Origin of the sequence: Arthrobacter sp. zg-Y40, from assembly GCF_020731535.1 — a bacterium.
Lineage (GTDB): Bacteria > Actinomycetota > Actinomycetes > Actinomycetales > Micrococcaceae > Arthrobacter_B.
The window spans coordinates 677,969-763,575 of the sequence record NZ_JAJFZS010000008.1 but is presented as its reverse complement, the minus strand read 5'-3'; the positions used below and the strand labels follow the sequence as shown (position 1 = coordinate 763,575).

Annotated in this window: 71 protein-coding genes and 1 pseudogene (1 of these 72 cut by a window edge); 37 read left to right on the top strand and 35 right to left on the bottom strand. The window is 65.9% G+C overall.

Going from position 1 to position 85,607, the window contains the following annotated elements; all coding sequences use genetic code 11:
* Positions 1–150 precede the first annotated feature (150 nt).
* From lspA to dnaE, 3 genes are all read left to right on the top strand, one after another.
* The gene (lspA, locus tag LJ754_RS10985; RefSeq protein WP_227926579.1) at positions 151–735 is read left to right on the top strand and encodes a signal peptidase II; all 585 of its coding nucleotides are present in this window, start codon (positions 151–153) and stop codon (positions 733–735) included.
* Positions 732–1,667 (top strand): RluA family pseudouridine synthase, encoded by a 936-nt coding sequence (locus tag LJ754_RS10980; protein ID WP_227910862.1) that lies wholly within the window; start codon positions 732–734, stop codon positions 1,665–1,667. The genes lspA and LJ754_RS10980 overlap by 4 nt, the downstream gene beginning before the upstream one ends.
* An 87-nt stretch (positions 1,668–1,754) precedes the next feature.
* A complete protein-coding gene (dnaE, locus tag LJ754_RS10975; RefSeq protein WP_227910863.1) occupies positions 1,755–5,294 on the top strand; it encodes a DNA polymerase III subunit alpha in 3,540 nt (1,179 codons plus the stop codon).
* 30 nt (positions 5,295–5,324) lie between these two features.
* On the opposite strand, the gene LJ754_RS10970 is transcribed toward dnaE, so the two are convergent.
* From LJ754_RS10970 to LJ754_RS10945, 6 genes are all read right to left on the bottom strand, one after another.
* Positions 5,325–7,028, bottom strand: a complete 1,704-nt coding sequence (locus LJ754_RS10970) for a copper homeostasis protein CutC (RefSeq protein ID WP_227926578.1) — start codon at positions 7,026–7,028, stop codon at positions 5,325–5,327.
* A 41-nt stretch (positions 7,029–7,069) separates the two neighbouring features.
* Positions 7,070–8,104 carry an asparaginase gene (locus LJ754_RS10965; RefSeq protein ID WP_227910865.1) on the bottom strand — a complete coding sequence of 345 codons (1,035 nt, stop codon included), beginning with the start codon at positions 8,102–8,104 and terminating at the stop codon, positions 7,070–7,072.
* A 12-nt stretch (positions 8,105–8,116) separates the two neighbouring features.
* Complete coding sequence (locus LJ754_RS10960; protein ID WP_227926577.1) at positions 8,117–9,037, bottom strand: amino acid ABC transporter permease; 921 nt, start codon at positions 9,035–9,037, stop codon at positions 8,117–8,119.
* Complete coding sequence (locus tag LJ754_RS10955; RefSeq protein WP_227910867.1) at positions 9,034–9,678, bottom strand: amino acid ABC transporter permease; 645 nt, start codon at positions 9,676–9,678, stop codon at positions 9,034–9,036. The genes LJ754_RS10960 and LJ754_RS10955 overlap by 4 nt, the downstream gene beginning before the upstream one ends.
* Before the next feature lie 101 nt (positions 9,679–9,779).
* Positions 9,780–10,730: a glutamate ABC transporter substrate-binding protein gene (locus tag LJ754_RS10950; protein ID WP_227910868.1), complete on the bottom strand. Its 951-nt coding sequence runs from the start codon at positions 10,728–10,730 to the stop codon at positions 9,780–9,782.
* 48 nt (positions 10,731–10,778) lie between these two features.
* Positions 10,779–11,507, bottom strand: coding sequence for an amino acid ABC transporter ATP-binding protein (locus LJ754_RS10945; RefSeq protein ID WP_227926603.1), 729 nt, complete (start codon positions 11,505–11,507; stop codon positions 10,779–10,781).
* Positions 11,508–11,769: 262 nt separating this feature from the next.
* On the opposite strand from LJ754_RS10945, the gene LJ754_RS10940 reads away from it, so the two are divergent.
* The 3 genes from LJ754_RS10940 (at position 11,770) to nrdR (ending at position 14,999) form a co-directional block, all read left to right on the top strand.
* On the top strand, positions 11,770–12,951 hold the full coding sequence (locus LJ754_RS10940) for an ROK family transcriptional regulator (RefSeq protein ID WP_227926576.1): 1,182 nt from the start codon (positions 11,770–11,772) through the stop codon (positions 12,949–12,951).
* Positions 12,952–13,006: 55 nt separating this feature from the next.
* Positions 13,007–14,365, top strand: coding sequence for a histidinol dehydrogenase (hisD, locus tag LJ754_RS10935; RefSeq protein ID WP_227926575.1), 1,359 nt, complete (start codon positions 13,007–13,009; stop codon positions 14,363–14,365).
* A gap of 133 nt (positions 14,366–14,498) precedes the next feature.
* Positions 14,499–14,999 (top strand): transcriptional regulator NrdR, encoded by a 501-nt coding sequence (nrdR, locus tag LJ754_RS10930; protein ID WP_227910871.1) that lies wholly within the window; start codon positions 14,499–14,501, stop codon positions 14,997–14,999.
* Positions 15,000–15,114: 115 nt separating this feature from the next.
* On the opposite strand, the gene ppgK is transcribed toward nrdR, so the two are convergent.
* Both ppgK and map read right to left on the bottom strand, forming a co-directional pair.
* Complete coding sequence (gene ppgK / locus LJ754_RS10925; RefSeq protein ID WP_227910872.1) at positions 15,115–15,918, bottom strand: polyphosphate--glucose phosphotransferase; 804 nt, start codon at positions 15,916–15,918, stop codon at positions 15,115–15,117.
* Positions 15,919–15,954: 36 nt separating this feature from the next.
* Positions 15,955–16,833, bottom strand: a complete 879-nt coding sequence (gene map / locus LJ754_RS10920) for a type I methionyl aminopeptidase (RefSeq protein WP_227910873.1) — start codon at positions 16,831–16,833, stop codon at positions 15,955–15,957.
* A gap of 69 nt (positions 16,834–16,902) precedes the next feature.
* On the opposite strand from map, the gene LJ754_RS10915 reads away from it, so the two are divergent.
* A complete protein-coding gene (locus tag LJ754_RS10915; protein WP_227926574.1) occupies positions 16,903–17,067 on the top strand; it encodes an SPOR domain-containing protein in 165 nt (54 codons plus the stop codon).
* Here the strand turns inward: LJ754_RS10915 and panB are convergent, their stop codons facing one another.
* Positions 17,068–17,934, bottom strand: a complete 867-nt coding sequence (gene panB / locus LJ754_RS10910) for a 3-methyl-2-oxobutanoate hydroxymethyltransferase (RefSeq protein ID WP_227926573.1) — start codon at positions 17,932–17,934, stop codon at positions 17,068–17,070. It lies immediately after the preceding gene.
* Between the two features lie 163 nt (positions 17,935–18,097).
* Between panB and LJ754_RS10905 the strand changes: the two genes are divergently transcribed.
* The 7 genes from LJ754_RS10905 to LJ754_RS10875 all read left to right on the top strand — a co-directional run bounded on the left by LJ754_RS10905 (position 18,098) and on the right by LJ754_RS10875 (position 27,015).
* Positions 18,098–19,438: a glutamine synthetase family protein gene (locus LJ754_RS10905; RefSeq protein WP_227910876.1), complete on the top strand. Its 1,341-nt coding sequence runs from the start codon at positions 18,098–18,100 to the stop codon at positions 19,436–19,438.
* A 20-nt stretch (positions 19,439–19,458) separates the two neighbouring features.
* The gene (locus LJ754_RS10900; RefSeq protein WP_227926572.1) at positions 19,459–22,473 is read left to right on the top strand and encodes a bifunctional [glutamine synthetase] adenylyltransferase/[glutamine synthetase]-adenylyl-L-tyrosine phosphorylase; all 3,015 of its coding nucleotides are present in this window, start codon (positions 19,459–19,461) and stop codon (positions 22,471–22,473) included.
* Positions 22,474–22,583: 110 nt separating this feature from the next.
* A complete protein-coding gene (locus LJ754_RS10895) occupies positions 22,584–24,044 on the top strand; it encodes an amino acid ABC transporter substrate-binding protein/permease (RefSeq protein ID WP_227926571.1) in 1,461 nt (486 codons plus the stop codon).
* Complete coding sequence (locus LJ754_RS10890) at positions 24,041–24,769, top strand: amino acid ABC transporter ATP-binding protein (RefSeq protein ID WP_227910879.1); 729 nt, start codon at positions 24,041–24,043, stop codon at positions 24,767–24,769. Before LJ754_RS10895 ends, LJ754_RS10890 begins: the two co-directional genes overlap by 4 nt.
* 57 nt (positions 24,770–24,826) lie before the next feature.
* Positions 24,827–25,516: an NUDIX hydrolase gene (locus LJ754_RS10885; RefSeq protein WP_227926570.1), complete on the top strand. Its 690-nt coding sequence runs from the start codon at positions 24,827–24,829 to the stop codon at positions 25,514–25,516.
* Between the two features lie 68 nt (positions 25,517–25,584).
* The gene (locus LJ754_RS10880) at positions 25,585–25,992 is read left to right on the top strand and encodes an SdpI family protein (protein WP_227910881.1); all 408 of its coding nucleotides are present in this window, start codon (positions 25,585–25,587) and stop codon (positions 25,990–25,992) included.
* A 9-nt stretch (positions 25,993–26,001) separates the two neighbouring features.
* Positions 26,002–27,015, top strand: a complete 1,014-nt coding sequence (locus LJ754_RS10875) for an ATP-dependent DNA ligase (protein ID WP_227926569.1) — start codon at positions 26,002–26,004, stop codon at positions 27,013–27,015.
* A 22-nt stretch (positions 27,016–27,037) separates the two neighbouring features.
* Here LJ754_RS10875 and LJ754_RS10870 read toward each other — a convergent pair whose 3' ends face one another.
* The gene (locus tag LJ754_RS10870) at positions 27,038–27,934 is read right to left on the bottom strand and encodes an alpha/beta hydrolase fold domain-containing protein (protein WP_227926568.1); all 897 of its coding nucleotides are present in this window, start codon (positions 27,932–27,934) and stop codon (positions 27,038–27,040) included.
* 93 nt (positions 27,935–28,027) lie between these two features.
* On the opposite strand from LJ754_RS10870, the gene LJ754_RS10865 reads away from it, so the two are divergent.
* Positions 28,028–28,579 (top strand): dihydrofolate reductase family protein, encoded by a 552-nt coding sequence (locus LJ754_RS10865; protein ID WP_227926567.1) that lies wholly within the window; start codon positions 28,028–28,030, stop codon positions 28,577–28,579.
* Positions 28,580–28,595: 16 nt separating this feature from the next.
* On the opposite strand, the gene LJ754_RS10860 is transcribed toward LJ754_RS10865, so the two are convergent.
* Positions 28,596–29,279: an alpha/beta hydrolase family protein gene (locus LJ754_RS10860; protein ID WP_227926566.1), complete on the bottom strand. Its 684-nt coding sequence runs from the start codon at positions 29,277–29,279 to the stop codon at positions 28,596–28,598.
* 296 nt (positions 29,280–29,575) lie between these two features.
* Here LJ754_RS10860 and LJ754_RS10855 point away from each other — a divergent pair, with 296 nt between their 5' ends.
* A complete protein-coding gene (locus LJ754_RS10855) occupies positions 29,576–29,752 on the top strand; it encodes a hypothetical protein (RefSeq protein ID WP_227926565.1) in 177 nt (58 codons plus the stop codon).
* A 168-nt stretch (positions 29,753–29,920) separates the two neighbouring features.
* Positions 29,921–30,574 (top strand): hypothetical protein, encoded by a 654-nt coding sequence (locus LJ754_RS10850; RefSeq protein WP_227926564.1) that lies wholly within the window; start codon positions 29,921–29,923, stop codon positions 30,572–30,574.
* A 949-nt stretch (positions 30,575–31,523) separates the two neighbouring features.
* Here LJ754_RS10850 and LJ754_RS10845 read toward each other — a convergent pair.
* Both LJ754_RS10845 and glnA read right to left on the bottom strand, forming a co-directional pair.
* Positions 31,524–34,787: an RHS repeat domain-containing protein gene (locus LJ754_RS10845; RefSeq protein WP_227926563.1), complete on the bottom strand. Its 3,264-nt coding sequence runs from the start codon at positions 34,785–34,787 to the stop codon at positions 31,524–31,526.
* 440 nt (positions 34,788–35,227) lie between these two features.
* Positions 35,228–36,652: a type I glutamate--ammonia ligase gene (gene glnA / locus LJ754_RS10840; RefSeq protein WP_227910888.1), complete on the bottom strand. Its 1,425-nt coding sequence runs from the start codon at positions 36,650–36,652 to the stop codon at positions 35,228–35,230.
* Between the two features lie 248 nt (positions 36,653–36,900).
* Here glnA and LJ754_RS10835 point away from each other — a divergent pair, with 248 nt between their 5' ends.
* Both LJ754_RS10835 and LJ754_RS10830 read left to right on the top strand, forming a co-directional pair.
* Positions 36,901–37,341 carry an RDD family protein gene (locus LJ754_RS10835; protein WP_227926562.1) on the top strand — a complete coding sequence of 147 codons (441 nt, stop codon included), beginning with the start codon at positions 36,901–36,903 and terminating at the stop codon, positions 37,339–37,341.
* Positions 37,342–37,378: 37 nt separating this feature from the next.
* On the top strand, positions 37,379–38,476 hold the full coding sequence (locus tag LJ754_RS10830) for an NAD-dependent epimerase/dehydratase family protein (RefSeq protein WP_227926561.1): 1,098 nt from the start codon (positions 37,379–37,381) through the stop codon (positions 38,474–38,476).
* A 51-nt stretch (positions 38,477–38,527) separates the two neighbouring features.
* On the opposite strand, the gene LJ754_RS10825 is transcribed toward LJ754_RS10830, so the two are convergent.
* The 3 genes from LJ754_RS10825 to lipB all read right to left on the bottom strand — a co-directional run bounded on the left by LJ754_RS10825 (position 38,528) and on the right by lipB (position 41,100).
* Complete coding sequence (locus tag LJ754_RS10825) at positions 38,528–39,280, bottom strand: DUF4191 domain-containing protein (RefSeq protein ID WP_227910891.1); 753 nt, start codon at positions 39,278–39,280, stop codon at positions 38,528–38,530.
* 93 nt (positions 39,281–39,373) lie between these two features.
* Positions 39,374–40,378 (bottom strand): lipoyl synthase, encoded by a 1,005-nt coding sequence (gene lipA / locus LJ754_RS10820; protein ID WP_227910892.1) that lies wholly within the window; start codon positions 40,376–40,378, stop codon positions 39,374–39,376.
* Positions 40,375–41,100, bottom strand: a complete 726-nt coding sequence (gene lipB, locus LJ754_RS10815; protein ID WP_227926560.1) for a lipoyl(octanoyl) transferase LipB — start codon at positions 41,098–41,100, stop codon at positions 40,375–40,377. The genes lipA and lipB overlap by 4 nt, the downstream gene beginning before the upstream one ends.
* 164 nt (positions 41,101–41,264) lie before the next feature.
* Here lipB and LJ754_RS10810 point away from each other — a divergent pair, with 164 nt between their 5' ends.
* The 4 genes from LJ754_RS10810 (at position 41,265) to crcB (ending at position 47,667) form a co-directional block, all read left to right on the top strand.
* Positions 41,265–43,076 (top strand): protein kinase domain-containing protein, encoded by a 1,812-nt coding sequence (locus tag LJ754_RS10810; RefSeq protein WP_227926559.1) that lies wholly within the window; start codon positions 41,265–41,267, stop codon positions 43,074–43,076.
* A gap of 47 nt (positions 43,077–43,123) precedes the next feature.
* On the top strand, positions 43,124–46,681 hold the full coding sequence (locus LJ754_RS10805; RefSeq protein ID WP_227926558.1) for a S41 family peptidase: 3,558 nt from the start codon (positions 43,124–43,126) through the stop codon (positions 46,679–46,681).
* A gap of 153 nt (positions 46,682–46,834) precedes the next feature.
* Entirely contained in the window at positions 46,835–47,293 is a 459-nt protein-coding gene (locus LJ754_RS10800; protein ID WP_227910896.1) for a fluoride efflux transporter FluC, read from the top strand.
* The gene (gene crcB, locus LJ754_RS10795) at positions 47,290–47,667 is read left to right on the top strand and encodes a fluoride efflux transporter CrcB (RefSeq protein ID WP_227926557.1); all 378 of its coding nucleotides are present in this window, start codon (positions 47,290–47,292) and stop codon (positions 47,665–47,667) included. The genes LJ754_RS10800 and crcB overlap by 4 nt, the downstream gene beginning before the upstream one ends.
* Positions 47,668–47,812: 145 nt before the next feature.
* Here crcB and LJ754_RS10790 read toward each other — a convergent pair whose 3' ends face one another.
* From LJ754_RS10790 to LJ754_RS10725, 14 genes are all read right to left on the bottom strand, one after another.
* Entirely contained in the window at positions 47,813–48,742 is a 930-nt protein-coding gene (locus LJ754_RS10790) for an urea transporter (RefSeq protein WP_227926556.1), read from the bottom strand.
* Complete coding sequence (locus LJ754_RS10785) at positions 48,739–49,782, bottom strand: HoxN/HupN/NixA family nickel/cobalt transporter (protein ID WP_227910899.1); 1,044 nt, start codon at positions 49,780–49,782, stop codon at positions 48,739–48,741. The genes LJ754_RS10790 and LJ754_RS10785 overlap by 4 nt, the downstream gene beginning before the upstream one ends.
* A gap of 95 nt (positions 49,783–49,877) precedes the next feature.
* Complete coding sequence (locus LJ754_RS10780; protein WP_227926555.1) at positions 49,878–50,933, bottom strand: urease accessory protein UreD; 1,056 nt, start codon at positions 50,931–50,933, stop codon at positions 49,878–49,880.
* Positions 50,934–50,959: 26 nt separating this feature from the next.
* Positions 50,960–51,592: an urease accessory protein UreG gene (gene ureG, locus LJ754_RS10775; RefSeq protein WP_227910901.1), complete on the bottom strand. Its 633-nt coding sequence runs from the start codon at positions 51,590–51,592 to the stop codon at positions 50,960–50,962.
* Between the two features lie 46 nt (positions 51,593–51,638).
* A complete protein-coding gene (locus tag LJ754_RS10770; protein WP_227926554.1) occupies positions 51,639–52,256 on the bottom strand; it encodes an urease accessory protein UreF in 618 nt (205 codons plus the stop codon).
* A gap of 81 nt (positions 52,257–52,337) precedes the next feature.
* Positions 52,338–54,062 (bottom strand): urease subunit alpha, encoded by a 1,725-nt coding sequence (ureC, locus tag LJ754_RS10765; protein ID WP_231706214.1) that lies wholly within the window; start codon positions 54,060–54,062, stop codon positions 52,338–52,340.
* Positions 54,062–54,508 carry an urease subunit beta gene (locus LJ754_RS10760; RefSeq protein ID WP_227910904.1) on the bottom strand — a complete coding sequence of 149 codons (447 nt, stop codon included), beginning with the start codon at positions 54,506–54,508 and terminating at the stop codon, positions 54,062–54,064. Before LJ754_RS10760 ends, ureC begins: the two co-directional genes overlap by 1 nt.
* 61 nt (positions 54,509–54,569) lie before the next feature.
* Entirely contained in the window at positions 54,570–55,469 is a 900-nt protein-coding gene (locus LJ754_RS10755; RefSeq protein ID WP_227926552.1) for a hypothetical protein, read from the bottom strand.
* Position 55,470: 1 nt separating this feature from the next.
* Positions 55,471–55,776, bottom strand: coding sequence for an urease subunit gamma (locus LJ754_RS10750; protein ID WP_227902226.1), 306 nt, complete (start codon positions 55,774–55,776; stop codon positions 55,471–55,473).
* A gap of 223 nt (positions 55,777–55,999) precedes the next feature.
* The gene (locus tag LJ754_RS10745) at positions 56,000–56,428 is read right to left on the bottom strand and encodes an OsmC family protein (RefSeq protein ID WP_227910906.1); all 429 of its coding nucleotides are present in this window, start codon (positions 56,426–56,428) and stop codon (positions 56,000–56,002) included.
* A 78-nt stretch (positions 56,429–56,506) separates the two neighbouring features.
* Positions 56,507–56,854 carry a hypothetical protein gene (locus LJ754_RS10740; RefSeq protein ID WP_227910907.1) on the bottom strand — a complete coding sequence of 116 codons (348 nt, stop codon included), beginning with the start codon at positions 56,852–56,854 and terminating at the stop codon, positions 56,507–56,509.
* A 152-nt stretch (positions 56,855–57,006) separates the two neighbouring features.
* Entirely contained in the window at positions 57,007–58,764 is a 1,758-nt protein-coding gene (gene sucB, locus LJ754_RS10735; RefSeq protein WP_227926551.1) for a 2-oxoglutarate dehydrogenase, E2 component, dihydrolipoamide succinyltransferase, read from the bottom strand.
* Positions 58,765–58,880: 116 nt separating this feature from the next.
* Positions 58,881–60,263 (bottom strand): dihydrolipoyl dehydrogenase, encoded by a 1,383-nt coding sequence (lpdA, locus tag LJ754_RS10730; protein WP_227926550.1) that lies wholly within the window; start codon positions 60,261–60,263, stop codon positions 58,881–58,883.
* A gap of 189 nt (positions 60,264–60,452) precedes the next feature.
* The gene (locus LJ754_RS10725) at positions 60,453–61,982 is read right to left on the bottom strand and encodes a leucyl aminopeptidase (RefSeq protein WP_227926549.1); all 1,530 of its coding nucleotides are present in this window, start codon (positions 61,980–61,982) and stop codon (positions 60,453–60,455) included.
* 266 nt (positions 61,983–62,248) lie between these two features.
* Between LJ754_RS10725 and LJ754_RS10720 the strand changes: the two are divergent.
* The 6 genes and pseudogenes from LJ754_RS10720 to LJ754_RS10695 form a co-directional block, all read left to right on the top strand.
* Positions 62,249–63,142, top strand: a pseudogene (locus LJ754_RS10720) (proteasome assembly chaperone family protein); the annotation flags it as partial.
* 216 nt (positions 63,143–63,358) lie between these two features.
* Positions 63,359–64,708 (top strand): MFS transporter, encoded by a 1,350-nt coding sequence (locus LJ754_RS10715; protein WP_227926548.1) that lies wholly within the window; start codon positions 63,359–63,361, stop codon positions 64,706–64,708.
* 170 nt (positions 64,709–64,878) lie between these two features.
* Positions 64,879–65,649 (top strand): ABC transporter ATP-binding protein, encoded by a 771-nt coding sequence (locus LJ754_RS10710; RefSeq protein WP_227926547.1) that lies wholly within the window; start codon positions 64,879–64,881, stop codon positions 65,647–65,649.
* Between the two features lie 10 nt (positions 65,650–65,659).
* The gene (locus LJ754_RS10705; protein ID WP_227926546.1) at positions 65,660–66,415 is read left to right on the top strand and encodes an ABC transporter permease; all 756 of its coding nucleotides are present in this window, start codon (positions 65,660–65,662) and stop codon (positions 66,413–66,415) included.
* A gap of 126 nt (positions 66,416–66,541) precedes the next feature.
* Positions 66,542–67,963 (top strand): DUF4192 domain-containing protein, encoded by a 1,422-nt coding sequence (locus LJ754_RS10700; protein ID WP_227926545.1) that lies wholly within the window; start codon positions 66,542–66,544, stop codon positions 67,961–67,963.
* Positions 67,964–68,369: 406 nt separating this feature from the next.
* Positions 68,370–69,695, top strand: coding sequence for an RNA polymerase sigma factor (locus LJ754_RS10695; protein ID WP_227910915.1), 1,326 nt, complete (start codon positions 68,370–68,372; stop codon positions 69,693–69,695).
* A 199-nt stretch (positions 69,696–69,894) separates the two neighbouring features.
* Here the strand turns inward: LJ754_RS10695 and LJ754_RS10690 are convergent, their stop codons facing one another.
* Entirely contained in the window at positions 69,895–70,116 is a 222-nt protein-coding gene (locus LJ754_RS10690) for a DUF7455 domain-containing protein (protein ID WP_227910916.1), read from the bottom strand.
* 268 nt (positions 70,117–70,384) lie between these two features.
* Here LJ754_RS10690 and LJ754_RS10685 point away from each other — a divergent pair, with 268 nt between their 5' ends.
* Positions 70,385–72,496 carry a DNA gyrase/topoisomerase IV subunit B gene (locus LJ754_RS10685; protein ID WP_227926544.1) on the top strand — a complete coding sequence of 704 codons (2,112 nt, stop codon included), beginning with the start codon at positions 70,385–70,387 and terminating at the stop codon, positions 72,494–72,496.
* A gap of 25 nt (positions 72,497–72,521) precedes the next feature.
* Here LJ754_RS10685 and LJ754_RS10680 read toward each other — a convergent pair whose 3' ends face one another.
* Both LJ754_RS10680 and LJ754_RS10675 read right to left on the bottom strand, forming a co-directional pair.
* The gene (locus LJ754_RS10680) at positions 72,522–73,496 is read right to left on the bottom strand and encodes a M56 family metallopeptidase (protein ID WP_227910918.1); all 975 of its coding nucleotides are present in this window, start codon (positions 73,494–73,496) and stop codon (positions 72,522–72,524) included.
* Between the two features lie 17 nt (positions 73,497–73,513).
* Positions 73,514–73,879, bottom strand: coding sequence for a BlaI/MecI/CopY family transcriptional regulator (locus tag LJ754_RS10675; RefSeq protein WP_227926543.1), 366 nt, complete (start codon positions 73,877–73,879; stop codon positions 73,514–73,516).
* Positions 73,880–74,062: 183 nt separating this feature from the next.
* Here LJ754_RS10675 and LJ754_RS10670 point away from each other — a divergent pair, with 183 nt between their 5' ends.
* The 4 genes from LJ754_RS10670 (at position 74,063) to LJ754_RS10655 (ending at position 81,298) form a co-directional block, all read left to right on the top strand.
* Positions 74,063–75,664, top strand: a complete 1,602-nt coding sequence (locus tag LJ754_RS10670; protein ID WP_227926542.1) for a cytochrome ubiquinol oxidase subunit I — start codon at positions 74,063–74,065, stop codon at positions 75,662–75,664.
* 114 nt (positions 75,665–75,778) lie between these two features.
* A complete protein-coding gene (cydB, locus tag LJ754_RS10665; RefSeq protein WP_227926541.1) occupies positions 75,779–76,795 on the top strand; it encodes a cytochrome d ubiquinol oxidase subunit II in 1,017 nt (338 codons plus the stop codon).
* Entirely contained in the window at positions 76,792–80,277 is a 3,486-nt protein-coding gene (cydD, locus tag LJ754_RS10660; protein ID WP_227926540.1) for a thiol reductant ABC exporter subunit CydD, read from the top strand. The genes cydB and cydD overlap by 4 nt, the downstream gene beginning before the upstream one ends.
* A gap of 28 nt (positions 80,278–80,305) precedes the next feature.
* Complete coding sequence (locus LJ754_RS10655) at positions 80,306–81,298, top strand: GNAT family N-acetyltransferase (protein ID WP_227926539.1); 993 nt, start codon at positions 80,306–80,308, stop codon at positions 81,296–81,298.
* Positions 81,299–81,314: 16 nt separating this feature from the next.
* Here the strand turns inward: LJ754_RS10655 and LJ754_RS10650 are convergent, their stop codons facing one another.
* Complete coding sequence (locus LJ754_RS10650; protein ID WP_227926538.1) at positions 81,315–82,004, bottom strand: metal-dependent transcriptional regulator; 690 nt, start codon at positions 82,002–82,004, stop codon at positions 81,315–81,317.
* Positions 82,005–82,120: 116 nt separating this feature from the next.
* Between LJ754_RS10650 and LJ754_RS10645 the strand changes: the two genes are divergently transcribed.
* The 3 genes from LJ754_RS10645 to LJ754_RS10635 all read left to right on the top strand — a co-directional run bounded on the left by LJ754_RS10645 (position 82,121) and on the right by LJ754_RS10635 (position 85,134).
* A complete protein-coding gene (locus LJ754_RS10645) occupies positions 82,121–82,486 on the top strand; it encodes a metal-sensitive transcriptional regulator (RefSeq protein ID WP_227926537.1) in 366 nt (121 codons plus the stop codon).
* A gap of 35 nt (positions 82,487–82,521) precedes the next feature.
* Positions 82,522–82,746 carry a heavy-metal-associated domain-containing protein gene (locus LJ754_RS10640; protein WP_227910926.1) on the top strand — a complete coding sequence of 75 codons (225 nt, stop codon included), beginning with the start codon at positions 82,522–82,524 and terminating at the stop codon, positions 82,744–82,746.
* A 75-nt stretch (positions 82,747–82,821) separates the two neighbouring features.
* Entirely contained in the window at positions 82,822–85,134 is a 2,313-nt protein-coding gene (locus tag LJ754_RS10635) for a heavy metal translocating P-type ATPase (protein WP_227926536.1), read from the top strand.
* 115 nt (positions 85,135–85,249) lie between these two features.
* Here the strand turns inward: LJ754_RS10635 and LJ754_RS10630 are convergent, their stop codons facing one another.
* Positions 85,250–85,607, bottom strand: partial view of a DNA gyrase/topoisomerase IV subunit A gene (locus LJ754_RS10630; RefSeq protein WP_227926535.1) — the 3' portion only. It continues 2,144 nt past the right edge of the window; only the last 358 of its 2,502 coding nucleotides appear in the window; its start codon lies beyond the right edge, outside the window; its stop codon occupies positions 85,250–85,252.

The following is an 85,607-nucleotide window of genomic DNA, read 5'->3' as shown; positions in this document are numbered from 1 at the left end:
CCCGCGGGGGGCGGGGTTTTACAAAACACCCACGCGGGGGGGGGGGGGGGGGGGGCCCCCCCCCCCCCCCCCCCGCTGCATTTGTTCCCGGCGCCTGAGCGCGCCGCTCGTTTCCCGCCCCCAGCTCCGCCCAGCAGTACAGAAAGCACCATGACCAACTCTTCACCGGACACCCCGCAGGACACCGGAGCCAGGCGTCCTGCCAAGGCCAAAGCGGCCTTCGCCATGCTCGCCCTGGCGGCCGCCGCCCTCGTTGCGGACCAGCTCACCAAACTGTGGGTAGTGCGTACCATGACCGAGGGACAGGTCACCGATGTCCTGCCGCCGCTGCTGCGGTGGCATTTCATCCGCAATCCCGGAGCTGCGTTTTCGATCGGGACCGAGTTCACCTGGGTGTTCACCATCATCATGGTGCTGGTTTCAGGTTTCCTCGTGTACCTGATGATCCGGGTCCGTTCGCTTGCTTGGGCCACGGCCCTTGGCTTGGTGCTCGGCGGTGCCCTTGGCAACCTGACGGACCGGCTCTTCCGTGCGCCCTCCTTCGGGCAGGGCCACGTGGTGGACTTTATCGCCTTCCCCAATTTCGCCATCTTCAATATCGCCGATTCCTGCGTGGTGTGCGGCGTGATCCTGGTCTGCCTGCTGACCCTCCGCGGCATCAGCCTCGACGGGACACGCACGCTTCCTTCCGCCAAGGAACCCGCTGCGGCCAACGACGGCGAGGAGCAGCGATGAACGAGTTGCACGCCGTGTTCGCGGTCCCGCCCGAAGCTGACGGCAAACGCGCGGACGCCGTCCTGGCCGGCCTGCTGGATGTATCCCGCTCCACTGCCGCAACATGGTGCACCGACGGGTACTTCAGTTCCGCCGGCAAGGTGCTGGGCAAGTCAGACAAACTGCACGCCGGCCAGGAAATCACCGCCGACGTCCCCGAACAGCGGGACCCGCTGGCCGTCGTCGTCGAGCCGGTGGAGGACCTCAAGATCCTGGGCGATGACGAGCACTTCGTGGTCATCGACAAACCCGTGGGTGTGGCAGCGCATCCCTCTCCCGGCTGGGTCGGTCCCACCGTGGTGGGTGCCCTGGCCGCTGCCGGCTACCGGATCTCCACGTCCGGTGCTCCGGAACGGCAGGGCATTGTGCACCGGCTCGACGTCGGCACCTCCGGGGTGATGGTGGTGGCTAAAACGGAGCACGCCTACACGCTGCTGAAGCAGGCTTTTAAGGAACGGACCGTGGACAAGATGTACCACGCCGTCGTCCAGGGCCTGCCCGATCCGCTGAAGGGCACCATTGACGCCCCGATCGGGCGGCACCCGGGCTATGACTGGCGCTTCGCCGTGGTCGAGGGCGGCAGGCCGTCGGTGACGCATTATGAGGTGCTGGAGGCCTTCGGGAAGGCCTCCCTGGTGGAGGTGCACCTGGAAACCGGGCGCACGCACCAGATCCGCGTCCATTTTTCTGCCCTGCGGCATCCCTGTGCCGGTGACCTCACCTACGGCGCTGACGCCAAGCTTGCCGCCGAGCTGGGGCTTACGCGCCAGTGGCTGCATGCCCGACAGCTGGGCTTCACCCATCCCGGCACCGGTGAGCATGTGGAGTTCGTCAGCGAGTACCCGCAGGACCTTCAGTACGCCGTCGACGCCCTGCGCAGCGGCGAGGTCTAGGCACGCACCCCGGCCCGGCCCGGCAGTGACGCAGGCTCCGGCGCGGCGGCGGCAAAGCGCTCCCGCGCCGGGGCCTAGAATGTACAGGTGGCTTCAGCAACTAGTACGTCCAAATCGTTTGCCCATCTTCACAACCACACTGAATATTCCATGCTGGACGGCGCAGCACGGCTGACCGACCTGTTCAGCCACGCCGAGGAACTGGGCATGAATGCCCTGGCGACCACCGACCACGGCTTTGTGTTCGGCGCCTTCGACTTCTGGAACAAGGCCCGCAGTGCCGGCATCAAGCCGATCGTGGGCGTGGAAGCCTACCTGACACCGGGCACCGCGCGTGCGGACAAAACCCGTGTGAAGTGGGGCGACGGCGGACGCAACGACGTCTCCGGTGCCGGTGCCTACACCCACATGACCATGTGGGCCGAGAACACCGAGGGCATGCACAACCTCTTCCGGATGTCTTCGCTGGCTTCCCTCGAGGGTTACCTCTACAAGCCGCGCATGGACCGGGACCTGCTGCAGACCTACGGCAAGGGCCTGATTGCCACCACAGGCTGCCCCTCCGGTGAAGTACAGACCAAGCTGCGGCTGGGCCTCTACAAGGAAGCCGTGCAGGCGGCGTCGGATTTCCGCGACATCTTCGGCAAGGAGAACTTCTTCTGCGAGCTGATGGACCACGGCCTGGACATTGAGCGCAACGTCCAGGCGGACCTGGTCAAGCTGGCCCGCGAGCTGCAGCTGCCGCTGGTAGCCACCAATGACTTGCACTACACCCACGCCGAAGACGCGTCCGCGCACGCGGCCCTGCTGTGCGTGCAGTCGGGGTCCTCGCTGGCGGACCCCAAGCGGTTCAAGTTCGACGCCGACGAGTTCTACCTGAAGTCCCCGGAGGAAATGCGGGCCATTTTCCGCGACTACCCCGACGCGTGCGACAACACCCTGCTCATTGCCGAGCGGTGCGACGTCGAATTCAACACCAAAGCGTCCTACATGCCCCGCTTCCCCTGCCCGCCCGGGGAAAACGAGGAATCCTGGTTCATCAAGGAAGTGGAGACCGGCCTGCACTACCGGTTCCCGAAGGGCATTCCCGACGACGTCCGCAAGCAGGCCGAGTACGAGATCGGCATCATCACCCAGATGGGCTTCCCGGGCTACTTCCTGGTGGTGGCCGACTTCATTAACTGGGCCAAGAACAACGGCATCCGGGTGGGACCGGGCCGCGGTTCCGGTGCCGGATCCATGGTCGCCTACGCCATGCGCATCACCGACCTGAACCCGCTGAACCACGGGCTGATCTTCGAGCGCTTCCTGAACCCGGACCGCGTCTCCATGCCTGACTTCGACGTCGACTTCGATGATCGGCGCCGCTCCGAGGTGATCCACTATGTCACCGAGAAGTACGGCGCGGACCGCGTGTCCATGATCGTCACCTACGGAACCATCAAGGCCAAGCAGGCACTGAAGGACTCCTCCCGCGTGATGGGATATCCGTTCTCCGTGGGCGAGCGGCTCACCAAGGCCATGCCGCCGGACGTGATGGGCAAGGGCCTGTCCCTGCAGGACGTGCATAACAAAGACGCCAAGCGCTACGGCGAAGCCGACGAACTGCGTGAACTGCTCAAGTCCGATCCGGACTCGCAGCGCGTCTTCGACACCGCTTTGGGCCTCGAAGGGCTGAAGCGCCAGTGGGGCGTGCACGCCGCCGGCGTCATCATGTCCTCGGACCCGCTGATCGACATTATCCCGATCATGAAGCGCGAGCAGGACGGGCAGGTGATCACGCAGTTCGACTACCCGACCTGCGAAGGCCTGGGCCTGATCAAGATGGACTTCCTCGGCCTGCGGAACCTGACGATCATTTCCGACGCGATCGAGAACATCAAGAACAACCAGGGCGTGGACCTGGACCTGGAAAAGCTGGAGCTGGACGACAAGGGTTCCTACGACCTGCTGGCCAGCGGCGACACCCTGGGTGTGTTCCAGCTCGACGGCGGGCCCATGCGGTCCCTGCTCAAGCTGATGCGTCCGGATAACTTCGAAGACATTTCCGCCGTCATCGCCCTGTACCGTCCCGGTCCCATGGGCGCGAACTCACACACCAACTACGCCTTGCGTAAAACCGGCGTGCAGGAAGTCACCCCCATCCACCCGGAGCTGGAAGAGCCGCTGCGGGAAATCCTGGACACCACCTACGGCCTGATCGTGTATCAGGAGCAGGTGATGTCCATTGCCCAGAAGGTGGCCGGCTTCTCGCTCGGCCAGGCAGATATTCTCCGCCGCGCCATGGGTAAGAAGAAGAAATCCGAGCTGGACAAGCAGTACGCCGGCTTCCACCAGGGCATGGTGGACCGCGGCTACTCGGAGGCAGCCATCAAGGCGCTATGGGACATCCTGCTCCCGTTCTCCGACTACGCCTTCAACAAAGCCCACTCGGCCGCCTACGGCTTGGTGTCCTACTGGACCGCGTACCTCAAGGCGCACTACCCGTCCGAATACATGGCCGCCCTGCTCACCTCCGTGGGCGACGACAAGGACAAGCTGGCCCTGTACCTGAACGAGTGCCGCAAGATGGGCATTACGGTGCTGCCGCCGGACGTGAACGAATCCTCGGTGAACTTCACCCCTGTGGGCACGGACATCCGCTTCGGCATGGGCGCCATCCGCAACGTGGGCGCCAACGTTGTCCAGGCCATGGTGGCCGCCCGCGAGGAAAAGGGCGCGTACACCAACTTCAAGGACTTCCTGATGAAGGTCCCCGCGGTGGTGTGCAACAAGCGAACCATCGAGTCCCTGATCAAGGCCGGCGCGTTCGACTCGATGGGCCATGCCCGGCGTCCGCTGGCCATGATCCACGAAGAGGCCATTGACTCTGTGGTGGTGCTCAAGCGCAACGAGGCCGTGGGCCAGTTCGACCTGTTCGCGGCCATTACGGACCAGGAACCGGAAGACTCGATCAGCATCGATATCCCGGACCTGCCGGAGTGGGAAAAGAAGGACAAGCTGTCCTTTGAACGCGACATGCTGGGGCTTTACGTCTCCGACCATCCGCTGCAGGGCCTGGAGGGCATCCTCAGCCAGCACGCCGACTCCTCAATCACGAACATCGTGGGGGAGGAGGGGCCGCCCGACGGCGCCATTGTCACCATTGCGGGCATGATCACCTCGCTGCAGCGACGGATCGCCAAGAACAGCGGCAACGCCTATGCACGCTGTGAGATCGAGGACCTCGCCGGGTCCATGGAAGTGATGTTCTTCGGCCAGGTCTACGGTCCCATCGCGGCCGTGCTGGCCGAGGACCTGATTGTGGTGGTCCGGGGCCGGCTGCAGCGCCGCGACGACGGCGCGGTGACCCTGAACGCGCAGGAGCTCACCGTTCCCGACCTCAGCGAGGGCCACTCCGGGCCGGTGGTCATTTCGATGGCCACCTACAAGGCCACGGAAACGGTGGTCTCCCAGCTGGGTGACGTGCTGCGCACCCACCCGGGCACGTCCGAGGTGCAGATCCGGCTGAACGGCTCCCGCACCGTGGAAGTCATGAAGCTTGGCGTGGACATGCGGGTGAACCCCACGCCGTCGTTGTTCGGCGACCTGAAGGTGCTGCTGGGTCCGGCCTGCCTGGACGCCTAGGCGTTTAGGCAGGCCGGCCGGGCCGGCGCCCTAGCTGGCGCTGGACACGGGCATCAGGACGTCCTCCGTGGTCCAGCGGTTCACCACGTTATCCATTCCGGCGGCCCTGAACGCCAGGACTGCTGCTCCAATCCGGCTGCCGGAGGTCCCGAGCATGGAGAGACGGAGATCGGGGGCATCCCGCCATGCGAGTGAGCCGGACAACTCCCGGAGCAGCGGGTCCAGTAAGGCTGACCCGGCGCGGGACACGCCGCCGGTCAGGACGATGACGGCAGGATCGGTCAGCAGGGTCAGCGTCTTGAGTCCCAGCGCAAGGGCCGTGATGCCCTCGCGCCACACGCGGTCGGCCAGTGGATCGATACCCAGCCGGGCAACAATGCCCGGCACGTCCAACCCTGCCTCGCCCCCGGAGGCGGCGAAACGCCGGGCCACCCCTGCGCCGGAGAAGTAGGCCTCCAAGCAGCCGAACTGGCCGCAGGTACAGCGTTCCCCGTCCGGTATGACCGGGATATGGCCCAACTCACCGGCTGTGGCAGACGCGCCGGAAATACGATGGCCCCCGCTTTGGATTGACGCGGCAACACCTGTTCCCACAGCAACCAGCACGGAGTCGCCGGAACCGTGTGAAGCTCCGAAAAGGTCTTCGGCCAGGCCACTGGTTCGGACGTCATGGTCTATGTGGACGGGGACACCGAGCCTCTCCGTGAGGAGGCGCTTCAGCGGAACGTTGGACCAGCCGAGGGAAGAGGCATACCGGATGATTCCCTCTTGGGAGTCCACCATTCCCGGCGTGACGACGCCTGCCCCTGCGACAACGCACCCGTCATCCTCCGCATAGTCGCGGAGGTCCTCCGCGAGGGCCAGTATCCGCTCAATGGATTCGTCGCCCGTAACACCTGCCGGGACGGTACGGGAGAGCAGGGTCCGGCCTGATGCCGCCACCAGCGCTCCCTTGATGTTGGTGCCGCCTACATCCACGGCGAGAACCACTGCGTCGTGACGGGGAGCAGAGGGTGAGCCGTCTGCTGCTGCGGACTCCAGTGCCGCGAAGAGGCTGCGGACCATGTCCGGGTCTGTCTGCAGCGTTCCGTCCATGCGCGGCGACGGAGTCTGGGCCCGCAGGTGGATTTCGCCTGCACCGGTCGCTGCGACAATTTCCCTCACGTTGGCAGGGCGGACCGATCCACCCACCAGGACCGACGGCGCGGACGGAGCGGCCTTGGAGAGGCGGACCAGCTCAGCCAGCACTCCGATCCCCTCGGCTGCCGGGTGCGGGCCGCCCGAGGTGAGGACACGCTGCACACCCAGCTGCGTGAGCTCCTGGTACGCCTTAAAGGGATCCCGTGCCAGATCGAAGGCTTTGTGGAAAGTCACGGGGAGGGTGCCTGCGGCCGCCATTAGCCGGCGCATGGCGGTTACATCCACCTCGCCGTCGCTGGTGAGCACACCCGTCACGACTCCTACCGGGGTGCCGGCCCCGGACGCCGCGGCTTCGATTGCTTCCAGATCCCGGCACATCGTCTCGAGTTCAGCGTTGCTGTAGACAAAATCGCCGCCGCGCGGCCGTACTATGACTTGGACGCCTACCCGGTTCACCGCCCGCAGCACGGCCAGAACCGCACCCATACTCGGCGTGGTGCCGCCTTCGCCCAGGTTTGCGCACAACTCGATCCGGTCCGCACCTGAACGGTCCGCCACCAGGGCCCCGTCGACGTCATCGACGCAGAGTTCCACGGCTATGCGCCGCACTGCAGGCGTACACCCGTTTGCTGACCTCACCACCGGGGCACCGGGTTTTCGGCCCAGGCAGCAACGTCCGAACCAATCGATATCCGGCCAACCCGTTCCGAGCCGCCGTTGATCGGCAGGTCCATCAGTGCTCCGGCACCGGAAGTGTCGACTCCGAGGGCCTCCAGGACCTTAAGGGCTATCAGCGTGGTTGCCCGCGGGTTGCCGTCGACAATCTTCATGGCTACTGCCTGGCCGGTCGACGCGGACATGCCGATAACCCCTTCCGCCCCGCCCTTGGCAAGGACGCCGGGTACAAGGGTCATGGCGCTGCTGTTTGCATGCCCTGTTCCGCCGACGTGGAAAGGGTTGGCACGCATGGCATCGGCTACCAGGCGCTCCGGAGTCCCGGGGGACGCGGTGACGAGGGTGCGGAACGCCTGCGCAAGCCCAAGGACCGTGGTGCTAAACAGCGGCGCTCCGCATCCGTCGACGGCCGCGTGCTCAACCGGAACGCCGGTAGCGCGTTCCACGGTGTCCCGGACCATGAGCTGCAAAGGATGGGCCGGGTCCAGGTAGCCTGCGGTGTCCCAGCCGTTGGCGGTGCAGGCCAGCAGCATGGCGGCGTGCTTACCCGAGCAGTTCATGTGGACCCGGGAGCGCGACTTGCCGGCTCTTATCAGGCGCTCACGGCTTGCTTCGTCCTCGGGCCAATCGGCCGGACAGGCAAGGGCGGAATCATCCAATCCCGCCCGCTCCAGGATGCTGCGCACCGCCTCTACGTGGGCGTCCTCCCCGGTATGGCTTCCGGCGGCGATCGCCAGTTCCGGGCCGGACAGGTCGGCGCCGGCGCGCAGGCAGGCAAGAGCCTGCAGCGGCTTGGTGGTCGAACGCGGCAGCACCTGCCCTGAGCCGGCACCGAGGCTGGCGGCGACGTTTCCATCTGCGTCAAGTGCCGCCAACCAGCCGAAATGGCGGCTTTCAGTGACACCGGACCTTATGACGACGGCGAGTTCCGCGAGCTGTTCGGCTGCGTTGGATATGCGGGCGCTGGCCGTGCCAGGCGCGGCGGGGGATACCACGGGGGTGCTCCTTTACTGGGGGCGGGGGAAGTCGGAAAAGGGTGCGCCGGCCACAGGTACCGGTCCTGCAGCGGCCCGGCGCGGGCTTCGTTTGGGAGGGCGTGTCCGCAGGCGGGCGGCGAGGGCGGAAAGGATGCCGTTGAAGACGAGATAAACCAGGGTCACCACGAGGAATGTCTGGATGAGCAGCCCGTTGAAGGCGGAGAGCACCTGACCGCGGTACAACAGCTCCGTGAAGGCGACTATGTATCCGAGCGAGGTGTCCTTGATGAGGCTTACCAACTGCGTCACGAGGGACGGCGTGGCAAAACGCAGTGCCTGCGGCAGGACAACAAGACGGCTTGCCTGCCCCTCCGACATGCCGAGGCTGAGTGCAGCCTCCCGCTGGCCGCGGGGGAGGCCGAGGATCCCGGCACGGATAATCTCCGCAAAGGCAGCCGAGTTGGCGACGGTGAGCGGGATGACCAGCTTCCAGATCAGGGGGAAGTTGAGGCCCAGCTGCGGAAGGCCGAACAGCATCAGGTAGATGAGCAACAGCACGGGTATTGTCCGGGCAGTTTCGATGTAGCCTGCGCAGATCCATCGCACGGGTGCGAAGCGGCTCAGGCGGCCGAGGGCAAGGAGGAGTCCCAGCGTCCCGCCCAGGACGGCAACGAGGGCTCCGGCCTGCAGAGTTCCCCACAGTCCAACGAACAGGTACTGCCAGATGGGCCAGGAGAGGAACGGCGTCCACTTGTCCGGGTGGAGCTGGCCTTTGGAACCGAACTGGATCAGCCCGCTGATAATCACGCCCAGAAGCGCGAAGATTGTGATCACGGACCATATACGTATGTTCCGCCTGGCCTTCGGGCCCGGCTCGTCATAGAGGGACAGGGTCGCCTGCGCCTGCACGCGGGTACGGGCAGCGGACTTGGCAGGTACGGCGGTAGTCATCGGAGAACAGCCACCTTTCGCTCGATACGGCCGGCGCTGAGTCCGATGCAGAGGGCAAGAAGCATGTAGGTCAACCCCGCGGCGGAAAAGATCAGGATGGGCTGTGCCTCAACTAGGTTCAGTTTGTTGGCTGCGGACGTCAGTTCCACCACACCTACGGCAGCGGCCAGCGCTGTGTTCATGGTCAAAGCGATCATCACGTTGCCGATGGGTTGCACGGCCGCCCGCAGTGCCTGCGGCAGGACGACGAGGCCAAGTGTTTGCCGGAGGGTGAAACCCAGGGCGCGGCTGGCCTCTATCTGTCCGTGGCCCACGGTGTTGACTCCGCTTCTGATGGCTTCGGAAACGTATGCAGCTTCATAGGCCGTGAGGACAAGGACGGCCGTTGGGGTGAGCGGCAGGATGAAACCGGCATCCGGCAGCGCGAAGACGGCAAGGATCAGGAGGGCAAGCAGGGGAACATTGACGAAGAACTGCACGTAGGCAAAGGCAGCAGCCCGCAGGGGCGGAATGGGGCTGATCCGGGCGGCGGCCACGAGTGTGCCGAGGATCAGTGCTCCCGCCCCGGCGATGATTGCCATAACAACCGTTGTTCCAAGGGCATGGAGGAAGGCGTCGGCACTGTCGGCAAAGATGTCCATCTATTTCCTTTGAGTATGCGGCGGGCGAATGCCCGGTACGGCGCCCGGCGGCGCTGCCGCGGCGCCCGGTGTGCAGTGACACCGGGCGCCGGGCAGGCGGACTAACTGCCGGGAACGGAACCGATTTCGGGGGCGCTGGGTGCCTCTGCCTCCACGGCTTCGCCGAGCGTGGCATCCCACACCTTGCCCCAGGTGCCGTCGGCCTGGATCTTCTGGAGCCATTCGTTGATGAAGGCCTTGAATTCCTCATCGTCGTGCTTCAGGCCGATGCCGTAGGACTCCGTAGTGAAGGGCTGGCCCACCACCTTAATGGAGGTGTCATCTGCACTGTGTGAGGCCAGGAGCGTGAAGTCCTGCACATAGGCATCCCCGCGGCCCTGCTTGAGTGCCTGCAGTGCCTGCGGATCCGTGCCGAAGGACACCAGGGTGGCCGTCGGCTGCTTTTCGGGTACGGCAGTCACTGCAGGTGTGTTTGCGCCGACAATAACGGTTTTTCCGCCGAGGTCATCGATGCCGTTGATGTCCTTGTTGTCGCCTTTCACGGCAACGGCCAACCCTGATTCCAGATACGGTCCTGCGAAGGAGATCTGCTCGGCACGCTCCTCGGTGATCGTGTAGGTATTGAACACTACGTCGACCGTTCCGTTTTGGAGCAGGGCTTCACGCGTCTCGGACGCCGGCGGGACGATCTTGATATTCGGTTCGCCCAGGATGTAGATAGCCAGCAGTTTCGCGAGATCGGCATCAAATCCTTCGATGCTTTCGGGGTTTGCGGGGTCCTGCTGAGACAGCAGCGGTGCGTCGAGCGCGGCCCCGACGATCAGCGTTCCCCGTTCCTTGATCCGGGCCATGGTGGACTCGGGCAGTATGGCTGCGGCGTCGGCCACGACCGCGTTTGCGTAAACCTCCTCAAGGTTGGAGGGCTGGGTCGAACTGCCGGCTTCGGCTCCGGGGACGGCGGTATCGCCGCCGCCGCAAGCCGAAACGCTCAGCAGTGCAGTCAGTGCAAGTACGGCAGGTAGGAGCCGCCGGAAGGGGGATGTGCTGCGCAAGGTGTGGCCTTTCTTCTGATGTGGACGGCAGGCGCCGCTGATAGTTGGTCAGTGAGTAAGGATTCTGGAGAGGAATGCCCGCGCCCGTTCAGAATCCGGACGGGCGAAAAACCGTTCCGGTGAGCCGTGCTCGATGATGCGGCCCTCGTCCATAAAAACAACACGGTCGGCGGCCCGCCTGGCGAAACCCATTTCGTGGGTGACTACCACCATGGTCATTCCTTCTTGGGCGAGGGAGACCATAACGTCCAGCACCTCAGTCACCATTTCGGGGTCCAGGGCCGAGGTTGGTTCGTCGAAAAGCAAAACCTTGGGGCGCATTGCCAGCGCGCGGGCAATAGCTGCGCGCTGTTGCTGTCCGCCCGAAAGCTGGGCCGGATAACTGTCGGCCTTGTCGGCGATGCCAACACGTTCAAGCAGTGCCATTCCATCTGCCCGGGCCGTCTTCTGGGCAACGCGCCGCACTTTGACAGGTGCGAGCGTGACGTTCTCGAGGATGGTGCGGTGCGCGAAGAGATTGAAGGACTGGAAAACCATGCCAACGTCACAGCGAAGCGTCGCAAGCGCCCTGCCCTCTGCCGGCAGGTCCCTGCCGTCCACGAGGATCTGCCCGCTGGTTACCGTCTCCAGCCGGTTGATGCACCGGCAGAGGGTGGACTTGCCGGATCCTGACGGGCCAACCACCACTACCACCTCACCGGTGGCCACGCTCAGGTTTATGTCCTTCAAGACGTGGTGCTCACCGAAGTGTTTCTGCACATCCCTCAGTACCACCATGGCACCCGGCTTATCCGGAGCAACGGGTCCGGGGAGGCCGGAGGAATCATTAACCAGTGCCATCGAGCTGCCTTTTCCTGAACCCTGACCTGCAGCTTTAGCCGGCCGCGGCGCCGTGTTCTGTCGTTGGTGTGACTCACCACACACTATCCGAGGTTTTCCAAAAATAAACCTAAGCGGTAAAAGTTTCACAGATATTTCGATTAACTTTCTATAAACTTGGACTAAGTTAAGAGGGAGCTATCGAACAGATTGGGAAAACATGGCTGAACGATTGAGCGGAAATGCTGCTGGCCCCTCCCGCACTGTGGACCTGATCGGACTTATCCGAACGGGCCGCGCGGGATCCCGCGCGGAACTGGCAAAAGCCACGGGACTCTCTCCCTCCACGGTGGCAACGCGGATCGACGCTTTGATCGCGCGGGGGCACGTTGCAGAGGTTGGCGAGGGGGAATCACGCGGCGGACGCCGCCCGCGGCGCCTGGAAATCAGGGCGGATGCCGGGCTGGTGGGTTGTATTGACCTTGGCGTTGACCGCACCTCGTTCGGGGTGGCCGATTTCGCTGGTAACCTCCTCGCTGAACACCATGCGGCCCTCGATCTTGCAGCTGGTCCGGAGATTATCCTGACTTCCGCAACGGCCCGGCTCAAAGACATGGTCGAGCAGGCCGAGGCAACGGGATCCGGCCGGCTAAGGGGTGTTTCGGTGGGAGTGCCCGGACCGGTGTCGAGCGCTGATTCCCGCATTGTTGCCCCGTCCCGCATGCCCGGCTGGAACGGGACGAACGCAGCGGAGATTATTCAGCGGGAGCTGGGGGTGCCCGTCATAGTTAATAACGACGCCAATCTCATGGCTGCCGGGGAACTGCTCAACGGCACCGACCCGGTCACCTATCCGCACCAGATTTTCGTCAAAGCCGGCACCGGTATCGGCTGCGGGATCATTGCCGGCGGTGAACTGTACAAGGGCAGTAACGGGTGGGCAGGGGACATCAGCCATGCGGCGGTGCAGGGTGCTCCTGCGGTGCCTTGCTCCTGCGGCCGGACGGGATGCCTGGACGTGCTCGCTTCCGGCGCCGCGCTTGTCCGCGAGATGCAGCTGCAGGGCCATGATGTACAGACGGTGGAGGCGATGATCGACCTCGCCCGCGACGCCCATCCCGCTGCAACCGGACTGCTGCGCGGCGCCGGAGTGATGACCGGCGGTGTCCTCGCAACCAGCATTAATTTCTTTAATCCGAACCGGCTGGTCCTTGGCGGCGTCTTGGCGGGTTCAGCGGTTTTCGTTGCCGCGGTGCGCTCGACCCTCTACTCGGATTGTCCGCCCATGGCCACTGCGGAACTTGTTGTGGAGGTCGCCCGGCATCCCCAAACCGGTGGCCTGCGCGGCGCCGCCCGCTTGATGCTTGATGACATCTTCTCCGGGGAGGAGTTCCGGGCCTGACGCCCGGCGACGCACAGCGGAACTGGTAGGAGCCCCGGAGGCTTGGCTGGGTAGAATGATATGCGTGAATCCAACCAGTCCCGAAGCAGCCTTTGACTCCTTCCGCACCATCGACCTGCGCGGACGGCACCTGCGCCCCGCGGAGCTCAAGGGTGCCATGCCGCGTGCCGAAACGACGTTCGACGCCGCGTCCGACGCCGTCTCAGCCATCATCACCGACGTCCGTACCCGCGGATTCGCCGCGCTGACGGAACTGGCAGAGCGTTTCGACGGCGTTCAGCAGCACACGGTGCGGGTGCCCGAAACCGCGCTGGACTCAGCGCTGGAGCAGCTGGACCCGGCGGTCCGTACGGCACTGGAAACGGCCATTGAGCGGACCCGGATTTTCGCTGCCGCCCAGCGTCCCGCCGACGCCGAAGTGGAAATCCGCCCCGGTGCCCTCCTGGCCCATAAATGGGTGCCGGTCTCCCGGGTGGGACTGTATGTTCCGGGCGGGCTTGCGGTGTATCCCTCCTCGGTAATCATGAACGTTGTGCCGGCGCAGGCCGCAGGAGTTTCCTCCCTGGCACTGGCCTCGCCGCCGCAGAAGGAATTCGGCGGGCTGCCGCACCCCACCATCCTCGCTGCGGCCAAGCTGCTGGGCATCACCGAGGTCTATGCCGTGGGCGGCGCCCAGGCCATTGCCGCCTTCGCCTACGGGGTGCGGGAGGATGAAAATAATGCCGCCATCCTGCCGGTGGATGTTGTCACCGGCCCGGGCAACGTCTTTGTGGCCACCGCCAAGCGGCTGGTCAAGGGCGTAGTGGGAATCGATTCCGAAGCGGGACCCACGGAAATCATGGTTCTCGCCGACGAAACCGCTGACCCGCGGCTCGTGGCCGCCGACCTGATCAGCCAGGCCGAACACGATCCCAATGCCGGGTCGGTCCTCGTCACGGCGTCCGAATCCCTCGCTGAAAAGGTCCGGGCTGAACTGGACGTCCAGGTCCGGGCCACCAAGCACAGCGACCGTGTGCGCACGGCCCTGTCCGGCCCCCAGTCCGGCGTTATCCTCGTGGACGGGCTGGAGCAGGGCATTGCGGTATGTGACGCCTACGCTGCCGAACACCTGGAAATCCAGACGGCCGATGCCGAAGCCGTGGCCGGCCGAATCCGCAGTGCCGGTGCCATCTTCGTGGGCAACTACAGTCCCGTGAGCCTGGGTGACTACTGCGCCGGGTCCAATCACGTGCTGCCCACCGGCGGCACCGCAGCCTTTTCCTCGGGGCTGAACGTCACCACCTTTATGCGCGCCATCCAGATGATCAACTACAACCGTGAGGCGCTGCAGGAAGTCAGCGGCGACATTGTTGCCCTTTCCCTCGCCGAGGATCTGCCGGCGCACGGGGACGCGGTCACGGTCCGTTTCGAATAACCGCTAACCCTTCGGGATACCCGCAACATGTAGTAGGAGCACCTACTACATGTTGTGGTCCTCCACTTGGTGCTCAGGCAAAGTGCGCCCTATAGTGGGAGCACCATAAGGCGCCTTCCCGAAAGGACGGGACATGTACTGTCCGTTTTGCCGCAACGCCGACTCCCGCGTCGTGGACAGCCGCCTGGCCGACGACGGGTCGGCCATCCGCCGCCGGCGGCAGTGCCCGCAGTGCGGCCGCCGTTTCTCCACGGTGGAAACCACCAGCCTCAGCGTGATCAAGCGTTCCGGCGTAGCCGAACCCTTCAGCCGCAGCAAGGTCATCAACGGCGTGCGCAAAGCCTGCCAGGGCCGTCCGGTCAGCGAGGATGACCTGGCCATGCTGGCCCAGGAAGTGGAGGAATCCATCCGGGCCAGCGGTGTGGCTGAAATCGACGCGAACGGCGTGGGGCTGGCCATCCTCACCCCGCTGCAGAAACTGGACCAGGTGGCGTACCTGCGCTTTGCCAGCGTCTACCAGTCCTTCGACTCGCTGGAAGACTTCGAGACGGCCATTGAAAAACTACGGGCCGAAGCGCAGCAAAACCGCGGGCGGGTCCCGTCCGGCGCGCAGCGCCCGCTGGGCGCCCAGTAGGTCCCGGGCCGGATCCGGCCAGGGGACCCAATAGCTTTAGATGCGATAAAGCGGCGGAAGGGAGAATCCCTTCCGCCGCTTTTGCGCGCCGTTTTTGTGCGGTGCTGCCGTCCGGCTACTTGATGTACTTGAAGTGCAGGGCCGCCTGCAGGGCGCCGCCCACAATGCCGGCGTTGTTCTTCAGGTTGGCGGTGACCAGCGGGGTGCGCAGGTCCAGCATCGGCAGGAAGTCCTCGCTGCGCTTGGAGATGCCGCCGCCGATCACGAACAGGTCGGGGGAGAAGAGGAACTCCACGTGGGAGAAGTAGCGCTGCAGCCGCTTGGAGTATTCTTCCCAGCTGATGCCGTCCCGTTCGCGGGCGGACGCGGAAGCCTTCGTCTCGGCGTCGTGGCCGTCAATCTCCAGGTGGCCCAGTTCCGCATTGGGGACCAGCACGCCCTTGTAGATCAGCGCCGAGCCGATACCGGTGCCCAGGGTGATCACCAGTACGGTGCCGTCCACTTCGCGGCCGGCACCGTAACGTGCCTCGGCGAGGCCGGCGGCGTCGGCGTCGTTCATGACCTGGACATCGCGCCCGAGCGCCTTGGTCAGCAGCGCGTCGACGTCGGTGTCCACCCAGCTCTTGTCGACGTTGGCCGCGGAGCGGGCGATGCCGTGGGAGATGATGGCCGGGAACGTAACGCCCACCGGAACATCGGGGCCGGGTCCCTCCGGGCGGGAGGAGAGCTCGGCGACGATCTGCCCCACAACCCCGGCTACGGCTTCGGGGGTGGCCGGCTGCGGGGTGGGAATGCGGTAGCGTTCGCCAATCAGCTTGCCCTTGGACAGGTCGACAATGCCGCCCTTGATGCCGGTACCGCCGATATCAATTCCGATGACGGCGTCGACGTGCTTGTCGGACTTATGCTTCTTGGCCATGGTTCTCCAGTAGTAGTTCTGAGCTCGGTCTGCGGATTAGGGAAGGGTCAGAACTTCGGCGCCGTCCTCAGTCACGAGCAGGGTGTGCTCGAACTGCGCCGTACGCTTGCGATCCTTGGTCGTAACTGTCCAGTTGTCATCCCACATGTCCCACTCAATGGTTCCGAGCGTGAGCATTGGTTCAATGGTAAACACCATTCCCGGCTCAATCAGCCTGCTGTACGCCGGTGCGGCGTCGTAGTGCGGGATGATCAGGCCGGTGTGGAAGGCTTCGCCGACGCCGTGGCCGGTGAAATCACGGACCACGCCGTATCCGAAACGCTTGGCATAGGACTCGATGGTACGGCCGATGACATTGATTTCCCGTCCCGGCGCAACGGCCTTGATGGCCCGGCGCAGCGATTCCTGCGTGCGCTCCACCAGCAGGCGGGATTCCTCGTCCACGTCGCCCACCAGGAAGGTCCAGTTCGTGTCGCCGTGCACGCCGTCCATGTACGCGGTGATGTCGATGTTGATGATGTCGCCGTCGGCCAGTTCCGTGGTGTCCGGGATGCCGTGGCAGATGACCTCGTTGATGGAGGAGCACAGCGACTTCGGGAACCCCCGGTAACCCAGCGTGGAGGGGTAGGCATGGTGGTCGAGGAGGAATTCGTGCCCCACCCGGTCCAGCTCGTCGGTGGTGACGCCGGGGGCAATGTGCTTGCCGACCTCCACAATGGCCTGCGCCGCCACCTTGGAAGCAATCCGGATCTTCTCGATGGTCTCGGCTGACTTGACCTCGGAACCGGTGAAGGGGGCGGGTGCTTCCTTGTCCACGTATTCGGGACGCGGGATTGACGCGGGAACGCGCAGCCGGGGGCTCACGCTCCCGGGCGACAGGTGTCCAACGGGTGCTGCGGCAAGTTTTTGGGGCATACCATCGATCTTATCGCCAGCGGCTGCGGCCGGGGGACGAGCACACACCAAGCAACAGGAGGACAGCTGATGGCCGATTACTGGTTCAACGTCGTAACGCACGAGGTGGAGGAAGGCCCGCAGTCGGACTGGACGAAGCTGCTGGGGCCCTACCCTACCCGCGAAGAGGCCGAACTGGCGCTCCAGAAGGTCCAGGCCCGGAACAAGGCCTGGGACGCGGACGAGGACAACTAGCTAGAAGCTGTGCTCCGGGCCGGGGAAGGAACCGCTGCGTACTTCGTCGGCGTATTCCTTCGCCGCCCGGGACAGCTCGCTGCGCAGGTCGGCAAAGGCCTTGACGAACCGCGGCTGCTTTCCGCCGCGCAGCCCGGCCATGTCCTGCCAGACCAGCACCTGCCCGGTGGTGGCATTGCCCGCCCCGATGCCGATGGTCGGCACGCGCACCGCGGCGTCGACCTCGGCGGCCACATCCGCGGGCACCATCTCCATCAGCACGCAGAACGCGCCGGCCTCTGCCAGGGCCACGGCGTCCTGCACGACGGCGGCACCGGCTTCTCCGCGTCCCTGCACCTTGTAGCCGCCAAGGGCATGCTCGGCCTGCGGCGTGAAGCCGACATGGGCCATCACGGGGATGCCGGCGGCGGTCATGGCGCGCACATGGTCAACGTAGTGCCGGCCGCCTTCCATCTTGACGGCGTGCACCAGCCCCTCCTTCATCAGCCGCACGGAGGACTCGATGGCCTGTGCGGGGGAGACTTCGTAGGAGCCGAAAGGCAGGTCGCAGACCACCAGGGAGTGCTTGGCGCCGGCGGTGACGGAGCGGGCGAAAACAATCATCTCGTCCATGGTGATGGGCAGGGTGGTGGCGTGTCCCATCACGTTGTTCGCAGCGGAGTCGCCCACCAGCAGGACTTCGATGCCGGCTTCGTCGAAGATGCCTGCGGCGTACTGGTCATAGGCGGTCAGCATGGCGAACCTGCCGCCGTTGTCCTTGAGCTGCTGCAGGTGGGAGATGCGGATCTTCTTCAGCGGCGGTGCCGCGGGAGCTGAAGGGTCCGCGGGTGCGGCGGCGTACGGGGAAGGCTGTTCGGCACTGGTCATTACTTGAGCCTACTAAAGAACGGCCGCCGGGAACCGGCCCGCGGGTATCCGCCCGGCGTAACGCAACGGCCGCATACGCACCGCTGCGGCCCAAACCGCGCGCACGTAGGTAGAGTGAAGAAAGTTTCACATGCCCCTGAGCAGGTACAGAAAGAAGGTAAGGATGAACCGCCAGCAGGAATTCGTTCTGCGCACCATTGAAGAGCGCGATGTCCGGTTTGTGCGGTTGTGGTTTACCGACGTCGTGGGCTCGCTGAAGTCCGTGGCGCTGGCACCTGCGGAAGTGGAAGGCGCCTTCGAGGAAGGCCTGGGCTTCGACGGCTCCTCGATCGAGGGCCTGGCACGCATCTTCGAGTCCGACATGCTGGCCCAGCCGGACCCTTCCACCTTCCAGATCCTGCCCTGGCGCGGCGACGAGGAGCAGACGTCGCGGATGTTCTGCGACATCCTGACGCCGGACGGCCAGCCCTCCGCCGCGGATCCGCGCAACGTCCTGAAGCGCCAGCTCGCCAAGGCCGCCGACATGGGCTTCACCTGCTACACCCATCCGGAAATCGAGTTCTACCTGCTCAAGTCGGACCAGCTGGATGAAAACGGCGAGCCGGTTCCCGTGGACCGGGCCGGCTACTTCGACCACGTGCCCGGCGGCGTTGCCCAGGACTTCCGCCGCACCGCTGTGTCCATGCTGGAAGCCGTGGGCATCTCGGTGGAATTCAGCCACCACGAAGCCGGCCCCGGCCAGAATGAGATCGACCTGCGCTACGCCGATGCCCTGCAGACCGCGGACAACATCATGACCTTCCGCACGGTCGTCAAGGAAGTGGCGCTGATGACTGACTGCTACGCCAGCTTCATGCCCAAGCCCTTCTCGCACCACCCCGGCTCCGGCATGCACACGCACTTCTCGCTCTTCGAAGGCGATTCCAACGCCTTCTTCGAAGCCGGCGCCGAGTTCCAGCTGTCCAAGACTGCCCGCCAGTTCATGGCCGGTATCCTGCGCCATGCTCCGGAATTCACTGCGGTCACCAACCAGTTCGTAAATTCCTACAAGAGGCTCTGGGGCGGCGGGGAAGCACCCAGCTACCTTTCCTGGGGCCACAACAACCGCTCGGCGCTGCTGCGCGTGCCCCTCTACAAGCCGAACAAGGGGCAGTCCGCCCGCATCGAATACCGCGGCATCGACTCCGCCGCCAACCCGTACCTGTCCTACGCCGTGCTGCTTGGTGCCGGCCTGAAGGGCATCGAAGAGGGCTACGAGCTGCCGCCGGGCGCCGAAGACGACATTGAGAGCCTGAGCGCCGCGGAACGGCGCGCCATGGGCCACGATCCGCTGCCGGCGTCGCTGCATGATGCCGTGCGCGTCATGGAGGAATCCGAACTGGTGGCGGACATTCTCGGCGAGCAGGTCTTCGAGAATTTCCTGCGCAACAAGCGGGCGGACTGGAACGAGTACCGCCAGCACGTGACCCGGTTCGAGCTGCAGAAAAACCTGGGCATCCTTTAGGCGAAGGCACGGTACTACCCATGAGCCTGTCCCGGCGGATGATCGCCACGGGGTTCCACGACCTGGAGAAGAGCACCCGTTTCCTGGCCGCGCCCGAACTTGCCCCGGTGGATGAGGACGCACTGTTTGCCGGGTTCAACTTCTCGGCGGATCCGGACCTGGCACTGCAGTCGCTGGTGCGGCTGATCGGCCGTGCCCCGGAACTGGTGGACCTGGTCAACGCCGGTGCCGAAGAGAGCGAAGCGCTGTTCCGCCTGCTCGGCGCGTCCGAGGCCCTGGCGGAGTTCCTGATGCGCCATCCCGGTGACGTCGGGGTGCTGCAGCGCCAGCTGCGTGCCGAGCCCGGCAGTACCGACGGGGCGGCGCTGCGCGCCTCGCTGCTGGACGCCGTACACGCCGGCAGCGGAGCAGCCCCGGTGGCCGGGGTTACGGGCGCCGGTGCCTACGTGGCGCTGCGCGCCCGGTACCGCCGGCACGTGCTGGACCTGGCCGTCCGCGACCTCGGGGCGGCGTCGCCCACGGACTACCTCCCGGCGGCCGGCCGCGAACTGGCCGACCTCGCCGGTGCGGCACTGGAAGCTGCCTTGGCTGTCTCCCGCGCGGAACTTGCGGCCAGCTACCCGGCCGAGGATATTGCTGCCGTAAAGCTGGCGGTGATCGGCATGGGCAAAGCGGGAGCGCGGGAGCTGAACTACATCTCCGACGTGGACGTGATCTACGTGATCGACGGCGACGGGCTGGACGAGCAGCGCGCCTCGGCCATCGGCACGGCACTGGCCGCCGGCATCTCCCGGGCCATTAATGCCTCCGCACCTGAGCCGCCGCTCTGGGAAGTGGACACGAACCTGCGGCCCGAGGGCAAGGACGGGCCCCTGGTCCGAACCCTGGATTCGCACTTGAACTACTACCAGCGGTGGGCGCACAGCTGGGAGTTCCAGGCCCTGCTGAAGGCGCGTGCCATGGCCGGGGATGCGGAGCTGGGACGCCGCTATGAGGAAGCGGTTGCACCCCTGATCTGGAGCAGCTCCGAACGGGACGGGTTTGTGGAATCGGTCCAGGCCATGCGCCGCCGGGTCACCCAGAACATTCCAGCCCACGAGGAGTCCCGGCAGCTGAAGCTGGGCAGCGGCGGGCTGCGCGACGTCGAATTCACCGTCCAGCTGCTGCAGTTGGTGCACGGACGCGTCGACGAGTCGCTGCGGGTGCGCGGCACCACGGCGGCGATTGCCGCCCTGAGCGACGCCGGGTACATCGGCCGCACCGACGCCCGTGCACTGGACGAGTCCTACCGCTACCTGCGGGTACTCGAACACCGGATCCAGATGGTGCATATGCGCCGCACGCACCTGATGCCTGAAAGCGACACCGCCCTGCGCGCCCTGGCGAAGGCCAGCGCCGGATCGCTGACTGCGGAGCGCCCCAGCGCAGACCGCCTGCGTGAGCAGTGGATGCGCACCAAACGGCTGGTCCGACAGCTGCATGAGAGCATCTTCTACCGTCCGCTGCTGAGCACCGCAGCGAACCTCAGCGCCGATGAGGTCCGGCTAAGCCCCGAAGCCGCGCAGGCCCGCCTGGCCGCGCTCGGATATGCCGATCCCCGCGGAGCCATGCGCCACATCGAAGCCCTGACCGTGGGGGTAAGCCGCCGCGCAGCCCTCCAGCGGCAGCTGCTGCCGGTGCTGCTGGCCTGGCTGGCCGACGGCGTGGATCCCGACGCCGGGCTGCTGGGGTTCCGGCGGCTCAGCGAGAACCTGGGGGACACCCACTGGTACCTGGGCATGCTGCGGGACTCCTCGGCGGCGGGGGAGCGGTTGTGCTCCATCCTGTCCTCCAGCCGGTTCATCACGGACCTGCTGGAAGTTTCCCCCGAGGCCACCGCCTGGCTCGGCTCCGACAAGGACCTGGTCCCCGTCCCCTTCGACACGCAGTGGCAGGAAATCCAGTCCAAAATGTCCCGCCATCCCCGGCCGGCGGAGGCCATGCGGCTGATCCGGCTGATCCGCCGCCGGGAAATGCTGCGCATTGCGGTGGCCGACAGCGCCGGACTGCTCAGCCAGCAGGAGGTGGGACAGGCGCTGGCCGACGCCGACCGGGCTGCTGTCCTCGGCGCCCTAAACGTTGCGGAGGGGGAAGTCTTCGGCAGCAGCGGCAAACTTACGGACATGCTGGTGGTGGCAATGGGCCGGCAGGGCGGCCGCGAAATCGGCTACGGCTCGGATGCGGACGTCATGTACGTGCACCGGCCCCTGGCCGGGGCTGATCCTGCGGCGGCGCAGGCCCAGGCCGAAAAAATCGTGTCCTCCATTTCGACCTTCCTGCAGCAGCCCTGCACCCCGGCCATCCTGGCCGAACGCACCCTGGTGCTGGATGCCGGGCTGCGGCCCGAAGGGCGGCAGGGTCCGCTGGTGCGCAGCCTGGAATCCTACCGCGGCTACTACGAGCGGTGGTCCCTGGCCTGGGAAGCGCAGGCCCTGCTGCGGGCCCGTCCGATGGCCGGCAGCGACGCCCTCGCCGAAGATTTCATGGCGCTGATCGACCCGGTGCGCTACCCCGGCGAGGTTACCGACAAGGATGTGCGCGAGATCCGGCGCATCAAGGCCCGGGTGGAGGCGGAACGGCTGCCCCGCGGCGCCGACCCCTCCCGCCAGCTCAAGCTGGGCCGGGGCGGGCTGAGCGACGTGGAGTGGCTGGTACAGCTGCTGCAGCTCCAGCACGCCCACCGGATCCCGGAACTGCGCGTCACGGCGACCATACCGGCACTGGACGCGATCGAGGCCGCGAAGCTGCTTCCTGCTGCCGACGTCGAGACGCTGCGGCACGCCTGGCTGCTCGCCAGCCGGATCCGAAGCGCAAACGTTATCCGAGGCGGCCGCAACGCCGATGTTCTGCCTTCGTCCCGCCGGGAACTGGATGCCGTGGCCCGCTGGTGCGGCTACGGCGCAGGTCAGGGCGGGGTCCTGGAGGAGGATTACCTGCGCGACACCCGGCATGCGCGGGCCGTTTTCGAACGGTATTTCTACGGCTACGGGACGTAGCTCACGTTTCTACGGGCCGTTCCGGTTCGTTGCATTGCCACTGCTCTAGGTAGTCTCTATGGGGGCATTTGCGGCGCCAGCCGCAGTGAAAGAGCTAGGAGACGTTAACTTTGCTTAGTGGCAAACGGGCCTTTAAGGGCCCGGCTAAACTGGCCGTACCGCTGACCGCATTCCTCGCAACCCTGGCTTTGCTGCTGGGTGTACCTGCGGCCGGGGCTTTCGCAGCGGACGGCGTGGAGGATAAATCCTTCATCGTCGGCACCGACACCACCTTCGCGCCGTTCGAGTTCCGCCAGGACGGCGAACTCGTGGGCATCGACATGGACCTTATGAACGCCATCGCCGAGGAAGAGGGTTTCGGCGTCGAAATCCAGTCCCTGGGCTTTGACGCTGCACTGCAGTCACTGCAGTCCAACCAGGTGGACGGCGTCATTGCGGGCATGTCCATCACCGACGAACGCCGCAAGGTCTTCGACTTCTCGGACCCGTATTTTGAGTCCGGCATCCAGATGGCCGTTGCCGAGAACAATGATGACGTCAAGGGCTATGAGGATCTGCGCGGCAAGCGTGTTGCCGTCAAGACCGGCACCGAGGGCCAGACGTTCGCAGAGTCCATCAAGGGCGAATACGGCTTCGAAGTGGTTGCCTTTGCGCAGTCCGCGCAGATGTACGACGACGTCAAAGCCGGCGGTTCCGTTGCCGTGTTCGATGACTACCCGGTGCTTGCCTACGGCGTGAAGTCCGGCAACGGGCTGAAAACCGTCACGGAGAAGGAAGCCGGCAGCTCCTACGGCTTTGCCGTTAACAAGGGCACCAACGCCGAACTCCTCGCGGCCTTCAACGAGGGCCTCGCCGAGCTGAAGGCAAGCGGGGAGTACCAGGAAATCCTGGACACCTATCTTGAGGCAGGCGCCGCGGATTCCAGCTTCTGGGCTCTGGTCACGGACAACGCTCCGGCCTTCGCCAAGGGGCTGGGCCTGACCCTGCTGGCCACCGCACTGTCCCTGTTCTTCGCGCTGATCCTGGGTGTCTTTTTCGGCTTCCTGAAGGTCGGCAACTACAAGGTCCTGCGCGGCATCGCCACCATCTACGTGAGCATCTTCCGAGGCACTCCCGTTCTGGTCCAGGCGTTCTTCTTCTACTTCGGCCTGCCGCAGATCATCGACCGTCCCGTGGATGTCCTGACTGCCGGCGTGTTGACGCTGAGCCTGAACGCCGGTGCCTACATGACGGAGATTGTGCGTGGCGGCATCCAGTCCGTGGACCCGGGCCAGATGGAAGCGGCCCGCAGCCTGGGGCTGGGCTACGTGAAGACCATGCAGAAGGTCATCATTCCGCAGGCCATCAAGATCATGACGCCGTCCTTCATCAACCAGTTCGTCATCACGCTGAAGGACACGTCGCTGCTGGCCGTCATCGGCTTCGCGGAGTTGACCTACCAGGGCCAGCAGGTTTACGCCGTGAACTTCCGCACCGCGGAGGTCCTCCTCATTGTGGCTGCGCTGTACTTCATCGTCATTACGGCGCTGACCAAGCTGGCTGACGTCTTGGATAAGAGGTTTAACAAGTGAGCAAGATCGAAACCATCGGGCTGCGGAAGTCCTACGGCTCCAACGAGGTGCTCAAGGGCCTGGACGTGGCTGTGGCCGAGGGCGAAGTAGTATGCGTCATCGGTCCCTCCGGCTCCGGCAAGTCCACGTTCCTGCGCTGCCTGAACAAGCTGGAAGACATCACCGGCGGCACGGTCTCGGTCAACGGCGTCAACCTGACCGATCCGAAGGTGGACCTGAACTCGGTCCGCCAGCACATCGGCATGGTTTTCCAGCACTTCAACCTGTTCCCGCACATGACCGTGCTGGAAAACATCATGCTGGCCCCGGTGCAGCTGAAGAAGGCATCCAAGGCCGAGGTCCGCAAGACCGCCCTTGCCCTGCTGGACCGGGTGGGCCTGGCAGACAAGGCCAACGCCCGCCCCGCACAGCTTTCCGGCGGCCAGAAGCAGCGCGTGGCCATTGCCCGTGCGCTGGCCATGAAGCCGGACATCATGCTCTTCGACGAGGCCACCTCGGCCCTTGACCCGGAGATGGTGGGCGAGGTGCTGCAGGTTATCCGTGACCTGGCCAAGCAGGGCATGACCATGGTGGTGGTCACCCACGAAATGGGCTTTGCCCGCGAAGTGGCGGACCGCGTGATCTTTATGGCCGACGGGCACATCGTGGAGGAAAACGTCCCCGACCAGCTCTTCGGCAGCCCGCAGGCACCCCGCCTGCAGGACTTCCTGGCAAAGGTGCTCTAGCCCGGGCCCAGCTGTGCCCGCAGTGGCCGCCTGCCGTTGTTCGTTATGCTTCTGGGCATGACTGAACTGACCGGTACGGCGGCCACTGTCGTTTTGCTGCGGGACTCCGGCGCCGGGCCCGAGGTGCTCCTGCTGGAGCGCCCGACGGCGGGTTCCTTCGGCGGCGCCTGGGTCTTTCCCGGCGGCCGGGTGGACCCCGGGGACCGTCGCAGCGGTGAACCTGAAGCCGCGGCCGCCCGTCGGGCCGGGACCCGCGAGACCGGTGAAGAGACCGGCCTGCTGCTGCATCCGGAAGACCTGGTGCCGTTGTCATGCTGGTATCCGCCGGAGAACATCCCGCGCCGGTACCAGACTTGGTTTTTCGCGGTAAAGGCACCAGCAGGCGATATCCGGCTCAACCCGGGAGAGCTGCTGAACCATTTGTGGCTCGCCCCTGCTGAAGCCTTGGACCGGCACCGCAACGGCCTGATGCAGCTGGTACCGCCCACATGGGTCACCCTGTACGGCCTGCAGCAGGACAGCGGCGCCGATGCCGCCCTGGCCCGCATCTCCGCCGCGGAACCGCAAACCTTCCGGACCCGCCCGCTTGCCGGGTACGGCACGGTCAAGGTGGTCGGCTGGGAAGGGGACGCAGAGTACGACGGCGCGGCGTCCCCGGTGGATGGAACGTCGGCAGTGCCGGGATCACCGGCGCCCCGGCACCGCCTGGTGATGGACGGTACGAACTGGCGGTACGAACGCAGTTAGCTGCACCGGGGACGGCCGGCGGCGGGTGGGCCTCCGTCGGCATGCGTTCCGGCGGGTACACTCCCTGCATGGGGTTTACCGGGGTTTTGATGATTGGATGCGGTGCTGTGCTTTCGTGGGCGGCGGAGGCCACCGCCAGGGGCCGGATGGGAATCAACTCCCTGGTTGGCATCCGGGTGGGTTACGTGACCGCTTCCGATGCGGCGTGGCTCGCCGGCCACCGTGCAGCCCGGGTCCCGACCCATGCGGCGGCCGCTGTTTTCGCCGTACTTGGCGTGTTCGCGCTTGTCTTCCGCGGCTCGGAAGACGTGGCCGGTTTTGCGGTGATCGCCGGATCAGCGGCGGTACTGGGGCTGGTCCTGTGGGCCGCGGTTCGAGCCAACCGGGCCGCTTACCGGGTTGTGGCTCAGGAACGGGCGGTCCCGGGCGTTCCGGTCCCGCACGGTAGCAAGCCCGGGCAGTCTGCCCCTGAGTAGGGCCGGATCGTGTCGCCGGAACCGTTGCCCGAATCCGTGCCTGAAGGCGGCTACGAGCTCGCGCTGGCCCGGCCGGTGGACCGGCTCCCCGGTCCCGGTGCGCTGCCGGGCGGATGCCTGTATGAACCCAAATGGGACGGTTTCCGGGTTGCCGCCATAGTCACCGGCGCCGGTGCGCGGGTTCAGTCCCGCAACGGGAAGGACCTCACCGCCGTGTTTCCGGAGCTGGCCGCCGCCGCGGCGGACCAGGTGCCGCCCGGGTACGTGCTGGACGGCGAAGCCGTGGTCTTTTCCGGCGACCGGCTGGACTTTGATGCCCTGCAGAAACGCCTGGTGGCAGGACGGGAAATCGCCGCCCTGGTACGTGCAAAACCGGCGTCGTTGGCAGTGTTTGACCTGCTGGCCGTAGACGGACAGGACATCCGGAGCATACCCCTGCGGGACCGCCGCGCGCTGCTGGCGGAACTGGCCCGGAGTTGGCAGGCCCCGCTGAACCTTTCGCCGGTAACATCCGATCCGGACACGGCTGAGCAGTGGCTGCGGGATCTGCCTGCCACGGGCGTCGAGGGCCTGGTGATCAAGGGGGCCGGGCAGGCCTACGCGGGCGGGCAGCGTCAGTGGCTGAAGCTGCGGCACCGGGACACGCTGGAGGTCCTCTGCGGGGCGGTCACCGGTTCGCTGGCGCGTCCGCGGGAGGTGGTGGCCGGGCTGGTCATTGACGGCGAGCTGCGGATAGTCGGGCGCAGTGCCCCGTTGAAGCCTGCTGCTGCCCGAATGCTGGCGGCTCATCTGAACGCTTCCGGCGACGGCCACCCCTGGCCGGAATTGATCAAGTCCGCTGCCGTGGACCGGTTCAACGCTGGAGCGGAGCCCACCCGGATCATCCGCGTGGAGCCTGTGGTGGTTGAGGTGTCGGCGGACACCGCGTTTACGGGGACCTCGTTCCGGCATGCCTTGCGCTTCCTGCGGCCGCGTCCGGACCTGGATCCCGGGGATATTGAGCTGCCTGCCGCGCTGCGCTGAGGGGTCCGGCACCTGTGGCGGATCAGGCTTCTTCCAGAAACCCCAGAACCTGTTTCCGCGCCTTCCTGCCCTCCGGGACGGGCAGAAGCGGATAGACGTGGACGCCGCCGTCGGCCACCTGCAGGGACACTTGGCCGCCTGCAGCCCGCATGCGGGCTTCCAGCTTGCGGATGTCGGGGTACGGCAGGTCCCGGGTCCCGGCAAACAGCAGTGTGGGCGGCAGCCCGGCAAGGCTGCCGTAGAGCGGGCTGACGCGCGGATCCGTCAGCGGGGTTCCTGATGCCCAGGCGCGGGCGGACACGCGGAGCCCGGTGCGGCTGAGCCACGGATCATGCTTTTCCACCTCGTCCAGTTCCGGGTTCTCCATCGCCAGATCCACCCAGGGGGACAGCAGGACCATGCGGCCCGGGGCCGGCAGTGACAGGGCCGGCAGCTGCTGGGCGAAGGCCAAAGCCAGTCCGCCGCCGGCCGAATCGCCCGCCAAGGCCACCCGCTCCGGCGGGATGTCGGCCAGGATCGATTGGTAGAGCGGTGCCAGCAGTGCAGTCGTGTCCCGGTGGCTGTACCGGGGCGCCAGGCCGTACAGGGGGACTTCAACGCGGTGGCCGGCGGCGGCCAGTCCGGCGATAAAGCGCCAGTGCCAGCCGGTGATGGGGCTGGTGTAGGCGCCCCCGTGCAGATACATCACCGCGGAGGCGGAGGCGGAGGCAGGGCGCGGATCGCGGGGCTGCACGCTGTAACAGGTGAAGCCGTTGAGGGTGCGTTCGTCCACCCGGAAACCGCCCCGGAGCCGGCGGGGCGGAGGCGACGGGCGCTTGGGCGCTGTGAGCCGTTTCTCCGCCCGCCCCGCGGTTGCCGTCAGGGGTTTCCGGGTCAGCCGCAGGTATGGCGTCAACAACCTCAGCGGCATACTCGCCATCGAACACCCCTTCACCCTGCTCAGAACGAGACGCAAACCTGCCGGAAGACTACACGGTTGACACGCACCACCTGAGCCCGGAACGTTTCTGGCATGCGCAAAGTGACCTCGTCCCTGTTCAGCTCCGTTGACGGCGTGGTGGAATCACCCAACCTCTGGCAGTTCGACCACTTCGATGAGGACATGGGCCCGGCCATGGAAGCCGCTTTGGCCGATATGGACACGGTGCTGATGGGCCGCAAAACCTACGAGCAGTGGGCCAGCTACTGGCCGGACCCCGCCCATGATGACGAGTTCGGAGACTTCATCAACCCGGTTCGGAAATACGTGGCGTCCCGGACCCTGGACGGACCGCTGGAATGGGAAAACTCCTCGCTCATCGAGGGCGGGCTGGAAGACTTCGTCACAGCCCTGCGCGGGAGCGAAGGCGGCACCATCGGCATTCAGGGCAGCATCTCCGTGGTCCGGCAACTGCTCTTCGCGGGGCTGTTGGACGAACTGACCCTAATGGTCCACCCCGTCGTCGCCGGCGGAGGTGAGCGGCTCTTCCGGCCGGAAGACCCCACTACCCGGCTCGAACTGAAAAGCTCCCGGATCACGTCCTCCGGCAATGCCCTGCTCACGTACGCACGGCGTGCGGACTGACCAGCGTGCGGACTGATCAGCCTGCGGACTGATCAGCTGCCGGCAAGTGCGCCCGGACGAAGTCTGCCACCGGCCCTGCCATTCCAGCTCCGATGACGTCCGCCGGCCGCCTCTGCCCGCGGACCTCGAACGAATGGTTCCCGCCCTCAACACGCTGGATCACGGCATTGGGACCGATCCGTTCGGCGACAGGTTCGAGTTCGCCCGGCAGGGCAAACGGATCCCTTGTGCCCTGCAGGAACAGCATCGGCAGGGGAAGTCCGTACAGGTGGGCATCGCGCAGCTTCTCGGGCTTCCCCGGCGGATGCAGCGGATAACCCAGATACACCAGCCCGGCGGCAGGCATCCCCTCCGCTACGGCCATGGACGCCATCCGCCCGCCGAAGGACTTCCCGCAGGCCCACACCGGCAGATCGCCGCCGCGCGAAAGCGCTGCGTCCATGGCCGCCTTCCACGTCTCGACGGCTACCGGCGCCTTGTCCGGAAACTTCCTGCCCGCCTCCCGGTAGGGAAAGTTGAAGCGCAGCGTGGCCAGGCCGGCGTCGTTCAGCGCATCGGTGAATCCCGTCAGGAAGGGGTGCTCCATTCCGGCTCCGGCACCGTGCGCCACAACGACGACGGCGGCGGACTCTGCAGGCCGGGCGAAAACCGCTGAAGGAACTGCTTCGCCCATGGAGAGGGAAAACGGTTCGAACTGCATGTGTCCTAATCTACTGCAGTCCCGGGGGTCTCCTCCTTGAGAGCGGGCGCCAATGCCTCTAGACTGGATAACGGACAGGATTTGAAGGCCAAGGCGCGCTTACCGGCGCCAGCGCACGTATAGATCGCATATGTAGATCGTATGTACACAGCGCAGCCTCTCCTGAAACCCCGCGGTCCGCCTTGGGCGACGAACCGCAGTCACCACTCCGGCGCTGAAGCCACACCAGAAGGAACCCGCCGGTGTTCGGCGTGCCCGGAGTTCCACCACATGCCTCTGAAGGGAGCACCAACTATATGTTGAAGCACGTCGCCGTGACGCGCACCAGGACCACCACTTCACGATTCACCGCACAGATTGCCGCTATTTCGGCCGCCTGCGCGCTGGTTGCCGGGGGAGTATCCGCAGCCGAGATCGGTATGCTGAATGCGGAACCGGCCCCGAGCCCGGTCATCGCCGAGGCATCCGCCTAGCGCACAAGCAGCACACTGTGCAGCGCTTGCAGTAGACGGGGCGCAACGAAGTCTGCGCCGTCGTTCCCGTACCGGGAATGGCGGCGTTTTATTTTGGGCTTTTCCGGTCCATCGGCGGGCGCTCCTAGAATGGAGGGCACACAACCACTACATTCGCGCAGGAGCACCGTGCCCAGAGGCAAACATCATCCGCCGCGTCCCAAGCCGGCCAACAGTGAGGGGATGCTCATCGCCAATGACCTGAAAAAGGAGCGCGGCTGGACGGACGGACAGATTAAGACTTTCCTGCCGGAACCGGATCAGACGGCCCGCAACCCGTTCTCCCGTAAGGCCGCGCCGATGAAGCTGTACGCGCTCGAGCGCGTAGAGGCCATCGAGGCTACCCCGGAGTACCGGAAGGCCCGCGAAGCCTCCCGCAACCGCCAGCTGGCCGCCCGGGAACGTGCCCTGGTGAAGAAGAAGGCCGCCGTCGCCGTCGCGCAGTCACTGGACCTGCGCATCGTCCCGGAGCCGTGGGAGAGCGTGCAGCGCAAGGCGATTGAACACTTCAACGGCCGGCTGCGCGGCAAGCAGTCCCCGGCGAGCCTGTCCACTGCACCGTCGCGGCTGAACCGGCTGACCGTGAACTACCTGCGCCACCAGCAGACCTCCTACGAGGCGGAGCTCAAGGAGTTCAAAGGAGTGGTGGGCGTTGGTGAAGCGTACCTGGTGGTCCGCAACCGGATCCTGGACCTGATCGCCGCTACCTATCCGCAGCTGGCCGCGGAGTGCGAATGGCAGAAGTTTGACGCCCCGGATCTGCCCGACGGCGTGACACTGTAGGACGGCGCCGGCGATCATCCTCTATCTGGAGCAGCACGACGGTCGATGGGAAGTCGTGTGACATCAATTTCAAGCCGTGGGATAACTGTTCGCTGTAGCCACCCTGATCTCCGGCCTACGATTTTGATTAGGCGGGCGGTCTGCCAATTGGTCGGCTCGGCCGTATCTCAGTGCCTATTATTAAACCGATCAGCGACCTGACAGTGGATTTGCACATCAGCTATAAGCGCAAAAATGCAACTCCACGTATCGTTCCTAGCCGTGCTCAGAAAAATAGAAATGCAGTCCGCGCCGCTACTATGAAGAGTATCGCGATAGTAGAATTCCGTGGGTGCAAGTCCGCGTTGGTGGATTATGGGTAATCGCGTGTACGAACGCCGTGACACCGCAAAGGCAACCGACGATCATCAATATTACCAACAGCGACCACATGGTCCCCCTTATGCTCAAGGGTTCATTTTAGAACACCAGTTATGGAAAATATTATGAGACACACTCCAAATGCGATACAGCCAAAGATAGGGAACATGAGAAGCGTGCCGGTTCCGTTTGGGTCCTCCACCGGTTTGCCAGGCACAAAAACCCGGAACCTGGAGTCAGCAAATCTACTTAGTCTTTCACGCTTGACAGTGCACTTCCGAATGGAAACAACAAAGACAGGGCGGGGCCGGAATCCCACGGAAGGTTCCGGCCCCGCTGTTTGTAAGAAATAGCGAATCTAGGATCAAGGTCAAAAATTATCGACGTCTAGATTGGTAAACGGTTCCCGCGATTGCGGCTACGCCGAGTAAGGCCATGGCTGCGTATAGCCAAGCCAAAGAACTAGTTCTTATCAGGGCGCTTGTTAAGAGCATCACAGAAAATATTGTGTATAAAGACATAGAGATAAGCCAAAGCCGACGGCCCAAAGTGTCTCCTTTCGACGGCCATACCTACCGCAGACGTAATCTTAATCAATTATCAGTGGAACGGGCGGTAGAGCTTGACGCGGATAAAAAGGATCGTCGCAAGCAACGACGGTGGACGTTCCCGCCGCTGCTCCGCCTATCAAGGCCAGGGACAGATTAATAGCCGCTCCTGCGCCGATTGGACCCGTCACGGGAATAGATGCGGCCGAAAACACGATAGCCGCAGCTGACACCAGCAGCGCTCCTTGAGAGAAAGCGCACTCGCCTGCCAGGAGACCGAGTGGGTCCGAGTTGTTGATTGGATCATTGGCGGAGTAAGCATAACGGTTGGCATTAGCTGGGTCCAGGGGCGCGTCCAAGGTGTCCATTTGGGTCCAGCGGCCGATGCCCGGGTTGTACCAGCGTTGTCCGTATTTTACCCAGCCGGTGGCCCGGTCTTGGAGCCCGATCTTGAAGGTGTACGGGTTCTGCGGCACACCCAGGCCCCCGGAGTCTTCGGTGAGGGTGGGCTTGCCGTAGGGGTCGTAGGCGTAGGCGAAGGCCACATACTTGCCGCTGGTGATCAGGGCGGCGGGGTTGCCGGTTCCGTCGTAAACATACAGTGACTGCATGCCGGAGCTGGTGCGCAGCATCAGCGGTTCACCGGTGACGGGGTCGTGTTCCACATAGGCGGTGAGGTTGTCCTTCTTCAACTGTTCGATCACCGGTTGGCCCTGGGCGTCCGTTCGGCCGTAGGTGAGCTGATAGGTGCCCTGAGGCGTGGTCTGGGACAGCAGCTCGTTCTGGGCTGGGCCTGCGTATTTGTAGGTGTAGGCCTTCCCGCCAACGGTGGCTGTCGTCATCTGTTCGGCCCCGTTGTATTTGTATGATCCGGCGGGATCGGCGGTGAGGTTCCCGGCGCCGTCGAAGGCGTACCCGGCGGTGGTGATTTGATTGGCGGCGTTCGCGGCCAGGGTTTGTGTGCCGGAGGGGCCGCCGGCGGTGAGCCGGTTGCCGCGGGCGTCGTAGGTGTAGGTGTAGGTTGCCGGGGAGGGCCCGCCGGTGACAACTGCTTTGGTGAGCCGTCCTGCCCCGTCGTATGTGTAGGCGGAGACAGCCCCGGACAGGTTGTCCTTAATCCACTGGACCTTGGTGCGGTCCGAGGCGGGGTTGGGTGTGCAGTTAGGTGCCGTGGTGCCTGTGGTGTAGCAGTAGGACAGGTCCATCACCGGGGTGTTGTCAGTATTGCCCGGCCCGGTCTGGGCGGTGACGCGGGTGACCTTCCCAGCAGAGTCGTAGTCGGTGTGGGTGTGGGCGGCCCACCCGGTGCGGTCCTTGTTGGCCTGCAGCCAGGAGTCGGTACGCCTGCCTTTGTCATCGACAGCGAACGCGAGGGTCTTTTCCGTACCGTCCAGCAGATACTTCAAGGTGGCCGGCACCCCGGCGTCGTCGAACTCGTATTTGGTGGTGCCGCGGCTGTCGGTCGTAGCGACCAGGTTGGAGGCTTTGTCATATCCGTAGTCGATCGTTCCGCCGCCTGCGGAGTTGGCGCGCGAGGTGAGGCGTCCGAGCCGGTCGTAGGCGTAGGTGGTGGTGCCGGAGCCGTCGACGCGTTTGGTGGTCCGGCCGTCGGCGTTGTAGGTGTAGGTGATTTTCCCGGTGCCGTCGGAGAAGGATTGGGTGAGGATCCGGCCGAGGGTGTCGTAGGTGTAGGTGGTGGTGTTTCCGCGCCCGTCGGTGGCCGTTTTGGTTCGTCCCCATTCGTCGTAGGTGAAGTCCTTGGCGGCCAGGGAAGAGCCGGTCACCGGGGTGATCCGGGTGAGTTGGTGTTCGGCGTTGTACGTGTATTTGGTGGTGTTGGTGCCGTTGCCCGGTCCCTGTGCGGTGGCGACGGTGCCGTCGGCGTTGTATGTCAGCGCAGCGGTGGCGGCGAGGGCGTCGGAGGAGGAGAGCATGTTCCCGGACCCGTTGAAGGTGTAGGTGCTCTTGTTCCCGGCATCGTCGGTGCTGGAGGTGGCCAGGTACTTGGTGCTCGCTGCTGTGTTGCCGTATTCGGCCTTACCTGTTGCGCCGGTTGAGGACTGGGACCCGGTGAGGGACTGTCCGGTGTTGGCTCCGTAGGTGTTGGTGGTGGTGCCGGCACTCGTGCCGGCGCCCTGGGTTGCGGTGAGGGTGTCGAAGTCCGCCGTGTAGGTCTTGGAACGGGTACGTCCGACCGCGTCCACGACATTGGTGACCCGTCCGGTGCCGTCCAGGGTGTAGGTGGTGCGCGGGACGGCATTCACGGCGGCGGCCTGATCGGTATTCGGTCCGGCGAGCAGCACCTGGGTGGCCGAGACGTAGGAGAGCCTGGTGGTGGAATCGCCGGGAGAGCCGGCGCTGTCGTTCAGCTGCTCGATCTTCGTGACGCGGCCCTGGTTATCGTACGTGAAAGTCACTGCCGATCCCGTGGGTGAGGTGATCCGGGTCAACAGCGACCCGCTGTAACCGAACTTTGTGGATTTGCCGTTCACGTCCTGGTAGATGACCATGTTCTGGCTGTAGTCGTCCTTGCCGAAGGTCGCGGACCGGGTGTTGCTGCCAGCGGTCTGGCTGATTTTTTCGACCAGTCCGCTCTGGGATCCGTAGCTGACGGTGGCGGTGCGGGCCGCCTCGCTGGCCCGTGTGCCGACAATCTTCGTGGGACGGGCACCGTTGTAGGTCAGAGTCGTCTTGTTGCCGTTGCGGTCGGCCAGGGATACGGCTTTGCCGTCCGCGTTAAACGTCTGAACTTCGGCGGTGGTACGGGAGGTCAACGTGTAACCGGTGGCGGTCTTAACCAGGTCCGCTTTCACACCCGCCGGGGGAGTGAAAGCTGTGGTGGAACCGGAAACCGGGGTGAAGAGGGCGGAGTAGCCGTCCCCGGAAGTGAATAGAACACCTTTGGAAGTGGTGGAGAGGGTGCCGGCGGAAGCCAGGGCTAGATTCCAGCGCGGACTGGTGAACGACGATGCGTCGTCCGTGGAACGGGAGTTGTAAACCATGCCCAGGCTCGCGTCGCCGTTAATGCCGGGAAGGCTGAGGGCACCGATGGACACGGAGAGGTTGCCAGTTCCGACGTCGACTGAGGCGCTGACTGTATCGCTGACCGGGACTGGTAACGGGGTTGCCCCGGGACGGGACCCCAGGAGTCCTATAGTGTTCTGCGCCCCGGTTGATGCACCGGGAACGGCTAAGGGTGCGTAGGCCTGGACCGGGCCGGCGAAGCCCAGGACCAGGGCTGCGGCCGTTGCGGCGGCAGCGAGTGAGCCGGCTTTTTGGGCACGGCGGGATAGCGCTATTGACATGATGACCCCCGAGAAATCCGAGACTGACGCGGAGGCTGATTGCTCCGGTGAGTGCACGCTAAGCCTGGGGCATGTCCTTTGTCTGTAGCAGTGGAATACCCGTTTTCTCGCCGAAATACAGGTAGTTGCAGATTGTTGGAACTTCGAGGCAACGCCGGGAACGAAGGGGATGCGTCTCAATGACTTCGAGGAAATTTCTCACCGCACCTTCAGCACCAACCCCTATCTGCCTACTGGTGCGCCTCATTGTTGATTGCTTAAGGCCTCGATGTGAAAGTAGTTCCGCGGTGCCTGCGTCACGTCTCAGTGAAGGTGACACTGGATACTAACGGGCAAATGTTCCCGGATAAAGAAGAGTCCGCACGTGCAGCCCTCACCGAAGTGCTGGCCGCTCGTGCGGACTCCTTGCGGACTAAACCCCGTTTAGCCGCGGATTCCAGCTAGACGCCGTAGTAGAGCTCGAACTCGAACGGGTTCGGACGCATGGCCAGGGGCAGGATCTCGTATTCACGCTTGTACTCGATCCAGCTGTCGATCATGTCCTGGGTGAACACGCCGCCGGCCTGCAGGAACTCGTTGTCGTTCTCCAGGGCCACCAGTGCCTCTTCGAGCGAACCCGGAGCCTTCTGGATGTGCTTGGCCTCTTCGGGCGGCAGCTCGTAGAGGTCCTTGTCAATCGGGTCCGCCGGCTCAATGCGGTTCTTGATGCCGTCCAGGCCTGCCATCAGCTGGGCCGAGAAAGCCAGGTACGGGTTGGAGGAGGGATCCGGTGCGCGGAACTCGAGGCGCTTGGCCTTCGGGTTGGAACCGGTGATCGGGATGCGGATGGCAGCGGAGCGGTTGCCCTGCGAGTAGACCATGTTCACCGGGGCTTCGAAGCCCTTGACCAGGCGGCGGTAGGAGTTGACCGTCGGGTTGGTGAAGGCCAGCACAGCCGAAGCGTGCTTGAGCAGGCCGCCGATGTACCAGCGGGCCAGGTCCGAAAGGCCGGCGTAGCCCTTCTCGTCGTAGAACAGCGGCTCGCCGCCGTTCCACAGCGACTGGTGGCAGTGCATGCCCGAACCGTTGTCACCGAAAATCGGCTTCGGCATAAAGGTGGCGGACTTGCCCCAGGCGTCGGCGACGTTCTTGACGATGTACTTGAACTTCTGCAGGTCGTCAGCGGCGTGCGTCAGCGTGGTGAACTTGTAGTTGATTTCGGCCTGGCCGGCGCCGCCGACCTCGTGGTGGGCGCGTTCGACGGCGAGGCCCACGTTGTCCAGCTCGACGCTGATGGCGTCGCGCAGGTCGGCCTGCTTATCAACCGGGGCCACCGGGAAGTAGCCGCCCTTGTACGGGGTCTTGTTGCCCAGGTTGCCGCCGTCTTCCTCGCGGCCGCTGTTCCACGGTGCCTCGATGGAATCCACCTTGTAGAAGCTGCCCTTGGGGGCGGATTCGTACTGCACGTTGTCGAAGATGTAGAACTCGGCCTCGGAGCCGAAGAACGCAGTGTCGGCGATGCCGGTGGACGCGAGGTAGGCCTCGGCACGCTCGGCAACACCGCGCGGATCGCGGTGGTACGGCTCGCCGGTGCGCGGGTTCACGATGGAGAAGTTCAGGGCCAGCGTCTTCTCGATGCGGAACGGATCCAGGAACGCCGTGGTGACGTCGGGGATGAGCTGCATGTCGGATTCGGCGATGCCCTGGAAGCCACGGATGGATGAGCCGTCGAACAGCTGACCGTTGACGAAGAAATCGGCATCTACGGTTTTGGCCGGCACGTTGAAGTGCTGCTGCACTCCGGGAACGTCGGTGAATCGGATGTCGACGAACTTCACTTGCTCGTCAGCGATGAACTTGAGGACTTCGTCCGCGTTCTTGAACATCGTTTCTGTGCTCCTATACAACTGTTTGGATGGAGGACCTCGGGCTGCAAGACCAAAGCTGGCGCCCGGTCCTTTGACCGTCCGGCGCAACACCTTGACCTTAGAAGGACCCGGTTTCCCGGCGGTGACACGTGTGTTTCCGGCACGTTACGCAGTCGGTGGTCTCCCTTCCACCCTATCCGCAACTGTCCGGGGCGGTGATAATAGGAGGTTTATTTACGGCCCGGCCACCCGGGTAGTCTTTAACCGTGGTCGATAGAAGCGATATAGGTTCCTGGCTGCAAGGCCCTCCCTCCGATGAGAGCACCTGGCCGGGCAAGGGCCTTGGCCGGCCCCGGACGGGTCCGGGTTCAATAGCCCGTGTAGGGCCGCGCCTGGGCGCGTTGGTCATTGACTGGGCCATCGCTTCGCTGATCGCCTACTGGCTTTTCGGCGGTGACGACTTCGCGATCCTCGGCATCTTCGCCGTCGAACAAATAATCCTGGTCAGCCTGCTCGGCTACAGCATCGGCCACCGTGTGTTCAGCCTGCAGGTGCAGAAAATGGACGGCCGGGCTGCGGGTATTCCGGCCGGCATTGTCCGCACCCTGCTGCTGTGCCTGGTGCTCCCGGCTGTTGTCTTCGACGCCGACCAGCGCGGACTGCACGACCGTGCCATGGGAACCGTCCTGGTGAAGGTTAAACACTAAGCTTTCCTTTTCCGCCTGCCTGCGGCAGGCTCGGGGCATGAAGCTCCTTATTCTCGGCGGCACCGCCTGGCTTGGACACCGCACCGCACTGGCGGCCGCCGCGGAAGGACATCAGGTCACCTGCGCAGCGCGCGGCATCTCCGGCGCCCCGCCGTCCGGGGCCGCGTTCCTGTCGATTGACCGCGACGCCGACGGCGGCCTGGCGGAAGCGGCAGGGCAGCAGTGGGACGCGGTCATCGACGTGTCCCGGCAGCCCGGGCAGGTCCGGCGGGCCGTGCGGGACCTGGCCGATGCGGCGGACTTCTACGTATTTGTGTCCACCGGGAACGTCTATGCCAGCCAGAAGGAGTGCGGGCAGGACGAAGATGCACCGCTGCTGCCACCGCTGACATCCGACGTCATGGAGTCCATGGAGAGCTACGGCCCGGCCAAGGTGGCCTGCGAGCAGGCCGTAACGTCCGGGTTCGGCCCGTCGCGCCGGGCGATCGTGCGGGCGGGGCTGATCGGCGGTCCCGGCGACACCTCCGGGCGCAGCGGATACTGGCCGATGCGCTTCGCGCATCCCGCCGACGCCGGCGGCAGGGTCCTGGTGCCCGAGGCCGGCGCGCAGCCCACACAGCTCATCGATGTACGCGACCTCGCCCAGTGGCTGGTGGACCTGGCCCGGGAACGCACCGCGGGGATTTTCAACGCCGTGGGGGATACCGTTCCCCTGGCGCAGCACTTGGCCGCCGCCGCCGCGGCCGCAGGGCCCGGAACACTGCTGCCGGAGCACGAACCGGCAAGCACCGGTGCGGCCGGGGAGGAACGGGGCAGCGCCGTCGCCGTCGCCCAGCAGTGGCTGCGTGAGCAGGGTGTGGGGGAATGGTCCGGTCCCCGCTCGCTCCCGCTGTGGCTGGAAGATCAGGACTGGCAAGGCATGAATGCCCGCTCGAATGCGCGGGCGCGCCGGGCAGGGCTGACGCTCCGGCCCCTGGAGCAGACCCTTGCGGACACACTGGCCTGGGAAGAGAACGAAGGCATCAACCGGCCCCGCGGCGCCGGTCTGTCCGGCAACGAAGAGCGGGAACTGCTGGCGCGCCTTGATGCTGGCCCAGGCGCGGTCACGGCTGGACGGGGAAAGGCCGAGTCCTAGGCCGGATACAACAAAAGGGCCCCTCGAGAGGGGCCCTTTTGGTAGGAACGGCTAGCGTCCGCGGGTAGCCTTGCGGTCCGGGCGGGCACGGTAGGGGTCAATGCCCTTGGGGATCGGCAGCCGGGTTCCCAGTGCGGAGAGACGCTGGTTGACGGCGGCGACTTCCTGCTTGGTCAACTGCTTGGGCAGCTTCTTGGCCGTGGGTGCCACCTTGGCCAGGGGGACCTGCCCTTCCCCGTTTCCGGTCTGGATGACGGTGACCGGAACCTTGGGGGCGATGCGGTTCATGCGCCGGCGTTCGCCGTCGGCCAGTGCACGGGCGCGGGTCGGGGAGCCTTCGGTAACCAGGACAATGCCGGGACGGCCAATGGCGCGGAACACCGCTTCCTGGGTGCGCGGGTTGACCGCAACGGGCTGCTCTTCGAGGATCCAGCCGCGGCGGAGCACACTCAGGGCTGCACCGGAGGCACCGGGCTGTCCTTCGATCTGCGAGAACGCCGCCCGCTCTGCGCGCCGGGACAGGATGAACACCGCGGCGAGCAGGCCAAGCGGGATGGCGATGATCAGCAGTGTGATCCAGTTGTCGATGAGCAGGCCGATCAGCAGGCCCACGGCGATGATGCCGAAGAAGGCACCAAGCATCAGCCATACAACGTTCGGGTCATTCCGGCGGGTCATCTTGAAGATGTCCACCATCTGCTTCATGCGCCCCTGCTTCTTGGGCTTCTTTTCCCCCTTCGGCTTGCGGGAAAAGGCGCCCTTGCGGGGGGTCTGGGATGCGTCGGAATCAGTGCTTTTGGCCATAATAAGTCAATTCTACGTGATGCGGGCGTGCTGTATTGAAGGGCGTGCGGATGTGACACGCGCCGTGGTGCAACGGTATGCGGGGCGGGTGCCTCAGCTGCGGGCGAGGATGGAGGAGGCTTCCTGCAGGGTGGTGCCGGAATCCTCGATGTGTGCCAGCTGCGGGGGCAGTTCCCGGCCCTTGCGGCGCATTGCTCCGGCCCACAGCCGGCCGGCGCGGTAGGAGGAACGGACCAGCGGACCGCTCATCACGCCCAGGAAGCCCAGTTCCTCTGCTTCGGTACTGATGTCCACGAATTCCTGCGGCTTGACCCAGCGGTCCACCGGGAGGTGGCGTTCGCTGGGGCGCAGGTACTGGGTGATGGTGAGCAGGTCGCAGCCGGCATCGCGCAGGTCCTTCAAGGCACCGGAGACCTCTTCGCGGGTCTCGCCCATGCCCAGGATGAGGTTGGACTTGGTCACCATGCCCATGTTCTGGCCCTGGGTGATCACATCCAGGGACCGCTCGTACCGGAATGCGGGCCGGATGCGCTTGAACAGGCGCGGCACCGTTTCGACGTTGTGGGCGAAGACTTCCGGCTTCGCCTCGCAGATATCGATGATGTGCTCCACCTTGCCGGAGAAGTCGGGAATGAGGATTTCGACGCCGGTGCCCGGGTTGAGTTCGTGGATCTTGCGGATCGTCTCGGCGTAGAGCCAGACGCCTTCGTCTTCCAGGTCATCCCGGGCCACGCCCGTCACCGTGGCGTAGCGCAGGTTCATCTGCTGCACCGAGCGTGCCACCTTGAGCGGTTCCATCCGGTCCAGGGCGGAGGGCTTGCCGGTGTCGATCTGGCAGAAGTCGCAGCGCCTGGTGCATTCGGACCCGCCGATGAGGAAGGTGGCCTCGCGGTCCTCCCAGCACTCGAAGATGTTTGGGCACCCGGCCTCCTCGCAGACGGTGTGCAGGCCTTCCTTCTTCACCTGCTTCTTCAGCTCCACGAATTCGGGGCCCATGTTCACTTTGGCCTTGATCCATTCGGGCTTGCGTTCCACCGGGACGGCGGCGTTGCGCTGTTCGATGCGCAGCAGGCGGCGTCCTTCAGGGGCGAGGGTCACAGCAGGGCTCCTTTCGGCCGGCCGTCGGCAGGTATGGCGCCGCGGCCGGGGAGTTCTGTCGGGGTGGTGCCGGTCAGTTCCGCCGTACGGGCGGCAAGCTCGGACTCGATCCGGTCAACGACGTCGGCCGGGGACACGGTCATGCCGGTTTCGGCGCTGATGGAGGTGGTGCCGGCGTCGGTAATGCCGCAGGCAATGATCTGGCTGTACGGAGCAAGGTCGTTACTGCAGTTCAGGGAGAAGCCGTGCATGGTTACGCCTTGGTGGACGCGGATGCCGACGGCGGCGATTTTGCGGTCCGGGGTGCCGAAAGGCTGCCCGTCTCCGCGCAGCCACACTCCCGAGCGGCCCTCGATCCGGGTGCCGGTAATGCCGTATTCCTGCAGGACGGCGATGACGGCGGCCTCCAGGGCTGCTACGTATGCCTTCACATGGGCCGGGTCGGCCAGGCGCAGGATCGGATAGCCCACCAGCTGGCCGGGGCCGTGCCAGGTGAGTTTTCCGCCGCGGTCCACGTTGATCACGGCAGTTCCGTCAAACGGGCGCTCATGCGGTTCGGTACGGCGCCCCGCCGTGTATACCGGGGTGTGCTCAAGGAGCAGGACCGTATCGGGGGAAGAACCCTCAAGGACCTGCCGGTGCAGTTGCTGCTGGAGATCCCAGCCTGCTGAATAATCCACGTAGTGCGGAGCCAAACCTACGCGGGTGAACTCCAAAGCCATGGGGCCTAGCCTAGACCCCCGCAGACGTAATGTGGACCACATCCCCGACGGCGGCGCAGGCGGGGGTTCCGCGCGGCTGCGGCAGGCCCCGGCCCGGCCCCCGGGGGCGACTACCTTGTGGATAACCGGTGTGCCCGTCCGGGGCAGGTTAACACTTGGGTGCCATGGACACCACGCCCAATGACGGACGCCCAGGCGTACCGCCGCATGAGACCTTTTCCCCGGAAGCCGGCACCGATGCCCCCGGCCGCACCGCTCCTGCTGTACGGGGGTTCTCCGTGGACCGGCTGCTTGGAACGGGCGGCAGCGGTGCCGTCTGGCTGGTGCGCGACGCCGCCGGCTCGGCCTTTGCCCTTAAGGTCCCGGCCGGGGCGGGACACCACGGGTTTGAAGCCCGGCGGGAAGTGAACGTGCTGGCCCGGATGGAGCATCCGCATCTGGTCCAGCTGCACGGGGTGGCCGAGACCGACCAGGGTGAGGGGCTGCTGGTGGGGTATGCCGCCGGAGGCAGCGCCGCAGCCCTGGTCGCTGCCAGGGGACCGGTTCAACCCGGTGAAGCGGTCAGTGTGCTGGTCGGGATTGCCGGGGCGCTGGGCTACCTCCATGCGCGCGGGGCAGCGCACGGAGATGTTTCTCCGGCCAACATCCTGTTCACGGCCGAGGGCAAGCCGCAGCTTGCAGACTTCGGCCAGGCGCGCCTGCTGGGGGAGCCGGGAACCTCGGCGCCGGCCACCCCGGGGTTCGAAGCGCCGGAGGTTGGCGGCAGCCGCCAGAGGCAGCGCTCCCGGCAAAGTACCCTCGGGGCAGCCGCCGATGTTTATGCGCTCGCCGCCGTGGGCTGGTTCCTGCTCACCGGCAAGCCTCCTCCGCCTGTTCGGGACCGCCCGCCGCTGTCGATTCTGGTTCCCGGGGTGGGGCGGGAGCTGCCCGCCCTGCTGGAGGCGGGACTCTCGGAGGACCCGGACGTGCGTCCCGGGGCAGACGAGATGGCGGCACGGGCCTACCGCGGCGCCCGCCCGCTGCCGGTGGACCTGGTGGCTTCCGCCCACCCCGAGGTGCGCCCGGACCTGCTGACCCGGCGGACAGGTTCGGCTGCCCGTGCAGGCGGAACGAAGAAGGGCCGGGGAAGGCGCCCCCAGAAGGAGCCCAACAGGGAGGGGGAGCGGAACAGGGGAAGGGGCCGCATCAGCGGGAGGGGTACGCGGCAGTTCCGGCGGCCGCTTCCTCCGCACCGGCGCAGGCCGGCGGGCACCTTTGTCCGCGTTGCTGCCACTGTCCTGGTGGCTGCAGTGCTTCTGCTGGCCGGAGTGGCGCTCGCAGCGCCCGACCTTCTCCGGGCCGAAACCAACCGGTCCGCCGGGCCGGCCAAGGATGCTCCCCTGGAACCGCGGCCGGACGGCGGCAGCGGCGAGGGCGCGGAAACCCGTACAGAGGATGTTGGGCACGGCAATCCGGACGGAGCCTCCGGCGATGACACGGGTGACGGTGCGGCCGGGCAGGGGAGGGGAGAGGCGCAGGGGATGCAGGGGGAGCAAACGCCGGCAGTGGAGGTCCTGCTGGCCACGGCTGCTGCCGCCGATCCGGCTGAGGCGGTCCCGGCGCTCGCCGAGCTGCGCGCCCGGGCGTTCCGTACAGGCGACCCGCGCCTGCTGGCCCATGTGGACGCACCGGAATCGCCGGCTTTGTCCGCAGATGAGGAACAGGTGGGCAGGCTGGTCCGGGACGGACAGGCCCTGCGGGGTCTGGAGATGCAGGCAAGTGTGCTGGCTCCGGACACCCCCGCTGCCGGCGGATCCGCCGCGCCGGCTGAGGTCACGGTGCAGTTGCGGGTCAGGTTGGAGGTTTCTGCCTACCAGCGCGTGGGCAGGGACGGTTTGGTCCTGGAAGACGCATCCGCCCGGCAGCAGGAAGTGGTGCTGGTGCTCGTGCAAAGCGGCGGCACCTGGAAGATCAGCACGGTCCTCGGCACGGATTAGGCAGGTTGCTGCCGGATCTAGCGTGAGCTGAAAGATAGGATCGGTCTATGAGTCCAACTGCTTACCTTCGTTACCCAGACCTGCACAACGACCTGGTCACCTTTGTGGCGGAAGACGATGTATGGATGGCTCCCGTCGCCGGCGGCCGGGCCTGGCGGGTGTCCGCCATGGGGCTGCCGGCCCGCAGCCCCAAGTTCTCCCCGGACGGCACCCGGCTGGCCTGGCATGCAGTGCAGGGCGGCGCGCCGGAAATCGTTACGGCCAATACCGACGGCGGAGACTTCCGCCAGCTGACCTACTGGGGCAGCCAGAGCACGCGCCTGAAGGGGTTCAATTCCGCCGGACGGGTCATCGCGACCACGTCCGTGGAGCAGGAGGACAACCGGCTCCGCTGGGCCTTCGAAGTTCCATTGGACGGTGCGGCGCCCGTCAAACTGCCCTACGGTCCGGTGGAAACGCTGGCCGAGGGCCCCGCCGTCGGTGATGAACGCCCGCTGGTGATCGGCAGCATGCTCACCCGCGAGCAGGCCTGGTGGAAGCGCTACCGCGGCGGCACCGCAGGCAAGCTCTGGATTGATGCCGACGGCAACGGGGAGTTCGAGCGCCTGGTGCCTGAACTGGACGGCAACCTTTCGGACCCCATGTGGATCGACGGCCGCGTTGTCTTCCTCTCGGACCACGAGGGCTACGGCAACCTCTACTCCGTGACGCCGCAGGGAACGGACCTCCGCCGCCACACTGACTTTGAAGGTTTCTACGTCCGGCACGCGTCCTCGGACGGCAGCCGCATCGTGTTCGAATCCGCCGGCCGCATCTGGCTCCTGCCGTCGCTGGATGCCGAAGCGCAGCCGCTGGACATTGTCCTTGGTTCGGCAGGCACCGCACGGCGCCCCCGGCCGCTCGACGCTGCCAAGCACCTCGCCGAAGCCGTGCCGGATGCCGCAGGCAACGCGAGCGTGGTGGAAACCCATGGCACACTGCATTGGCTCGCCCACCGGGACGGACCCTCCCGTGTTATCGAAGCGGACTCCTCGGTGCGTGCCCGGCTCGGCCGGCCGCTGGGGGATTCCCGTGCGGTGTACGTCAGCGACCGTGACGGCGAAGACGCCGTCTACATTCGAAACGTTTTCGAGGACCTTCCGGCTGCTGGGACAGCGGGCCGCAAGGGAACAGAATCGGTGCCGGCGGCGGACACGGCCAGCGGGCTTGTCTTGCCCCGCCCGGTTTCCGCAGCGGGAACGGGCCGCACGGCAGCCGCCACGCCGGTCGCCTCACCGGTTGACGATCACCAGGGTGAGACGCCCGAGCCCGGCGATTCCGGCCATGCTGATTCGCCGGCCGGAACGGTACGCATCGGGTTTGACCGCCCCACCCGCGTCAGCCAGCTGGCGGCCAGCCCGGACGGCAACAGCGTGGGCGTTGCCACCGAATACGGCGAAGTCTTCCTCCTGGACGTCCGGACCGGGGAACTGCACCCGGTAGCCTCCTCTGATTTCGGCGCAGTGGATCACCTGGCATTCTCCCCGGACTCGCAGTGGCTCGCGTGGGCGGAGCCGGCCAGTGCCGGCGGCGGGCGGTCCCGGATCCGGCTGCGGTCTGTCAGCAGCAGCAGCGAAGCGGGGATCATCGACGTCACGGACGGCCGCTTCAGCGATCATGACCCGGCCTTCACCCAAGACGGCAAGTACCTGGCCTTCCTGTCCGAACGCAGCTTTGACCCGGTATATGACACACATCGGTTCGATCTGAGCTTCCCGTCCTCCACCAAGCCCTTCATGGTCGCCCTGGCCGCCGGCACGCCGTCGCCGTTCGGTCCGGCGGTGTCCGGCGGAACACCCGCAGCAGAGGAAACCAGCGGCAGCGAAGAGGAGAACCAGCCGGTCCCCGAAGTCCGGGTTGACGCTGAACGCATCGCCGACCGCATCATTGCCGTACCGGTGCCGCAAGGCCGCTACGAAAAGCTCCGCACTGCCGGGAATGCCCTCCTGTGGCAGGCCACGGACATCTTCGGCGTCACAGGTGACGGCCGGGCTACGTCTGCAGACAGGGAACCGGCATCACGGCTGGAACGGTTCGACCTTGCCAAGAAGGACGTGTCTGTCCTGGTACCCGCACTGGATACCTACGAAGTCAGCGCTGACGGTTCGCGGCTCGTGCTGCAGCACGAGGGGAACCTCCGCGTGGTCCCGACCGCTTCCCGCGTGGAGGAAGACTCAGCAGACAACGTCCGGGTAGACCTGGGCCGGATCCGGGTACGCATTGACCCGGTCAAGATGTGGGGCCAGGCCTTTGACGAGGCATGGCGGCTGCAACGCGACTTCTTCTGGGCCCCGGACATGGCCGGAATTGACTGGGAAGGCGTCCGGGACCGCTACCGCCCGCTGGTGCAGAACCTCGGCAGCCACGATGACTTGGTTGACCTGCTCTGGGAAATGCACGGTGAACTTGGTACCTCCCACGCGTATGTCACCCCCGCTCCTGCAGCGGAGCCCGGCTCCGGCGCCCAGGGCTTCCTGGGTGCGGATCTGCGCCCGGCAGCCGGAGGCTGGGAAGTGGTACGGATCCTGGCCGCCGAGTCCTCCGACCCGCAGGCGGTCTCGCCGCTGAGCGCCCCGGGTGCCGATGTCCACCCCGGAGACATCATCGCCGCAGTGGACGGTGTTCCGGTTCCGGCGGACCAGGGACCGGCTGCCCTGCTGGCCGGTGCTGCCGGCCGCGCCGTAGAGCTGACAATCGTCTCTGCGTCCGCGGACGGCGAGGCACCCGGACAGCGGCGCATCGCCGTCGTTCCGCTGGCCTCGGAAGAGAGGCTGCGTTACCAAAACTGGGTCAGCGCCAACCGGCATACTGTCCGGGAGGCCTCCAACGGCGAGTTCGGCTACCTGCATATCCCGGACATGGTGGCCAACGGCTGGTCCCAGCTGCACCGTGACCTTGATGAGGAAGCCTCCCGCAAGGCGCTGGTGATCGACGTCCGCCGCAACCGCGGCGGCCACACTTCCCAACTGGTTGCCGAGCAGATCGGACGGAAGGTCACGGCATGGGAAAACCCGCGCGGCGGCCAGCCTTCCACTTATCCGGCGCACGCACCACGCGGACCTGTAGTGATCCTGACGGATGAGTTCGCGGGTTCCGACGGCGACATCATCACCCAGACCTCGAAACTTCGGGGGATCGGTCCGGTTGTCGGCACCCGCACCTGGGGCGGTGTGGTCGGCATCGATGGCCGGTTCAAACTGGTGGACGGAACCGCAGTGAACCAGCCGCGGTACGCCTACTGGTTCACCGGCGGGGTCGGCTGGGGAGTGGAGAACCGCGGCGTGGAACCGGACATCGAGGTGGCCTTCCCGCCGCACGCCTACGTTGCAGGCGACGATCCCCAGCTTGAGCACGGCGTGGGAATCCTGCGGGAAATGCTCACTGAACTGCCCACGGACCAGCCGCCGGCCCGGGAAGGCTATCCCGTCCTCCAGCCCGCACCGCTGCCGCCCCGGCCGCAGGGCCGGCAGGGGGAGCGGCCGCAGGATGACGGCGGCCTGTCCATTCCGGCACCGGTGTCCGCAGGCGCGGCAGGTAATGACGGAGCCAAGGACAACCGGCACTAACGGCGTCGAAGGGTCTGGACTTCAAAACGCGGTCCGGGCCCTTTCGGCGTTGAAGGCGTGGGGGCGCAGGAGTAGCCTCGCAAAGATGGGCATTTCCCGCGATTTCCCCAAGCATCCAGCCGTCGCTGGCACCGCTCAAGATGGGAGCAAGGAATGAGTACCGGAATCCGCCCTTCATATTTGCGCTGGGGGCCCATAGGGCTTGTTGCCCTCGGCGGAGCAGCGGGTGCCGCGAGCCGCGAGGGTCTAAGTCTGGCGATCCCGAATCTCGGCTCGGTGCCGGTGGCGATCCCGATCATTAACGTGGTGGGTGCGTTTCTGCTCGGCTACCTCTACGAGGCGGTCACCCGTCTCGACAAGGCGCGTCCGACCGGTGCGAACCTCAAGCTGCTGCTGGGCACCGGTTTCTGCGGTGGCTTCACCACCTACAGTTCGCTGGCCACTGACACCGCTGTGCTCTTTCGCGACGGGTTACCCTGGCCGGCGGTGATCTACGCCCTCGGCACGGTGCTGGTGGGCGCCTGCGCCACCTGGGCGGGCATCGCCATTGCGACTGCTGTCAATAACCGCTCCGGCCAACACCGCAAAGATGAGCAGGAGGACGCTACATGACTCCCGGAATTTTCCTGCTGCTGGCGCTTGCCGGCGGGGTTGGGGCCACGGTGCGGTTCGTCGTGGACGGACTTATCCGCGCCCACTCCAACACGCGGTTTGCGTGGGCGACGACGATCATCAACGTCTCGGGTTCCCTCGTGCTGGGCTTCCTCACCGGCCTGACCATCGCGCACTTTGTGTCTACCGACTTCAGCATCGTGATCGGAACCGGGTTCCTCGGCGGCTACACCACCTTCAGCACGGCGAGCTACGAGACTGTGCAGCTGATCAAAAAGGGCCGGTTCGGGGCGTCCTTCATCAGCGGCGTGGTGATGCTCGTGCTCTCCGTAGCGGCCGCGGCGATTGGACTCTGGATCGGCGCTGCCCTGTAGCACCCGTCCTGGATCCGGCCCTTATGGTGGGCCGTCATACTCAGCTCCTGTACAGAAGATGCTGCCTGGCGGGGCCGCAACCCGCATCAGGTGTACAGAAGGCAATATGGCCACAGCCAGTCCGGGGCACCCTGCACGGGACGGCCTAGGGGCGTTTGGCTGCGGGAATGTAGTGGGCAATCACCAGGAACACCCAGGTGGTGAGGATGTACGGCCAGGTGTAGGTGGGAGCATTCAGGTCATGCATGAACACCGTGACCACCGCGGTCACCACGGTTCCGATGACGGCCAGGACCCATGAGACCGTGTTGCTCTTCAGGAAAACGACGGCGAGGGCAATGGCGGTCAATACACCGGAATAGCCGGCCAGGCCGTTTGCCGTCTCGGTGAGGGCCTCTCCCATCGCCAAGGCGCACAGGCTGCCCACCACGCTGCCCAACAACCCGGCGAGCCCCACTTTCCAGCCCGCTACGAAGAGGCCTAGCAGGATCAGGGCCCCTGACCACACGTTGTTGATCAGTACTACCTCAGACACATTCGTCAGTAACGAGCGCGCGAAGGCAAGCGGAGCCGAGTCGATGGTTTGTGACGGTCCGGAACTCACATGCAGCGCCTCGGTGCTGAGCAGTATTCCTGTCGCAACAATGCAGAACGGTGCCGTCGTCGACGGCAACCCATAGACTCTCAGCGGCGTTTTCGTGAACAGGGCGACCACCAGCCACGTGACCGGGGCGCAGAGCGCACCGCCGATGAGCGCGATCGGATACGCCGCCCACTGGCCGCCAATGGCCGAATACGTTGCAGCACCGGCCAGGGCGCCGCAGAAGCCCTGCAAGCCCGCGGTAACGGAAGAGGGATCGGCCCGAAGCAGGCGCCCTGCCACTGTGTTTCCCGCGCAGCCAATCAGCACGAGCAGGGCCATGCGCCAGTCGGCCACGACGAAGGCGGCCAAGATCAGCAGCGCCGTCCAGACGTTGCTCTGGAAGAAGATCTGGGACAGGCCCTGTCCCCACCCCTTCAGCCAGCCTGAACCCGAGATAGCCGAATCCGGGTTGGCCGCACCTGCACTGCTCACGTCGTGTCCTTTCCCGGGGCGCCGTCAGGCGGCGCTTGGGCGGGTCGCGGTCCGGCCCACCGTTCCTCCACCCGGCCGAACCTCCAGTACGCCGTCGAGACGAGCCAGACGAGCACGAGGGTTCCTACGACGATGTAGCCCACGTTCTCCAGGTCAATGCCGGCCACCCACCCCGTGAGCGGGTCGCGCAGCCCGAGCTTCTCATTCAGCAGGCCAACCAGTTCGATGCCGCCGATCATCACGGCGATCATCACGGAGAGGCCGGTGATGGTGAGGTTGTAATAGAGCTTGCGGATCGCGTTGACGCTCGCCCAGCCGTAGGCTTTGACCATTGCGGCCGAGTCGAGCGTGTCGAACAGGCTCATGCCGGCCGCGAAGATCAGCGGCAGGCAGAGGATGGCGTACCAGGGGAGCCCGGTTGCCGCACCCGTTCCGGCCAGCACGAGCAGCGCTATCTCGCTGGCGGTATCGAAGCCGAGCCCGAACAGGAAACCGACCGCGTACATTTTGCCCGGCCGGTCGATTGACCGCATCATGGGCCGGATCAGGCGGCTGATGAAACCGCGGCCCTGCAGATGCCGCTCCAGCTCCAACTCATCCAGATCTCCGTCGCGCGACGCCCGCCAGACCTTGAGGATCCCCATAAACGCGACGGCGTTGATGAGTCCGATCAGCAGCAGGAATACTCCGGAGATAACCGTGCCGAACACGCCGAGGCCGTTCCGGACGGCGTTCCCGTCATCGCTCAGTCCCACGGCCCAGCTGACCCCGAGCGCCAGCAGGGCCGCCATCAGGAACACGATGGTGGAGTGGCCGAGGGAGAAGAACAGGCCGACGCCGGCAGCCGGCTTGCGCAGGTCGACGAGCTTGCGGGTGGTGTTGTCTATGGCAGCGATGTGGTCGGCGTCGAAGGCGTGCCTGACGCCGAGGACATAGGCCACCACGGCAATGCCCACTCCGAAGACGGATGAGCCGAGCTGGAGATGCAGCGGCTCGACCAGGACGAAGAACAGACCGAAGCCTGCAATGTGCAGGAGCACGACTGGAATGAAAGCACGTACCACCTGCGCCCGGTAGGAGCGCCCCTGCGTCGCGGCTTCCGCTTGCGTGTTGTCTCGCACCGTTCCACCCCTCTCTAGCTCTTGCGGATCACGGGTGCCCGTTTCCCGGTCAGCAACTCGTGCACGGCGGCCGCGGCGGCCGTGTTCGCTGCGGCCACGGCCACGGTGTCGTTGCCTACCAGCCGCATCCACACACCGGCTTCACCGGGTAACGTGCTCACCCCGAAGATCAGGTCGCCGCCGCTCTCTGCGACTGCCCGGTGCATGGTATCGGCGAGCTGAGCCGGCGGTACGAGGGGCGTGAAGACGTAAAGCATCGCAAGCACGTCATGGTTCGCGAGCACGCCGAGCCCGTTCACGCCGTCGGACCCTCCCGGCTCTCCTGCCCCGGGGCACAGCCTCACCCGGTCCAGGGCAACGAGCCGGCCGTCCGGACGCCGCACCTCGAGGTCGGAGGCGTACACGTCATAGGCATGGCGTTCGCCGCGGGCGAGCCTGCCGGCGTACAGGGTCTCGCCGAGCAGCAGGGTGGCCGACGCGTCGACCACCGCCGATGTCTGCTGGTAGAAGCGCGAACCGGCGAAGGGGACCACGGCCTCGGGCAGGTACTCCGCGTAGGCGCCTTCTTCGACAGCGATGTTCATAATCGCGGAGGCGTAGTCGTGCTCCATCCGGTAGACCCGTGTCTGGGTCTGGGTGGTCACATGCGCCGACGTGCCCGGCCCGAAACGCAGATCGGTGCGCAGCCTGTCTCCATGCAGGATGCCTCCGCCTGCCGACATCAGGTAGGTGTAGGCCATATCCGGGCGCAGCTCGTTGTAGTAGAGCGGATGCATTATCTGCAGCGGTGACTTCTGGTAGTGCTGCACCAGCTCGGTGCGGCCCCGGTTGCGGTCGAACCCCAGCTGCAGAATGCCCACCTTACCCGGGCTGCCAACGGGCAAACCCCGCCAGATTTGAGCCTGGTGCAGCACTTCTGCCGGCACCCGGGCCGGCTCATAGAACGCCGGTTCGAGCCGGTAGCCGCCCCTGCTCGGTTCCCGGCCGCCGGCCGGCGCGGGGCGGGGCAGTGCACTCACGCTGGCGAGCCGGGCTGCACCGGCAGCGGTGTTTCCGGCCGGTTCCGCCATAGTTGCTGGGTCCGTCGCCTTCAGCCTCATCCGATCAGCTCGGTTCTGGCACCCCACTGGGACATGATCTCCCGCTGGAGTTCGTCAACCCCGAACCCGGTGAGTGAGTTCGTCAAAACTACGGGCCTGTCTTCACGCACCCGGTGCGCGTCCGACTCCATCACCCCGAGATCCGTGCGGACATACTGTGCAATGTCGATCTTGTTGATGACCAGGATGTCGCTGTCGGTGATGCCGGGACCCCGCTTGCGCGGCATCTTCTCGCCCTCTGCGGTGTCCAGCACGAACACAAACACGTCCGCCAGTGCAGGGGAGAACGTCAGCGTCAGATTGTCGCCGCCGGATTCGTAAATCAGTGTGTCGATCTCGGGAAACCGTTCCAGCATTTCGGCCCCTACGGCCAGGTTCATGGTTGGGTCGTCGCGGACGGCAGTATGCGGGCACGACCCGGTCTCGACGCCCATCACGCGCTCGGGATCGAGGATACCGGCCAACTCACGGCGCACGTGGTGGGCATCCTCCTGGGTGTAGATGTCGTTTGTGATGACGCCGGGGGTGCGGCCGGCCTCGATCAGCAGCGGAACGAGCGCCTCCGTCAAAGCTGTCTTGCCGCTGCCAACGGGTCCGCCGATGCCGATCCTCAAAACGTTCTCGCTCATGGGTTCCTCTTTTTCGGTGTAGATGTCGTTCTTCCGTATGCGCCATTCAGCTGGAGAACAGCCGCGCCTCGGCCCTTTCGTGCCGGGCCGACATCACGTCCGCCATGGGCGCGCAGCCGCCGAGGTCAGCGAGATCGCGCTCAAGGGCGGCATCCGTCGCCTGCTCGATCACCCCGGACGTTTCCAGCAGGATGGCCTGCGCCTGCCGGTGGTCGGTCAGCCGAAGCCGGAGCGCGGCCCCGACGAAGCTCGCCGAAAAGGCGAACAGGTCCGCTGCAACAGCGTCCCTGGCGTCAACCCCGTTCGCCGCATACACCACAGCTGCGGCGACGGGCTGGCACCCGGGGGTGCTGCGCACCCGCACCCGCTCCCGGTATTCGGCTAGCAGCGCCTGTTGAGTCAGCTCGGCGCCCAGATCGATCAGCTGGTGCCCGCTGCGTACCGAAGCGGTGCGCATTTCGGCGTTCAGCTTTGAGGCGAAGAGCCGTTGGTCGATCTCCTGGACGAGTTCGACGTCGCCGTCCGCCGCCGCGCGGTGCGCGGCGGCGAGTGCGGTTGCGTCCGAAGGCCCGACGGCGTGCAGCAACAGCTCGCCCAGCAGCTGCTGCACGCCGTCCCGGCCCACCAGGCGGGCCTGGCTGTACCCTTCGAGACTGTGTGACATCGTGTAAAAGCCGCTGGGGAAAGCCGAGTCCGCGAACTGCAGGGCTGTCAGCAACTGGCGTACATCCGTCATTCGGTGCCCCTAGGCGAGGAAGAACAACTGGGTCAACGGCAGCGACTGGGCCGGAGGGATCGTGGCCAGCGTGCCGTTGTATGTCACGTTGTAGGTCTCCGGGTCCACCTCGATGTTCGGTGTGGCGCTGTTGCGCACCATGTGCTGCTTGCCGATGCCGCGGCAGCGGTGCACCGGGAACACCTGGCTCTGAAGCCCGAGCTTCTCCGGCACACCCTTGTCGATGGCCGCCTGGGACATAAACGTTGCCCGCGTGCTCTGCAGCGCCTTGCCCTGCGCACCGAACATTGGCCGGTAGTACACCGGCTGAGGGGTCGGCAGTGAGGCGTTCGGATCGCCCATGAGTGCCCAGTTGATCAGTCCGCCTTTGACGATGAGCCGGGGTTTGGCGCCGAAGGATTGGATCGGCCAAAGCACGATATCGGCCATCTTGCCCTCTTCCAGTGAGCCGATGTAGTCGGACACTCCCTGGGTGATGGCCGGGTTGATCGTGATCTTGGCGAGGAAGCGCAGCACCCGGAAGTTGTCGTTGTCCGGGCTGTCCTCGGGCAGCTTGCCGCGCTGGTCCTTGCAGTGGTGGGCGATCTGGAAGGTGCGCATGAACGACTCGCCAATGCGGCCCATCGCCTGGGAGTCGGAGGAAACCATCGAAATGATGCCCTCGTCGTGGAAAACGGTTTCGGCGGAGATTGTCTCGGCCCGCACCCGGGAATCGGCGAAGGCGACGTCTTCCGGGATGTCGTGGGAAAGGTGGTGGCAGACCATCACCATGTCGAGCAGCTCATCGACCGAGTTGACGGTGTAGGGAAGGGTCGGGTTCGTCGACGACGGGAGGACGTTGGGGTGCCCGGCCACCTTGATGATGTCCGGGGCGTGTCCGCCGCCGGCGCCTTCGGTGTGGAAGGTGTGGATGGTGCGCCCGTCGATCGCGTCCAGGGTGTTCTCCACGTAACCGGACTCGTTGAGGCTGTCGGTGTGCACCGAGACCTGCACATCGTAGTGATCTGCCATGGAAAGTGCATTGCTGAGCGCTGCCGGGGTGGTGCCGTAGTCCTCATGTACTTTGAGTCCGGCCGCCCCGGCCTCGATCTGTTCCATCAGGGCCTCCGGCAGCGATCCGTTGCCCTTGGCGAGGAAACCCATGTTCACCGGCATTCCCTCGGCGGATTGGAGCATCCGGGCGAGGTTCCAAACACCGGGGGTGGTGGTGACGCCGTTGGTGCCGTCGGTTGGCCCGGTGCCGCCGCCGAAGATGGTCGTGATGCCGTTGGAGAGGGTCGCCAGCGCCTGTTCCGGCGAGATGTAGTGCACGTGCGAATCGATGCCGCCGGCGGTGGCAATAAAGTGTTCGCCGGCCAGTAATTCAGTGCCCGGTCCAACCACCAGCCGCGGATCCACCCCGTCCTGGGTGTGCGGGTTGCCGGACTTGCCGACGCCGGCGATCTTGCCGTCGCGCACACCGATATCGCCCTTGACCACGCCAAGCACTGGATCCAGGATGATGGCGTTCGTGATCACCAGGTCGAGCACGCCTTCCGCGGCGGTCGCCTGCGGGTCGGCAGCCATGCCGTCACGGGCGGTCTTACCACCGCCGTAGACAACCTCGTCGCCGTAGTGGCCTTCGTTGTAGTCCTTCTCAATCTCGATCACCAGGTTCGTATCGGCCAGGCGGACCCGGTCCCCGGTGGTCGGTCCAAAGAGATCGGTGTACTGCTTGCGCGAGATCTTCGCCATCACTTCTTCCCTTCTCCTGCGTTACCCGTTTTCGCCGGGTTGCCCGTGTTGCCGGCACTGGGTTTGGCATTCGGTTTGCCGTTCTGGAACTTGAGTTCGTTCATCCGGTCCATCGCCCGAATTTTCGTTGCCGCAGAATCGAGCCCGCCGTCTACGAGGTTGTTGAAGCCGATGACCCGGCGGTTGCCGGCGTAAGCCGTCAGGGTTACCTCTTTGGTGTCGCCTGCCTCGATGCGGATACCGGTGCCTGCCGGCACGTCAAGGTGCATGCCGTAGGCGAGTTCGCGTTCAAACAGAAGCGCCTTGTTGGTTTCGAAGAAGTGAAAGTGGGAGCCGATCTGTATGGCCCGGTCACCTGTGTTGCTCACCAGCAGCTTGACGCTCGGCCTGCCGGCATTGATCTCGATCTCTTGTTCTCCGTGGTCATAAGTGGGGCTGCCCAGCATGGTGATTCCTTCCCTTGCGGCGCCGCGCGGCCGCACATGGTGTTTCAGTGGGGGATTCCGGTCAGCTCGAGCCGATCGGGGCGGGGTGGTGATGGGTGTGGCCGTCGCCCGCCCCGTTGCTGTGGATGTGGGAGTGGCCGTTAGCCTCCTCGAAGGCGTGCGAGTGGGCATAACCGTGACTGTGGTCAGCCTGAAGGCCTGCCTCAATGCCGGTACGGCCGTGCCCGAGGGCGTGCAGTGCGTCATGGACCCGTTCGCGGATGACGCGCAGAACCGCCTGTTCGCTCAGCAGGGCACCGTAGAAGCCGGTGTCGGCAAGTGCGCCTTCGCCGAAGGGGACAGCTTCGCCGTGCACGGCGGCCACCCGGCGGAACCCGGCCGGTACAACCACCGTTTCCGTACTCCCAAGCAGCCGCATCCGCCGGACAGCTTCCAGGAGTGCCTCCGTGTCCTCGACAGCAGCCGTTTCCACCGGGTTGCCGGCCCCGTGGGTCCGCACCAAATGCGCGATGCGGTGGAGTTCGGCGTCGTCGAAGGGGTTGGCTGCATCTGCAACTATCAACACGGCTGCGCGCGGTGTGCGCCGGCGCACCTCGACGGCGGCGGTCCGCAGCCACGCCGTGAGGTGGTCGGCCGTGCCGAAAGCGTCCGCCAAAGCCAGCGGCGCGGCGGCGCTGTCCCGGGCGCCTTGGGCACCGAGCCATTTGAGCGTCTTCGCCGTGTCGGCCACGAGAGTCGGGTTGCGCCCGAAAGTCATTGGTAGCACGACGATTGGTGCCGCCTCCGCGCCGGAGATGTTCCGCGCGCGCAGCCGGGTGAGGGTGTTGTGCAACGGCCGTCCGGCGGGGGTGACGAGAGCGTCGGGGATCAGATCGGTGAGGAAGGAGAAGTCCGCGCCGTTGCCGCTCTCGTGCCCTCCGACCAGGACCACCGTTGCACGCGGCTCGGCGGGCCCGGTCAAGTCACACCCCAATGGGATCGTGACAGGAGACCAGCTTGCTGCCGTCAACGAAGGTCGCCTCGACCTGCAGGAGAGGCAGCCGCTCACGCACGCCGTCCATGCATTCGGACTCGGAGACGATGGTCTTGCCGAGCTCCATCACCTCAGCAACGGTCCGTCCGTCGCGGGCGCCCTCCAGGATTGCCTCGCAGATGAGGGCGGTTGCTTCGCTGACACTCAGCTTGGTTCCCCGGTCGCGCCGCTTCCGGGCCAGATCAGCAACCTGGTAGATGTAAAGCTTGTCGATTTCTTTGGGAGTGAGGTTCATTTCTTTACCTTCAGCCGCAGTTGCGATGCTATCGAAACCGCTCCCTTGGCGTACGGGCCAAGCTCGCTTGCAAACCACGCTACGCGGACCCCGGCGGGGCCAACACCCCGTCCACCCGGATGCCGGAGCAAAACCCTGCATTGGGTTTGCCCGGGCTCGAAAGACAAAAAGCCCGGACCGCAGCAATCGCGGTCCGGGCCTTGATGCCTGGGATGTGGGAGGCCTAGGACTCCAGGGTGGCGTCCATGGTGATGTCGATTCCTGCCAGGGCCTGCGAGACGGGACAGCCGGTCTTTGCGGATTCGGCGAGGTCATCGAACTGCTCGGCGGTCAGACCGGGGACCACGGCGGTGACCGTCAGGTGGCTGCCGGTGATACCGGTGCCCGGGACGAAGGTGACATCGGCGGAAGTCGAGATCCGCTCGGCGGTCTTGCCCGCCTCGGCCAGCGCATTGCTGAAGGCCATGGAGAAGCAGGCCGAATGGGCCGCGGCAATGAGTTCCTCCGGGCTGGTTTTTCCGTTGGCCTCCTCGGCACGGGCCTTCCACGTGACGTCGTAGGTACCCAAACCGGAGCTGTCGAGGGTTACATCGCCCTTGCCGTTGAAGAGGTCGCCGTTCCAAACGGTGTGGGCTGAGCGGACTGTAGCCATGGGGGGCTCCTTAAGCAGTGATGGGATGGGGCCGGTGGAAACCGGCGCCATCCCATCCTATTTCCGCTGGTGTGCGGACTACCACATGGTGGCGAGGGCGATGTTGACGATCGTGAGGATGCCGACGCTGTTGGCCAGGCCGGCGGAGACGGGCTCATCCTTCTTGTAGCGGCGCTGGCCGATGAACGCGAGCACGGCAATGACCAGGGCGATCAGGAGCTTGATGCCGATCTTCAGGTGGTTGACGTCGCCGTCGCCCGCCTCGGCGATGGCCACCAGGGCCAGTCCGGTGACCAGTTGGAGCAGTGCGCCGTGGAACTGGCCCGGCAGCACCGTCGGGTTCTTGATCCGCGCGAACCACAGGCCAACGATGATGGCCGCACCGAGGATGTGCAGGAAAACAAGGAAGCTTTGAAGGATATCCATGCTTCCAGTTTACTGACGCACTGTCAGCACAACGGCCCGATCACGCAGTGCCGCCGTAACTTTTCTACAACATGTAGAGAAATTGCGGCGGCCTTAACGACGCAGGGCGCCCTCCCGTACGGGAGAGCGCCCTGCGTCCTTAAGGCTGGAACCTAGAGGCCCAGGTCGGCCTCGAAGTTGCCCTCTTCCAGGCGTGCCTTCAGCGTCTGCAGGAACCGGCCTGCGTCAGCGCCGTCCACCAGGCGGTGGTCGTAGGACAGGGACAGGTACATCATGGAGCGGATGGCAATGGTGTCGTTGCCCTCGGCGTCGGTCAGGACGACGGGACGCTTCACGATGGCGCCGGTGCCCAGGATGCCTACCTGCGGCTGGTTGATGATCGGGGTGTCGAACAGGGCACCCACGGAACCGATGTTGGTGATGGTGAAGGTTCCGCCGGAAAGCTCATCCGGTCCGATCTTTCCGGCCTTGGTGCGCGATCCGACATCGCCGATGCGCTTGGCAAGGCCGGCAATGTTCAGGTCGCCGGCATCCGCGATGACGGGAACCAGCAGGCCCTTCTCGGTATCCACCGCAATCGCCAGGTGTTCGGCGTCGTGGTACGTGATCTGCTGGGCGTCGGAATCGTAGGACGCGTTCAGCTTCGGGTGCTGCTTCAGTGCCTCGGTAACAGCCTTGGCGATGAAGGGCAGGAAGGTGAGCTTGGCGCCGTTCTGCTCCAGGAAGGAGTTCTTGGCCGAGGCGCGCAGCTTAGCGATGCGCGTCATGTCCACTTCCTGGACCTGGGTCAGCTGGGCCGAGACCTGCAGGGATTCGACCATGCGGCGGGCGATGGTCTGGCGGATCCGCGGTGCCTTGACCGTGGTGCCGCGCAGCTTCGCGCTTTCGTCGCTGATCTTCGCCGGGGCTGCCTTGTCAGAAGCGGCGGAGGACGACGCCGGCGCTGCAGCGGGCTGCGGGGCGGCGGACTTCTTTGCTTCGGCGGCTTCGAGGACATCCTGCTTGCGGATGCGGCCGGCGACGCCGGAACCCTTCAGCGTGGACAGGTCCACGCCGTGCTCGTTGGCGAGCTTGCGCACCAGCGGAGTCACGTAGGTGCCGCCGTCGTTGGAAGCCTCAGCCTCGGGAGCTTCCTGCTTCGGTGCTTCAGCCTTGGGGGCTTCCTGCTTCGGCGCTTCCTGCTTGGGAGCTTCCTGCTTCTCCGGCTCAACAGCCGGCGCTTCGCGCTCGTCCTTGGAAGCGGCCGCTACCGGCTCGGCTTCCTTCGGCTCGGCCTTGGCGGGAGCGCCCGCACCGGAACCGATAACGGCGAGTACGGCGCCAACCTCAGCGGTGTCATCTTCATTGACCCGGATCTCCAGCAGCTTTCCGGCCACGGGGGAGGGAATCTCAGTGTCAACCTTGTCGGTGGACACCTCAAGCAGCGGCTCGTCCATCTCGACGTCGTCGCCCACGGCCTTCAGCCAGCGGGTGACGGTGCCTTCGGTGACGGACTCACCCAGTGCGGGCAGGGTGACCTCGGTGCCTTCGCCGGAGCCGGCGGAGGAACCTTCGTCGGCAGCGGGAACCTCTTCGGCTGCGGGGGCAGGAGCCTCTTCAGCCGGGGCTTCCTGCGCGGGGGCTTCCTGGTTGGCGGCGCTGCCGCCGTCGTCCTGCTGGGAATCGGAGCCGGAACCGTCGCCGATGCGCACAAGCGCGGCGCCGACCTCTGCGGTCTCGTCTTCGGCAACGAGGATTTCCTCGATCACACCGGCCACGGGGGAGGGGATCTCCGTGTCGACCTTATCGGTGGACACCTCGAGCAGGGGCTCGTCGACCTCAACGCGGTCGCCGACGTTCTTCAGCCAGCGGGTGACGGTGCCTTCGGTGACGCTTTCACCAAGGGCGGGTAAGTTCACGGTTTCAGACATATTGTCCCCGTTTCTCCTTATTAGATCTTTTGTGACCAGCCGTACCGCTGGTGCTGGTGATGAATTCCCCGGCGCATCCGGTGCTCCGTCTGCGCCGGGGGAGTGAAGCTTAGGTATTAACCGTGAAGGGGCTTGCCGGCCAGGGCCATGGCTGCCTCGCCCAACGCTTCGTTCTGCGTCGGGTGGGCGTGGATCAGGCTGGCAATATCCTCAGGGTACGCCTCCCAGTTAACGATCAGCTGGGCCTCGCCGATCTGCTCGCCGATGCGGCCGCCGATCATGTGGACGCCGACAATGGGGCCGTCCTTCTCGCGGACCATCTTGATCAGGCCGGAGGAGCCGAGGATGGAGGTCTTGCCGTTGCCGGCCAGGTTGTATTCCTGGACCTCGACGTTTTCGGCGCCGAACTTGTCCTTGGCCTTGGCTTCGGTCAGGCCGACGGAGGCGATTTCCGGCTCGCAGTAGGTGACCTTGGGGATGTTGACGTCTTCGACGACAACGGGCTTCAGGCCGGCGATCTCTTCGGCCACGAAGATGCCCTGCTGGAAGCCGCGGTGGGCCAGCTGCAGGCCGGGGACAATATCGCCCACGGCGTAGACGTTGCCGACGCCGGTGTGCAGGCGCTCGTTGGTGATGACGAAGCCGCGGTCCATGGTCAGGCCCGCTTCCTCGTAGCCCAGGTTGGCGGTAACCGGGCCGCGGCCCACGGCCACGAGCAGCAGATCCGCTTCGTACTTGGTGCCGTCGGCCAGCGTGACGACGACGCCGTCGTCGTTCTGCTGGACGTTGTCGAAGAAGATGCCGGTGCTGAACTTGATGCCACGCTTCTTGTAGGCACGTTCGAGCTGCTTGATGATGGCTGCGTCTTCGTTGGGGACCAGGGAGGGCAGGCCCTCCACGATGGTGACGTCCACGCCGAAGGAGTTCCATACGGAGGCGAACTCGACGCCGATGACGCCGCCGCCAAGGATGACCGCGCTCTTGGGCACGGTGTCCATCTTCAGGGCCTGGTCGGAGGTGATGACCTTGCCGCCGATTTCCAGGCCCGGCAGTGAACGGGAGTAGGAACCGGTGGCCAGGATGATGTTCTTGCCCGTGTAGGTCTGGCCGTTGACCTCAATGGTCTTTTCGCTGGTGAGCTTGCCTTCGCCCTCAATGACGGTGATGCCCTTGGACTTGATCAGGCCCTGCAGGCCGCGGAACTTGCCCGCAATGATGTTGTCCTTGTAGGAGTTCACCGCCGTCATGTCGATGGAGTCGAAGGTGGCGTTGATGCCGTACTTGGAGGCCGTCTTGGCGTTCTCGGCGATCTCCGCGGAGTGCAGGAGCGCCTTGGTGGGGATGCAGCCGTTGTGAAGGCAGGTCCCGCCCAGCTTCCCCTTTTCAATGAGACCTACGGAGAATCCCAGCTCCACCGAGCGCAGAGCTGCGGCGTAGCCGCCACTGCCTCCGCCGAGGATCAGGATGTCGAACTCTTGCGCAGCTGCCTTATCGGCCACTTGGACGCTCCCTCGCGTAATCGTTGACGCGCCCATGCGCGCCGGTGAGTATTTGGGCGTTTGTGATCAGGTCTCACCCTATCGCCCCCTACCACCTGCATCCACTTGGGGACAGGCGGTAGGGGGCGAAGTGTAATGAGAAACACCAGCAACAAACGTCAGTTCCGTTTCACGGAACCGGATCGGATGCTATGAAGCGCGGACGACCACGTCTTCCGCGTAGGCGACCAGGGTGCGGACGGCGACGCCGGTGCCCTCCTTCGGGACGTACCCGTACGGAGCGCCCTCGTTGAAGGCGGGGCCGGCAATGTCCAGGTGGGCCCAGGGGATCTTGGTGCCGTTGACTTCGCCCACGAATTCGCGCAGGAACGTGGCGGCGGTCATCATGCCGCCGAAACGCTCGCCGTGGTTGGCAATGTCAGCCACCTGGGAATCCAGGCTGGCACGCAGTTCCTCCGGAATGGGCATCGGCCAGAACAGCTCGCCGGAGCGGTCCGCTGCAGCCTTGACGGCGTCGCGGACACCTTCTTCACCCATCACTGCCGAGACCCGGTTGCCCAGCGCGATCATCTGCGCACCGGTGAGGGTGGCGACGTCGATGATGACGTCGGGGCCTTCTTCGCTGGCGGCAACCAGGCCGTCGGCCATCACGAGCCGGCCTTCGGCGTCGGTGTTCAGGACCTCAACGGTGCGGCCGCCGTAGGTGGTCATCACGTCGGAGGGCCGCTGGGCGGTGCCCGAGGGCATGTTCTCGGCAATGCACAGCCAGGACGTGACCTTGACCGGCAGGCCGAGTTCGGCGATGGCCAGGAGGGCGTTGAGCACTACGGCCGCGCCGCCCATGTCCGACTTCATCGCCTGCATGCCGGCGGCCGGCTTCAGGGACAGTCCGCCGGAGTCAAAGGTGATGCCCTTGCCCACCAGGGCGAGCTTGGCCTTCGGGCGCAGCGGCGAGTACTCGAGCTTGACCATGCGCGGCGGGCGGGCGGAGCCCTTGCCGACGCCCAGGATGCCGCCGAAGCCCTCGCGTTCAAGCTTCTTTTCATCGAACACGGTGACCTTCACCGGCAGGGACTTCGCCAGGTCCTTGGCTGCGGCGGCGAAGGTTTCCGGGTACAGGTGGCTGGGCGGCTGGTTGACCAGGGTGCGGGTGGCGTTCACGGCCTTGCCGAGGATGCGGGCGCGCTCGAGGGCGGGTTTGAGTGCCTTGTCATCAGCGGCGGCCGTGATCACGGTGATCGCCGAAACCGGAGCGGGGACCTTCTCGGCGGTGGCGGCGCTGCGGTGCTCGGTGAAGCTGTAGGCGCCGAACAGGGCGCCTTCGGCGACGGCGGCGGCGTCCGCCACCGTGCCGGCCGGAAGGGCCAGGGCTACTGAGGCGGTGCCGGCAATCTGGCGGACAGCCGAACCGGCAGCCCGGCGCAGGGTCTCTTCCGAGATGGCGACACCGGGGGACACGGCACCCAGGCCGGTGAGGACGAGCATGTCCGCATCAACTTCGGGCAGTCCGGGCAGGCGGTGGACCTGGTCGGCGGCACCGGTGACGCCGAGCATGGGCAGCGAAGCAGCCAGGGCAGCGGTGGCCTTGGGGGAAAGCGGGCTCTCGATCAGGACGGGACCGTCGGGGGTCTGGCCTACGCCGACTACGAGGGCGTTGGCGGAGACTTTCCGCCCGTCCTTGGCTACTGCCGACAGGCTGGGCTCACTGGCTTTGTTCACGAAGCTGCTTCCTCACGTTTCTGTGTTGCTTTGCCGTTACCAGACCGATCGTAGTCTCTTGCCGTGTGCCTGCTGCAACGTTGCGCGCCGCAGCACGGTCTCGGGGCGTGCGTGCAGGGGCGCAGTGCCGGGGCGGGGTGCGGAATGAATCGGGTACCTGCGTGCGTTTACCCTTGAGTAAGGGGCGCAGCAGGGCTGATACCGCAGAATGCGGGACGGCATGCGGCGCCAACCGCTTTGGAACGAGCCGCCGGGAGGGGTAAGACATGCTTGATCCGTTGACCCTGTTTAATTTGAATCCTGAGGTGGCGGACTCCGCGGACCTCCACGGACTGAAGCTTCTGGCCGGCTTTACCGGTTTCGCCGAGGCCGGTCATGTGGTCAGCCAGATCCGTGACGAACTCTTCGACGCCCTGGATTATGACCTGGTGGCTACCTTCGACGCGGACCAGCTGATCGACTACCGGAATCGCCGGCCGCAGATCTCCTTCATCGAAGACCACCTAAGCGACTATGAACCGCCGCGGCTTGAGCTGTACCGGATGTACGACGGGCTGGGGGAGCCGTTCCTCTTCCTGACCGGGTTCGAGCCGGACCTGCAGTGGGAACGCTTCGCCGCCGCTGTGCTGCACCTGGTCGATCTCTTCGAGGTGGAACTGGTCTGCTGGGTCCACTCCATTCCGATGCCCGTCCCGCACACCCGCCCCATCGGGGTCACTACCCACGGGAACCGTCCCGACCTGGTGGAGGGCATCAGTTCCTGGACCCCGATTGCCCAGATACAGGCCGCCGTCGGGCACGTGCTCGAAATCCGGCTCACCGACGCCGGCGTCGACGTCGTCGGCCAGGTGGTCCACGTACCGCATTACCTCGCCGAGGCTGAGTTCCCGCCCGCCGCCGTCGCCGGCCTGGAATACCTGGGCGCTGCCGCCTCGCTGGTGCTGCCCACTGACCGGCTGCGCGAAGCCGGGCGCGACGTCGAGCGCCAGATCACCGAGCAGGTGGAGGCCTCCGCCGAGGTCAAGGGCGTGGTGGCTACCCTGGAGAAGCGCTACGACCAGTACACCGAAAGCATCGTCACGCGTTCCCTGCTGGTCAAGGACAACGATGAACTGGCCAACGCCGACGAAATCGGTGCCGCTGTGGAGGCCTACCTGGCCAGCCCGCAGGCCGAAGAGGAATCCGAAGCCCTGTGGCCGGAGACCCAGCACCCCGGCACGGACGGGGCGATGAACACCCAAGAAGACCGACGCGCAGATCAGGAGAATGCACCGCATGCCACGGAGGGCACGGATCAGGGCCGGAGCGATAACGACGCCGAAGGGCACCGGGACCAGGCCTAGCCTGCGGCAGGCCTGCCCGAAGCGGGCCGGCCGATGAACGGAAAACGGGCCTGGCTCGTCTGGGGAGTAGGCGTTTTCGCCTACATGGTGGCCGTCACCCAGCGCACCTCCTTCGGCGTCGCCGGGCTGGAAGCCACCGAGCGGTTCTCCGCCACAGCCTCCGTGCTGTCCGTTTTCACCGTGGTGCAGCTGCTGGTGTACGCCGGGCTGCAGATTCCGGTGGGCGTGCTGGTGGACCGCTTCGGTCCCCGGATGCTGATCGCGGCCGGTGCCGCCCTGATGATGGCCGGGCAATTCCAGCTTGCGGCCGCCGAGTCGGTAGGCGCGGGCATCCTCGGCCGCTCCCTGGTGGGAGCCGGGGACGCGCTGACCTTTATCTCGGTGCTGCGCCTGCTGCCGGCCTGGTTCTCCGGCCGGAAAATCCCGGTTCTCACCCAGTACACGGGCATCGTGGGGCAGCTGGGCCAAGTTGCCAGCGCCATTCCTTTTGCCTTTGTGCTGCACCGCTTCGGGTGGAGCACCGCCTTTGTATCCGCCGCTTCCCTGTCCCTGCTGGCGCTGGTGCTCACCTTGGCGTGTGTGCGGAACCGGCCCGACGGCGGTGAAGCGCCCGTACCGCTGCCGCTCCGCCAGACCGGCACGTCCCTGTCCGAAGCCTTCGCCCAGCCCGGCACCCGGCTCGGCATGTGGACCCACTACACGGTGCAGTTCCCGGGCACCGTGTTCGTGATGATGTGGGGCTTCCCGTACCTGGTCAGCGCCGAAGGCGTGGCGCCTGCGGTCGCCTCGGGGCTGATGACCTTCTTTGTGGTGGTGGCCATTGTCTGCGGCCCGTGGATGGGTTCCTGGGTCGGACGGCATCCCCTGCGCCGGTCCACCATGGTCCTGCTGATCGCCGGCGCCATGGCCCTGGGCTGGCTCGTCGTGCTGCTGTATCCGGGTCCGGCGCCGCTGTGGCTGCTGGCGCTCCTGGTCGCCCTGCTCGCCGTCGGCGGCCCCGGATCAATGATCGGTTTCGATTTTGCGCGGACCTACAACCCCAGCCACCGGCTCGGGACCGCCACCGGAATTGTGAACATCGGCGGCTTTATTGCCTCCCTGGTCAGCATGTACCTGATTGGCGTGGTGCTGGACGTGCTGAACAGCAACGGGTTCTCCGGCGGAGACCTGTACGCCCTGGGCTCGTTCCGGATCGCGCTGGCCGTCCAGTTCGCCGTGATGGCCGTGGGCGTGCTCGGCATCCTGCGCACGCGCGCAAAGATCCGTTCCCGGCTGGCCGACGCCGGCTCGCCGCTGCCGCCGCTGCGCGCAGCCCTGGCCCGGGAGCGCCAGCGCCGCCGGGAAGAACGCCGGGGGACTGCCGGCGGTGACGGCCGGCGCTAACCGGCGCTTCGCCGTGCCGGCCTGCCCGCTGCACCCTTGACCCGGTGCTGGCCGGTGTCCACCGCCGGGGGACTGCCGGCGGTGACGGCCGGCGCTAACCGGCGCTTCGCCGTGCCGGCCTGCCCGCTGCACCCTTGACCCGGTGCTGGCCGGTGTCCACAATGAGCGGCATGACCGGTGCACAGGCCCTGGGCGGCGGAGTGGCCGCTGCAGTGGTGGATGTCCGCGGACTGGCCAAGGGCTTCCGCGGAGTGACCGCTTTGGAGGACGTTACGTTCTCGGTAGCAGCCGGCGAAACGTTCGGAATCCTCGGACCCAACGGGGCCGGCAAGACAACCACAGTGGAGTGCGTTACGGGTGCGCTGCGGCCGGACGCCGGGCACATCAGCGTCCTGGGAGTGGATCCCGCCGCAGACCGGGCGGCGGTGCGGGAACGGGTGGGCTACCAGCTCCAGTCCGCGGCCCTGCCCCCTGCCCTGCGGGTAGAGGAAGCGCTGCGCCTGTTCGCCGCCTTTTATCCTGCTCCGGCGGACGTGACGGAGCTGCTGCGCACGGTGGGGCTCGACAAACACCGGAAGCGTCCCTTCGCCAAGTTGTCCGGCGGACAGAAGCAGCGCCTCTCGATTGCTCTTGCCCTGATCGGCAATCCGGATGTGGTGGTTTTCGACGAGCTGACCACGGGACTGGACCCGCAGGGCCGGCGCGATGTCCGGCAGCTGATTCAACGGGTGAAGGACGGCGGCATCACGGTCCTGCTGGTCACCCACTACCTCGACGATGTCGAGCGTCTCTGCGACCGCCTCGCCATCATCGATGCCGGCCGGACACGGTTCGTCGGGACGCCGCAGGAACTTCTTTCGGCGTCCGGCGGGAACGACGGCGGTGCCGGCTCCCTTGAGGACGCTTACCTGGCATTTATCGAACAGCCTGCAGGAGAGTGAAGGCACGGCCATGCGCACGCTCGGAGCCCTGACATCCGCTGAAGCGAAGCTTTACCTGCGCAATCCGGTGAGCATTTTCATGGCTTTGATCCTTCCCTCGGCCATCCTGCTGCTGCAGGGGTTCGTGATGCCCGGGACGACGGCGCCGATGGGTGGAAGCGATCCCCTCTATGCCAGCCTCCGCCCCATCGACCTGCTGGTTCCCCTGGCCCTTGCAGTGGCACTGTCCAGTGTGGCGGTGACCAACTATCCCTCCGCCATCAGCGGTTACCGTGAGACCGGAGTGCTGCGCCGGCTGGGGGTGACGCCCGTGGGTGCACACCGGATCCTGTTTTCCCAGTGGATCATCAGCGCCGCTTCGCTGGCGGTGGCAGTGACCCTGGCCATGCTGCTTGCCCGGGTGGCTTTTGACAGCCTGATGCCGAGCAGCATCCCGCTGGTTGTCCTGATCCTTGCCTTCGGAACCGCCGCCATGATGGCGGTGGGATCTCTCATCGCTGCCCTCGCCGGGACCTCGCAGACGGCCTACGGTATCGGGTTCCTGGTCTTCATGGCGTGTATGTTCACTGCCGGACTGTGGACGCCCGGACCGTTGATGCCGGAGGGTATCCGCCAGATAGCGGCCTTTACCCCGCTCGGTGCCATGACCCAGGCACTTACCGCTGCCTGGTACGGCGGATCGGTTACCGCCTTTCCCTTCCTGGTGATGCTCGGCTGGACCGTTCCATCTGCCTTGGTGGCCGCGAAGGTTTTCCGCTGGAACTGACCGGGCACCTTCGGCTGCGGATCACTCTTCCTCCACCGGCGGGACTGAAAGCGGCCTGCCGGCCGTGTGTACACAGCCGCCGGGCAGGCGCTGTTACGGATGTGTGCACGCAGGAAGCCTTGCGGCATGAGCACAGAACCGGCCGCCGGCACCCCGCAGAACCCATACCGCGTCCGCGCCCCGGCAGACATCCTTAGCCTGATTCCGCACACCTTGGGCTTCGAACCACGGAACTCACTGGTGCTGCTCGCGCTATGCGGCAACCGGCTCGGCGCAACCCTGCGCCTCGACCTGCCGCCTGCGCGGGGCCTCAAGCCCGGCACCAGCGCCGCATATGCGCTCAATGCCTGCCGGTTCATGGCTTCGGACCCGCGTGCCGACGGGGTCCTGCTGGCCATGTATACCGATGAGCCCTGGATCCAGCCCGCGCACGCACCATACCGGTCCCTGATCCGGCGCATGGCGAAGGAATTTGGTGCCGCCGGCATCCCGCTGCAGGACGGGTGGCTGGTGGGGCCGGACACCTGGCGCAACTATTTCTGTGTCCGGCCCCACTGCTGTCCCTGGCCCGGGACACCTCGGCAACAAATCGCCGACAGCATGCTCAACACCGAACTCGTGTACCGCGGGAGTGCGTACGCCTCCTCCTTGGAGAACGCGGTAGGGGAGTCCTTTCCGCCGCCGTGGGGCAACCACGAGCAGGTAGCCGAGGCCCAGGAGCGTTTCACGGCACTGGTCGGCGGGCAATGGAATGGAAAGGCGCAGTTCCGCGGAACACTGCTGCTCTGGGCAAAGGCCGCCGAAACCGACGGCGCCGGATCGGGCAGTGCAGACCCGGGCAGTGCTGACCCGGGTCTTGCGGGCTCCGGAGACCCGGCCCCTGCCGGAGACTCCGCCCCTGCCGTCGCAACCCGGCTGCGGGAGGACCCGGAACTGGCTGGTTTCCTGCTGGCAAGCCTGCAGGACCGCTCCGTCCGGGACACGCTGCTGGTTTTGGGCGCGGCCGGCGCCCAGGCTGCCCTGGCCGGGGCGGAAGCCAACGGCCTCACCTCCCGGCAGGCGCAGCCGCCGGTATTCCCGGCGCCTGCACTGCCTTCGGAGCCGCTGCCTTCGGAACGACTGCCTTCCGAGCCGCTGCGGGGAACACGGGCCCGCGGGACGCTTGCACCCGTGCCCTTTGCCGGGCAGGACACGGGCCGGGCAGAGGGACGGCCAACGGCAGCAGCGGATTTTCGGAACATCCTGGTGGGCACGAGTCCGACGGTCCCGGATTGGAACATGCTGGACCGAACCTACGCGGTGTTCAGGGACCTTGTTCCGGTGGCCGCAGGAGACCCAAAAGCGGCGCTGCTCTGTCTCTTGGCGTGGATCGAATGGGCCCGCGGACGCGGATCCCGCTCTGATGTTTTCCTGCAGCACGCTTTGGACGAGTCGTCGGGCTACCGGCTGGCGCTGCTGCTGCGGGAACTACTGGGAACCGGTGTCCTGCCGGACTGGGCCCGCTCCCGGGCCGGCTCATGGCCGGGGGAACCGGGGGAACCGGGGTAGCAGGGGTAGCCGGGGGAGTGTTGAGAGCAGTGGAGCATGCAAATGTGACGGCTCCGGGAGCGGGGGACGGCGGCGAACGGGAGTCCGGGCTGCGGATGGAGAAGGGCCGCGCCGGAACGGGACTGCATGGTGCGCAAGCCCCGTGCCGTAGCTGCGGATGCCCGCACCGGTGCTGTGGCAGGACGGAAAACGTGCGACAATGGGAACCGAGACCCGGTCGGGTTCGTGTATCAAGTGTCCTTTGAACTGCCAGCCCATGTGGCGGACGGAACAAAACACCGGCGCTGCGTGTTCTACCAAGAACATGCCGAGCTGACATCACTTGGATTGAAGCACGGACTTGACAGGGTCATAGTGGTGTTGCCCCCAATGGCGGTGCCACAACCCGCCGTATGAAAGGTTTTCTGTGTCGCCGAGAAAGACAACTGCAGTCGAAGAGACTGACACTGCACAAAAGCGCACTGCCGCAGCTGACGCCCCCTCCGTGACGGCCGTCAAGGAGCCCGCTTCCGGCGAAAAGACCGCTGCCAAGACGGCCCGCAAGCCTGCCGCCAAGAAGGCACCGGCCAAGGCCGGCACAGCGGCCGCAGGTCGAAAGACCTCCACCAAAACGGCAAAGCCGGCCAAGGGTGCCAAGTCGGAAGCCGAGGACGAGCTGCACGACGAGCCCGCCGACGTCGAACCCGACGCTGACGCCGTCGAAGCTGCCGATCCCGCAGCCGATGCCGCACCCACAGGGTCCGGTTTTGTGTACTCCGACGCCGACGACGACGATGCCCCTGCACAGCAGGTTGTGTCCGCGGGTGCCACTGCCGATCCGGTCAAGGACTACCTGAAGCAGATCGGCAAGGTTGCCCTGCTGAACGCCGAGCAGGAAGTTGACCTCGCACTGCGGATCGAAGCCGGCCTGTTTGCTGACGAAAAGCTTGCCGCCGATGAGCTTCTGCCGGCTGAGAAGCAGATGGACCCCAAGCTCAAGCGTGAGCTGCAGTGGGTGTCCCACGACGGAAAGCGTGCCAAGAACCACCTCCTCGAAGCCAACCTCCGCCTGGTGGTCTCCCTGGCCAAGCGGTACACCGGCCGCGGCATGCTCTTCCTTGACCTGATCCAGGAAGGCAATCTGGGCCTGATCCGTGCGGTCGAGAAGTTCGACTACACCAAGGGCTTCAAGTTCTCCACGTACGCCACCTGGTGGATCCGCCAGGCCATCACCCGTGCCATGGCCGACCAGGCCCGCACCATCCGTATTCCGGTGCACATGGTGGAGGTCATCAACAAGCTGGCCCGCGTGCAGCGCCAGATGCTCCAGGACCTGGGCCGCGAGCCCGCTCCGGAAGAACTGGCCCTGGAACTGGACATGACCCCTGAAAAGGTTGTGGAAGTGCAGAAGTACGGCCGCGAGCCGATCTCCCTGCACACCCCGCTGGGTGAAGACGGCGACTCCGAGTTCGGTGACCTCATTGAGGATTCCGAAGCTGTTGTCCCCGCCGACGCCGTGAGCTTCACGCTCCTGCAGGAGCAGCTGCACTCGGTTCTGGACACGCTCTCCGAGCGTGAAGCCGGCGTAGTTGCCATGCGTTTCGGCCTGACCGACGGCCAGCCCAAGACCCTGGACGAAATCGGCAAGGTGTACGGGGTTACCCGCGAACGCATCCGCCAGATCGAATCCAAGACCATGTCCAAGCTGCGCCACCCGTCGCGGTCCCAGGTCCTGCGGGATTACCTGGACTAAAAGACACTGCGGGCTCGTCCCGGCAGCCGGCAGCCGGCACTCCGTTACGCTCCGGCGGACGGGGTGCCGCTGTGTTTAAGCCCGGGGCACATGTGCATATAGCAAAAGAAGTCCCCTTCCGGTTGGAAGGGGACTTCTTCAAGCTTGGTACGCGCTGCCCGCACCTGCGCGGACGCTGCAGCGGTGGTTCTGCCGGTAATTACTCCGCAGGAACCGGCGCCTTCTCGTTCAGGCGAGCGGTTTCATCCTGCCATTCCGAAGTGAGCGGGCGAAGGTTTGCCTCGACCGCCCGTGCGTGGTGTCCGCAGAAAAGCAGTTCCCCACCGGAGGATTCCAGTACGGCACGTACGTATGCCTGTGCGCCGCAACGATCGCAGCGGTCCAGGCTGTTCAGCTCACGGGTTGCTACTGCTGCTGTCATGAGTTGCCTCCTCAAGGGTGTTGATACTTCATATAACCATCTTTGCCGGCCCAGCCATGGCAGGTTCGGCCGCCTTTCGCTCTGCGCGTACCATTTGGCCGGGGCGGTGTGGGCAGTCTCACTGCTGCTGAGTCGCTGACAGGTTCTGTCACCGCCGGGGATTAACCTTGTAGGAGTCCGGGTTGTTCCCGGACATTCATCCGTTTGACACTGATCTACATTGATCCGTTTGTTGGCCAGCGGCCGATACCAAGGAGTTTCATCGCACGTGGCGCCCCCAAGTTCGAACTACACAGCCCGGCACCTCTCCGTCTTGGAAGGGCTCGAAGCTGTCCGCAAGCGTCCGGGTATGTACATCGGTTCCACGGATTCCCGCGGCCTTATGCACTGCCTCTGGGAAATCATCGACAACTCCGTGGATGAGGCACTGGCCGGGTTTGGCCAAAGCATCAAAGTGATCCTGCACCCGGACGGCTCCGTGGAGATCCATGACGACGGACGCGGCATCCCGGTGGACATTGAACCGAAAACCGGGCTCTCCGGCGTCGAAGTGGTATTCACCAAGCTCCATGCCGGCGGCAAGTTCGGCGGCGGCTCCTACGCTGCCTCCGGCGGCCTGCACGGCGTCGGCGCCAGCGTGGTCAACGCCCTGTCCTCGCGGTTGGACGTCCAGGTGGACCGTGCCGGCAAGACCTACCAGATGGCTTTCCGCCGCGGCGAGCCCGGGCACTTTGCCGACACCGGCAAGAACCCCGCACCGGAGGCGAAATTCACCCCGTCCCCGGAAAGTTCGCCCCTGGAAGTGGTGGGCAAGGCCAAGCGCGGCGTCACCGGTACTCGGATCCGGTACTGGGCGGACCGGCAGATCTTCACCCCGGACGCCAAGTTCTCCTACACCGAGCTGCAGTCCCGTGCCCGCCAGACCTCCTTCCTGGTGCCCGGTCTGCGCATCACCCTCCGCGACGAGCGCCGGCTGCCCGGTACCCCGGGCGAGAACGGTCCGGTGGAAGAGGTCTTCCACCACGACGGCGGCATTGCGGAATTTGTCGACTACCTGGCGGCCGACGCCGCCGTGACGGACATCTGGCGCCTCCACGGCACGGGCAAGTTCAAGGAATCGGTGCCTGTGCTGGACGACAGCGGGCACAGCAGGATCACCGAGGTCGAGCGTGAGTGCGAAGTGGACATTGCCCTGCGGTGGGGCATCGGGTACGAAACCAACATCCGGTCCTTCGTCAACATCATTGCCACGCCCAAGGGCGGCACCCACCAGACCGGCTTTGAGCAGGGCCTGCTCAAGACCTTCCGCAAGGTCATCGAAGCCAATGCCCGCAAGTTGAAGGCGGGCAACGACAAGATCGAAAAGGACGATGTCTTCGCCGGACTGACCGCGGTGCTGACGGTCCGGCTGGCCGAACCGCAGTTCGAGGGCCAGACAAAGGAAATCCTGGGCACCTCCGCGGTCCGTGCCATCGTCACCAAGGTGGTGGAGAAGGAAATCACCGCCCGGCTGAACTCCGCCGCGCGTGCGGACAAGACCCAGTCCGCGCAGCTGCTGGAAAAGGTGGTGGCGGAGATGAAGTCGAGAATCTCTGCCCGCGTGCACAAGGAAACCCAGCGCCGCAAGAACGCGCTGGAGACCTCCACCATGCCCGCCAAACTGGCGGACTGCCGGATCGATGACCAGGAGCGCTCCGAACTCTTCATCGTCGAGGGCGACAGCGCCCTGGGCACTGCCAAGCTGGCGCGGTCCTCGGACTACCAGGCGCTGCTGCCCATCCGCGGCAAGATCCTGAACGTGCAGAAGGCGTCCGTGGCGGACATGCTCTCCAACGCCGAGTGCGCCGCCCTGATCCAGGTAGTGGGCGCCGGCTCCGGCCGCAGCTTCCAGCTGGACGCGGCACGGTACGGCAAAGTCATTTTCATGACGGACGCCGACGTCGACGGCGCGCACATCCGTACGCTGCTGCTGACCCTGTTCTTCCGCTACATGCGTCCGCTGGTCGAAGCCGGACGTGTGTACGCGGCGGTTCCGCCGCTGCACCGGGTGGAGGTCATCAACGCGGGTACCAAGAGCAACGAGATGGTCTACACCTACAGCGAGAAGGAACTGCACCAGGTCCTGGCAAGCCTTGAAAAGGAGGGCAAGCGGTACAAGGAGCCCATCCAGCGGTACAAGGGACTGGGCGAAATGGATGCCGGCCAGCTGGCGGAAACCACCATGGACCCCCGGCACCGTACCCTGCGCCGGGTACGGATCTCGGAGGCTGCAGCAGCGGAGCACGCCTTCGAACTGCTGATGGGAAGCGACGTTGCCCCGCGCAAGGACTTCATCATTGCAGGCGCAGCCATGCTGGACCGGGACCGCATCGACGCCTAGCGATGCGCCGGGTCGGGGCAGGGACTTAGTCCAGCAGGCCCGGAGCGATCAGCAGTGTGGTCGGGACGGCCAGCAGCAGGACCGAGAGGCACAGCACGCACACCTGCTGCCAGCGCGGGAGCGGCGGCTGCGGCGTCAGCAGCCGGCTGAGCCTGCCGGCTGTGCCCAGCGGTTCCTGGAAGTCCGGGCCGCCCAGGGCAGCCGGAGAGTTGGACGCCGGCGCTGCCGGCGTCTCCCGGCCAGGTGCGGGGCTGCCGGAACCCACTATGGCAACCGAACGCACCAGGGTTAGCCGGTCCACCTTCCGCAGCGCCTCATCATCTGCGAGCATTTCGATCAGTTCGTTGACCGACCGCTGCGCCATCAGTGAGGTCGGCAGCCACGGCAGCGCCGCGCGCCAGGCCGCGAACGCCCACAGCAGCAGGTGGTGGTGCTGAGCCAGATGCGCCCGCTCATGGGTCAGGACGGCGGAAAGCTCATCCTCGGAGAGCATGTTCAGCAGCCCGTCGGACAGGACGGTGACCGAGCGTGCGCCGCCGGGCAGGCAGTAGGCCACCGGCGTGGGGTGCTGGATCACCAAGGTGGCCGGTGCGTCCGAGGAGGGGGAGCTGAGCAGGTTCAGCATGTCCCGGTGCCGCCGCCGGCCGCGGAGAATGCGGTACCAGGTCAGCAGCAGGGTAAAGACCAAATGGGCGCTCAACAAAGATGCGGCGCTGAGGGCGAACACGTGGACCAAGCCGAGTTCGCTCGCCGGGGCGCCGGCCACCAGGATGGCCCAGAGGCCCTGCAGCCCGTCCAGCAAGTTGTTGCCCAGCGGTTCCAGGCCCCAGGTCAGCATGGCGCCGATCATCGACAGTCCGCCGGCGAGGGCTATGGCCTGCCACAGGACCATGGCCGTGAAGGGGGAGCGCGCGGGCCACTTTGCCCGCGAGAGGAGAATGGGCACGGGCCACGCCAGGATAATCGCCAGCGCGGCCAGTGCGTAGGAAGCCCAGAACACTCTGTTGGTGCCGCTGCCTAGGCGCCGAGCAACCTGCGGAGCATCTCGGCTTCGGTGTCGGAGACCGAGCCGACAAACCGGGCCAGGACGGCTTCACGGTCGTTGGCGGTACCCAGGGCCTCGTGCATCAGTTCGGCGGTGTGTTCTGCACGCGTGGTCACTGCCCGGTAGCGGTGCGGCCGGATGTCCCGCTCGCGGCGTACCAGGGATTTTTTCTCCAAGCGCGAAAGGACGGTCAGCACCGTAGTCACTGCCAGGCCCCTGCCGTCAGCGGATTCCTCGCGCTGTGCCAGTTTTTCCCGCAGCTCGTTGGCCGTGGCTGCTTCGGACGACTCCCACAGGAGGTCCATCATTGCGCGTTCCAGGTCACCCAGCGTAGCCATGTGCATCCTTCTCGTTATTCAGTCCCGGCCTCAGCCGATAGTTCAGTCCAGACCTACCAATGTACCGCGTTTCGGCCTGTGGTTCTACATCACGTAGAAATCTTTGCGGCGATGTTCTACGCTGTGTAGAAGTCAGTCTTCTACGTCCTGTAGAAGTCGTCGAACTATTGAAGGACAAATCGCGTGGAAGCACTGGATATCGCCCGGTGGCAGTTTGGCATCACCACCGTCTACCACTTCCTTATGGTGCCGCTGACCATTGGCCTGGGCATCGTGGTCGCAGCATTGCAGACGGCCTGGGTACGTACCGGCAAAGAGCAGTACCTCAGGATGACCAAGTTCTGGGGCAAGCTCTTCCTCATCAACTTCATCCTCGGCCTGGCCACCGGCCTGGTGCAGGAATTCCAGTTCGGCATGGCGTGGAGCGAGTACAGCCGTTTCGTCGGTGACGTCTTCGGCGCCCCGCTGGCCCTGGAATCGCTGCTCGCCTTCTTTACCGAGTCTGTGTTCCTGGGACTATGGGTCTTCGGCTGGAAGCGTCTGCCGAAGAAAATCCACCTGGCGAGCATCTGGATCACCACGCTTGCCTCGATGCTTTCGGCCTACTTCATCCTGGCCGCCAACTCCTGGATGCAGCACCCCGTGGGCGTGGAAATGGTCGACGGTCGCCCGGTCATGAATGACATCTGGGCCGTCCTGACCAACAACACCCTGCTGGTGGCCTTCCCGCACACCGTCTTCGGTGCCTTCGCCGTAGCCGGCGGCTTCCTGCTCGGCATCTCCTGGTACCACCTCTGGAAGCGGCGCCGTGACGGCATCGACACCGTGGACAGCAAGGGCAACGTAGTAGTTGGCGAACGGCCCGAAATCGGCCGCGACAAAACCGACCACGCCGTCTGGCTCCGCTCGCTGCGCGTGGGCGCCGCCGTCGCCGTCGTCGCCTTCGCCGGCGTGGCCGTCAGCGGCGACCTGCAGGGCAAGCTCATGTTCGCGCAGCAGCCCATGAAGATGGCTGCGGCTGAAGCTGCCTGCCACGACGGTACCGGCTTCTCCGTCCTCTCCGTCGGAGACCCCGGCGCTGCAAACTGCGAGGACGTGGACACGCTCCTCGAGATCCCCGGCATGCTCTCCTTCCTGGCCAACGGCGACTTCGACACCGAGATCCGGGGCGTGAACACCCTCCTGGACCAGTACCAGGACGACTACGGCACCCACCTGCCGGACAACGAAATCTACGGCTCCAACTCGGGCGCGGAGATCGACTACACACCGAACTTCGCCGTCACCTACTGGGGATTCCGCATCATGATCGGCTTCGGCGGCATCGCAGCAGTCGCTGCGGCCTTCGCCCTCTGGGTGGTCCGCAAGGGCACCGTGCCCGAGTCGAAGTGGCTGATGCGCCTGGCCGTGTTCGGCATCCTGGCGCCGTTCGGCGCCAACAGCGCCGGCTGGATCTTCACCGAGATGGGACGCCAGCCGTTTGTGGTGGCACCGAATCCCACCGGCACCGACGGCGTCTTTATGTTCACCGCGGCTGCCGTCTCACCGGGCGTAAGTATGGGCGAACTGCTCTTCTCCGTCATCGCGTTCACCGTGGTCTACCTGGCACTGCTGGTGGTTGAGGTCCGGCTGCTGTTCAAGTTCGTCCGCGGCGGCGTCCCGGCTGCCATGCCGGACCTGCTGGGCAACGACGACGGCGACACCGGCGGCCTGAACTCCCCGGGCATGGACCCGGACGGCACGCCCGGAAAGGCGAAGTCCGATGTGCTCGACTTTGCCTACTAAGACCTTCCGGACCGGCCGGATCCGGTCCCGCACCTGCGGGACCGGATCCACCCCGACCCTGTCCGGCTTCCTTTCAACCCTGCCGGCCGCCGGCATCCCTGGAGCTCTGTTGTAATGTCGCTACCGTTGTTCTGGTTTATCGTGATTGCCTTCCTGTGGGTCGGCTACCTCTTCCTCGAAGGCTTCGACCTGGGCGTGGGCATGCTCATGAAGCTGATGGCCCGCGACGAGAAGGAACGCCGCGTGCTGCTGAACACCATCGGCCCGGTGTGGGACGGCAACGAGGTGTGGCTGATCACCGTGGGCGCGATGACGTTCGCCGCGTTCCCCATGTGGTACGCCTCGCTGTTCTCCGCGCTGTACATCCCGCTGGTCTTTGTGCTGATGGGCCTGATTTTCCGGGCGGTCTCCATCGAGTACCGCGGCAAGCATGACAGTGACAGCTGGCGCAACCGGTGGGACTGGGGGATGGCCCTGGGTTCGCTCGTGGCCGCCTTCGGCGTGGGGGCCGCGCTTGGGCTGACCACCACCGGCCTGCCGCTGAACGAGAACGGCGACCGGGTGGGCGGGGCCTTCGCCTGGCTGACCCCGTACGCCGTGCTGGGCGGAGTGGCCGTTGTGGCGTTCTGCCTGATTCACGCCTGCGCGTTCCTGATGCTCAAGACCGACGGCGAGATCCGCGAACGTTCCCGCAAGGTGGTCCTGCACTGGCTGCCGCTGGGCATCCTCCCGCTGGCGGCCTGGGCCGTTATTGTCCAGTTCATGAACGGCAAGGCCTCGACGCTTCCCCTGCTGGTAGTGGCCGTGGTGGGTGCACTGCTCGCCTGGATCTTTGCCCGGCGCGGCCGCGACGGGGCGACCTTCGTCAGCCTCGGCGTCTTCCTCGTGGCCGGTGCGGCCACCATCTTCGCCGCCATGTACCCGGTGGTACTGCCCTCCACGCTGGACGCCGCCTGGAACCTGACCGTGGAGAACGCCTCCGCATCCCCGTACGCCCTGAAGGTCATGAGCTGGGTGGCACTGTTCGGCCTGCCGGTCGTGGTGCTCTACCAGGGCTGGACCTACTGGGTCTTCCGCAAGCGGGTCAGCGCTGAAGCGATCCCGGCCGCCCACAGCTTCAAGTCGCAGTGAAGCCCGTCCTGCCGGTCAGCGCCACCAGTCGGCGGGCGCTGTATCTTCTTGGCCTGCTGGCCGCCGTCAAGGCGGCCGGCCTGGTCCTGCTGGCCGACGCCGTGGCCGGTGGAATTGCCGGCTTGGCCGGCGGCGGCCCGGACTGGAACCGGATGCTGCTCCTCGGTGCCGCCGGTGCCGTGCTCCGCTCCCTGGCGGTGTGGGGGCAGGACACCGTAGCCCAGCGGGCAGCGGCCGGAGTCAAGGACGAACTGCGCCGCCAGCTTTCCGCCCGCGTGCTGTCCGACGGCGGTACGGTGCCCGGCATGGGCAGCGGCGCCTTGAGCGTCCTGCTCACGCGCGGTCTCGACGGCCTGGACAACTACTACTCCAAGTACCTGCCCGCACTGGTGACCTGCGCCGTCGTTCCCCTGCTGGTAGGCATCCGCATCCTGTCAGCGGACTGGGTCAGCGCGCTCATCGTTGTGCTGACCGTGCCCCTGATTCCGGTGTTCATGATCCTGATCGGCATGCATACGCAGGACAAGACCGCCGCGGCCGTGGATGCCCTGAACCGGCTGTCGGACAACATGCTGGAGCTGGCCAAGGGTCTGCCGGTGCTGGTGGGGCTTGGCCGTGCCAAGGCCCAGACCAGGGCCCTGCGGGACGTGGCCGACCGTTACCGCACCACCACGCTGGCCACGCTGCGCGTTGCTTTTATGTCTTCCCTGGCCCTTGAGCTGATTGCCACCATCTCCGTGGCGCTGGTGGCCGTGTTTATCGGCGTGCGGCTGGTGCACGGCGGCATGCCGCTGGAAGTGGGGCTGCTGGCCCTGATTCTGGCCCCCGAATGCTATCAACCGCTGCGTGACCTGGGTACCGCGCACCACTCCAGTGAAGACGGATTGGAAGCGCTGAACCGCACCAACGCCGTGCTTCGCGCACCGGCTGCCCGTCCGCTGGTTTCCGCTGCCGGGAGCGGCGCCGGGGCCGGAACCCCGGGCAACGCCGTGCCCGGACACGCGCCCCTGCAGGTCCGGAACCTGACCATCAGTTACGAGGGACGCCCGCATCCGGCCGTGGAGAACCTGAGCTTCACAGTACCCGCAGGCTCCATCGCGGCCCTGACCGGCCCCAGCGGTGCCGGCAAGACGTCGGTGCTTGAGGCCCTGGCCGGGCTGCGCCGCGACGGCGGGGACACCCGGCTCAGCGGATCCGTTGACGGCGTTGACCGTTCCACCCTGGCCTGGATACCCCAGCATCCCGTCCTCGTGGAGGACACCGTTGCCCGGGAAATTGCCCTGTACGCGGGTCTGCCGGCCGGCGACGCCACCCGTCCCGACGCTCCGGCCCGTGCCGCAGCCCGCGACGCACTGGACGCAATCGACGCCGGACACCTCCTGGACGCCGAGACCGCCGATCTCAGCCCCGGCGAGCAGCGCCGGGTGGCCGTGGCCCGTGCCCTCGCCCGGATCGACGCCGTCCCCGGCGTCCGGGTGCTGCTGGCCGATGAACCCACTGCGCACCTGGATGTCCGCAGCGCTTCGGCTGTCCGTGCAGCGCTGGCCGGGCTGCGCGGCCGGGCTACCGTCCTCCTGGTGGCGCACGACGCCGCAACGGCCGCCGTGGCGGACACCCTGATCCCCGTGGATGCGTCCGCAGGCGTGGTGCAGCCCGCCGGCAGCGGTGCGGTGTTCGAGACGGTCTTCGAGACTGCGCCCGAGGCACTGCCCGAGTCGCTGGCCGAGTCCCTGGCTGGAACCGCCGACCTGCAGGCGGATCCGCCGCCGGAACCCTCCGCCGTCGCGCCGCTGACGGCAGCAGCGGAGAACGCCGCCGCCCCGGCCCACCAGCCGCTGTGGAAGAACATGCTGGTACTGCGGCCGTGGAGCAAGCAGTTTGTCCTGGCACTGGTCCTGGGCACAGCCGCCACCATGTTCGCCGTCACCCTGACGGCACTGTCTGCCTGGCTGATTGTCCGTGCCAGCGAGCAGCCGCCCATCCTGTACCTGATGATGGCGATTGTGGGGGTGCGGTTCTTCGGTATTGGCCGGGCCTTGCTGCGCTACCTGGAGCGGCTCTCCCTGCATGACGCGGTTTTCCGCGCCACGAACACCCTGCGCGTACGGCTGTGGAACGGCCTGCTGCAGCGGCCCGAAGGCTGGCGCCGCGTGGCCCGCGGCGGCGGTGCACTGGAACGGCTCGTGGGCGACGTGGACGAGTTGCGGGATATTGCGCCGCGGGTCGTCTTCGCGCCGCTGACCGGACTGCTCACTGCGGCCGGAGCCTGCGTGGCAACCTGGCTGCTGGTCCCTGAGGGCCTCGCGGTGCAGGTGGCGCTGTGCGTCGTCGGAATGCTGGTTGCTCCGCTGCTGGCACTGCTCGCCGACCGCGCAGCACGGGCAGCCACGGTCAACCTGCAGGCACGGTCCATGTCCGGCATGGCCCGCCTGCTTTCCGCAGCCCGGGACCTGGAAGCCAACTCCAGCTCGGCACCCGTGCTGGCCCGCCAGGAACAACTCGAAGCGGCGGCGGCCAAAGCCGTCCGGCGCAGTGCCTGGGCACAGGGGCTGGCCAACGCCCTGACCGCGCTCGCCTGCTCCCTGAGCGCGCTCTACATGGTCAGTGCCGCCCGCGAGGCTCCGGCCACAGTGGCCGCCGTGGTGGTCCTGGTCCAGCTGGCCCTGATCGAACCCTTTGTTGCGGTCAACGGGTCCATCCAGCAGTTCTTCGCCTGGCGGACGCTGGGGGACAAGGTGCTGCCGGACCTGGGCACCGATGACGTGGAGGAGGACACCACCGAGGCGGAAGCGGCCGCGCGCGCCCGGTTCGGCACGGTGCAGGACCTGGAACTGCACGGCATCCGTTACCGCTACCCGGGCGCTGCACGCGATGTCCTGGCCGGGGTGGACCTGGAGGTATCGGCAGGGGAGTGGGTGGCTGTCACCGGCCCGTCCGGCAGCGGCAAGTCCACGCTCCTGGGCGTCCTGCTGGGGTTCCTCACACCGCAAAGCGGGTCCTACACCATCAACGGGCAGCAGGCGCAGTCGCTGCCGCCCGCTGCCCGGCGCATGGCGTGGTGCCCGCAGGAGGCCCACCTCTTCGACTCCACGCTGCGCGGAAACCTTCTGCTGGCCCGTGACCGCGCCCTGGCGCCAAGCGAAGCCGAAATGGTCGAGGCACTGCGCGCCGTCGGGCTTGGACCGCTGTTCCGGACGCTGCCCGAAGGACTGGACACGCCCATCGGTGCCGGCGGACATTTCCTTTCCGGCGGCCAGCGCCAGCGCCTCGCCGTGGCGCGGGCACTGCTTGCAGAGGCCGACGTCGTGCTCCTGGACGAGCCTACGGCCCACTTGGACGCGGCGGCCGGGGAACAGCTCATGGCGGACCTGAAGTCCGGCCTGCAGGGCAAGGCCGTGGTGGTGGTGACCCACAACCCTGCTGATGCCGCCTGGTGCGAACGGGAGGTCGGCCTGGGCGCAGGGGCTGTGCTTCTGTCCTAGCGCTTATGGGGTGTCCTAGGGTGGATGGATGCAGACGCCCTCCCTTCCCACAGTCCCAGGGCCGGAAACCGGTCTCCGCTGGCGCTCCATCGCAGCCGACGACGTCGATGCCTGGTATGCGCTGATCCGCCGGATGGCAGAGGCGGACAGGCCGGGCTGGGTGGAGGACCGCCGGGACCTGGAGCAGGCACTGGAAACCGCCTCCGGGGACCCGGCGCTGGACACGCTGATTGGCCTGGACAAAGACGGGGCAGCACGCGCCTACGGGCGGATTGCGCTGAACCCGGGCTCCGAAACCGAGTCCGGGTTCGGCGGCGTGGATCCGCAGTGGCGCCGCCGCGGGATCGGCGCGGCCGTGTTCGGCTGGCAGGAAGCGCGCCTGCGGCAGCGGCTGCTCAGCGAACACCGCAAGCACGGTGTGCTGCGGACCTATGCCGAGGAAGCCAACGCGTCGCACGTTGCCCTGCTGGAGTCCGCCGGCGCCCGTGTGGTGCGGTACTTCACGGAGATGAGCCGGCCGCTGCACACGGACCTGCCGGACGCCGAATTGCCGGCGGGCATCGAGTTCCAAACGTTCAGCGCCGCGAATTCCGACGCCATCCGCCGGGCGCATAATGAAGCGTTCAAGGACCACTGGGGCAGCGAGCCGCGCAACAAGGAACGCTGGGCTTTCACCGTTGGGCATCCCGAGTTCCGTCCGGACTGGAGCTTCGCCGTGATCGATTCCGGCACCGGGGAAGTCGCTGCATACCAGCTGGCCAGCTTCGACCCGGAGAGCCAGGCCATCCACGGCTACAAAGAGGGCTACACCATGCTCCTTGGGGTGCGACGGAACTGGCGCGGACGCAAGCTGGCACCGGCCATGCTGGGCGAAGCCATGCGCCGGTTCCGCGACGGCGGGATGGACAACGCCGGACTGGGGGTGGACACCGAGAACCCCTCCGGCGCCCATGACCTGTACGAAAGCCTTGGCTACCGTCCGACGCACCGCGAAGTGGTCTTCGACAAACCCGTGCTCTAAGACGTGGCCGTGCCCTCTAGGCCGGGGTGTGCTTCGGGGTTGTCTGGATCCATATCGCCTCGGCAGCGGGGAGGCCCAGTTCCATGGCACGCCCGCACGCTTCGATGGTGAGCGTTCCAGCGTAGGGCTGGCGCGCCAGGACGGTCAGCACCGTATCCAGGTGCAGTCCCAGTCCGGCGATATAGCGCAGCAGTTCCGGTTCGTTGTCTGACACGCGTGCCACCACGCCACGCGTCCCGGGCTCGCAGCGGCTGAGCCGCAGGGCATCCAATACCGGGAAACTGCCGTCGCGGGCGGGAATCGGGTCTCCATGGGGGTCGCGGACGGGGTGGCCGAGCCGGGCGGATAACGCGTCCACCATTTTGTCCGAAACCGCGTGCTCCAGGTGCTCGGCTTCCTCGTGGACTTCGTCCCACCGGTAGCCCAGGTACTCCACCAGGAACGTCTCGATCAGCCGGTGCCGCCGCACCATGCCCACGGCCGCCGTCTCGCCGGCAGCGGTCAGGGCAATGGAGCCGTAGCGCGCATGTGTGAGGAGCCCTTGGGCCGTAAGCTTCTTCACCGCTTCGGAGACCGACGACGGCGAAAACCCCATGTGGACTGACAACGCGGAGACCGTCAGGGGTTCGTCCGTCCATTCCTGTGCGGTCCAGATGACCTTCAGGTAATCCTGGGTAGCCGTGGAAAGTTCGCTGTGTGGTGCCACGGTCCCACCTTACTGGAAGGCCTGCCTGAAAAAATGGCCCTCAAATACCCCCAGGGGGTACTTGACCTATACCCCTTGGGGGTATAGCTTGGTGGGGAAAGCGAGGGGAGTGAACCATGACAGAAGCAACCGGACATGCCGTGCACGCACCCGGGGCGGCACCGGCAGGCGTTGCGGCGCCGGCCGCAGTGCACGGATACACCTCCGATAAAGCTGCGTACCTGCGCCGGCTGAAGCGGGTTGAGGGCCAGGTCCGCGGCATCGCCCGGATGGTGGAGGAAGACAAGTACTGCATAGACATCCTCACGCAGGTCGCCGCCATCAATAAGGCGCTGCATGCCGTCAGCCTGGGGCTGGTCCAGGACCACATGTCGCATTGCGTGGTGGATGCCGCGCAGGAAGCAGAGCGCACCGGCAACCCCGAACTCGTCCAGGCCAAGGTGCAGGAAGCAGCCGACGCGATCGGCCGGCTCCTGCGCTAGGGTCCGCCGAAGAATACCCAAGAAAGAAGAAGGATATGGAAACCACCACACTGAACATCTCCGGTATGACCTGCGGCCACTGTGTAGCCTCCGTCACGGAAGAACTGAAAGCGCTCGACGGCGTCAGCGAAGTCTCCGTTGATCTGAACGCCGGCGGGGTCTCCACCGCCACCGTCACCTCCACCCGGAGGATGGCACCGGCGGAACTGGGCGAAGCGGTAGCCGAAGCGGGCTACATGGTCGTCGAAACCACGGCCTAGGAGCCGTTCCCGGGCCCGGCCCAACGCTGGATCCGGCCCCGGACAGCCGGCAGTAAGCAACAGAAGGGAAGAACCATGGACACCCAGGAACTGGTGAACAACAACGCCAGGGCCGTTGAGCTCGATATCCAGGGCATGACGTGCGCCTCCTGCGTGGCACGGGTGGAACGCAAGCTCGGCAAGATCGAAGGCGTGGAAGCATCGGTTAACCTGCCGCTGGAAAGCGCGCGCGTAACGGCACCGGCTTCGGTGACGGACCAGCAGATCCTTGACGCCGTGAACTCTGCCGGTTACCAGGCACGGTTGAAGACCCGGGCCGGCAACTCCGCCGCGCATGGTGCGCATGCGGAGGGCAGCCACGCAGGCGAGGACCATCTGGCCCACGGCGGCTCAGGCGAGGACCATATGTCCCACGGCGGGACCGCAGCACAGCTGCGTCCGCGGCTGATTGCCGCCGCCGTCCTCAGCGTGCCGATCCTGCTGATTTCCATGGTTCCGGCCCTGGCCTTTCCCAACTGGGGCTGGGTGGCCGCACTGCTGGCCCTGCCTGTGGTGACGTGGTCCGCGTGGCCCTTCCACCGGGCCGCGGCCATCAACGCCAGGCACCTGGCGTCCACCATGGATACCCTCGTGGCGATCGGCGTCGCGGCCTCGTATCTGTTCTCGGTGGGCGAGCTGCTGGCCGATCCGGGGCTGACCGCAGACCCGGGCATGGGCGCGGACCCGCACCTGTACTTCGAAGTGGCGTCGGTGGTGGTGACCTTCCTGCTGCTGGGCCGCTACCTAGAGGCCAACGCCAAGACCAAGGCATCGGACGCACTGAAATCGCTCCTGGGCCTAGGTGCCAAGGACGCGACCGTGCTGCGCGGCGGAGAGGAAATCCGGATCCCGGCGGACCAGCTTGCCGTGGGCGACATTGCCGTAGTCCGGCCCGGGGAGAAAATCCCGGCCGACGGTGTCGTGGTGGACGGCCGTTCCGCCGTTGATGCGTCCCTGATCACCGGCGAATCCCTGCCGGTGGAAGTGGACGTGGACAGCCCCGTTACCGGGGCGACCATTAATACTTCGGGCCGGCTGCTGGTCCGGGCCACCCGTGTGGGCAGCGAAACCACATTGGCGCAGATGGGCCGCCTGGTCAGCGATGCCCAGTCCGGCAAGGCGCCCATTGCGCGGCTCGCTGACCGGATCAGTGCAGTTTTTGTGCCGGTGGTGCTGGGCATTGCGGTGCTGACCTTCCTGCTCTGGCTGTTCTTCGCCGGTGACCTGCAGGCAGCGTTCGTGGCGGCGGTTGCCGTGCTCGTTATTGCATGCCCCTGTGCCCTGGGGCTGGCCACACCCGTGGGCCTGCTGACCGGTACCGGGCGGGGTGCCCAGCTGGGCATCCTCATCAAGGGCCCGCAGGTGCTGGAAGACACCCGCACCGTGGACACCATCGTGCTGGACAAGACCGGAACCATCACCACCGGCAAGCTGTCCGTGGCACGGGTCCGGCTCCTGGACAGTGCCCCCGCGGACCTGACGCAGGACGGGCTGCTGCGCCTGGCCGGCTCGGTGGAAGATGCCGGGGAGCATCCCATTGCCCGGGCCATCGCGGCCTCCGCCCGCTCCGGCCCGGGCACCGTCTCCGTCGCCGGATTCGATTCGGCTCCCGGCGGAGGGGTGCGCGGCACCGCTGACGGCCGCAGCGTTGTTGCCGGACGTCCGGCCTGGCTGGATGAGAACGGCGTCGACCTGCCCGACGGCGCGTATGCGGCACTGCGACAGGAGCAGGCTGCCGGTTCCACGGCGGTGCTGGTGGCGGTGGACGGGCACGCGGCCGGCATCATCTCGTTGCAGGACACCCTTAAGGACGGCTCGGCGGCTGCCATTGCCAGGTTCCGCAGCCTGGGCCTGCGTCCGGTGCTGCTGACCGGTGACAACGCCGTGGTGGCGGCCCACGTGGCGGAACAGGTCGGCATTCCGGCGGAAGACGTCCTCGCGGACGTCCGCCCGGAAGGCAAGGTGGAGGCAGTCCGGCGGTTCCAGGACCAGGGACGTACCGTGGCCATGGCCGGCGACGGCGTGAACGACGCCGCGGCGCTGGCGCAGGCCGACCTCGGCATTGCCATGGGCACGGGCACCGACGTTGCCATGGAAGCGGCGGACCTGACCGTGATGGGAAGCGATCTGGGCCAGGTGGCCACCGCCATCGAGCTGTCCCGGCGTACGCTGGCGACCATCAAGACCAACCTGTTCTGGGCCTTCTTCTATAACGCTGTGGGCATCCCGGTAGCGGCTTTCGGGCTGTTGAACCCGATGATTGCCGGAGCAGCGATGGCCGCCAGTTCGGTGCTGGTGGTGGGTAACTCGCTGCGGCTGCGCAGCTTCGGCAAGCAGCACGCCCAGTAGGCTGCACGGCACAGAATAAAGCGGCAGGCATGGTCCAACGGACCATGCCTGCCGCTTGTGTGTTCGCGGTGCTTGTGTGGCTGTGCTTGGTGTGGCGGTGCCTTGTGTGCCGGGGCTAGCCTTGGCTGGGGCCGACGGCGTCCACTGCATTGGCCAGCGGCACCCCGGACCCGTCCCGGCGCCCGTGCTCGGTGGGCAGCGCCCGGGCTACGCCGTTGGCAGCAGCTGCCTTGGCTGGTCCGTGCCCGGCCCAGGCCACCACCAGAGCGTCTTCGCCCTTCAGGAAACGGTGCGCCCGGACACCGGCAGTAGCGCGGCCCTTGGCGGGGAATTCCTCGAACGGCGTCACCTTGACGGAGCCGCCGGGTGTGCCCGGCAGGGTTTCGGCGGCGGTGGACACCGTCACCACTACCGCATCGGGATCATCCGCGGCCACCACGCCGAAGTACACCACGGCGTCGTCGGCTGCCAGC

Bases quoted from the DNA above. Each gene is read 5' to 3' on its own strand.
- LJ754_RS10805 (WP_227926558.1), top strand. From the start codon at position 43,124: ATGAGTCCAACTGCTTACCTTCGTTACCCAGACCTGCACAACGACCTG.
- LJ754_RS10960 (WP_227926577.1), bottom strand. From the start codon at position 9,037: ATGACTACCGCCGTACCTGCCAAGTCCGCTGCCCGTACCCGCGTGCAG.
- LJ754_RS10880 (WP_227910881.1), top strand. From the start codon at position 25,585: ATGGGGTTTACCGGGGTTTTGATGATTGGATGCGGTGCTGTGCTTTCG.
- LJ754_RS10700 (WP_227926545.1), top strand. From the start codon at position 66,542: ATGAGCACAGAACCGGCCGCCGGCACCCCGCAGAACCCATACCGCGTC.
- LJ754_RS10690 (WP_227910916.1), bottom strand. From the start codon at position 70,116: ATGACAGCAGCAGTAGCAACCCGTGAGCTGAACAGCCTGGACCGCTGC.
- cydB (WP_227926541.1), top strand. From the start codon at position 75,779: ATGTCGCTACCGTTGTTCTGGTTTATCGTGATTGCCTTCCTGTGGGTC.
- LJ754_RS10705 (WP_227926546.1), top strand. From the start codon at position 65,660: ATGCGCACGCTCGGAGCCCTGACATCCGCTGAAGCGAAGCTTTACCTG.
- LJ754_RS10865 (WP_227926567.1), top strand. From the start codon at position 28,028: ATGCGCAAAGTGACCTCGTCCCTGTTCAGCTCCGTTGACGGCGTGGTG.
- map (WP_227910873.1), bottom strand. From the start codon at position 16,833: ATGCCCCAAAAACTTGCCGCAGCACCCGTTGGACACCTGTCGCCCGGG.
- ureG (WP_227910901.1), bottom strand. From the start codon at position 51,592: ATGAGCGAGAACGTTTTGAGGATCGGCATCGGCGGACCCGTTGGCAGC.
- LJ754_RS10655 (WP_227926539.1), top strand. From the start codon at position 80,306: ATGCAGACGCCCTCCCTTCCCACAGTCCCAGGGCCGGAAACCGGTCTC.
- LJ754_RS10855 (WP_227926565.1), top strand. From the start codon at position 29,576: ATGTTGAAGCACGTCGCCGTGACGCGCACCAGGACCACCACTTCACGA.
- LJ754_RS10885 (WP_227926570.1), top strand. From the start codon at position 24,827: ATGACTGAACTGACCGGTACGGCGGCCACTGTCGTTTTGCTGCGGGAC.
- ureC (WP_231706214.1), bottom strand. From the start codon at position 54,062: ATGGCGAAGATCTCGCGCAAGCAGTACACCGATCTCTTTGGACCGACC.
- LJ754_RS10905 (WP_227910876.1), top strand. From the start codon at position 18,098: ATGAACCGCCAGCAGGAATTCGTTCTGCGCACCATTGAAGAGCGCGAT.
- LJ754_RS10900 (WP_227926572.1), top strand. From the start codon at position 19,459: ATGAGCCTGTCCCGGCGGATGATCGCCACGGGGTTCCACGACCTGGAG.
- LJ754_RS10745 (WP_227910906.1), bottom strand. From the start codon at position 56,428: ATGGCTACAGTCCGCTCAGCCCACACCGTTTGGAACGGCGACCTCTTC.
- panB (WP_227926573.1), bottom strand. From the start codon at position 17,934: ATGACCAGTGCCGAACAGCCTTCCCCGTACGCCGCCGCACCCGCGGAC.
- LJ754_RS10635 (WP_227926536.1), top strand. From the start codon at position 82,822: ATGGACACCCAGGAACTGGTGAACAACAACGCCAGGGCCGTTGAGCTC.
- LJ754_RS10770 (WP_227926554.1), bottom strand. From the start codon at position 52,256: ATGTCACACAGTCTCGAAGGGTACAGCCAGGCCCGCCTGGTGGGCCGG.
- LJ754_RS10825 (WP_227910891.1), bottom strand. From the start codon at position 39,280: ATGGCCAAAAGCACTGATTCCGACGCATCCCAGACCCCCCGCAAGGGC.
- crcB (WP_227926557.1), top strand. From the start codon at position 47,290: ATGACTCCCGGAATTTTCCTGCTGCTGGCGCTTGCCGGCGGGGTTGGG.
- LJ754_RS10980 (WP_227910862.1), top strand. From the start codon at position 732: ATGAACGAGTTGCACGCCGTGTTCGCGGTCCCGCCCGAAGCTGACGGC.
- LJ754_RS10715 (WP_227926548.1), top strand. From the start codon at position 63,359: ATGAACGGAAAACGGGCCTGGCTCGTCTGGGGAGTAGGCGTTTTCGCC.
- LJ754_RS10845 (WP_227926563.1), bottom strand. From the start codon at position 34,787: ATGTCAATAGCGCTATCCCGCCGTGCCCAAAAAGCCGGCTCACTCGCT.
- LJ754_RS10940 (WP_227926576.1), top strand. From the start codon at position 11,770: ATGGCTGAACGATTGAGCGGAAATGCTGCTGGCCCCTCCCGCACTGTG.
- LJ754_RS10800 (WP_227910896.1), top strand. From the start codon at position 46,835: ATGAGTACCGGAATCCGCCCTTCATATTTGCGCTGGGGGCCCATAGGG.
- LJ754_RS10640 (WP_227910926.1), top strand. From the start codon at position 82,522: ATGGAAACCACCACACTGAACATCTCCGGTATGACCTGCGGCCACTGT.
- LJ754_RS10870 (WP_227926568.1), bottom strand. From the start codon at position 27,934: ATGGCGAGTATGCCGCTGAGGTTGTTGACGCCATACCTGCGGCTGACC.
- nrdR (WP_227910871.1), top strand. From the start codon at position 14,499: ATGTACTGTCCGTTTTGCCGCAACGCCGACTCCCGCGTCGTGGACAGC.
- LJ754_RS10955 (WP_227910867.1), bottom strand. From the start codon at position 9,678: ATGGACATCTTTGCCGACAGTGCCGACGCCTTCCTCCATGCCCTTGGA.
- LJ754_RS10760 (WP_227910904.1), bottom strand. From the start codon at position 54,508: ATGCTGGGCAGCCCCACTTATGACCACGGAGAACAAGAGATCGAGATC.
- LJ754_RS10710 (WP_227926547.1), top strand. From the start codon at position 64,879: ATGACCGGTGCACAGGCCCTGGGCGGCGGAGTGGCCGCTGCAGTGGTG.
- LJ754_RS10860 (WP_227926566.1), bottom strand. From the start codon at position 29,279: ATGCAGTTCGAACCGTTTTCCCTCTCCATGGGCGAAGCAGTTCCTTCA.
- LJ754_RS10945 (WP_227926603.1), bottom strand. From the start codon at position 11,507: ATGGTGGTACTGAGGGATGTGCAGAAACACTTCGGTGAGCACCACGTC.
- LJ754_RS10740 (WP_227910907.1), bottom strand. From the start codon at position 56,854: ATGGATATCCTTCAAAGCTTCCTTGTTTTCCTGCACATCCTCGGTGCG.
- glnA (WP_227910888.1), bottom strand. From the start codon at position 36,652: ATGTTCAAGAACGCGGACGAAGTCCTCAAGTTCATCGCTGACGAGCAA.
- LJ754_RS10810 (WP_227926559.1), top strand. From the start codon at position 41,265: ATGGACACCACGCCCAATGACGGACGCCCAGGCGTACCGCCGCATGAG.
- LJ754_RS10830 (WP_227926561.1), top strand. From the start codon at position 37,379: ATGAAGCTCCTTATTCTCGGCGGCACCGCCTGGCTTGGACACCGCACC.
- LJ754_RS10750 (WP_227902226.1), bottom strand. From the start codon at position 55,776: ATGAACCTCACTCCCAAAGAAATCGACAAGCTTTACATCTACCAGGTT.
- sucB (WP_227926551.1), bottom strand. From the start codon at position 58,764: ATGTCTGAAACCGTGAACTTACCCGCCCTTGGTGAAAGCGTCACCGAA.
- LJ754_RS10645 (WP_227926537.1), top strand. From the start codon at position 82,121: ATGACAGAAGCAACCGGACATGCCGTGCACGCACCCGGGGCGGCACCG.
- ppgK (WP_227910872.1), bottom strand. From the start codon at position 15,918: ATGGCCAAGAAGCATAAGTCCGACAAGCACGTCGACGCCGTCATCGGA.
- LJ754_RS10915 (WP_227926574.1), top strand. From the start codon at position 16,903: ATGGCCGATTACTGGTTCAACGTCGTAACGCACGAGGTGGAGGAAGGC.
- lipB (WP_227926560.1), bottom strand. From the start codon at position 41,100: ATGGCTTTGGAGTTCACCCGCGTAGGTTTGGCTCCGCACTACGTGGAT.
- lspA (WP_227926579.1), top strand. From the start codon at position 151: ATGACCAACTCTTCACCGGACACCCCGCAGGACACCGGAGCCAGGCGT.
- LJ754_RS10780 (WP_227926555.1), bottom strand. From the start codon at position 50,933: ATGGCGGAACCGGCCGGAAACACCGCTGCCGGTGCAGCCCGGCTCGCC.
- hisD (WP_227926575.1), top strand. From the start codon at position 13,007: ATGATATGCGTGAATCCAACCAGTCCCGAAGCAGCCTTTGACTCCTTC.
- LJ754_RS10675 (WP_227926543.1), bottom strand. From the start codon at position 73,879: ATGGCTACGCTGGGTGACCTGGAACGCGCAATGATGGACCTCCTGTGG.